This window comes from Ottowia sp., from assembly GCF_035444425.1.
In the GTDB taxonomy this organism is placed as follows: Bacteria; Pseudomonadota; Gammaproteobacteria; order Burkholderiales; family Burkholderiaceae_C; genus Ottowia.
Map to the genome: position 1 here is coordinate 55,296 of NZ_DAOMOQ010000003.1, position 89,480 is coordinate 144,775.

At 69.1% G+C, this 89,480-nt stretch carries 86 protein-coding genes and 2 tRNA genes (1 of these 88 only partly in view); 51 read left to right on the forward strand and 37 right to left on the reverse strand.

What is annotated here, in order from left to right; translation table 11 throughout:
• Positions 1-450 carry the 5' end (the start) of a DEAD/DEAH box helicase gene (locus PK606_RS02060; RefSeq protein WP_324560057.1) on the reverse strand. It extends 1,374 nt beyond the left edge of the window, so only the first 450 of its 1,824 coding nucleotides appear in the window; its start codon is at positions 448-450; its stop codon lies beyond the left edge, outside the window.
• Between the two features lie 474 nt (positions 451-924).
• Here PK606_RS02060 and ettA point away from each other — a divergent pair, with 474 nt between their 5' ends.
• On the forward strand, positions 925-2,586 hold the full coding sequence (gene ettA / locus PK606_RS02065) for an energy-dependent translational throttle protein EttA (protein WP_324560059.1): 1,662 nt from the start codon (positions 925-927) through the stop codon (positions 2,584-2,586).
• 312 nt (positions 2,587-2,898) lie between these two features.
• On the opposite strand, the gene PK606_RS02070 is transcribed toward ettA, so the two are convergent.
• The 6 genes from PK606_RS02070 to PK606_RS02095 all read right to left on the reverse strand — a co-directional run bounded on the left by PK606_RS02070 (position 2,899) and on the right by PK606_RS02095 (position 7,275).
• Complete coding sequence (locus PK606_RS02070; protein WP_324560060.1) at positions 2,899-3,444, reverse strand: DUF488 domain-containing protein; 546 nt, start codon at positions 3,442-3,444, stop codon at positions 2,899-2,901.
• 4 nt (positions 3,445-3,448) lie between these two features.
• Positions 3,449-3,664, reverse strand: a complete 216-nt coding sequence (locus tag PK606_RS02075; protein WP_324560062.1) for a hypervirulence associated TUDOR domain-containing protein — start codon at positions 3,662-3,664, stop codon at positions 3,449-3,451.
• An 82-nt stretch (positions 3,665-3,746) separates the two neighbouring features.
• Entirely contained in the window at positions 3,747-4,256 is a 510-nt protein-coding gene (locus PK606_RS02080; protein ID WP_324560064.1) for a dihydrofolate reductase, read from the reverse strand.
• A complete protein-coding gene (locus tag PK606_RS02085) occupies positions 4,253-5,218 on the reverse strand; it encodes an alpha-ketoacid dehydrogenase subunit beta (protein WP_324560066.1) in 966 nt (321 codons plus the stop codon). Before PK606_RS02085 ends, PK606_RS02080 begins: the two co-directional genes overlap by 4 nt.
• Positions 5,219-5,232: 14 nt before the next feature.
• Entirely contained in the window at positions 5,233-6,234 is a 1,002-nt protein-coding gene (locus PK606_RS02090; RefSeq protein ID WP_324560068.1) for a thiamine pyrophosphate-dependent dehydrogenase E1 component subunit alpha, read from the reverse strand.
• A gap of 207 nt (positions 6,235-6,441) precedes the next feature.
• Positions 6,442-7,275: a thymidylate synthase gene (locus PK606_RS02095; RefSeq protein ID WP_324560070.1), complete on the reverse strand. Its 834-nt coding sequence runs from the start codon at positions 7,273-7,275 to the stop codon at positions 6,442-6,444.
• 55 nt (positions 7,276-7,330) lie between these two features.
• On the opposite strand from PK606_RS02095, the gene PK606_RS02100 reads away from it, so the two are divergent.
• The 5 genes from PK606_RS02100 to PK606_RS02120 all read left to right on the forward strand — a co-directional run bounded on the left by PK606_RS02100 (position 7,331) and on the right by PK606_RS02120 (position 14,525).
• Positions 7,331-8,011: an ion channel gene (locus PK606_RS02100; RefSeq protein WP_324560072.1), complete on the forward strand. Its 681-nt coding sequence runs from the start codon at positions 7,331-7,333 to the stop codon at positions 8,009-8,011.
• A 96-nt stretch (positions 8,012-8,107) separates the two neighbouring features.
• Positions 8,108-9,172: a hypothetical protein gene (locus tag PK606_RS02105; RefSeq protein ID WP_324560074.1), complete on the forward strand. Its 1,065-nt coding sequence runs from the start codon at positions 8,108-8,110 to the stop codon at positions 9,170-9,172.
• The gene (locus PK606_RS02110; RefSeq protein ID WP_324560077.1) at positions 9,138-10,529 is read left to right on the forward strand and encodes a DNA polymerase Y subunit UmuC family protein; all 1,392 of its coding nucleotides are present in this window, start codon (positions 9,138-9,140) and stop codon (positions 10,527-10,529) included. The genes PK606_RS02105 and PK606_RS02110 overlap by 35 nt, the downstream gene beginning before the upstream one ends.
• Positions 10,522-13,917: an error-prone DNA polymerase gene (locus PK606_RS02115; RefSeq protein WP_324560079.1), complete on the forward strand. Its 3,396-nt coding sequence runs from the start codon at positions 10,522-10,524 to the stop codon at positions 13,915-13,917. The genes PK606_RS02110 and PK606_RS02115 overlap by 8 nt, the downstream gene beginning before the upstream one ends.
• 62 nt (positions 13,918-13,979) lie before the next feature.
• A complete protein-coding gene (locus PK606_RS02120; RefSeq protein WP_324560081.1) occupies positions 13,980-14,525 on the forward strand; it encodes a 2'-5' RNA ligase family protein in 546 nt (181 codons plus the stop codon).
• A 34-nt stretch (positions 14,526-14,559) separates the two neighbouring features.
• On the opposite strand, the gene PK606_RS02125 is transcribed toward PK606_RS02120, so the two are convergent.
• The 3 genes from PK606_RS02125 to earP form a co-directional block, all read right to left on the reverse strand.
• A complete protein-coding gene (locus PK606_RS02125) occupies positions 14,560-15,432 on the reverse strand; it encodes an LOG family protein (protein WP_324560083.1) in 873 nt (290 codons plus the stop codon).
• Between the two features lie 112 nt (positions 15,433-15,544).
• Positions 15,545-16,099, reverse strand: a complete 555-nt coding sequence (gene efp / locus PK606_RS02130; protein WP_324560085.1) for an elongation factor P — start codon at positions 16,097-16,099, stop codon at positions 15,545-15,547.
• 137 nt (positions 16,100-16,236) lie between these two features.
• The gene (gene earP, locus PK606_RS02135; RefSeq protein WP_324560087.1) at positions 16,237-17,445 is read right to left on the reverse strand and encodes an elongation factor P maturation arginine rhamnosyltransferase EarP; all 1,209 of its coding nucleotides are present in this window, start codon (positions 17,443-17,445) and stop codon (positions 16,237-16,239) included.
• A 65-nt stretch (positions 17,446-17,510) separates the two neighbouring features.
• On the opposite strand from earP, the gene uvrC reads away from it, so the two are divergent.
• From uvrC to PK606_RS02165, 6 genes are all read left to right on the forward strand, one after another.
• Complete coding sequence (gene uvrC, locus PK606_RS02140) at positions 17,511-19,511, forward strand: excinuclease ABC subunit UvrC (protein WP_324560089.1); 2,001 nt, start codon at positions 17,511-17,513, stop codon at positions 19,509-19,511.
• Between the two features lie 171 nt (positions 19,512-19,682).
• On the forward strand, positions 19,683-20,249 hold the full coding sequence (gene pgsA, locus PK606_RS02145) for a CDP-diacylglycerol--glycerol-3-phosphate 3-phosphatidyltransferase (RefSeq protein WP_324560091.1): 567 nt from the start codon (positions 19,683-19,685) through the stop codon (positions 20,247-20,249).
• A 175-nt stretch (positions 20,250-20,424) separates the two neighbouring features.
• A complete protein-coding gene (locus tag PK606_RS02150; protein ID WP_324560093.1) occupies positions 20,425-21,333 on the forward strand; it encodes a DMT family transporter in 909 nt (302 codons plus the stop codon).
• Between the two features lie 525 nt (positions 21,334-21,858).
• Entirely contained in the window at positions 21,859-22,131 is a 273-nt protein-coding gene (locus PK606_RS02155; protein WP_324560095.1) for an HU family DNA-binding protein, read from the forward strand.
• Positions 22,132-22,149: 18 nt separating this feature from the next.
• Positions 22,150-22,225, forward strand: a tRNA-Val gene (locus PK606_RS02160).
• Positions 22,226-22,293: 68 nt separating this feature from the next.
• The gene (locus tag PK606_RS02165; RefSeq protein WP_324560097.1) at positions 22,294-24,234 is read left to right on the forward strand and encodes a SurA N-terminal domain-containing protein; all 1,941 of its coding nucleotides are present in this window, start codon (positions 22,294-22,296) and stop codon (positions 24,232-24,234) included.
• A gap of 144 nt (positions 24,235-24,378) precedes the next feature.
• Here the strand turns inward: PK606_RS02165 and PK606_RS02170 are convergent.
• The 4 genes from PK606_RS02170 to trxB form a co-directional block, all read right to left on the reverse strand.
• Positions 24,379-24,466, reverse strand: a tRNA-Ser gene (locus tag PK606_RS02170).
• 106 nt (positions 24,467-24,572) lie between these two features.
• Positions 24,573-24,743, reverse strand: coding sequence for a 50S ribosomal protein L33 (rpmG, locus tag PK606_RS02175; RefSeq protein ID WP_324560099.1), 171 nt, complete (start codon positions 24,741-24,743; stop codon positions 24,573-24,575).
• 23 nt (positions 24,744-24,766) lie between these two features.
• Positions 24,767-25,000, reverse strand: a complete 234-nt coding sequence (gene rpmB / locus PK606_RS02180) for a 50S ribosomal protein L28 (RefSeq protein ID WP_324560100.1) — start codon at positions 24,998-25,000, stop codon at positions 24,767-24,769.
• A 298-nt stretch (positions 25,001-25,298) separates the two neighbouring features.
• Positions 25,299-26,249 carry a thioredoxin-disulfide reductase gene (trxB, locus tag PK606_RS02185; RefSeq protein WP_324560102.1) on the reverse strand — a complete coding sequence of 317 codons (951 nt, stop codon included), beginning with the start codon at positions 26,247-26,249 and terminating at the stop codon, positions 25,299-25,301.
• A gap of 127 nt (positions 26,250-26,376) precedes the next feature.
• Between trxB and PK606_RS02190 the strand changes: the two genes are divergently transcribed.
• The 8 genes from PK606_RS02190 to PK606_RS02225 all read left to right on the forward strand — a co-directional run bounded on the left by PK606_RS02190 (position 26,377) and on the right by PK606_RS02225 (position 35,524).
• Positions 26,377-27,054, forward strand: coding sequence for a Crp/Fnr family transcriptional regulator (locus PK606_RS02190; RefSeq protein ID WP_324560104.1), 678 nt, complete (start codon positions 26,377-26,379; stop codon positions 27,052-27,054).
• Positions 27,055-27,150: 96 nt separating this feature from the next.
• The gene (locus PK606_RS02195) at positions 27,151-29,487 is read left to right on the forward strand and encodes a DNA translocase FtsK (RefSeq protein WP_324560106.1); all 2,337 of its coding nucleotides are present in this window, start codon (positions 27,151-27,153) and stop codon (positions 29,485-29,487) included.
• 163 nt (positions 29,488-29,650) lie between these two features.
• Positions 29,651-30,268, forward strand: a complete 618-nt coding sequence (lolA, locus tag PK606_RS02200) for an outer membrane lipoprotein periplasmic chaperone LolA (protein ID WP_502920773.1) — start codon at positions 29,651-29,653, stop codon at positions 30,266-30,268.
• Positions 30,269-30,315: 47 nt separating this feature from the next.
• Positions 30,316-31,635, forward strand: coding sequence for a replication-associated recombination protein A (locus PK606_RS02205; RefSeq protein ID WP_324560110.1), 1,320 nt, complete (start codon positions 30,316-30,318; stop codon positions 31,633-31,635).
• Between the two features lie 238 nt (positions 31,636-31,873).
• Positions 31,874-32,803, forward strand: coding sequence for a branched-chain amino acid ABC transporter permease (locus tag PK606_RS02210; RefSeq protein ID WP_324560112.1), 930 nt, complete (start codon positions 31,874-31,876; stop codon positions 32,801-32,803).
• A gap of 19 nt (positions 32,804-32,822) precedes the next feature.
• A complete protein-coding gene (locus PK606_RS02215; protein ID WP_324560114.1) occupies positions 32,823-34,010 on the forward strand; it encodes a branched-chain amino acid ABC transporter permease in 1,188 nt (395 codons plus the stop codon).
• Between the two features lie 22 nt (positions 34,011-34,032).
• Positions 34,033-34,806 (forward strand): ABC transporter ATP-binding protein, encoded by a 774-nt coding sequence (locus PK606_RS02220; protein WP_324560116.1) that lies wholly within the window; start codon positions 34,033-34,035, stop codon positions 34,804-34,806.
• A gap of 1 nt (position 34,807) precedes the next feature.
• Positions 34,808-35,524: an ABC transporter ATP-binding protein gene (locus PK606_RS02225; protein ID WP_324560118.1), complete on the forward strand. Its 717-nt coding sequence runs from the start codon at positions 34,808-34,810 to the stop codon at positions 35,522-35,524.
• 83 nt (positions 35,525-35,607) lie between these two features.
• On the opposite strand, the gene PK606_RS02230 is transcribed toward PK606_RS02225, so the two are convergent.
• Both PK606_RS02230 and PK606_RS02235 read right to left on the reverse strand, forming a co-directional pair.
• The gene (locus tag PK606_RS02230) at positions 35,608-36,573 is read right to left on the reverse strand and encodes a Bug family tripartite tricarboxylate transporter substrate binding protein (protein WP_324560120.1); all 966 of its coding nucleotides are present in this window, start codon (positions 36,571-36,573) and stop codon (positions 35,608-35,610) included.
• 76 nt (positions 36,574-36,649) lie between these two features.
• Positions 36,650-37,693, reverse strand: a complete 1,044-nt coding sequence (locus PK606_RS02235) for a CDP-6-deoxy-delta-3,4-glucoseen reductase (RefSeq protein WP_324560122.1) — start codon at positions 37,691-37,693, stop codon at positions 36,650-36,652.
• Positions 37,694-37,749: 56 nt separating this feature from the next.
• On the opposite strand from PK606_RS02235, the gene PK606_RS02240 reads away from it, so the two are divergent.
• The 4 genes from PK606_RS02240 to PK606_RS02255 all read left to right on the forward strand — a co-directional run bounded on the left by PK606_RS02240 (position 37,750) and on the right by PK606_RS02255 (position 42,531).
• A complete protein-coding gene (locus PK606_RS02240; RefSeq protein WP_324560124.1) occupies positions 37,750-38,673 on the forward strand; it encodes an NAD-dependent epimerase/dehydratase family protein in 924 nt (307 codons plus the stop codon).
• A 43-nt stretch (positions 38,674-38,716) separates the two neighbouring features.
• Complete coding sequence (locus PK606_RS02245) at positions 38,717-39,994, forward strand: acyl-CoA dehydrogenase family protein (RefSeq protein WP_324560126.1); 1,278 nt, start codon at positions 38,717-38,719, stop codon at positions 39,992-39,994.
• Between the two features lie 189 nt (positions 39,995-40,183).
• On the forward strand, positions 40,184-41,134 hold the full coding sequence (locus PK606_RS02250) for a class I SAM-dependent methyltransferase (RefSeq protein WP_324560127.1): 951 nt from the start codon (positions 40,184-40,186) through the stop codon (positions 41,132-41,134).
• Positions 41,131-42,531 (forward strand): APC family permease, encoded by a 1,401-nt coding sequence (locus PK606_RS02255; RefSeq protein WP_324560129.1) that lies wholly within the window; start codon positions 41,131-41,133, stop codon positions 42,529-42,531. Before PK606_RS02250 ends, PK606_RS02255 begins: the two co-directional genes overlap by 4 nt.
• Positions 42,532-42,591: 60 nt before the next feature.
• On the opposite strand, the gene ppnP is transcribed toward PK606_RS02255, so the two are convergent.
• Positions 42,592-42,909: a pyrimidine/purine nucleoside phosphorylase gene (ppnP, locus tag PK606_RS02260; protein ID WP_324560217.1), complete on the reverse strand. Its 318-nt coding sequence runs from the start codon at positions 42,907-42,909 to the stop codon at positions 42,592-42,594.
• Positions 42,910-42,977: 68 nt separating this feature from the next.
• On the opposite strand from ppnP, the gene PK606_RS02265 reads away from it, so the two are divergent.
• Both PK606_RS02265 and cysE read left to right on the forward strand, forming a co-directional pair.
• Positions 42,978-43,790 (forward strand): RNA methyltransferase, encoded by an 813-nt coding sequence (locus PK606_RS02265; RefSeq protein ID WP_324560131.1) that lies wholly within the window; start codon positions 42,978-42,980, stop codon positions 43,788-43,790.
• Positions 43,791-43,805: 15 nt separating this feature from the next.
• Entirely contained in the window at positions 43,806-44,576 is a 771-nt protein-coding gene (gene cysE, locus PK606_RS02270) for a serine O-acetyltransferase (protein ID WP_324560133.1), read from the forward strand.
• A gap of 47 nt (positions 44,577-44,623) precedes the next feature.
• Here the strand turns inward: cysE and PK606_RS02275 are convergent, their stop codons facing one another.
• From PK606_RS02275 to yjgA, 3 genes are all read right to left on the reverse strand, one after another.
• On the reverse strand, positions 44,624-44,839 hold the full coding sequence (locus PK606_RS02275) for a YMGG-like glycine zipper-containing protein (protein ID WP_324560219.1): 216 nt from the start codon (positions 44,837-44,839) through the stop codon (positions 44,624-44,626).
• 197 nt (positions 44,840-45,036) lie between these two features.
• A complete protein-coding gene (mog, locus tag PK606_RS02280) occupies positions 45,037-45,633 on the reverse strand; it encodes a molybdopterin adenylyltransferase (protein ID WP_324560135.1) in 597 nt (198 codons plus the stop codon).
• A gap of 30 nt (positions 45,634-45,663) precedes the next feature.
• Positions 45,664-46,356 carry a ribosome biogenesis factor YjgA gene (yjgA, locus tag PK606_RS02285; RefSeq protein WP_324560137.1) on the reverse strand — a complete coding sequence of 231 codons (693 nt, stop codon included), beginning with the start codon at positions 46,354-46,356 and terminating at the stop codon, positions 45,664-45,666.
• Positions 46,357-46,398: 42 nt separating this feature from the next.
• Between yjgA and pmbA the strand changes: the two genes are divergently transcribed.
• Complete coding sequence (gene pmbA, locus PK606_RS02290; RefSeq protein WP_324560139.1) at positions 46,399-47,775, forward strand: metalloprotease PmbA; 1,377 nt, start codon at positions 46,399-46,401, stop codon at positions 47,773-47,775.
• Between the two features lie 43 nt (positions 47,776-47,818).
• Here the strand turns inward: pmbA and PK606_RS02295 are convergent, their stop codons facing one another.
• Complete coding sequence (locus PK606_RS02295) at positions 47,819-49,693, reverse strand: DUF6600 domain-containing protein (RefSeq protein WP_324560141.1); 1,875 nt, start codon at positions 49,691-49,693, stop codon at positions 47,819-47,821.
• A gap of 222 nt (positions 49,694-49,915) precedes the next feature.
• On the reverse strand, positions 49,916-50,596 hold the full coding sequence (locus PK606_RS02300) for an ArsR/SmtB family transcription factor (protein WP_324560142.1): 681 nt from the start codon (positions 50,594-50,596) through the stop codon (positions 49,916-49,918).
• A 141-nt stretch (positions 50,597-50,737) separates the two neighbouring features.
• Between PK606_RS02300 and alaS the strand changes: the two genes are divergently transcribed.
• A complete protein-coding gene (alaS, locus tag PK606_RS02305; protein ID WP_324560144.1) occupies positions 50,738-53,368 on the forward strand; it encodes an alanine--tRNA ligase in 2,631 nt (876 codons plus the stop codon).
• 72 nt (positions 53,369-53,440) lie between these two features.
• Here alaS and PK606_RS02310 read toward each other — a convergent pair whose 3' ends face one another.
• The 4 genes from PK606_RS02310 to PK606_RS02325 are packed head-to-tail and all read right to left on the reverse strand — an operon-like array spanning position 53,441 to position 57,001.
• Complete coding sequence (locus PK606_RS02310; RefSeq protein ID WP_324560146.1) at positions 53,441-54,373, reverse strand: MBL fold metallo-hydrolase; 933 nt, start codon at positions 54,371-54,373, stop codon at positions 53,441-53,443.
• Positions 54,374-54,386: 13 nt separating this feature from the next.
• Entirely contained in the window at positions 54,387-55,340 is a 954-nt protein-coding gene (locus PK606_RS02315) for a pseudouridine synthase (protein ID WP_324560149.1), read from the reverse strand.
• A complete protein-coding gene (gene trmB, locus PK606_RS02320; protein WP_324560151.1) occupies positions 55,341-56,069 on the reverse strand; it encodes a tRNA (guanosine(46)-N7)-methyltransferase TrmB in 729 nt (242 codons plus the stop codon).
• Positions 56,066-57,001, reverse strand: a complete 936-nt coding sequence (locus PK606_RS02325) for an inositol monophosphatase family protein (protein WP_324560153.1) — start codon at positions 56,999-57,001, stop codon at positions 56,066-56,068. Before PK606_RS02325 ends, trmB begins: the two co-directional genes overlap by 4 nt.
• A gap of 206 nt (positions 57,002-57,207) precedes the next feature.
• On the opposite strand from PK606_RS02325, the gene PK606_RS02330 reads away from it, so the two are divergent.
• Positions 57,208-57,636: an Hsp20/alpha crystallin family protein gene (locus PK606_RS02330; protein WP_324560155.1), complete on the forward strand. Its 429-nt coding sequence runs from the start codon at positions 57,208-57,210 to the stop codon at positions 57,634-57,636.
• Between the two features lie 33 nt (positions 57,637-57,669).
• On the opposite strand, the gene miaA is transcribed toward PK606_RS02330, so the two are convergent.
• Entirely contained in the window at positions 57,670-58,620 is a 951-nt protein-coding gene (gene miaA / locus PK606_RS02335) for a tRNA (adenosine(37)-N6)-dimethylallyltransferase MiaA (protein WP_324560157.1), read from the reverse strand.
• A 127-nt stretch (positions 58,621-58,747) separates the two neighbouring features.
• Entirely contained in the window at positions 58,748-59,944 is a 1,197-nt protein-coding gene (locus PK606_RS02340; RefSeq protein ID WP_324560159.1) for a multidrug effflux MFS transporter, read from the reverse strand.
• 170 nt (positions 59,945-60,114) lie between these two features.
• Between PK606_RS02340 and PK606_RS02345 the strand changes: the two genes are divergently transcribed.
• Positions 60,115-61,275 (forward strand): glycerophosphodiester phosphodiesterase, encoded by a 1,161-nt coding sequence (locus PK606_RS02345; protein ID WP_324560161.1) that lies wholly within the window; start codon positions 60,115-60,117, stop codon positions 61,273-61,275.
• Positions 61,276-61,385: 110 nt separating this feature from the next.
• Here the strand turns inward: PK606_RS02345 and PK606_RS02350 are convergent, their stop codons facing one another.
• A complete protein-coding gene (locus PK606_RS02350) occupies positions 61,386-61,886 on the reverse strand; it encodes a hypothetical protein (RefSeq protein WP_324560163.1) in 501 nt (166 codons plus the stop codon).
• Positions 61,887-62,038: 152 nt separating this feature from the next.
• Positions 62,039-63,883 (reverse strand): DNA mismatch repair endonuclease MutL, encoded by a 1,845-nt coding sequence (gene mutL / locus PK606_RS02355; protein ID WP_324560165.1) that lies wholly within the window; start codon positions 63,881-63,883, stop codon positions 62,039-62,041.
• A gap of 119 nt (positions 63,884-64,002) precedes the next feature.
• On the opposite strand from mutL, the gene PK606_RS02360 reads away from it, so the two are divergent.
• From PK606_RS02360 to PK606_RS02370, 3 genes are all read left to right on the forward strand, one after another.
• Positions 64,003-64,398, forward strand: coding sequence for a hypothetical protein (locus tag PK606_RS02360; RefSeq protein WP_324560167.1), 396 nt, complete (start codon positions 64,003-64,005; stop codon positions 64,396-64,398).
• 64 nt (positions 64,399-64,462) lie between these two features.
• Positions 64,463-65,107, forward strand: a complete 645-nt coding sequence (locus PK606_RS02365) for a lysoplasmalogenase (RefSeq protein ID WP_324560169.1) — start codon at positions 64,463-64,465, stop codon at positions 65,105-65,107.
• 51 nt (positions 65,108-65,158) lie between these two features.
• The gene (locus tag PK606_RS02370) at positions 65,159-65,818 is read left to right on the forward strand and encodes a DedA family protein (RefSeq protein WP_324560171.1); all 660 of its coding nucleotides are present in this window, start codon (positions 65,159-65,161) and stop codon (positions 65,816-65,818) included.
• A gap of 223 nt (positions 65,819-66,041) precedes the next feature.
• Here the strand turns inward: PK606_RS02370 and PK606_RS02375 are convergent, their stop codons facing one another.
• On the reverse strand, positions 66,042-67,496 hold the full coding sequence (locus PK606_RS02375; RefSeq protein WP_324560173.1) for an N-acetylmuramoyl-L-alanine amidase: 1,455 nt from the start codon (positions 67,494-67,496) through the stop codon (positions 66,042-66,044).
• Positions 67,493-68,002: a tRNA (adenosine(37)-N6)-threonylcarbamoyltransferase complex ATPase subunit type 1 TsaE gene (tsaE, locus tag PK606_RS02380; protein WP_324560174.1), complete on the reverse strand. Its 510-nt coding sequence runs from the start codon at positions 68,000-68,002 to the stop codon at positions 67,493-67,495. Before tsaE ends, PK606_RS02375 begins: the two co-directional genes overlap by 4 nt.
• Before the next feature lie 36 nt (positions 68,003-68,038).
• Here tsaE and queG point away from each other — a divergent pair, with 36 nt between their 5' ends.
• Positions 68,039-69,088 (forward strand): tRNA epoxyqueuosine(34) reductase QueG, encoded by a 1,050-nt coding sequence (queG, locus tag PK606_RS02385; RefSeq protein WP_324560221.1) that lies wholly within the window; start codon positions 68,039-68,041, stop codon positions 69,086-69,088.
• 261 nt (positions 69,089-69,349) lie between these two features.
• Here the strand turns inward: queG and PK606_RS02390 are convergent, their stop codons facing one another.
• Entirely contained in the window at positions 69,350-70,264 is a 915-nt protein-coding gene (locus tag PK606_RS02390) for an AEC family transporter (protein WP_324560176.1), read from the reverse strand.
• A 119-nt stretch (positions 70,265-70,383) separates the two neighbouring features.
• Between PK606_RS02390 and PK606_RS02395 the strand changes: the two genes are divergently transcribed.
• From PK606_RS02395 to PK606_RS02420, 6 genes are all read left to right on the forward strand, one after another.
• Complete coding sequence (locus PK606_RS02395; RefSeq protein WP_324560178.1) at positions 70,384-71,346, forward strand: tripartite tricarboxylate transporter substrate binding protein BugE; 963 nt, start codon at positions 70,384-70,386, stop codon at positions 71,344-71,346.
• 111 nt (positions 71,347-71,457) lie between these two features.
• Positions 71,458-72,402 (forward strand): site-specific tyrosine recombinase XerD, encoded by a 945-nt coding sequence (xerD, locus tag PK606_RS02400; protein WP_324560180.1) that lies wholly within the window; start codon positions 71,458-71,460, stop codon positions 72,400-72,402.
• A 161-nt stretch (positions 72,403-72,563) separates the two neighbouring features.
• Positions 72,564-73,784: a SorT family sulfite dehydrogenase catalytic subunit gene (gene sorT / locus PK606_RS02405; protein WP_324560182.1), complete on the forward strand. Its 1,221-nt coding sequence runs from the start codon at positions 72,564-72,566 to the stop codon at positions 73,782-73,784.
• A complete protein-coding gene (locus PK606_RS02410; protein WP_324560184.1) occupies positions 73,784-74,137 on the forward strand; it encodes a c-type cytochrome in 354 nt (117 codons plus the stop codon). The genes sorT and PK606_RS02410 overlap by 1 nt, the downstream gene beginning before the upstream one ends.
• A gap of 170 nt (positions 74,138-74,307) precedes the next feature.
• Positions 74,308-75,507: a BCS1 and AAA domain-containing protein gene (locus PK606_RS02415; protein WP_324560186.1), complete on the forward strand. Its 1,200-nt coding sequence runs from the start codon at positions 74,308-74,310 to the stop codon at positions 75,505-75,507.
• A 71-nt stretch (positions 75,508-75,578) separates the two neighbouring features.
• Positions 75,579-76,379, forward strand: coding sequence for an arsenite methyltransferase (locus PK606_RS02420; protein WP_324560188.1), 801 nt, complete (start codon positions 75,579-75,581; stop codon positions 76,377-76,379).
• Positions 76,380-76,398: 19 nt separating this feature from the next.
• Here PK606_RS02420 and PK606_RS02425 read toward each other — a convergent pair whose 3' ends face one another.
• On the reverse strand, positions 76,399-76,869 hold the full coding sequence (locus PK606_RS02425) for a cupin domain-containing protein (protein ID WP_324560190.1): 471 nt from the start codon (positions 76,867-76,869) through the stop codon (positions 76,399-76,401).
• 108 nt (positions 76,870-76,977) lie between these two features.
• The gene (locus PK606_RS02430; RefSeq protein ID WP_324560191.1) at positions 76,978-77,808 is read right to left on the reverse strand and encodes a ferritin-like domain-containing protein; all 831 of its coding nucleotides are present in this window, start codon (positions 77,806-77,808) and stop codon (positions 76,978-76,980) included.
• A 75-nt stretch (positions 77,809-77,883) separates the two neighbouring features.
• Here PK606_RS02430 and PK606_RS02435 point away from each other — a divergent pair, with 75 nt between their 5' ends.
• The 3 genes from PK606_RS02435 to trmD are packed head-to-tail and all read left to right on the forward strand — an operon-like array spanning position 77,884 to position 80,240.
• Complete coding sequence (locus tag PK606_RS02435) at positions 77,884-78,408, forward strand: gamma carbonic anhydrase family protein (protein ID WP_324560193.1); 525 nt, start codon at positions 77,884-77,886, stop codon at positions 78,406-78,408.
• A gap of 17 nt (positions 78,409-78,425) precedes the next feature.
• Entirely contained in the window at positions 78,426-79,412 is a 987-nt protein-coding gene (hslO, locus tag PK606_RS02440) for an Hsp33 family molecular chaperone HslO (protein WP_324560195.1), read from the forward strand.
• Between the two features lie 54 nt (positions 79,413-79,466).
• On the forward strand, positions 79,467-80,240 hold the full coding sequence (trmD, locus tag PK606_RS02445; RefSeq protein WP_324560223.1) for a tRNA (guanosine(37)-N1)-methyltransferase TrmD: 774 nt from the start codon (positions 79,467-79,469) through the stop codon (positions 80,238-80,240).
• Positions 80,241-80,331: 91 nt separating this feature from the next.
• Here the strand turns inward: trmD and PK606_RS02450 are convergent, their stop codons facing one another.
• Complete coding sequence (locus tag PK606_RS02450) at positions 80,332-81,183, reverse strand: response regulator (RefSeq protein WP_324560198.1); 852 nt, start codon at positions 81,181-81,183, stop codon at positions 80,332-80,334.
• A 102-nt stretch (positions 81,184-81,285) separates the two neighbouring features.
• Between PK606_RS02450 and PK606_RS02455 the strand changes: the two genes are divergently transcribed.
• The 5 genes from PK606_RS02455 to PK606_RS02475 all read left to right on the forward strand — a co-directional run bounded on the left by PK606_RS02455 (position 81,286) and on the right by PK606_RS02475 (position 85,411).
• Complete coding sequence (locus tag PK606_RS02455; RefSeq protein ID WP_324560200.1) at positions 81,286-81,954, forward strand: GNAT family N-acetyltransferase; 669 nt, start codon at positions 81,286-81,288, stop codon at positions 81,952-81,954.
• A gap of 2 nt (positions 81,955-81,956) precedes the next feature.
• Entirely contained in the window at positions 81,957-82,952 is a 996-nt protein-coding gene (locus tag PK606_RS02460) for a patatin-like phospholipase family protein (protein WP_324560202.1), read from the forward strand.
• A 169-nt stretch (positions 82,953-83,121) separates the two neighbouring features.
• Positions 83,122-83,517: a 50S ribosomal protein L19 gene (gene rplS, locus PK606_RS02465; protein WP_324560204.1), complete on the forward strand. Its 396-nt coding sequence runs from the start codon at positions 83,122-83,124 to the stop codon at positions 83,515-83,517.
• Positions 83,518-83,637: 120 nt separating this feature from the next.
• Positions 83,638-84,381: an NUDIX hydrolase gene (locus PK606_RS02470; protein WP_324560206.1), complete on the forward strand. Its 744-nt coding sequence runs from the start codon at positions 83,638-83,640 to the stop codon at positions 84,379-84,381.
• A gap of 46 nt (positions 84,382-84,427) precedes the next feature.
• Positions 84,428-85,411 (forward strand): CobD/CbiB family protein, encoded by a 984-nt coding sequence (locus PK606_RS02475; protein WP_324560208.1) that lies wholly within the window; start codon positions 84,428-84,430, stop codon positions 85,409-85,411.
• A gap of 42 nt (positions 85,412-85,453) precedes the next feature.
• Here PK606_RS02475 and PK606_RS02480 read toward each other — a convergent pair whose 3' ends face one another.
• Entirely contained in the window at positions 85,454-86,374 is a 921-nt protein-coding gene (locus PK606_RS02480) for a LysR family transcriptional regulator (RefSeq protein ID WP_324560210.1), read from the reverse strand.
• 100 nt (positions 86,375-86,474) lie between these two features.
• On the opposite strand from PK606_RS02480, the gene PK606_RS02485 reads away from it, so the two are divergent.
• From PK606_RS02485 to PK606_RS02495, 3 genes are all read left to right on the forward strand, one after another.
• Entirely contained in the window at positions 86,475-87,407 is a 933-nt protein-coding gene (locus PK606_RS02485) for a hydroxymethylglutaryl-CoA lyase (RefSeq protein WP_324560212.1), read from the forward strand.
• Between the two features lie 21 nt (positions 87,408-87,428).
• Positions 87,429-88,640, forward strand: a complete 1,212-nt coding sequence (locus tag PK606_RS02490) for a CaiB/BaiF CoA transferase family protein (RefSeq protein ID WP_324560213.1) — start codon at positions 87,429-87,431, stop codon at positions 88,638-88,640.
• 45 nt (positions 88,641-88,685) lie between these two features.
• Positions 88,686-89,480, forward strand: a 795-nt coding sequence (locus PK606_RS02495) for a Bug family tripartite tricarboxylate transporter substrate binding protein (protein ID WP_324560215.1), incomplete at its 3' end; no start/stop codon positions are given.

The window sequence follows — 89,480 nt, forward strand, 5'->3', positions numbered from 1 at the left end:
CATCTCGACGTGCGAGAGGTCCATGTGGCCTTGCTGTTCCAGGTCGAGCAGGCGGCCGGGCGTGGCCACCAGGATGTCGACGCCGGCCTGGATGCGCTCGATCTGCGGGTTCATGCCGACGCCACCGAAGATCACGGTGGAACTCAGATCCACGTACTTGCCATAGGTGCGCACCGATTCCTCGACCTGGGCGGCCAGTTCGCGCGTCGGCGTCAGCACCAGTGCGCGGATGGCGCCGGGCCTGGCGGCGGGGCGGGTGCTCAGCAACTGCAGCATCGGCAGCGTGAAGCCGGCGGTCTTGCCGGTGCCGGTCTGCGCGCCGGCCAGCAGATCGTGGCCTTCGAGCACGACGGGAATCGCTTGCGCCTGGACGGGGGTGGGGGCGGTGTAGCCCTGTTCTTGCACAGCCCGCAGAATGGCAGGGGCCAGGTTCAGATCATCAAAGTTCATCAAACGGGTGCGCCTGTCTCATCAGGGCGCAAGGAGCTTCGGGCCTGTTCCGGCGAGCGCCGGCCAGTCAGGGGGCTGAAGCGGGTTCTTCTTGAGATGGGCACCTGCGGGCGATGAGCCCCGGACACCCCAGCGAAACGCTGGCATCGGCGGATTAACTGGTGGTCCGCCAGCGCGTCGATTATCGCATGCTGCGCCACAGCCTGCCTTGTAGGACGAAAGCGCGGGTGCCTCACGAGGTCGCGCGGCTGGACCGGGTTCGCCGGATCGATGCCGGCCACTCCGTGCTGACGCTGCTTGACCGCCCGGCGGCGGTGGGGCGCGCCAGCGCCGATAATGGCGCCTTAACGGCGCGCGCGGCCGGTGCTGCTGCGACCGCTGCCGTCCCACCCCTTTCCTTTCACGCCTGCCCGGCTGCCGGCATCGGAGCGATCGACGCCGGTGGCCGCCTGCTTTTCTTCAAGAGAGTCAACCATGGCCCAGTACGTTTTTTCCATGAACCGCGTCGGCAAGATCGTGCCGCCCAAGCGGCACATCCTGAAGGACATCTCGCTGTCATTCTTCCCCGGCGCCAAGATCGGTGTGCTGGGCCTGAACGGCTCGGGCAAATCGACGCTGCTGAAGATCATGGCCGGCATCGACAAGGACATCGAGGGCGAGGCCATCCCCATGCCCGGCCTCGACATCGGCTACCTGCCGCAGGAGCCGCAACTCAACCCCGAGCACACCGTGCGCGAGGCGGTCGAGGAGGCGATGAAGGAGGTCAACGACGCGCGTGCCCGGCTGGAGGAAATCTACGCGGCCTACGCCGAGGAAGACGCCGACTTCGACGCCCTGAGCGAGGAGCAGGGCCGGTTGGAAGCCGTCATCGCCGCCGCCGGCACCGACAGCGAGCACCAGCTGGAAATCGCCGCCGACGCGCTGCGCCTGCCGCCCTGGGATGCGGTGATCGGCAAGCTCTCGGGCGGCGAGAAGCGCCGCGTGGCGCTGTGCAAGCTGCTGCTGTCCAAGCCCGACATGCTGCTGCTGGACGAACCGACCAACCACCTGGATGCCGAGTCGGTGCAGTGGCTGGAGATCTTCCTGCAGCGCTTTCCCGGCACCGTGGTGGCCATCACGCACGACCGCTACTTCCTCGACAACGCCGCCGAGTGGATTCTCGAACTCGACCGCGGTCACGGCATTCCGTACAAGGGCAACTACTCGAGCTGGCTGGAGCAGAAGGAGGCGCGGCTGAAGCAGGAGCAGCGTGGCGAGGATGCGCGCGCCAAGGCGATGAAGAAAGAACTGGAGTGGGCGCGCCAGAACCCCAAGGGCCGCCAGGCCAAGTCGAAGGCGCGCCTGGCCCGCTTCGAGGAACTGAGCGACTACGAATACCAGAAGCGCAACGAGACGCAGGAGATCTTCATCCCGGTCGCCGAGCGCCTGGGCACGGAAGTGATCGAGTTCAAGGGCGTCAGCAAATCATTTGGCGACCGCCTGCTGATCGATGACCTGAGCTTCAAGGTGCCGGCCGGCGCCATCGTCGGCATCATCGGTCCGAACGGCGCCGGCAAATCGACGCTGTTCAAGATGATCGCCGGCATCGAGCAGCCCGACAGCGGCGAGGTGGCGATCGGCAAGACCGTGCAGATGGCCTTCGTCGACCAGAGCCGCGACGCGCTGTCGGCCGACAAGACGGTGTGGGAGGACATCTCGGGCGGACTCGACATCATCACCGTCGGCAAGTTCCAGATGCCCAGCCGCGCTTACGCCGGCCGCTTCAACTTCAACGGCCAGGACCAGCAGAAGAAGGTCGGTATGCTCTCGGGCGGCGAGCGCGGCCGCCTGCATCTGGCCAAGACGCTGATGCAGGGCGGCAACGTGCTGCTGCTGGACGAGCCCAGCAACGACCTCGACGTCGAGACCCTGCGCGCGCTGGAGGATGCGCTGCTCGAGTTCGCCGGCAGCGTGATGGTCATCAGCCACGACCGCTGGTTCCTCGACCGCATCTGCACCCACATCCTGGCCGCCGAGGGCGACAGCCAGTGGACCTTCTTCGACGGCAACTACCAGGAATACGAGGCCGACAAGGTCAGGCGCCTGGGCGAGGAGGGCGCGCGGCCGCACCGGGTGCGGTACAAGGCCTTGAAATAGAGTGCAGCCTAGTGGCACTCCCTGATTCGATCCAGGATCGCTGGTTGATCCTCGGCTGTGTGGAATCACCCCCTACAGCGCGCCCACTGTTCGGAGGCGCCGCACTACTAGCTATCCTGGAGGAAACGGCACTCTCCACCGTAATACGATGCGCCGTCTATCTGCCCTCCCGTACACGAACCGCCTGCCGGGATCGTGCCGCCGACGGTGCAGTCGGTTTGAACCGGTGCGACCAGCCGCGCCGATCATCTCGTGATCGATGGACCACCGCGCATCGCGGCGCTGCTGCCCACGCCTTCACCGCGACTGCCGTCACCTTGCAGCGGTTGCCGGGTAGGTGACCGTGCCATCGGCATGCACCTGCGCGCCGGGCGTCAGCTTCGCGTCTTCGATGCGGTCTGCCATGATGTGCCGCACCGTTTCGCCGGTGGCCAGCAGGTGGTCGGCGATGATGCGGCGGTGGCAGCGCCACCAGACGGCTTCGGAGCACATCACGGCGCAGCGCTCGCGCTGGCCGAGCTGGCGCAACTCCTCCAGCCCTGCGCGGAACGCCGGCTGCAGCGCGTAGTCGGCGTAGTTGTGGAAGCTGCGGTTGTCCCAGAAGCCGTTCACCTCGGGCGCCACCTCGCGCTGCCGGCTGCGCAGCCCGCCCAGGCTGGCCAGGTGCTGGTAGCCGATGCCGTGCGGCGCCAGCGCCTGCGGCAGGGTGTCGCGGTTGAACTGCGGGTTGGTGCGCGAGCGCGGGACGGTGCGCACGTCGACCAGTTGGGTGACCTGCGCCGCCTGCAGGCGCTCGACCAGCTCGTCGATGGAGAGCGTCGAATGGCCGATGGTGTGGTAGGGCAGCCGCGCCGGCATGGTGCTACTTGGCGATGTGGCGCAGCGCCGAGCCCTTGTGCACCGCCACGTGGTCGGTCTTGTCGCTCTTGATTTCGTACTGCGGGTCGTCCTTGCTGGCGTGGTGCGTGTAGCCCTTCCAGTCGAAGTCGGCCTTGTGCACCTTGGTGATGTGGCCGCTGACGCGGCCGGCTTCGGAGTTCCAGCTCACGTGGTCGCCGATCTTGAATGGCTTCGCCATGACACGCCTCCTGCGCGAAAGATGTCCCGCAGGCATTGTGGGACGGATCGGCGTGCGTTGCCGTGCCGACAGGCCGGTGGGGTCAAGGCACGCGCGGCGCGGCCCGGTGCCAGGTGACGAAGGCCAGGTGCTGGCCGCTGGCGGCGACGACTTGCTCGCGTGCGGCCTGCTTCCATTCGGGGCCGATGGCGGGTGCGAAGGTGTCGCCGTCGACTGCGGCGTCGATCTCGGTCACCACCAGTTCGTCGGCCAGCGGCAGCGCCTGGGCATAGATCTGCGCGCCGCCGATGACCCAGGCCTGCTCGGCGCCCTGGCACATCCGCAGCGCCTCGGGCAGGCTGGCCGCGCGCTCGGCACCGGCTGCGCTCCAGTCCGGCTGCCGCGTGACGACGATGTTGCGCCGGCCGGGCAGGGGGCGGAACCGGGGCGGGATCGAGTCCCAGGTGCGGCGCCCCATGATGACCGGGTGGCTGAGCGTGGTGCGCTTGAAGTGCGCCAGGTCTTCCGGCAGGTGCCAGGGCATGACGCCGTCCTTGCCGATCACGCGATCGCGGGCCTGGGCCCAGATCAGGCCGACGCGCGGGCGATTCATCGCGCCCCCAGCCTGAGCGCCGCGTCGACGATCTGGGTGGCGGTGACACGCGCCTCGGCTTCCAGGCTGCTGGCATAGCCGACCGGAATGCGCGGTGCGCCCAGGCGCGCGACCCGGGCGCCGGTTTCTTCCGCCACGGTGGCGGCGATCTCGGCGCCGAAGCCGGCCACGCGCACGGCCTCGTGCACCACCAGCAGGCGGCCGGTCTTTGTCACGCTGTTCAGCACCGCAGCCTTGTCCCAGGGCCAGAGGGTGCGCAGGTCGATCACTTCGGCCTGCACGCCTTGCGCTGCGAGCTGGTCGGCGGCTTCCAGGCAGGCCAGCATCTGGCGCGACCAGCTCACGATGGTGACGTGCGTACCCGCGCGCGCCACGCGTGCCTGGCCCAGCGGCACGACTTCGCCCGGCGTCACCGGGCCGGGGGTGGCCCAGAGTTCCTTGTGCTCCATGTACACGACCGGGTCGCCCGAGGCCAGCGCGGCCAGCAGCAGGCCGTGGTTGTCGGCCGGCGTGGCGGGCGCGACCACGACCAGGCCGGGGATGTGCGCGAACCACGCCTCCAGCGACTGGCTGTGCTGCGCGGCCGAGGCCGACCAGATGCCGATCGGCATGCGCATCACCATCGGCACGCGGCCCTGGCCGCCGAACATGTAGCGGTTCTTGGCGGCCTGGTTGACGATCTCGTCGATGGCGCAGAGCGCGAAATCGACCACGCGCAGCTCGACCACCGGCGTGCAGCCGGCCAGCGCCATGCCGACTGCGGCGCCGACGATGGTGCTCTCGGAAATCGGCGTGTCGATGATGCGGTCCGCGCCGAAGCGCTGCACCAGCGGCGTGCCGCCTTCATCGCGGTACTGGCCGAACACGCCGCCGCGGCCCAGGTCCTCGCCGAGCGCGATGAGGTGCGGGTTCTGCTCCATCGCCTGCGACAGCGCGAGCGCGGCCGCCTGAGCGTACGTCATCTGCACCGCGGCGCTCATTGCCACACCCCCGCGCCGGTGTTCTGGATGTCGGTGTACGCGGCGCTCCGATCGGGCAACGGCGCGGCGGTAGCGGTGGCGACCACGGCGTCGATCTCGGCCTGGGCATCGCGCTCGATCTGCTCGACCTGCGCGGCGTGGCCTTGCGCGATGAGTTGCGCGCGCGTGCGGGCGATGCCGTCGCGCGCCAGGGCGGCGGCCACGGCCTCGGGGTCGCGGTAGCTGCCGGGGTCGACCGAGACGTGTCCCTTGTGCCGGTCGGTCAGGGCGTGCAGCAGGCGCGGGCCGCTGCCGTTTCGGACCTCGCGGATCAGCGTGGCGGCAGCATCGCTGACGGCCCGCACGTCGGTGCCGTCGACCTGCACCGCCGGCAGCCCCAGCGCGATCGCACGCGCGCTGGCGCCGGGCCCGGCCGTCATGGTGCTGCTGTCGGTGGTGGCCGAGATGTGGTTGTCCTCGCACACGAACAGCACCGGCAGGTGGTAGATCACGGCCCAGTTCAGCGCCTCCATGAACGGCCCGCGGTTGATGGCGCCGTCGCCGAAGAAGCACACGGCGATTGCGTGGAGGCCACGGATCTTCAGCCCCTGCGCCGCGCCCACGGCGATCGGTAGGCCGGCCGCCACCACGCCGTTGGCGCCCAGCATGCCGACCGAGAAGTCGGCGATGTGCATCGAGCCGCCCTTGCCGCCGTTGTAGCCGCTGGCGCGGCCGAACAGCTCGCACATCATCCGGGTCGGGTCGGCGCCCTTGGCCAGGGTGTGGCCGTGGCCGCGGTGGGTGCTGGTGAGCAGGTCGGTGGGTTTCAGGTGCGCGCAGACGCCGGCGGCCACCGCTTCCTGCCCGGTCGACAGGTGCAGCGGGCCGCGCACCAGCGCTGGCTGCTCCGATGCTGCATGGCCCCAGGCCGCCACGCCGCCCTGGCTGGCGACTTCGGCCGCGTCCTCGAAGGCGCGGATGCGCACCATGGTGCGGTAGAGCGAGAGCAGGTCGGTCATTGGGGGAAGTCAGGAAAACTAGTGCTTGTGCTGGCGGCAAAAGCCGGATTCATGCGAAATCGCGTTCGAAAATATAGAACCGTTCGGGCTGAGCTTGTCGAAGCCTTGCCAGAGGTCTGCACTTCGACAGGCTTGTCCTGAGTTCGCCGAAGGGCTCAGTGCGAACGGTTTTCTATAGTACCGAGCGCCAATCGGGGCATCAGGCCGTCACACCGCCACCGGTGCCCTGATGGCCGCGTGATGCTGGTAGTCCAGCACCTCGAAATCCTCGTACTCGTAGTCGAAGATCGACGGCGGGCGGCGCTTGATATGCAAGGTGGGGTAGGGGAAGGGCGTGCGGCTGAGCTGTTCTTGCACCTGCTCTTCGTGATTGCTGTAGATGTGGCAATCGCCGCCGGTCCAGATGAAGTCGCCCACCGCCAGGTCGCACTGCTGCGCCAGCATGTGCGTCAGCAGCGCGTAGCTGGCGATGTTGAATGGCACGCCGAGGAAGATGTCGGCGCTGCGCTGGTAGAGCTGGCAACTCAGCTTGCCTTGGGCGACGTAGAACTGGAACAGCGCATGGCAGGGCATCAGCGCCATCTGGTCGAGTTCGGCCACGTTCCAGGCGCTCACGATGATGCGGCGCGAGTCGGGATTCGTCTTCAGCGTCTCCACCACCTGCGCGATCTGGTCGATGTGCGTGCCGTTGGCCCTGGGCCAGGAGCGCCACTGCACGCCGTACACGGGGCCCAGGTCGCCCGTTTCGGGGTCGGCCCATTCGTCCCAGATCGTCACGCCGCGCTCGCGCAGCCAGTTGTTGTTGCTCGACCCGCTGAGGAACCACAGCAGCTCGTGGATGATGCTCTTCAGGTGCACCTTCTTGGTGGTGACCAGCGGAAAGCCTTCGCCGAGGTCGAAGCGCATCTGGTAGCCGAACACGCTCCGGGTGCCGGTGCCCGTGCGGTCGGGCTTGAACACGCCGTGCTCGTGCACGTGGCGCATGAAATCCTCGTACTGGTGGCGGATCGGTCGGGTCGGGCGGCGGTCGGGCACGGTCATGGTGGCCCCGATTGTGGCGGATTCGACCGGCCCGGCCGTGCGCACAATAGCGGCCATGGATCCGAAGCTGCTGCTGGCGCGCCTGCGTCGCTACCCTTCCGCCGCGCTGCTGGCGGTGCAGTTGCTGGGCGTGCTGCTGCACGCGGCCCTGGACGACGGCGGCACCGGGCGCCTGGGCCAGGTGGTGCTCAGCCTGTTCGGGTTGCTGGTGCTGGGCATGGCGCTGCGCGTGGTGCGCCAGAGCCCGGCGGCCAACAGCTGGGCCATCGCGCTGGCGCTGAGCGTGCTGGTGCTGTGGGGCTGGCACTGGCTGACGCCCGGCACGCAGTTGCTGCTGGCGATCTCGGTGCTGGAGGCGCTGTTCTACCTGTACGCGGCGGGCGCGCTGATCGCCTACATGCTGCAGGATGACGCCGCCACGCCGGACGAACTGATGGCCGCGGCGGCCACCTTCACGGTGCTGGCCTGGGCTTTCGCCCACCTGTATATGGCCTGCCAGTTGCTGGTGCCGGGCACGTTTCCGGCAGCGGTGCGGCCGGACGCGCCGCGCACCTGGTTCGAACTGCTGTTCCTGAGCTTCACCTCGCTGGCCGGCGTGGGCCTGAGCGACATCGCGCCGGTCAAGCCGATGGGCCGCGCGCTGGTCATGCTGGAGGAGCTGGCGGGCGTGATCTACATCGCCGGCGTGGTGTCACGCCTGGTGGGCCTGACGCTCAGGCGGCGCGACAGCCGTTAGGGCTGCTCCTGTTTTTTTCGCTGCCGGCAGCGGATCGAAAACAGGTGACGAAAACTCCAAATAACTGTATAAAACAACAGTTTTCTGGAGTTTGAAATGGCTGTCCCGTCCTGCCTGTCTTCGTCCCTGCTGACCAGCGTCTGGCGCGCCGATGAACTGGTGCGCGGCGCGGGCGAAGTCGTTTCCAGCGGCCACGCCGCGCTGGATGCCGAACTGCCCGGCGGCGGCTGGCCGCTGGGCGCGCTGATCGAACTGCTGCAGCCGTCCCCCACGGCCGCGGTCTGGCCCTTGCTGTGGCCGGCGCTGGCGCGGCGCTTGCAGGCGGGCGAGGCGGGGCAGGCGCGGGCATCGGTGCGCAATTCCCGGCAGGCGGCAACGGCATCGACCGCGCGGAACAGCCGCGTGGTGGTGCTCAATCCGCCGCACGAACCCTGCCTGCCGGCCTTCGCGGCGGCCGGCATTCCTGCCGCTCAGTTGCTGTGGCTGGCGCCATCCACGCCCGCCGAGCAGCTGTGGGCCGCCGAGCAGGCGCTGCGCTGCCAGGACGTGGCCGCGCTCGTCGCCTGGCTGCCGCGCGTGCGCGTGGCCGAGCTGCGCCGGCTGCAGCAGGCCGCGGCGCAGACCGGCACGCTGCTGTTCGTGCTGCAGCCGGATGGCAGCGTGCGGGACGCCGCCACCCCGGCGCGCCTGCGCCTGCGGGTGGGCGCTGCACTGCCGCCGCCGCCCGGACGGCCGAAGCTGCGGCTGGTGGGCGTGGGCGGCGTGCCCGATGCGGAGCCGACGACGGCGTGCGGCCTGCCGCAGCTGCGCATCGACCTGCTCAAGCGGCGCGGGCCGCCGCGCGATGCGCCGCTGTGGCTGCCGGCCTGCGGCCCGGCGCTGGCGGCGGTGCTGCAGGCGGCGCTCGGGCAGGCGCTGCGGCGCGATGAACCCCCGCACGACGCCGCCGCGGACGCAAGCGGGCAGGTGCCGCGCGCAAGCGGCTCGGTGACGCCGCTGCGCCAGCGGTCGAAAGCGCCGCGGCCCGGTGCGCCGGGGCCTTCATCGAGGCCGGCGCTGGCCGTCGCGCCGGCGAGCACGGACGCCCGACGGGCCGCGGCAGACGCCGTGCACGGGGAGGGCGGCCATGCATTGGCTGGCGCTTCAGTGGCCGCAGCCTGACGACGCGCTGGCCGCCGACCTCCCCACGCCCGAGGCCTTGGCCTGGTGGGCGCTCGGCTTCACGCCGCGCGTGGCCTGGGTCGAGGAGGCCCTGCTGCTCGAGGTGTCGGACTGCGAACGCCTGTGGGGCGGCCGGCGTGCCCTGCTGCAGCGGATCTGGCAGTCGAACCCGGCGCCGGACCTGCTGCAGCAGGCCCAGGCGGCGACCAGCCTGGCGGCGCTGGCGCGGCTGCGCCTGCAGGTCGCGGGCCACGCGCCGCCGGCGGCCGTGGACGGCCTGCCGCTGCACACCCTGAGCGCGGCGCGCCCGCACCTCGGCGTGCTGGCGCGCCTGGGCTGCCGTAGCTGGGGCCAGCTCGATGCGCTGCCCCGCACCGGGCTGGCGCGGCGCTTCGGGCCGGCGCTGGGCCACGCGCTCGATGTCGCCTGCGGCCGCGCGCCCGACGTGCATGCCTGGGTCGTGGCGCCGGAGCGCTTCGTGCAGGCGCTGGAGCTGCCCCAGCGCGCCGACAGCGCGCCCGCGCTGCTGTGGTCGACGCGCCGCCTGCTGACCAGCCTGCAGTACTGGCTGGCCGCGCGCCAGCAGGGCGTGCTGGCGCTGGAGCTGGCCTGGAGCTTCGACCAGCGCCGCCTGAACGGCCAGGCGCTGCCGCCGCGGCAGGCGATCGAGCTGCGCACCGCCGAGCCGGTGCAGCGCATGGAGCACATCCAGCGCCTGCTGGCCGAGCGCCTGGCGCGCACGCCCCTGCTGGCGCCCGCGCGCGCCATCCGCCTGCGCACGCTGGAAACCGCGCCCTGGCAGGCCGCCACGCGCAGCTTCCTGCCCGAGGACCAGCCGCGCGGCGATCCGCTGCACGTCTTCGTCGAGCGCGTCGGCGCCCGCCTGGGCGCCGGTGCGCTGCGCACGCCCGTGCCGCAGGCCGACCACCGGCCCGAATGCCGCCAGCGCTGGCAGGCTGCCGAGCAAGCCTTGCCGGGCCGGGGCGTCGGCCCGGGGCGCAACGCCGAGGCTGCTCCGTCCGTGCCTGCCTGCGTGCCCGGCCCCCTCGATCCGGCCTGGCTGCTGCGCCCGCCGCAGCCGCTGGCGCAGCAGCAAGGCCGGCCCGTGCACCAGGGCCGGCGCCTGCGCCTGATCGCCGGGCCGCGACGCATCGAATCGGGCTGGTGGTCCGGCGCCGTGGCGGACGATGGGCCCGAGCCGCCGGTGGCGCGCGACTACTTCATCGCCCAGGGTGCCGCGGCCGAGCTGCTGTGGGTGTATCGAGAGCGGCCGACCTCGGCGTCGGCCGCCGGGACGGGGGCGGGAGATCGGCAGGCGGATGCGCCGCGCTGGTTCCTGCACGGCTTGTATGCCTGAGCTGTCGCGCAAGGAAGAAGCCCGCCGCGCCGCGCAGGCCGGGCGCGCAGCAGGCAGGCTGCGCCGCCTGCCGGCTCGCGCGCTCGGGCCAGGCCACGGCACCGGCGCCGCCCGCGACGGCCGGCCGGCCTACGCCGAGCTGCACTGCCTGACGCACTTCAGCTTCCAGCGCGGCGCCAGCAGCCCCGAGGAGCTGGTGCGCCGCGCCTGGGCGCTGGGCTACACGGCGCTGGCCATCACCGACGAATGCTCGGTCGCCGGCGTGGTGCGCGCCTGGAAGGAACTGGGCGACTGCCAGCGCGCGCTGGAGGCCCGGGAAGCCGACGACGAGCTGCTGCACCTGCAGGCCGCGCGCGTGGCGCTGGGGATGCAGGAGCCGCTGAAGCTGCTGTACGGCAGCGAATTCCGTTTTCAGGGGCAGGGCACGCTGGTGGCGCTGGCGCGCGACTTGCCAGGCTGGGGCGACTTGTGCGAATTCATCAGCCATTGCCGCCGCGCTGCGCCCAAGGGGCAGTACGTGCTGCTGTCATTGACTGAGGCGTTGAGCAGGCTGGCTGCGTGCGAACTGCTGTGGGCGCCTGCCCGGCCAGCGCCGCAAGCCGGTGCCGCCGCCGCCGGCACCTTGTTCGAGCCATTCCAAGGCACGGAAGGCATGCGGCTCACCCTGCTGGCCGAGCTGCACGCCGACGCCGACGATGCGCGCTGGCTGGCGCAGTTGCGCCGGCTCTCCAGCGCCACCGGCTGGCCGCTCGCCGCCGCGGGCGAGGTGCACATGCACGCGCGCTCGCGCAAGCGCTTGCAGGACGTGCTGACCGCCATCCGCCTCGGCCGGCCGGTGCACCGCTGCGGCTTCGCCCTGCAGCCCAATGCCGAGCGCCACCTGCGGCCGCTGGACCGGCTGGCGCGCATCCATGCGCCTGACCTGCTCGCCGCCACGCTGGCGGTGGCCGAGCGCTGCCGCTTCACGCTGGAAGAGGTTCGCTACAACTACCCGCAGGAGGCCGTGCTGCCGGGTCTGACGCCGACCGAGACGCTGCGCAAGCTCACCTACGAAGGCGCGGCCGGGCGCTATCCGAGTGGCGTGCCGCCCACCATCGTGGCCTTCATCGAGAAGGAGCTGGCCCTGATTGCCGATTGCAGGTACGAAGCGTTCTTTCTCACCGTGCACCACATCGTGCGCTTTGCCAGGAGCCAGGGCATCCTGTGCCAAGGACGTGGCTCTGCCGCCAACTCGGTGGTGTGCTGGTGCCTCGGCATCACCGCCGCCGATCCCGAGAAGTCCAGTCCGCTGCTGGAGCGCTTCATCAGCAAGGCGCGCGAGAAGGAGCCGCCCGACATCGACGTCGACTTCGAGCACGAGCGGCGCGAGGAAGTCATCCAGTACATCTACCGCGAATACGGCCGTGACCGCGCGGCGCTGGCCGCCACCGTGATCTGCTGGCGCACCCGCAGCGCGCTGCGCGACGTCGGCAAGGCACTGGGCGTGGACGAGCGCCTGGTCGACGCCTTCGCCAGGGACCACCACTGGTTCGACGACGTGCTGGCGGCCGACCGGCTGGGCGAGTTGGCGCGCAAGCACGGCTGCACGATTCATGCGCAGCAGGCGCGCCTGTGGCTGGAGCTCAGCGCCCAGCTCAAGGGCACGCCGCGCCACCTGAGCCAGCACGTAGGCGGCTTCGTGCTGACCGAAACGCCCCTGCACCGTCTGGTGCCGCTGGAGCCGGCGGCGATGGAACAACGCCAGGTCATCCAGTGGGACAAGGACGACCTGGAAGCCCTGGGCCTGATCAAGGTGGACGTGCTGGCGCTCGGTATGCTGACCGCCATGCGGCGCTGCCTGGACATGGTCGGCCAGCGGCGCGGCCGGGCCATGGCCCGGGAGGACATTCCGCATGAGGACGAGCCCACCTACGAAATGATCCGGCAGGCCGACACCGTCGGCACCTTCCAGATCGAAAGCCGCGCGCAGATGAGCATGCTGCCGCGCCTGAAGCCCGCCACTTTCTACGACCTGGTGGTGCAGGTCGCCATCGTGCGGCCGGGGCCGATCAGTGGCGGCATGGTGCACCCGTACCTGAAGGCGCGCGAGCGCGAGCGGCGCGGCGAGGCCATCGTCTACGAGCGCTCGTCGAAGGAGCCGCCTGATCAGCCGCCGGCGCTGATGAAGGCGCTCAGGCGCACACTGGGCGTGCCAATCTTCCAGGAACAGGTGATGGAGATCTCCATGATCGCCGCCGGCTTCTCGGCCACCAAGGCCGACGAACTGCGCCGCGCCATGGCGGCCTGGAAGCGCAAGGGCGGCGTGCACAGGTTCGAGGACGAGCTGAAGGGCGGCATGATCGAACGCGGCTATTCGCCCGAGTTCGCCGAGCGCATCTTCAGGCAGATCCTGGGCTTCGGCGAATACGGCTTTCCCGAAAGCCACGCCTACAGCTTCGCCCTGATCGCCTACGAAAGCAGCTGGCTCAAGTGCCACGAGCCCGAGGCCTTCCTGGCCGCCATGCTGAATTCGCAGCCGATGGGCTTCTATGGTCCGTCGCAGCTGATCCAGGATGCGCGGCGCCACGGCGTCGTCGTGTTGCCGCCGGATGTGACGGTGAGCGACTGGGATTGCACGCTGGAGCCTCCTGCTGCCGCTCGCGCTGGGGAAAGGATGCGCCCCGCCGTCCGCCTCGGCCTGCGCCTGGTCAAGTCGTTCGATGAAAAGGCCGCCGAACGCATCGCGCAGGCGCGCCTGCAGGGCCGGTTCAGCAGCGTGGACGACCTGGCGCGGCGCGCCCGGCTCGACGTGCGCGCGCTCAACGCGCTGGCCGCCGCCGACGCGCTGCGCAGCCTGGCCGGGCACCGGCGCCAGCAGGCGTGGCAGGGCGCGGCCCTGCGGGCGGCGCCCGGGCTGCTGCGCGAGGCCTCCATCGACGAAGCGGCGCTGGCCTTGCCGGCGGCGCCCGAGGGCGAGGAGATCGTGCACGACTACGCCGCGCTCGGCCTGACGCTGCGGCGCCATCCGCTGGCCCTGCTGCGCGAGCGCCTGGCGCCGCGCGGCGTGCGCACGGCGGCCGAGCTGGATGCGCTTGCGCCGACGCGGCAGGTCATCGCCTGCGGCCTGGTCACCGGCCGCCAGCGTCCGGCCACGGCCAATGACACCATCTTCGTCACGCTGGAGGACGAGACCGGCCCGGTCAACGTCATCGTCTGGAAGAGCGTGCGCGCCGACCCGCGGCAGCGCCAGGCCCTGCTGCGATCGCACCTGCTGGCGGTGGAGGGCGAATGGCAGTGTGACGAGGACAGCGGCGGGCGTGTCGCGCACCTGATCGCCCGGCGCTTTCACGATCTGACGCACCTGCTGGGGCGCCTGGCCGAATCGACCTACAGCCGCGACTTTCGCTGAAACGCATGAACCACCACCTCGCCGCATCTCCAGGCCAGACGCTCCAGAATACGCTGTTCGACATGACCGATCTGCCCACGCCCAGTGCGCCGCGGCGCCTGTTCACCGCGCTGTTCCCGGACGCCGCCGCCTGCGCCGCCATCGACGCCGAACGCCGGCGCTGGACGGAGCTGCCGCGCCGCCTGCACCCGGTGCCCGAGCGCATGCACATCACGCTGCAGTTCTTCAACCAGGTCGATGCGCCGCACGCGCGCGACTGGCTGAACGCCCTGCAGAGCCTGCGCTTCACACCGTTCGAGATCGCGCTGACGCAAGCCGAACTATGGCGTGCGCCCAGCGGCGTCATCGCCGTGCTGCTGCCCGAACCCGGCGAAGCCCTGGTGGCACTGCACGAGGCCACGGCGCAACTGGCGCGCCAGGCCGGCCTGCCCGCGGCCAGCAGCGGCTTCCGGCCCCACCTGACCACGCTGCGCCATGTCGGGCACACCACGCTGGCGCCGCTTCGCCAGCCCATCCGCTGGACCGTGCGGCAGCTCGATCTGATCTGGTCCGATCTGAAGGCGCAGCCGCCGCGCTATCACCGGCTCGGCAGCTTCCCGGCCGGGTAGGCACTGGCTCGTGCCCTGATGGCCAGGGCTGCGCTCACAGGCGATAGAAGTCGCGGATGCAGGCCCAGGCCTGCTCGGGTGTGTCGGCGATGGTGTACAGATTCAGGTCTTCCGGCGCGATGGCGCCGGCCTCGACCAGCACTTCCAGGTTCATCAGGCGCCGCCAGTAGTCACCGTCGAACAGCACGATGGGTACCGGATTGGCCTTGCGCGTCTGCACCAGGGTCAGCACCTCGAACAGCTCGTCCAGCGTGCCGAAGCCACCGGGGAACGCCACCAGCGCCCGCGCGCGCATCAGGAAGTGCATCTTGCGCAGCGCGAAGTAGTGGAACTTGAAGGTCAGCTCCGGCGTGACGTAGGGATTCGCGGTCTGCTCGTGCGGCAGCGCGATGTTCAGGCCGACCGAGGGCATGCCGATGTCGTGCGCGCCGCGGTTGGCCGCCTCCATCACGCCGGGGCCGCCGCCGGTGCAGATGAACAGCTTTTCCTCCTGCGGCTGGCGCAGGCTGTAGCTGGCGACCAGGCGGCCGAATTCGCGTGCCTGCTCGTAGTAGCGCGCGGTGTGGACCGCGCGCTCGGCCAGTGCGATGGCACGGGCATCGCTGCCGGCGCGGGCGGCGACCAGCTGCTCCTGCGCGACTTCAGGCGCGACGAAGCGGGCGCCGCCATAGACGACGACGGTGGCGTGGACGCCGGCGGCAGTCAGGGCCAGCTCGGGCTTGAGCAGTTCCAGCTGGAAGCGGATGCCGCGCGTTTCCTGGCGCAGCAGGAACTCCGGATCGGCGAACGCCAGCCGGTACGAATCGGGCTCCAGCGGCTCGCCGCGGTCGGCATGGGCCTGCAGCTCGGCCCAGGCATCGGCCAGCGGCGAGCGGGCGATTTCCTTGATGTCTTGGGTGGTTTCCATGACTTGCTATTGTTATTGAAGCTGATCGCGCAATATACCTGGCCGCCAGAATGAAAAAAGCCCCGAAAGCGGGGCTTTGTCCGGCCGGCGCGCGGTGCGCCGATGACCCGGATCAGACGCGCCGGCGGTATTCACCGGTGCGGGTGTCGATCTCGATCCGGTCGCCCTGGTTGACGAACAGCGGCACGGCAACCTCGAAATCGGTGGCGATCTTGGCGGGTTTGAGTACCTTGCCCGAGGTGTCGCCCTTGACGCCGGGCTCGGTCCAGGTGATCTCACGCTCCACCGTGGTCGGCAGTTCGACCGAGATCGCCTTGCCGTCGTAGAACACGACCTCGCAGGCCATGCCGTCTTCCAGGTAGTTCAGCGCGTCGCCCATGTTTCCGGCTTCGACTTCGTACTGGTTGTACTCGCCGTCCATGAACACGTACATTGGGTCGGCGAAGTAGGAGTAGGTGCACTCCTTGTGATCGAGGATGACCTGGTCGAGCTTGTCGTCGGCCTTGAAGACGACCTCGGTGCCCATGGTGCTCAGCAGCGCTTTCAGCTTCATGCGCACGGTGGCGGCACCGCGGCCGCCGCGGGCGTATTCGGTCTTCAGGACGATCATCGGGTCCTTGCCGTGCATGATGACGTTGCCGGCGCGGATTTCCTGGGCGATTTTCATGGTGGGTGATTCCAGTGGGACAGGTGAGCGTACAAGGCCGCTCGTGCACCGGAAGTAGGGAACTTGTGCGCGCTGCGGCGGCGAAGGCGAGAAGGCTGATCCCCGGGGGCCGGCCATTTTTCGCAAAGCCTTGAATTCTATCGCTTTTCGGCGATGAATCGCAGCAGCTGGGTGCACAGGTCGTCCTGCGCCAGCAGGCGCGCGCGCGCCGCTTCGACGCAGGCGCGCCAGGCCGGCAGATCGGGCAGGGGCAGGGCGCCGCCCTCGATGCCGTTCCAGACCTGGTGGAAGCGCCGCAGCGAGGGCGGGGCGCCGAGCCAGTCGAGGAAGGCTTGCAGCTTGGCGTGGTGCGCAGCGCCGTGCTGCGGATAGATCTGCCAGACGAAGGGTGCGCCGGCCCAGAGCGCGCGTACCAGTGAGTCCTCGCCGCGCACGAAGTTCAGGTCGCAGGCCCACAGCAACTCGTCGTAGCCGGTCTGGGGCAGCGTCGGCAGCCAGGTCAGCGACGGCTTCGATGGCTGATCGGCATCGTCAGGTGACTCGTGTGCGGTGTGTCGGTCGGCCATGGCCTGCCGCAGCGCCGCGTTGGCACGGCCGGCGGTGACCAGCAGCCGCGTCGCTGGGTCGGTGTCGCGCAACTGGTCCAGCAGCGCCGGCAGGCCGGGCGGCTCGTAGCAGAACAGCGAAACCAGCCGCTCGCCGTGCCAGCCAATGCCTTGCGCGCGCAGCCAGGCGGTGCGCTCGAATGTCGCCTGGCGCGTGGCCAGATCCCGTTCACGCAGCAGGCCGCCGGTGCGGGGCGTGAAGCCGGGGTAGAAGAACCACTTGGTCCAGCCCGCTGCCGGCCCATGCAGCACCGGCGAGGGCAGCCGGTGCATGCGTTCGACGTAGCCCTCGGCGCTGAGGTATTCGAGGTTGATCCAGACCGGTGGCGATGTCGTGGTGCTCGGGCTTTCGCGGCTCACGCCGCTGCCACCAGAGGCCGGCGGCGCTGCCGGAGCGGTGGCAGCCGCGGATGACCCCGCTTCGGTCGAACCCGCCCTGGCGGCCACGAACGAAGCTTCGATCTCGCAGCCGAACGCCTCGACCCACACATCGGCGGGCGCCAGCGCAGCCAGCACGTCGTTGCACCGCGCGTCGTTCCAGGGCAGCACCTTCACGCCGGGCACTGCGCCCTCGGTCGCGCCGGGCGCCATCCAGTCCAGTGCGCCGGCGTCATCGACCCACAGACGCACCTCATGACCACGCGCCGCCAGCTCGCGCGCCAGGCGCCAGCACACGCCCAGGTCGCCGTGGTTATCCACGACCCGGCAGAACAGGTCCCAGAGCAAGGGCGGGGCAGGCACGCGGCGATTGTGCCTTTGCACGCGCAGCGGCGACGCCGGTGCCGCGCGTTCGTACACTCGGATGCATGAGCGAGCCCGACTTGCCCGAACCCACGGCGGAAGCGTTGCCGCCAGCCGGCCACAGCCCCGAACTGCTGGCCCAGGTGGCGGCCTTGCCGAGCCTGCCGGGCGTGTACCGCTACCACGACGCGGCCGGCAACGTGCTCTACGTCGGCAAGGCGCGCAACCTGAAGAAGCGCGTGGCCAGCTACTTCAGCAAGAACCACGGTGGCACGCGCATCGGCCACATGGTGGGCAAGATCGCGCGGCTCGACACCACCGTGGTGCGCTCCGAGGCCGAGGCCTTGATCCTGGAAAACAACCTGATCAAGCAGCTTCATCCGAAGTACAACATCCTGTTCCGGGACGACAAGAGCTACCCCTACCTCAAGCTCAGCGGCACCGGCAGGTTCATCGCCGATCCGGGGCCCGGCCCTGCCAATCCCGACGCGTACGCGCGCATGGCCTACTACCGGGGCAGCACCGACAAGCGCCACCGCTACTTCGGGCCGTACCCCGGCGCCTGGGCGGTGAAGGACACCATCCACCTGCTGCAGAGGGTATTCCGCATCCGTACCTGCGAGGACACGGTGTTCGCCAACCGCACGCGGCCCTGCCTGCTGTACCAGATCAAGCGCTGCTCGGCGCCCTGCGTGCGCCTCATCAGCGCCGAGGACTACGCCGCCGACGTGGCGCACGCCGAGCAGTTCCTGCGTGGCGAGACGCAGGACCTGCTGCACAAGCTCGAGCGCCGCATGATGGCGCATTCCGATGCGCTGGAATTCGAGCAGGCTGCCGACATCCGCAACCAGATCACGGCGCTGTCGCGTGTGCTGCACCAGCAGGCGGTCGAGGTCGGCAGCGATTCCGACGTCGACATCCTGGCCGTCAAGGTGCAGGGCGGGCGCGCCTGTGTCAACCTGGCGATGGTGCGCGGCGGCCGGCACCTGGGCGACCGCGCCTACTTTCCCAGCCAGGTCGAGGACGCCCACGCGATCGCCGGCGCCATGGTCGGCGAGCAGGGCGACGCCGAACTGCCGACGGTGGAGGCGCAGGTGCTGGACGCCTTCATCGCCCAGCACTACCTGAACGTGCCGGCGCCGCCGCAGCTCATCACCAGCGAGCCGGTGTCGAAATCGCTGCTGCAGGCACTGTCGGACAAGGAGGAGGTCAGGATCAGCGCCACCCATGCGCCGCGCGGCCAGCGTCGCGTGTGGCTGGACATGGCGCGCCAGAACGCCGGCCTGCAACTGGCGCGCCTGCTGGCCGAGGAAGGGTCGCAGCAGGCGCGCACGCGTGCGCTCGCCGAAGCGCTGGATCTGCCGGTGGAGAACCTCGACGAGCTGCGCATCGAGTGCTTCGACATCAGCCACACCGCCGGCGAGGCCACGCAGGCCAGTTGCGTGGTGTTCCAGGGCCACCGCATGCGCAGCAGCGACTACCGCAGGTACAAGATCGAGGGCATCACCGGCGGCGACGACTACGCCGCCATGCGCCAGGTGCTGGAGCGCCGCTACGGCAAGATCGCCGAGGCACTGCGTGAGCAGGGCGGCGGCGAGGCTGTCACGGCTGCCGCGCGCATGCCCGACCTGGTGCTGGTCGACGGCGGCAAGGGCCAGGTGGCGATGGCGCGCGAGGTGTTCGAGCAGCTCGGGCTGGATCTGTCGCTGATCGTCGGCGTCGAGAAGGGCGAGGGCCGCAAGGTCGGCCTGGAGGAACTGGTGTTCGCCGACGGGCGTGAGAAGGTCTACCTGGGCAAGGACTCGGCGGCGCTGATGCTGATCGCGCAGATCCGCGACGAGGCGCACCGCTTTGCCATCACCGGCATGCGGGCGCAGCGCGCCCGGGTGCGCGTGGGCGGCAGCCGCATCGAGGAGATTCCCGGCGTCGGCCCGAAGCGGCGCGCGCGCCTGCTGCAGCGCTTCGGCGGCGTGCGCGGGGTCGAGTCGGCCAGCGTCGACGACCTGATGACGGTAGACGGCATCTCGCGCGCGCTGGCCGAGGAAATCTACCGCGCGCTGCACTGAAGACGGCCTCGTGATCGACGACTTCGCCGCTGGGGCGCCATGCCACCGCGACCGATGCGATCGAGGTGCGGGCGGTCGCGTCGTCGCAATCGCGCAACGGCTCGGTCGTGGCGAGTAGCGCCGTCATCCAGCGCGGCGAAGTCGCTAAGACGCCGTGACACAATCCCCGCCATGTTCTTCACCGTGCCCACGCTGTTGACCTGGACGCGCATTGTCGCGATCCCGCTCATCGTGGGCGTGTTCTATCTGTCGCTCAAGCCCGAGACCGCCAACCTGACTGCAACGCTGATGTTCATCGCCTTCGCGTTCACCGACTGGCTGGACGGCTTTCTGGCGCGCAAGCTGAACCAGACCTCGTCCTTCGGCGCCTTCCTGGATCCGGTGGCCGACAAGTTCCTGGTCTGCGCCGCGCTGCTGGTGCTGGTGCACCTGCAGCGCACCGACGTGTTCGTGGCCCTGATCATCATCGGGCGCGAGATCGCGATCTCGGCGCTGCGCGAGTGGATGGCCAAGATCGGTGCCAGCAAGAGCGTCGCGGTGCACATGCTGGGCAAGCTCAAGACCACGGTGCAGATGCTGGCGATCCCGTTCCTGCTCTACGACGGCGTGCTGCTCGGCGTGATCGACACCCACCTGTGGGGCAACGTGCTGATCTGGATCGCGGCGGTGCTCACCGTCTGGTCGATGGTCTACTACCTGCAGAAGGCGCTGCCCGAAATCCGCGCCCGGGTGCAATGACCCCCCCTGAGTCGCCTGCGGCGCCTTCCCCCCAAGGGGGGACAACGCTGGTGGCCGGGGAGACCCCGGCCACGGCGTTCCCGAATGGCCTGCTCCGCGGCCTCTTGGTGTGGCCTGCTGCGCGGCCACTGGTGCGGCGCCCGATGGGTGCACAGCTTCTGGGCTCTGCCTCGTGATGGCGGATCGAGACACGTCCGTACTGATCCGCCTGATGCCGGCGGTGTTCGTGCTGATCTGGGCCACCGGCTTCATCGTCGCGCGCTATGGCATGCCGCACGCGCCGCCGTTCACCTTCCTGCTGGTCCGCTTCCTGCTGTCGATCGGCTGCTTTCTGATCTGGATCACCATCGCCCGCGTGCGCTGGCCGCAGACCGGGCTGCAATGGATCCACCTCGGCGTCACCGGCATGCTGATGCACGGCGGCTACCTGGGCGGCGTCTGGGCCGCGGTCAAGGGCGGCATGGGCTCGGGCCTATCGTCGCTGATCGTCAGCATCCAGCCGGTGCTGACGGCGATCTGGCTGTCGGCGGTGGCCAGCGCCGCCCACCGCGTCAGCGGCCGTCAGTGGGCTGGCCTGCTGCTCGGGTTTGCCGGCCTGGTGCTGGTGGTGTGGCGCAAACTTGTGGAGGGCAGCCCAGGCGACCACGTGACCTGGAGCAACTTCTCGTGGGCGGTGTTGGCCCTGTTGTGCATCACTGCGGGCACGCTCTACCAGAAGCAGTATGTCAAGCCCTGCGACGTGCGCAGCGCCAACACCGTGCAGCTCATGGCCGCCGCCATCGTCATCGTGCCGATGGCGCTGCTGGAGACCGAGCCGTTCCGCTGGAACCTCGAATCGGCCGGGGCCATGGCCTGGTCGGTGCTGGGGCTGACGCTGGGCGGCAGCTCGCTGCTGTACCTGCTGATCCAGCGCGGCGCCGCCGCCAGCGTGGCCAGCCTGATGTACCTGGTGCCGCCGACCACGGCGGTGATCGCCTGGCTGCTGTTTCGCGAGCCGATCACCGTCGTCACCGTGATCGGCATCGCGCTCACCGCCTTCGGCGTGGCATTGGTGGTGCGGCCGGGTCGGCCGCGTGCGCCGTGAGAAGGTGTGAACGAACCCGCCATGGTCGCGTGCGCCGCCAACACGGCGTCGCGCGTCTTTCCAAATGCTCGCCGCAGCGCGAGCGGCATCTGCGCTTTGCGCCTCGACTGGCGCCGTTTTGACGACTCGCTCGACCACGCTCGATCCATTCACACGTTCTGAGGCAGGGCCCAGGATCAGGCCAACCCTCTACACGGAAATGGCCCGGCGCTGGCCGGCGTCAAAGCGGTTTTGTCCACTGCGTCACGCTTGTCCGGTTTGCTTTGTCACCGGCTGTTGCGCTGGCGCTCAGACGGGGTAAACGCGGTAGCGAACGAGCGTTCTTTGAGTCTAGAATGCGGCGCTTGCCGACATGGGTTTCGTGGGCCGGCGGTATCGCGGTATCGGATTCCGAGGCCTGGATACGAGTGCCATCGATGCCCCTGCGGCGTTGTTCCGGCGAAGCATGAAGGGCTTGGCATCCGTGCCGAGCGGTCCCGACGTCGTCATCCGGATTCTCGATTCTTCCAATAGAGGGGCACATACGTGAACAAGACCGAGCTGATCGAACACATCGCCACGCACGCCGATATTTCCAAGGCCGCCGCCACGCGCGCACTTGAAGCCACCATCGGCGCGGTCAAGACCACGCTGCGCAAGGGCGGCACGGTTTCCTTGGTGGGTTTCGGTACTTTCGCGGTCGGCAAGCGTGCGGCGCGCTCGGGCCGCAACCCGCGCACCGGCGCAACGATTAAAATCAAGGCTGCCAAGGTACCCAAGTTCCGGCCCGGCAAGGCGTTGAAAGACGCGTTGAACTGACCGGCAACGCACCAGGTGGGGTGCTTAGCTCAGTTGGTAGAGCGGCGCCCTTACAAGGCGTAGGTCGGCGGTTCGAGACCGTCAGCACCCACCAGCCACAGCGAAGGCGAACCCAGGTTCGCCTTTTTCGTTTTCAGTCAGCATTCAAGCAGAGTTTCGCGCATGTTCGATTTCATCCGCCGGCATACCAAGTGGGGCATGGCGATCCTGTTCCTGCTGGTCATTCCCTCGTTCGTGCTGTGGGGCGTCGGCGACTACACGCAGTTCAACGAAGGCGCGCGCAAGGTCGCCGAGGTGGATGGCCAGGCCATCACGCTGACCGAGTGGGACAACGCGCACCGCTTCGAGGTCGATCGCCTGCGCGCCAGCAACCCGAGCATCGATCTCAACCTGCTCGACTCGCCCGCGGTCAAGTACGCCACGCTCGAGCGCCTGGTGCGCGAGCGCGTGATCGAGGTGGCGGCCGCCGACTCGCACCTGATCGCCACCGATGCCCGGTTGGCGGCCCAGCTTCAGGCCGACCCCAGCATCGCCGCGCTGCGCCGCCCCGACGGCTCGCTCGACATGGAAGCCTACCGCCGCCTGCTGGCGACCCAGGGCCTGACGCCCGAAGGCTTCGAGGCCCGTGTGCGCGCCGGCATGTCGTCCGACCAGGTGCTGGGCGGCGTGCTGGCATCCAGCCTGGTCAGCCAGGCCCAGGTCGACGTGGCGATGAACGCGTTCCAGGAGCGGCGCGTGGCCCGCGTGGTGCGCTTCGCCCCGGCCGACTACGCCGCCAAGCTGAATCCCAGCGATGCCGACCTGCAGGCCTTCTACCAGGCCAATACCGCGCGCTACCAGGCGCCGGAAACCGCGCGCGTCGAGTACCTAGTGCTCGACATCGACAGCGTCAAGAAGACCGTCAATGTCAGCGAGGACGACCTGCGCGCCTACTACAAGCAGAACGCCGCCACCCTGGGCACGCCCGAAGAGCGCCGCGCCAGTCACATCCTGATCACCGCGCCCAAGGACGCGCCGGCCGCCGAGCGCGAGAAGGCCAAAGCGCAGGCCACCGCGCTGCTGGCCGAGCTGCGCCAGGCGCCCGACAGCTTCGCCGAAGTTGCGCGCAAGTCCTCGCAGGACGACACCAGCGCGTCCGGCGGCGGCGATCTGGGCTGGTTCCAGAAGGACCGCGGCATCGATCCCGCCATCTCCAAGTCCACCTACGCGCTGGCCAAGGCCGGCGACATCAGCGAAGTGATCGAAAGCGATTTCGGCTACCACATCGTTCGGGTGACCGAGATCAAGCCGGCCGCTGTGCCGCCGTTCGAGGAACTGCGTCCCAAGCTCGAGGACCAGTTGCGCACCCAGCTGGCACAGAAGGAGTTCGGCGAGCTGGCCGAGATCTTCACCAACGGCGTCTACGAGCAGTCCGACAGCCTGCAGCCGACTGCCGAACGGCTCAAGCTCAGCGTACAGAGCGCCGATGGGGTCACGCGCACACCGGCACCTGGCGCCAGCGGTCCGCTGGCTAATGCGAAGTTCCTGAGTGCCTTGTTCAGCAGCGACGCCCTCGACAAGAAGCGCAACACCGAGGCGCTCGAGTTCGGCGCCAGCCAGCTGGTGTCCGGCCGGGTGGTGCAGCACAACCCGGCGCACGCTCGCCCGTTCGACGAAGTCAAGGGCGATGTTCGTACCGCCTTCACCAGTCAGCGTGGCGCCGAGATGGCACGCCAGGAAGGCGCCCAGCGCCTGAAGGCCTGGACCGATCAGCCCGCCAGCGCCAGCAAGCTGCCCGACGCGCTCGTCCTGTCGCGCGACGAACCCGCCGGCCAGCCGCCGCAACTGGTCGAAGCCGTGCTGCGTGTCGATCCGGCCAAGCTGCCCAGCTTCGTCGGCGTCGATCTGGGCGCCGACGGCTACGTCATCGCACGTGTCGACAAGGTGCTGCCGCAGGCCGAGCCCAAGCCCGAGCAGGTCGTCCAGAGCCGCGACCGCTATGAAGAGCTGTGGCTGATGGCCGAGGCGCGGCGCTATTACGACTTCCTGCGTGACCGCTACAAGGCCCGTATCCTGGAGCCGGCGCCGGCGGCGACAGCCCCGGAAGCGGCAGCCGCGAAATAAGTCGAGCGGGTTCGCCTTTGGCGCGGCTTGCGCGCCGTGTTGACGGCGTGATGCGGGTTGCTGTCGTCTAGCTACCCGTCTATCCGCTGAATGCACCCAGGAGCCCGGGAACCTGGTTCTAGGCAGCGGAGTGGCTGTCCGTATTGGCGGAGGCGGTGAGATTCGAACTCACGAACGGTTGCCCGTTGCCGGTTTTCAAGACCGGTGCAATCGACCACTCTGCCACACCTCCGTTGATGCTGCCCGCGATTCTAGCGATGGGCCGACCCGGCCTCGGCGCCATAAAACAAGCCCGCTGGGTGCAGCGGGCTTGTTGCGGGGGAAGGGTCAGGGCTGAATCACTTCAGCTTGACTTCCTTGTACTCGACATGCTTGCGAGCCTTGGGGTCGAACTTCATGATCGACATCTTCTCGGGCATGGTCTTCTTGTTCTTGCTGGTGGTGTAGAAGTGCCCGGTGCCGGCGGTGGACTCCAGCTTGATCTTTTCGCGGGTGCCTTTGGTGGCCATGGTGTGCTCCTTTGGCTAGTGAATCAGGCCTGACCACGTGCGCGCATGTCGGCGAGCACGGCGTCGATGCCATTCTTGTCGATCAGTCGCAGCGCGGCGCTCGATACGCGCAGGCGCACCCAGCGGTTCTCGCTCTCGACCCAGAAGCGGCGGTACTGCAGGTTCGGCAGGAACCGGCGCTTGGTCTTGTTGTTGGCGTGGGACACATGGTTCCCGACCATGGGCTTCTTGCCCGTTACATCGCATACGCGTGCCATGTGGATGACTCCAATCGTCAATCGAAACAGCTTCAGCTGGACGCCGGATGCATCCTCGGATGCAAGCGACTCGCTTCAGCCTCACCTCGCCAGATCAAAGGGTGGCGGTTGCCCTTGCTTCTCCTCGCGCTGGCGCGAAAAGCCTTGAATTATAGCTCGAAACGCCAGCCACCTGCGCAGAGCCAACACTTCAAGTGGCCGCGGAGCAGGCCAGGCCAGCGGCAGCCGTGGCCGGACCTGCGCCGGCCACTGGCTGTGTCCCCCTCGCGCAGCAAGAGGGGGAAGCCGCGTCAGCGGCTCAGGGGGTGCTCTCCAGAAACCGCTGCGCATCCAGCGCCGCCATGCAGCCGGTGCCGGCGCTGGTGATGGCTTGCCGATAGATATGGTCCTGTACGTCACCGGCCGCGAACACGCCGGGCACGCTGGTCTGGGTGGCGAAACCCTGCATGCCGCCGCGGGTCTTGATGTAGCCGCCGTCCATGTCGAGCTGGCCCTGGAAGATGTCGGTGTTGGGCGCGTGGCCGATGGCGATGAAGCAGCCCTTGAGCGCGATGTCCTCGGTGGCGCCGCTGTCGACGTGTCTGATGCGGATGCCGGTGACGCCGCTGTCGTCGCCCAGCACCTCGTCGAGCACGTGGAAGGTCTTCAGCTCGATCTTGCCGGCGGCGACTTTCTCCATCAGCTTGTCGACCAGGATCGGCTCGGCGCGGAACTTGTCGCGCCGATGCACCAGCGTGACCTTGCGCGCGATGTTGGCCAGATACAGGGCCTCCTCGACCGCGGTGTTGCCGCCGCCGATCACGCACACGTCCTGGTCGCGGTAGAAGAAGCCGTCGCAGGTGGCGCAGGCCGACACGCCGCGTCCCATGAAGGCGCTTTCCGACGGCAGGCCGAGGTACTTGGCCGAGGCGCCGGTGGCGATGATCAGGCTGTCGCAGCTGTAGCTGCCGCTGTCGCCGGTCAGTGTGAAGGGCCGCCTGGACAGGTCGACGCTGTGGATGTGGTCGAACACCATCTCGGTCTTGAAGCGCTCGGCGTGCTGCTGAAAGCGCTGCATCAGGTCGGGCCCCTGCACGCCTTCGGGGTCGGCCGGCCAGTTGTCGACGTCGGTGGTGGTCATGAGCTGGCCGCCCTGGGCCATGCCGGTGATCAGCATTGGCTCGAGGTTGGCGCGGGCGGCATACACGGCGGCGGTGTAGCCGGCGGGGCCGGAGCCGAGGATCAGGACTTTGGCGTGTTTGGTCTGCATGGATGGTCGTCTATGGCGCGTGACTGCGCTAGGATAAGGGCGGGAGTCGATCCGTGGTTTGGATCGCTGGCGGGTATGTGCGGGATTCTAAGAACAGCCTGGGTCCCGATCGGCAGGAGGCCTTTTCATGACGATGTTGTCGAGTCTCGAGTTGATCCGTCGTGTGCCCTTGTTCGCCATGCTGACCGAATCGCAGGCGGCGGCCGTGGCCGATGCGGTGGTCAAGCGGTCGTTCAAGCGCGGCGAGCCGATCGTCGAGCAGGGCAAGAAGTTCAACGCCTTGTTCATCCTGCTGACCGGTCGTGCGCGCGTGGTCAGCACCGACCGGCGCGGGCGCGAGGTCATCCTGGCCACCCTGCACCCGGGCGACCACATCGGCGAGATGAGCCTGATCGACAACGAGCCGCACTCGGCCACCGTGCGCGCCGAGGTGCGCACCGACGTGCTGATGCTGGGGCGGGCGGACTTCGCCCGCTGCCTGCCCGAGAACAGCTCGATGACCTACGCCATCATGCGTGGCCTGGTGCGTCGTCTGCGCCATGCGGACCGCAAGATCGAGTCGTTGGCCCTGATGGACGTGTACGGCCGCGTCGCGCGCGCCCTGCTGGAGGCGGCGCAGCCGCAGGCCGGCACTGATGAGCTGGTGATCCGGGACCGGATCTCGCGCCAGGACATCGCCAAGATGGTCGGCGCCTCGCGCGAGATGGTGAGCCGGGTGATGAAGGACCTGGAGGAGCGCGGCCACATCCAGACCACCGCCGAGGGCAGCATCGTCATCAAGGAACAGCTGGGCGCATCGAACTGAGCCTGCGCTGGGCGTTGGCGCCATGCCGGTTTCGCGTGGTGGCCCCGCGACGACGGCGCGTGCATGCGGTAAGCTTGCCAAGCTGTAGTTCCGTCCATGACTTACCCTCTGAATACCTTTAACGGCCGGGCCGCCAAGGCACCGCGCTCTGGCACCGCGCGCTTCGTGCAGGAAGTGATGCTGGTGCTGGGGCTGGCCTTCATCATCTTCCTGGCCATGGCGCTGGCGAGCTACTCGCCGCTGGACGCCGCCTGGTCGACCTCGGGCGCGGATGGCCCGGTGCGCAACTGGGCTGGCAAGCTGGGTGCCTGGCTGGCCGACCTGGCCTACGTGCTGCTGGGTTTCTCGGCCTGGTGGTGCGTGGCGGCGGCGGCGCGCGCCTGGCTGGTTGGCACCATCCGCTGGATGAATGCGGGCATGGGCGCGGCAGCGGAGCCGTCCTCGGGCTCGCTGTGGTCGCGCCTGGTGCGCACGCGCTGGGCGCTCTGGATCGGCCTGGTGCTGCTGCTGGCGGCCAGCACCGGGCTGGAATGGTCGCGCCTGTACCGCTTTGACGACGCGCTGCCGGGCACCGCCGGCGGCGTGCTCGGCTACTTGGGCGGGCCGATCGCCGTCAAGTGGCTGGGCTTCACCGGCTCGGCGCTGCTGGGTATCGCGGTGATGGTGCTGGGCGCGGCGCTGGTGTTCCGCTTTTCCTGGAGCCAGGTGGCCGAGCGCATCGGCGCCGGCCTGTACGGCCTGATCGATTCGCGTCGCGAGCGGCGTGAGCTGGCGCAGGACATGGCCGCCGGCCGGCAGGCCGCGCGCGAGCGCGAGGAGGTGGTGCACCACGAGCGCGAGGTGATCGAGGAGCAGCACCCGACGCCGGTGCTGATCGAGCCGCCGGTGACGCAGGTGGTCAAGAGCGAGCGCGTGGTGAAGGAGAAGCAGAAGCCCCTGTTCAGCGAGCTGCCCGACAGCAAGCTGCCGCAGGTCGATCTGCTCGATGGCGTGTCGGCGCGGCAGGAAACCGTGGCACCCGAGACGCTGGAGATGACCAGTCGGCTGATCGAGAAGAAGCTCAAGGACTTCGGCGTCGAGGTGCGCGTGGTCGCGGCCGCGCCGGGCCCGGTGATCACGCGCTACGAGATCGAGCCGGCCACCGGCGTGAAGGGCTCGCAGGTGGTCAACTTGGCCAAGGACCTGGCACGGTCCTTGAGCCTGGTGTCGATCCGCGTGATCGAGACCATTCCCGGCAAGAACTACATGGCACTGGAACTGCCCAACGCCAAGCGGCAGACGATCAAGCTGTCGGAGATCCTGGGCTCGCAGGTCTACAACGACGCACGCTCGCTGCTCACCGTGGGCCTGGGCAAGGACATCGTCGGCAACCCGGTGGTCGCCGACCTGGCCAAGATGCCGCACGTGATGGTGGCCGGCACCACCGGTTCGGGCAAGTCGGTCGGCATCAACGCGATGATCCTGAGCCTGCTCTACAAGGCCGAGCCGAAGGACGTGCGCCTGCTGATGATCGACCCCAAGATGCTGGAGATGTCGGTCTACGAAGGCATTCCGCACCTGTTGGCGCCGGTGGTTACCGACATGAAGCAGGCCGCCCACGGCCTGAACTGGTGCGTGGCCGAGATGGAGCGCCGCTACAAGCTGATGAGCAAGGCGGGGGTGCGCAACCTGGCCGGCTTCAACCAGAAGATCGACGAGGCCAAGGCCAGGGGAGAATTCATCTACAACCCCTTCAGCCTGACGCCCGAGGATCCCGAGCCGCTGGAGCGCCTGCCCTACATCGTGGTGGTGATCGACGAACTGGCCGACCTAATGATGGTGGTCGGCAAGAAGATCGAGGAACTGATCGCGCGCCTGGCACAGAAGGCGCGCGCCGCCGGCATCCACCTGATCCTGGCGACGCAGCGGCCCAGCGTCGACGTCATCACCGGCCTGATCAAGGCCAACATCCCGACCCGCATCTCGTTCCAGGTCTCGAGCAAGATCGACAGCCGCACCATCCTCGACCAGATGGGCGCCGAGGCGCTGCTCGGCATGGGCGACATGCTGTACCTGCCGGCCGGCCATGGCCTGCCGCAGCGTGTGCACGGCGCCTTCGTCAGCGACGACGAGGTGCACCGCGTGGTCGAATACCTCAAGAGTCAGGGTGAGCCCAACTACATCGAGGGCGTGCTCGAAGGCGGCACGGTGGATGGCGAGGAGGGTGGTTTCGGCGACGGCGGCGAGGGCGGCGAGAAGGATGCGCTGTACGACCAGGCGGTCGAGATCGTGCTGAAGAACCGTAAGGCCAGCATCTCGCTGGTGCAGCGCCACCTGAAGATTGGCTACAACCGCGCCGCGCGCCTGGTCGAGGACATGGAAAAGGCCGGCCTGGTGAGCAGCATGAGTTCCAGCGGCCAGCGCGAGATCCTGGTGCCGGCGCGTGCCGAGTAAGGCGCGATGCAGCCGGCGCGCCCGCGTGTAGGCCGGCGCCGCAACTTTGCCTTTCTTGACCTTCGGGCGCCGAACCCGAGGCGAGAATGCCGGTCCTATGCACATGAACAAGATTTCCGATCGTTTTCGCACGGGGCTGCGTGCATCCACCGTGGCGGCGCTGATGGCGTGGGCGATGCCGCTGGCCTGGGCCGGCGGCATGGACAGCCTGGAGACCTTCATCAAGAGCACGCGCTCGGGCAAGGCCGCTTTCACCCAGGTCGTGACCGCGCCGGCCAAGGATGGCCAGCAGCCGCGCGCCAGGACGCAAAACGGCAGCTTCGAATTCCAGCGGCCGGGCAAGTTCCGCTTCGTCTACAGCAAGCCGTTCGAGCAGACCATCGTCGCCGACGGCCAGACGCTGTGGCTGCACGACGTCGACCTGAACCAGGTCACGGCGCGCGCGCAGGAGCAGGTGCTGGGCTCGACGCCGGCGGCCATTGTTGCCGCGGCGCCCGACCTGAAGGCGCTGGAGCGCGATTTCACGCTGACCGAGGAGCCCGATGCCGACGGCCAGCAATGGGTCAAGGCGGTGCCGAAGTCGCGTGATGGCCAGTTGCAGAGCATTCGCGTCGGCTTCAAGGCCGGCGCCAGGGGGGCGGAACTGGCGACGCTGGACATCCTGGACAGCTTCGGCCAGCGCTCGGTGCTGAGCTTCAGCGATTTCGACGTCAACGCCGCGGTGCCGGCCAGCCACTTCCAGTTCAAGCCGCCCGCAGGCGCCGACGTGCTGCGCAACTGAGTTCCGCGTGCGTTCCGCGGCAGCGCGCCGTGTTCCTAGAATGCGCCATGCCGCGCGCCCAAGCCCCCGCATCACCGACCACGCTGCACGTGCCGCTGGCCGAGCGCCTGCGGCCGCGCAGCCTGGGCGAGGTGGTCGGCCAGCAGCAGTTGCTGGGCGAGGGCATGCCGCTGCGCATCGCCTTCGAATCGGGCCAGCCGCACAGCTGCATCCTGTGGGGACCGCCCGGCACCGGAAAGACCACCATCGCGCGCCTGATGGCGGACGCCTTCGACGCCCAGTTCATTCCCATCAGCGCGGTGCTGGGCGGTGTCAAGGACATTCGCGAGGCGGTCGAGCGCGCCGAGGCCGCGCGCAGCGGCCTGCAGCCGCAGCCGACCATCGTCTTCGTCGACGAGGTGCACCGCTTCAACAAGAGCCAGCAGGACGCCTTCCTGCCGCATGTCGAAAGCGGCCTGTTCACCTTCATCGGCGCCACCACCGAGAACCCCTCGTTCGAGGTCAACTCGGCCCTGCTCTCGCGCGCGGCGGTCTACGTGCTGCAGCCGCTCGGAGACGAGGACCTGCGCCGGATTCTGCAGCGGGCCAGTGCCGAGCCGGGCAGCATCGCGATTGATCCGGCCGCCGCCGAGCGGCTGATCGCCTACGCCGACGGCGATGCGCGGCGCCTGCTCAACACGCTGGAGACCCTGTTCGTCGCCGCCCGCGCCGAGCACATCGACGCCATCACGGACGACTGGCTGCTGAAGGTGCTGGGCGAACGCCTGCGCCGCTACGACAAGGGCGGCGAGCAGTTCTACGACACCATCAGCGCGCTGCACAAGTCGGTGCGCGGCTCGGACCCGGATGCGGCGCTGTACTGGTTCGCACGCATGCTCGATGGCGGCGCCGACCCGCGCTACCTGGCGCGGCGCATGATCCGCATGGCCAGCGAGGACATCGGGCTGGCCGATCCGCGCGCGTTGCGGCTGGCGCTCGACGCCGCCGAGGTCTACGAGCGCCTGGGTTCGCCTGAGGGCGAACTGGCGCTGGCCGAATGCGTGGTCTACCTGGCGGTGGCGGCCAAGAGCAACGCCGTCTACAAGGCCTTCGGCGCTGCGCGCGCCTTCGTCAAGAACGACACCACGCGGCCGGTGCCGCTGCACCTGCGCAACGCGCCGACCCGGCTGATGAAGCAGCTCGACTACGGCAAGGACTACCGCTACGCGCACGACGAGGAGGACGCCTTCGCTGCCGGCGAGCGCTACCTGCCGGACGGCATGCCGCCGCAGCAGTTCTACCGGCCGGTGCCGCGCGGGCTGGAGATCCGCATCGGCGAGAAGCTGGCCGAACTGCGCCGGCGCAACCGCGATGCCGAGCGCAGCTGAGCGCCGGATTCCGCTAACTGAAGCACATCAGGAAATCACGCTGCACGAGGGAAAACCCCGTGCTTGCGGGGCGCAGACAAGCCTGTTTGCTCGACTACAATTTTTTTCCTGAACCCGCCAAGGTGCAACACCGGCGGGTTTTTTGAATGGAGAACGGGCGTTCACAAGATGCCCGTTGCGACAGACCTGAAGAACATGCCGGCCGGACGATCACGGTCGTGGCGAGGAGAGCGATTCCATGGAAGTCCTGCTGCAGCAGATCATCAACGGCCTCGTGCTTGGCAGCATGTACGCGTTGATCGCCCTGGGTTACACCATGGTGTACGGCATCATCCAGCTGATCAATTTCGCCCACGGCGAGGTGCTGATGGTTGGCGCCCTGACGGCCTGGTCGATCATCGGCGTGATGCAGGAAGGCATGCCCGGCACACCGGGCTGGGTGCTGCTCATCATCGCCATGCTGATCGCCTGCGTAGTCGCCTCGGTGCTGAACTACGTGATCGAGAAGGCGGCCTACAAGCCACTGCGCAACAGCCCGCGGCTGGCGCCGCTGATCACCGCCATCGGCATGTCGATCCTGCTGCAGACGCTGGCGATGATCATCTGGAAGCCGAACTACAAGCCGTTCCCGACCCTGCTGCCGAGCGCGCCGTACAACGTCGCCGGCGCCTACATCACGCCGACGCAGATCATGATCCTGAGCGTCACCGCCGTGTCGCTGGCGATCCTGATGTACCTGGTGCACTACACCAAGATCGGCCGCGCCATGCGCGCCACGGCCGAGAACCCGGGCGTGGCGGGGCTGATGGGTGTCAAGCCCGACGTGGTGATCTCGGCCACCTTCGTCATCGGTGCCGTGCTGGCCGCCATCGCCGGCGTCATGTACGCCAGCAACTACGGCACGGCGCAGCACACCATGGGCTTCCTGCCGGGGCTCAAGGCCTTCACGGCGGCGGTGTTCGGCGGCATCGGCAACCTCGGCGGCGCGGTGCTGGGCGGCGTGCTGCTGGGCCTGATCGAGGCCATCGGCTCGGGCTACATCGGCACCCTCACCGGCGGGCTGCTGGGCAGCCACTACACCGACATCTTCGCCTTCATCGTGCTGATCATCGTGCTGACACTGCGCCCCTCGGGCCTGCTGGGCGAGCGCATCGCCGATCGCGCCTGATGCCGGGGAGGACGACGAGATGACGCAGAAGAACAAGCTGATCGCCTTCCTGCTGTGCGGCGTCGCGCTGCTGGTGCTGCCGCTGATCCTGCAGGGCTTCGGCAACGCCTGGGTGCGCATCGCCGACGTGGCGCTGCTGTACGTGATGCTGGCGCTGGGCCTGAACATCGTGGTCGGCGAGGCCGGCCTGCTGGACCTGGGCTACGTGGCCTTCTTCGCCGTCGGCGCCTACCTGTACGGTCTGCTGGCGTCGCCGCACCTGACCGACACCTTCCCGGCCATCCGGGCGGCGTTCCCGAACGGCTTCCACACCTCGCTGTGGCTGGTGATCCCGCTGGCGCTGCTGCTGGCCACCGTCACCGGGGTGCTGCTGGGCATCCCGGTGCTGAAGCTGCGCGGCGACTACCTGGCCATCGTGACGCTCGGCTTCGGCGAGATCATCCGCATTTTCCTGAACAACCTGGACCATCCCTACAACATCACCAACGGGCCTAAGGGCATCACCCAGATCGATTCGATCAAGCTGTTCGGGTTCGACCTCGGCCGGCCGATCACCGTCGGCGGTTACGAGCTCGCGTCGGTGACGCTGTACTACTACCTGTTCCTGGCGCTGGTGCTGGTCACGGTGGTGGTCTGCTATCGCCTGCAGGACTCGCGCATCGGCCGCGCCTGGATGGCGATCCGCGAGGACCAGACCGCCGCCCAGGCCATGGGCCTGAACACGCGCAACCTGAAGCTGCTGGCCTTCGGCATGGGCGCCTCGTTCGGCGGCGTGGCCGGCTCGATGTTCGCGGCCTTCCAGGGCTTCGTCTCGCCGGAGTCGTTCAGCCTGATGGAGTCGGTGATGATCGTCGCCATGGTGGTGCTGGGCGGCATCGGCCACCTGCCCGGGGTGGTCCTGGGCGCGGTGCTGCTGGCGGCGCTGCCCGAGGTGCTGCGCTACGTCGCCGGTCCGCTGCAGGCCATGACCGACGGCCGGCTCGACTCGGCCATCCTGCGCCAGCTGCTGATCGCGCTGGCCATGATCATCATCATGCTGCTGCGCCCGCGCGGCCTGTGGCCGTCGCCCGAACAAGGCAAGGCGCGGCCGCTGCGCGCCGGCAAGGTGATGCCGCCGACGGCGCAGCAGAACCCGCCCGGCATCGATTTCCCGGCCGATGCCATGCCCGGCACCACCCAGCCCCGGCAGGATCCGGTCAACCCGTGACGCGCGGCCGAGGACAAGCAGCATGAGCACAGATACCGTACTCAAGGTCGAGGGTGTGTCCAAGCGTTTCGGCGGCCTGCAGGCCCTGTCGGACGTTGGCATCACCATCCAGCGTGGCCAGGTCTACGGCCTGATCGGCCCCAACGGCGCCGGCAAGACCACCTTCTTCAACGTCATCACCGGCCTCTACACGCCCGACAGCGGCAGCTTCGAGCTGGCCGGCAAGGCCTACAAGCCTCAGGCGGTGCACCAGGTCGCCAAGGCCGGTATTGCGCGCACGTTCCAGAACATCCGCCTGTTCGCCGAGATGACGGCGCTGCAGAACGTGATGGTCGGACGTCACGTGCGCACCCATTCCGGCCTGTTCGGCGCCATCTTCCGCACCGCCGGCTTCAAGGCCGAGGAGCACGCCATCGCCGAGCGGGCGATGGAACTGCTGGACTACGTCGGCATTGCCAAGTACGCGCAGTTTCGCTCGCGCACGCTGTCGTATGGCGACCAGCGGCGGCTGGAGATCGCGCGTGCCCTGGCCACCGACCCGCAGCTGATCGCGCTCGACGAGCCGGCCGCCGGCATGAACGCCACCGAGAAGGTGGCGCTGCGCGAGCTGATCGACCGCATCCGCCAGGACAACCGCACCATCCTGCTGATCGAGCACGACGTCAAGCTGGTGATGGGCCTGTGCGACCGCGTCACGGTGCTCGACTACGGCCGCCAGATCGCCGAGGGCACGCCGTCCGAGGTGCAGAAGAACGAACAGGTGATCGAGGCCTACCTGGGCACGGGAGGACATTGAGATGGCCCAGACTCTGTTGAAGGTGACCGACCTGCGCGTGGCCTACGGCGGCATCCAGGCCGTCAAGGGCGTGGATTTCGAGGTGCACGAGGGCGAACTGGTGTCGCTGATCGGCTCCAACGGCGCCGGCAAGACCACCACCATGAAAGCCATCACCGGCACGCTGCCGCTGGCCGGCGGGGACATCGAATACCTGGGCAAGTCCATCAAGGGGCAGGGGCCCTGGGATCTGGTGCGCCAGGGCCTGGCCATGGTGCCGGAAGGGCGCGGCGTGTTCACCCGCATGAGCATCCACGAGAACCTGCTGATGGGCGCCTACGTGCGCGACGACAAGGCCGGCGTCACGCAGGACGTCGAGAAGGTGTTCACCATCTTCCCGCGCCTGCGCGAGCGCAAGGACCAGCTGGCCGGCACCATGTCGGGTGGCGAGCAGCAGATGCTGGCCATGGGCCGGGCGCTGATGAGCCGCCCCAAGCTGCTGCTGATGGACGAGCCCTCGATGGGCCTGGCGCCGATCATGGTCGACAAGGTGTTCGAGGTGGTGCGCGACGTCTACGCGCAGGGCGTGACCATCCTGCTGGTCGAGCAGAACGCCAGCCGTGCGCTGGCGCTGGCCGATCGCGGCTACGTGATGGAATCCGGCCTGATCACCATGGGCGGCGGCGGCAAGCAGCTGCTGGCCGATCCCAAGGTGCGCGCCGCCTACCTGGGCGAGTAGCTACCCGCTCGCCGTCGTGTGCGTGGCGCGCCGACCCGCACGGCGGGCGCCGTCTTCATGGCCGCGCCGCGGCCTGCCGAAGCTCAGTCCACCCGCGCGCCCGAGCGCTTGACCACCGGTTCGTAGCGGGCCCGCTCGCGTGCCATGAACTGGCCGAACTGCTCGGGCGTGGTGGGCACGGGCTCGGCCATCAGCTGGGCGAAGCGCTGCTGGATGGCCGGGCTCTTCAGCGCGGCGGTGAAGGCGACGTTGAGCTTGTCGATGACATCGGGCGGCGTGCCGACCGGCGCCACCAGGCCCCACCAGGTATCGACCTCGAAACCCTTGATGGTTTCGGCGATGGCGGGCACGTCCGGCAGCATGGCCGAGCGCCTGGCGGTGGTGACCGCCAGGGGTTTGAGCTTGCCGGCCTTGATGTTGGTCGAGGCGGTGGCCAGGTTGTCGATGTTGAAGTCGACCTGTCCCGACAGCAGGGCCAGCTGCGCCGGATTGCCGCCATTGTAGGGGATGTGCACGGCGAAGATGCCGGCACCCTGCTTGAACATCTCGCCCGCCAGGTGCCCCGCGGAGCCGTTGCCGCCGGAGCCGTAGTTGAGCTTGCCGGGATTCCTCCTGGCGTAGGCGATCAGCTGCCCCAGCGTGTCGATCTTCAGGCGCGCCGCGGTGTCGGCGTTCATCACCAGCACGTTGGGCACCCGCACCATCTGCGTGATGGGGGCGAAATCCCTGGCGGCGTCGAACGGCATCTTGCTGAACAGCCAGGGATTGATGGCGTGCGTGGCCACCGCCGCGATGCCGATGGTCAGGCCGTCGGGCGCGGCCTTGGCCACCTGGTCGCTGCCGATGTTGCCGCCGGCGCCGGGTTTGTTCTCGACGATCACGGTGCCGAGCGAATCCTTGACCTGTTCGGCCAGCGCGCGTGCCGTGATGTCGAGCGGACCGCCGGGTGCGTAGGGCACGACCAGCCGGATCGGCTTGGCGGTTTGCGCCAGGGTGGCGGTGCTGGCGGCGAGGGCGAGGCTGGTGAGGAGCAGGGAGCGTCGTTGCATGGGTTGATTCAATCGGGAAGCGTTTCGAGATCGGTGGCTTGTGGGGTCGGTGGCGTTGAATCGGCGGTGCGGGGTATCAGGCCGCGACCTTGTCGGCCTCGCTGGTGAACGAGTCGGCGTAGAACTCCTCCTCGGGCAGCCCGGCCCGCTCGACGTAGTCCTTGCGCGCCGATTCGACCACGATGGGCGAACCGCAGGCATAGACCTGGTGGCCGGACAGATCGGCGAAATCCTGCAGCACCGCCAGATGCACGAAGCCGGTGCGGCCGGTCCAGCCGTCCTCGGGCAGCGCGTCGGACACCACGGGAACGTACTTCAGGTGCGGCATCTCGGCCAGCCGGGCCTGCACCCAGTCGTCCAGGTACAGATCCTGCGGGCGCCGGCCGCCCCAGTACAGCACGGCATCGCGCGTGATGCCCATGAACTGCAAGTGCTCGATGATGGCCTTGATCGGCGCGAAGCCGGTGCCGGCGGCGAGCAGGATCATGGGCTTGGGGGAATCGTCACGCAAGTGGAAGCTGCCGTACGGCCCTTCGATGCGCAGGATCTCCTTTTCCTTCATGGTCGCGAACACGTGGTCGGTGAACCTGCCGCCCGGCATGTGGCGGATGTGCAGGTCGATCAGCGGCGCGCCGTTCTCGATCAGCGTGTGCGGCGCATTGGCCATGCTGTAGCTGCGCCGCACGCCGTCCTTCAGCAGGAACTCGACGTACTGCCCGGGGTGGTACTGGATCAGGTCGTTGGCAGGCAGTTGCAGCCGCACCCGCATGACGTCGTGCGAGAGCTTCTCCAGCAGCGCCACGCGCGCCGGCATCTTCTTGATCGGGAAGGCGCCGGCGTGCGTGACCTGGCGTGATTCGAGCACCACGTCGGTCTGCGCCACGCCGACGCAGGTCAGCACGTAGCCATTGGCCTCTTCCTGCGCCGAGAGCGCCTTCTCCTGGTGCGGGCCATGCTTGACGGTGCCGGAGATCTTCCTGCACTTGCAGGAGCCGCAGGCGCCTTCCTTGCAGCCGTAGGGCAGGCCGATACCCTGGCGGATGCCGGCGGCGAGCATGGTTTCCTGGGATTCGGCCTCGAAACTGCGGCCGCTGGGCTGGACGGTGATGGTGTGGGTCATGCGCTTGGGTATGCTCAGCGGGTCTGAGCTGCTCCTGATTTTTTCTCGGGCCAATTTTGCCTTCAAACCAAAACCCTCTCGGCGCGCTGCCTGTGCGCTTCCGGCGCCCGCGCGTGCTGATCGTCGGCTGCGGCGACGTCGGTCAGCGCGCGGCCGCGTCGCTGCTGCCGCGCGTGCGGGTGCTGGCCTTGTCGCGCGACGGCTCGCCCGCGGCGCTGCAGGCCTTGCGCGCACGCGGCATCGTGCCGCTGGCGGGTGACCTGGATGATGCCGCCAGCCTGCGGCGGCTGGCCGGCATCGCCACGCACCTGATCCAGCTGGCGCCACCGCCGGGCGCGGGCGAGGGCGATCCGCGCACGCGGACGCTGCTGCAGGCGCTGGCGCGGCGCAGCCTGCCGATGGCGCTGGTGTACGGCTCGACCAGCGGCGTGTACGGTGATTGCGGCGGTGCCTGGGTGAGCGAAACGCGGGCAACCAATCCGCAGACCGCACGGGCGCGCCGCCGTGTGGCGGCTGAAGGCTGGGTGCGCGCGTTCGGCCTGGCCACCGGGGTGCGCGCCAGCATCCTGCGCATTCCGGGCATCTACGCGGCCGACCGCCCCGGCGGCACGCCGCGCGAGCGGCTGGCGCGCGGCACGCCGGTGTTGGCCAGAGAAGATGACGTGTTCACCAACCATGTGCATGCCGACGACCTGGCACGCGCTGTGGTGCGCGCGCTGTGGCGTGGCGCGCCGCAGCGCGTCTACCACGCCAGTGACGACACCGCGCTGCGCATGGGCGACTACTTCGACCTGGCGGCCGACCTGTACGGCCTGCCGCGCCCGCCGCGCATCACGCGGGCGCAGGCGCGCGAGCAGCTGTCGCCGATGCTGGTGTCCTTCATGAGCGAATCGCGCCGCATGGACAACCGGCGGCTGAAGCGGGAACTGCGCTTGCGGCTGCGCTACCCCACGGTGGCCGAGGGCCTGGCGCTGTCCTGAACAGGACTGCGCGCGCGCACGCTCCGGCCTTAGAGTGGCGCGCATGGACTTCGCCTATCCGCCCCGCGTGCAGGCGCTGCAGCAGCGGTTGCAGCGCTTCATGGCCGACCTGATCTTGCCCTCGCATGGCGACTGGCACCGCTGGGCCGACGCCGGCGTCTATCCGCTGGAGGTGATCGAGCCGCTGAAGCAGCAGGCGCGCGCCACCGGGCTGTGGAACCTGTTCCTGCCGGGCCTGCAACCGGGTGAGCCGGGCACCCGCCTGGCCAATCTCGAATACGCGCCGCTGGCCGAGATCATGGGCCGCGTGCCCTGGGCCAGCGAGGTGTTCAACTGCAACGCGCCCGACACCGGCAACATGGAACTGCTGCACCTGTTCGCCGACCCGGCCCAGCGCAGCGCCTGGCTCGAGCCGCTGATGGAAGGCCACATCCGCTCCTGTTTCGCCATGAGCGAGCCGGACGTGGCCTCGTCCGACCCGACCAACCTGGGCACCCGCATCGCGCGCGACGGCGGGGATTACGTGCTCAACGGCCGCAAGTGGTTCATCACCGGCGCCGTGCACCCGAACTGCCGGCTGGCCATCGTCATGGGTGTGTCCGATGCCTCGCCCGACGCTGCGCCGCACGGGCGCCACAGCCTGCTGCTGGTGCCGATGGACACGCCGGGCCTGGAAATCGTGCGCAACATCCCGGTGATGCAGCACCAGGCCATCGAGGGCCATTGCGAGATCGTGTTCCGGAACGTGCGCGTGCCGGCCGCCAACCTGCTGGGCGCCGAGGGCGAGGGCTTCGCCATGGCGCAGGCGCGCCTGGGGCCGGGCCGGGTGCACCACTGCATGCGCACCATCGGCCAGTGCGAGCTCGCGCTCGAACTCATGGCCGAGCGCGCGCTTGAGCGCATGGCCTTCGGCCGGCACCTGTCGGACTTCGCCAACGTGCAGGACTGGATCGCCATGAGCCGCATCGAGATCGACCAGGCACGCCTGCTGGTGCTGCGCGCCGCCTGGCGCATGGACAGGGAAGGCAATGCGGCTGCGCGCACCGATGTCTCCGCGATCAAGCTGGTGGCGGCGCGCCTGCAGACCACCGTGATCGACCGCGCCATGCAGGTGTTCGGCGCCGTCGGCCTGACGCCCGACACGCCGCTGGCCAGCCTGTGGAGCTGGGGCCGGGCGCTGCGCTTCCTGGACGGACCCGACGAAGTGCACCTGCGCACCGTCGCGCGCCAGGAGCTGGCGCGAAGCCGCGCGCACCGCGGCGACAACGTGCTGCACCTGCAGCGCTGGATGCCACCCGAGAACGCAGCCGACACGCCCTGAGGTCGGGACGCTGATCGGCTGCGGCCCACGGGCAGTGCAATAGGCGGCTGGGGCGCTCGGGTAAAGCCGTGTTATTTTTCGTCCTGGGCCGCCAGCCGGTTAGGCTTGCGGGGCTTCGTCCGCCGGGTCGAACCGGCGGGCGAGGGAACGTCCAGACCTTCCTGATTCATTCATCAAGGACATGAACGCATGACCCCACTCGACCCCTTCGGCGCGCGGCGCCGCCAACTGGTGGCCGGCAGTGGCGCCATCGCCCTGGGCGGCCTGCTGGGCGCGCCGGCGCTGTGGGCGCAGGCCAACGCCGCCTACGAGCCGCAGCGCGGCCAGTCCGGCAAGGACGTGATCTGGATCCCGACGCCGGATGCGCTGGTCACGCGCATGCTGCGCATGGCGCAGCTGACGCCCAAGGACTACCTGATCGACCTCGGCTCGGGTGACGGCAAGATCGTCATCGCCGCCGCGCGCGAGGGCGCGCAGGGCCTGGGCATCGAATACAACCCGGACATGGTCGAGCTGTCCCGGCGCCGCGCCAGGGAGGCGCTGGTGGCCGAGCGCGCGCGCTTCGAGAAGGCCGACATCTTCGAGTCCGACTTCAGCCGGGCCACCGTCATCACCATGTACCTGCTGCCGCATCTGAACCTGCGGCTGCGCCACCGCATCCTGGCGCTGAAACCCGGTACGCGGGTGGTCTCGCACGAGTTCCGCATGGGCCGCTGGCAGCCCGACGAGACGGCGCGCGTCGGCACCGCCTCGGTGCACCTGTGGCTGGTGCCGGCCAATGCCGGCGGCGAGTGGACGCTGAGCTTTCCGCAGGGCGGCCAGCCTGTCAGCCTGCCGCTGAAGCTGCACCAGAGCTTCCAGCTGCTGCGCGGCCAGGTCGGCTACACCGATTTCGAGGCGCAGTTGCGCGAGGCGCGCGTGGCGGGCGAGCAGGTCAGCTTCGGCTTCACCGACGAGTTGGGCCATCTGCGCCGCTTCGTCGGCCGGCTGGAGGGCGACAGCATCAGCGGCTCGGTCTACGATTTCTCCGCCGGCGGTGCACGTGCGCCGTTCAGCGCCAGGCGGCGCGAGGCGCCGCCGCCGTTCGATGGCGCCGCACAGGCGCCGGAGAACGAAGCCGAATCGCTGGGGGCCGAATGAGCCGGCCGGATGCCGAAACCATCCAGCCGCAGCAGACGCTGCGCCTGCGCGAGGCGGTGGCCATCATCGTCGGCATCGTCATCGGTGCCGGCATCTTCAAGGCGCCGTCGCTGGTGGCGCAGTTCACCGGCTCCACCGGCTGGATGCTGGCGGCCTGGCTGGCCGGCGGACTGGTTTCGCTGATCGGCGCGCTGTGCTATGCCGAGCTGGCCGCCACCTGGCCGCATGCGGGCGGCGACTACCACTTCCTGCACCGCGCCTACGGCCGGCGGGTGGCGTTCCTGTTCGCCTGGGCGCGCTTCTCGGTCATCACCACCGGCTCGATCGCCATGCTGGCCTTCGTGTTCGGCGACTACCTCAACGCGGTGTTGCCGCTGGGCGTGCACGGGGCGGCGATCTGGGGCGCGCTGTCGGTGATCGGGCTGACCTGGGTCAACGTGCGTGGCATCCACACCAGCGCCAGTACGCAGAGCTGGCTGACGCTGGCCGAGGTGCTGGGCCTGGTGCTGGTGGTGGTGGCCGGCGCCTGGCTGCTGGCCGACGCCGGCCACAGCATGCCGGTGGCGCCTGCGGGCGAGGCGGGCGGGGGTGGGTCAGGCATGCCGGCGCTCGGCATGCTGGGCTTGGCGATGGTGTTCGTGCTGCTGACCTTCGGCGGCTGGAACGAGGCCGCCTACCTGAGCGCCGAACTCAAGGGATCGCGTCGGCGCATCCTGCATGCGCTGGTGATCAGCATCGCGCTGATCACGACTTTGTACCTGCTGGTCAACCTGGCCTACGTCTACGGGCTGGGGCTGCAGGGCATGGCCAGGAGCGAGGCGCTGGCGGCTGACCTGCTGCGCGTGGCCTTCGGGCGCACCGGCGAGACCCTGGTCGCGCTGATGGTGGCGGTGGCGGCGCTGACCTCGATCAATGCCACCATGATCGTCGGTGCCCGCACCAACTTCGCCGTTGGCCGCGACTGGGCGGCGTTGCACACGCTGGGCCGCTGGGAGGGCCAGCGCGGCGTGCCGATCGCCGGCCTGCTGGCGCAGTCGGTCTTCGCGCTGGTGCTGGTGGTGTTCGGCACCAGCCTGCGCGGCGGCTTCGCGGCCATGGTGGACTACACCGCGCCGGTGTTCTGGCTGTTCTTCTTTTTGTGCACCATCGCGCTGATCGTGCTGCGCGCCAAGGAGCCCGACACGCCGCGGCCGTTCAAGGTGCCGCTGTACCCGCTGCTGCCGCTGCTGTTCGCCGCCGTCTGCTTGTACATGCTGTGGTCCTCGCTGGTCTACGTGAAGACCGGCGCTCTGGCCGGCGTCGGCGTGCTGCTGGTCGGCGGCCTGCTGATGCTGTGGCTGGAGCGCGGCGACCGGCGCCGCCCCACGTCCGGCGGCACCTCGCGGCAGCAGGCCTGAGGCCGTTTCCCGGAAAGGAGAGCGCAGGCCTGCCGCCCGCGGCGCTGCGCCGTCCCGGCGTCAGCCGAAATGGCAGATGTAGTGGTAGGCCTCGCTGACGCGGATCTCGAACGACGAGTTGGCGGGAATGCTGAAGCGCTCGCCGGGCCCGGAAGGCAGCCACTGCTGGCTGCCGGCCAGCCGGTACTCGCAGGCGCCGGCCACGCATTCCATGATCTCGGCGGCGCCGGTGTTGAACGTGAGCGTGGCCGGCAGCACGACACCGACGCTCTTGTTGGTGCCGTCGGCCGTCTGGAAGCTGTGCGAGACGCACTTGCCATCGAAATACACGTTGGCCTGGGTGCGGAGGGTGACGTTGGCGATCTGCTCGGTGATCATGGGGTCCTGCTGCGGCTGCTCGGGGGTGGATCGGGCGCGCATGTTAGCGCGGCGGCGACAATCGGCCCATGCAGCCGCCCCGCACCCGCTTCATCCTGATCGAGACCAGCCACGCCGGCAACGTCGGCGCGGCGGCGCGCGCGCTCAAGGTGATGGGCTTCGACGAGCTGGTGCTGGTGGCGCCGCGCTGGCCCGATGTGCTGACCCGCGCGGAAGCCGTCGAGCGCGCCAGTGGCGCCGATGACGTGCTGGCGGCGGCGCGCGTGGTGCCGACGCTTAGCGAGGCGCTGGATGGCATGACGCATCTGTGCGCCACCGCGATGACGCCGCGCGACTTCGGGCCGCCGACGCGGGCGCCACGCGAGCACTTCGATGGCTTGCTGGGTGCCGCGACCGGGGGTGAGCAGGCGCACGAGCCGCCACAAGGGGTCGCCTTCCTGTTCGGTTCCGAGCGCTACGGCATGAAGAACGAGGACGTGTACCGCTGCCACGTCGCCCTGAGCATTCCCACCAACCCGGTCTACGGTTCGCTCAACCTGGCCGCCGCGGTGCAGCTGATCGCCTACGACTGGCGCATGGCGCTGCGGGCGCGCTTCGGTGGCTTCGAGATCAACCCGGCGGCGCCGGCGCCGCTGCAGGCCGATGCCCGGCAGCTCGACGGCATGCTGGCGCACTGGGAGCAGGCGCTGGTGGCGATCGGCTTTCTCGATCCGGCGGCGCCCAAGAAGCTGATGCCGCGCCTGCAGCAGCTGTTCAACCGCGCGCAGCCGACGCAGGACGAAATCCACATCCTGCGCGGAATCGCCAAGGCCGTGCTGCAGCGCGCACCGGCCGCCCCTGCCGCGCAGGCGGAATCCGCCGCCGTGACGGACAATCGCTAGACTCGCAACCCACCCATGTTTGCCCGCATTCGTTCCTACGCCCAGGCCATTCTCGAGCGCGACCCGGCTGCGCGCTCGGTGTGGGACGTGGTGTTTTCCTATCCCGGCTTCCACGCACTGGTGCTGCACCGCATCGCGCATCCACTGTGGCTGCGCGGCTGGCACTGGCTGGCGCGCTGGATCTCGCACTGGGCGCGCTTTTTCACCGGTATCGAGATTCATCCGGGTGCCAGGATCGGCCAGCGCGTGTTCATCGACCACGGCATGGGCGTGGTGATCGGCGAGACCGCCGAGATCGGCGACGACTGCACGATCTACCAGGGTGTCACCCTGGGCGGCACCTCGCTCGCCAAGGGCAGCAAGCGCCACCCGACGCTGGGCAAGGGCGTCATCGTCGGCGCCAGCAGCCAGGTGCTGGGCGGCTTCACGGTGGGCGATGGAGCCAAGATCGGCTCCTCGGCGGTGGTCACCAAGCCGGTGCCGGCCGGCGCCACCGCGGTCGGCAACCCGGCGCGCATCATCCATGCCGAGACCGATGCGCGGCGCGAGGAGGCCGCGGCCAAGCTGGGCTTCTCGGCCTATGGGGTGACGCAGAACGACGACCCGATCAGCCAGGCGCTGCGTGGCCTGATCGACGGCACGGCCAGCCAGGAGCACCAGATCGCCCTGCTGTGGCAGGCGCTGGAGAAGCTGGCGCGCCGGATCGACCCGGATTGCGTGCCGGACGAAGCCGCGCGCCAAGAAAGCTTCGAAGCCGACAAGCTGAACGAGCTGGTCGGCAAGTAGCGGCGCCGCGCGCGACGGCGCTGCGTCAGCTGCTTGGCTTCAGCGGCTTACTTGGCGCGCCGCCCCACCTCGTGACCGACCACGGCACCGACGGCCGCACCCCCGATCGTGGCGGCGGTGCCACCCACGGCACTGCCGATAACGCCGCCGGCCACGGCACCGACGCCGGTGCCGATCTGCGCATTGGTGGGTGAAGTGGAGCAACCTGCGGCAGCCAGGGTGGCGGCCAGCAGGGCGGCGAGGCTGTAGTGACGGATTTTCATCATGGCATGGCTCCTTGTGTCCGGATCAGCGGCCGAGCGACTCAGCGCCTGCATGATCGACCGCGACACGTGCCCTCAATATGCTTGGGTGATGCGGGCGCCCGGGTCGGCCTGATTGCAGGCCGCTTGTCGGACCAGGCCTTGTCCTGCGCTGACGACCTTGGCGGGCATCCGCGGTCGCATGCCGGCGCGAGCATTCAGTCGCGCGCCGGCCGCACCGCGCTCTTGGGCCGGAACGCCCGGCACACCGCGTCGTCGGTTTCCAGGTACGGCCCGCCGATCAGGTCGATGCAGTAGGGCACGGCGGCGAAGATGCCGTGCACCACGGCGTTGCCGGCGTTGTCCTTCAGGCCTTCCAGGGTTTCGGCGATGGCCTTGGGCTGGCCGGGCAGGTTGATGATCAGGCTCTGGCCGCGCACCACCGCCACCTGCCGCGACAGGATCGCCGTCGGCACGAAGCGCAGGCTGATCTGGCGCATCTGCTCGCCGAAGCCGGGCATCTCCTTGTCGGCTACCGCCAGCGTGGCCTCGGGCGTGACGTCGCGCCGCGCCGGGCCGGTGCCGCCGGTGGTCAGCACCAGCGCGCAGCCGGCGTCGACCAGTTCGATCAGGGTCTGGCTGATGGTGGCCTGCTCGTCGGGGATCAGGCGCGGCTCGAAGCGGATCGGGTTCTTCAGCGCGCGCGTCAGCCAGTCCTGCAGCGCGGGCAGTCCCTGGTCCTCGTAGGCGCCGCTGGAGGCACGGTCGCTGACCGAGACGATGCCGATGGTGACGGGGTCGAAAGGCTGGCTCATGGGTGTTCAGGGTGATTGGATGGAAGGGTTTCAGCCGGCGCGGCCGTCGTCGCGGTAGCCGACGTCCTCGGCGTCGATCGGCTGCACCTCGGGCGCCTGCGCCTCGGCGCGTTCCAGCGCCGCGTTGATCAGCTGGAACAACTCGCGGTAGGCACGGCCCTGGCGCGGCGCCTGGCCCTTGGCTTCGGCCTCCTGCGCGGCGGCGGGTGCGGGCGCGTCCTTGCGTGCCTGGCGCACCAGGGCGCGCAGCTGCTGCACGTCGGTGTCGGGGAACTGCGTCACCCAGGCGCTGACCGCGGCGTCATCGTCGATCAGCCGCCCACGCCAGTTCTCGGCCGCGTGCAGGCGCAACGTGTCCCTGGCCGAACCCTTGCGCTGCTCGTCCAGCGCGGCGCGGATGGCGTCGATCTGCGCGTCGTCGAGCTGGCGCATCAGCTTGCCGACGAACTGGCCCTGGCGCCGCCTGCCCTCGAAGTCGCCGATGCGCCGCAGCTCGTCCAGCGCATCGAGCAGGCGCGAGGGCAGCTCGAGCGGCTCGAACAGGTCGGCGCGCAGGCCCAGCAAGGCTTCGCCCAGCGCCTGCAGCTCGGCGCTCTGGGCCTTCAGCTCGGTCTTGCTCGGGCCGTCGCCGCGCAGCTCGCGCTTGAACTCCTCGTCGAGTTCGCTGCCTTCGGCGACGAACTGGCCGCGGACGAAATAGCCTTTCCTGGGTTTGCGGGACATGCGTGTGAGTGAGAAAAGTCCACAAGTATGATAGCCGTCACCATGCAAGACCCATCGCAGCCCCTGGCGGGCTTTTCCTATTCGCGCGCCTTCTTCGAAGAGCTGGTGGACACTGCGCTGGCCCATGCCCGGAAGCTGGGCGCCACCGATGCCGGCGCCGAGGCGTCCGAGGGCGCCGGGCTGTCCGTCAGCGTGCGCAAGGGCGAACTGGAGACGGTGGAGCGCAACCGCGACAAGTCGCTCGGCGTCACGGTCTACCTGGGTCAGCGGCGCGGCAACGCCAGCACCTCGGACTTCTCGCGCGCCGCCATCGAGCGCACCGTGCAGGCGGCCTACGACATCGCCCGCTTCACCGCCGAGGACCCGGTGGCCGGCCTGCCCGACGAGGCCGACATCGCCACCGAGCAGCGCGAACTGGATCTGTTTCACCCCTGGCTGATCGACAGCCGGCAGGCGGCCGAACTGGCGCTGGCCTGCGAGCGTGCGGCGTTTGCGGTCGACAAGCGCATCGCCAACAGCGAGGGCGCCGGCGTGTCGGCGCAGCAAAGCCACTTCTTTTCCGCCCACACACACGGCTTTCGCGGTGGCTATGCCTCGTCGCGCCACAGCATCTCGGTGGCGCCGATCGCCAAGTCGCCCGGCAAGGGCGACGACATGCAGCGCGACTACTGGTTCAGCTCGCAGCGCGACGCCAAGGATCTGGCGGCGCCCGACGCCGTCGGCCGCTACGCCGCCGAGCGCGCGCTGAGCCGCCTGAAGAGCCGCAAGATCGCCACGCGCGAATGCCCGGTGCTGTTCGAGTCGCCGCTCGCCGCCGGCCTGCTGGGCAGCTTCACGCACGCGGTGAGTGGCGGTGCGCTGTACCGCAAGACCAGCTTCCTGGTCGATTCGCTTGGCAAGCAGGTGTTTCCCGCGCACATCGACATCGCCGAAGACCCGTTCGTGCGCGGTGGCAAGGGCTCGTCGCCGTTCGACGAGGAGGGCGTGCGCGTGCAGCCGCGCCAGGTGGTCGACGGCGGCCGCGTCGAGGGCTATTTCCTCAGCACCTATTCGGCGCGCAAGCTCGGCATGAAGACCACCGGCAATGCCGGCGGCTCGCACAACCTGACCCTGTCGTCGCGCCTGACCCAGCCGGGCGACGACCTTCAGGAAATGCTGAAGAAGCTCGGCACCGGCCTGTTCGTGATCGAGCTGATGGGGCAGGGCGTGAACTACGTCACCGGCGACTACTCGCGCGGCGCCAGCGGCTTCTGGGTCGAGAACGGGCGCATCGCCTACCCGGTGCAGGAGATCACCATCGCCGGCAACCTGCGCGACATGTTCCTGGGACTCGATGCCGTCGGCGCCGACACCTACACCTACGGTGCCCGGACCGTGGGCTCGGTGCTGGTGAACCGCATGAAGCTGGCCGGCAACTGAAAGCCGGGCCAGGCACCCAGCTTGGCCCGGGGTGCTTCGGGCATCAGGGCCGGAACAGCTCGCTGCGTTCGCGCGTCGACATGCCGGGACGCACCGAGGGTTGGCGCGGTTGCGGCATCGCGTTGTCGCGCTCGAAGAACGGCCCGGGCCGAGCGCGTGGCGCCGGCGCTGGCATCGGTGGCGATTCGACGCGCGGCGGGCTGATCTGCAGCCGTTCGATCGCCGCCGGGCGCGGCGGCGCCTGCATGCGCGGCGGCGGCATCGGTGTCGTGGGTTGCGCCTCAGGCATCGGCATCTGGCGCAGCTGGCGCACCCGCTCTTCCTGCTGACGCTGCAATTGCAGCTGGCGTTGCTGGGGCTCCTGCATCTGCGGCAGCTCGGACAGCGGCTGCCGCGACGGCGGGCGTACGCGCTCCATCTGGTCGGGTCGATTGCGCTCGGGCGTCCAGCCGTGCTCGCCCGGCTGGCGCCAGCCGTCCGGGCGCGGCCCGGGTTGACGCCAGTCGGCACCAGGACGGTGGCCGCGGTCCGGGCGGGGCTCGGTCACGCCCTGTCCATCACGGCGCGGCGTTGGCAGCGGCGCCTGGGTCGACAGCCCGGGCACGAAGGCGCGCGGTGGTGGCGCGATCACGCGGCCGCCGTCGATCACGCCCGCCGGCAGGCGGCTGCCGTCGCCATAGCGGGGCCGGCGTGATCGGCGGTCGCCGCCATCGAACTGGTCGTGCGGCGCCACCGTGATCGCATGCGGCCGGCGCTGGAAGTAGAAGCTGTCGGCTGGCGGGCGAGCCCGGTCGCGCGCGTCGCCCCAGTGGTTCAGGCGGCGCCGGTAGCGCGGGCTGGCGTGGTAGTACGGCTCCCAGTATTCACCCGGTGCGAGCGGAAACCAGGCTGCGCCCGCCAGACCGCTGCCGAGCGAGATGCCCCAACTGGTGCTGCCGCTCCCGCCGCCGACGAAAGCCACCAGCGCCGGCGCGTACACCGGGCGCGGCGCCAGCGGGCCGGGCACCCAGGCCCAGCGCGGGCCGATCTGCGCCCAGCGGCCGTAGTGCGAGGGCGCGAAGCCCCAGGGCGCGTCGTCGACCCAGGTCCAGCCCCAGGGCTCGATCCAGGCCCAGTGGCCGTAGCGGTAGGGCGCCCAGTCGCTGATCGTGATGCTGGGGTACCAGACGCTGCCGTAGCTCGGGTCCTGCGCCCATTCGCCGTAGGCGTCGAGCTGCTGGTAGCCCGGCATGTCGCGCGAGACGTAGCGCGCCGAGCGTGACTGGTCCTCGAGCGCGTCGCGCGCGGCCACCCACTGATCGAAGCCGTCGCGCCAGGCCAGCTGCCCGCTCTGCGCCACGCCGAGCGCGCGGCCGAAAAAGACGATCTGCTGGCGCGTGCCCACGGTGCTGGACTGGCCCGCCTCGCCGTACACGGTGGCGCTGCCGGAATGCACCGTGACCCGCGTGGTGTCGGCGCGCGGGTCGACGTCAATGCGGTACTCGCCCGGCTGATCGGCCACCACGGCCAGTTGCGGCGTATCGATCTCGACGCGCTCGCCGGGTTGCAGCTCGCGCACGCGCGCCGACAGCGTGCCCTCGGTCAGCGCCACCTGCAGGGTGTCGTCGTCCAGGCGCGTGACGTCCAGGCTCGACCGGCCTTGCAGACGCAGGGCGGTCCAGCCGCCATGCAGTTCGGTGCGTGAGCCGGCCTCGGTCGCCAGGCGGGTGCCGGTGGTGACCGGCCAGTTCAGCGTCGCCGGCGCCCAGGCCGCGTTGCCGGCGCCGGCGATGCGTGCCGAGCCCTCCAGTGCGCTGAAGTAGGCGATGCGGCCGGGCGGATCGATGGTCTGCTGCGCCGAGGCGAGCAGCGGCACGGCCAGCAGCAGCGTGGCGCCGAGCAGGCGGCGCCAGGAGATGGCGAGGGTGGATCGGTACATAGCGTGAACACAGGCAGACGGACGGCGATGACCGCCCCACCATCTCTTAACGCGGCAGGGGCTGGTTCGGTTTGCCGCACCGGTTGCGCGCAGGCAAAGTGCGGTGACAACTTGCAACGGATCGCGTGTCGCGATCCGAGTGCTCTGGCGGTCGCCGCATCGGATTTGCCGGCACGAACCGTGCGCAGCGTCAGCCGGATACCTTTCCGCACCCACAGCGGCTCAGACCTCGAACATGGGCAAGAGCAAGGCTTCGCCTGCCCGCGTGGTGTGCAGCGCGCGGCTGTCGGGGTCGGCACGCAGCCAGCCTTGCTCCAGGTAATGGTCTAGCAGCGCGCTTGCCAGCGTGCCGGCGAGGTGATCCTGACGCTCCGACCAGTCGAGGCAGCGGTAGGCCAGCCGACCGCGCGCGGGCGGATGCGCAAGACGCAGCGTGGCCAGCCATTGCTGTCCGGTGGGCGTCAGCGTGAAACCGGCCTGGCTTTCCGCCAGATGGCCGCGTGCCAGCAGCATATGCAGTTGCGCCACGCCCAGTTCGCCCGCCAGGTGGCCGTAGCAGCGGCGGGCGTGCTTGAGCGGCGTGACGGTCGGACGCTGCCAGCGCGCCGCCACCGGGTCGCTCGCGGCCGCCAGGCCTGCGTGCCTGAGCGCGCGTGCGAGTTCGGCGTCGGCCAGCACGAAGTACGCGTGCCGACCTTGCGGGCGGCGCCAGACCAGGCCGGCTTGCTGCAGTTCAGCCAGCAGCGATCCGACCGCCCGCGCCGTGATGCCGGCCGCATGCGCCAGTTCGCCTGCGGTGCGGGCTTCGCCGCCGAGCAGGCATGCCAACACGCGCGAGCGCGTCGGGTCTGCGATCAGCGCGGCGATGCGGGTGGCACGGGGTTCGGGATCGGAGGCTGCCATGCAGCCCATTGTGGCGGTCTGGGCGGGTTGCTGCATGCGCCAAGCGCGTCCGCAATGGCGCGTCGTGCGTGTTCAAGGGCGTTGACCCAGCGGGGACGCAGGAACACCCGCCGGAGAAAAGGATAATTGAGGGCTCAAGCCATGAATACCGCCAACACCCCCATTTCCGTCGCGGACATCCGCAAGAGCTTTCTCGACTTCTTCGAGAGCAAGGGCCATACCGTGGTCGCCTCCAGCCCGCTGGTGCCGGGCAACGACCCGACACTGATGTTCACCAACAGCGGCATGGTGCAGTTCAAGGACGTGTTCCTCGGCACCGACAAGCGCCCCTACGTGCGCGCGGCCAGCGTGCAAGCCTGCCTGCGTGCCGGCGGCAAGCACAACGATCTGGAGAACGTCGGCTACACCGCGCGCCACCACACCTTCTTCGAGATGCTGGGCAACTGGTCGTTCGGCGACTACTTCAAGAAGGAAAGCATCGAGTGGGGCTGGGAGTTGCTGACCAAGGTCTACGGCCTGCCGCCCGAACGCCTGATGGCGACCGTGTACGAGGAGGATGACGAGGCCTACGGTATCTGGACCCAGATCATCGGCCTGCCGCCCGAGCGCGTGATCCGCATCGGCGACAACAAGGGCGGGCGCTACAAGAGCGACAACTTCTGGATGATGGCCGACACCGGCCCCTGCGGCCCGTGCTCGGAGATCTTCTACGACCACGGCCCGCACATCCCGGGCGGCCCGCCCGGATCGCCCGAGGAGGACGGCGACCGCTTCATCGAGATCTGGAACCACGTGTTCATGCAGTTCGAGATGCATGAGGACGGCAGCGTCACGCCGCTGCCCGCGCCCTGCGTCGACACCGGCATGGGTCTGGAGCGCCTGGCCGCCATCCTGCAGCACCGCCACAGCAACTACGAGATCGATCTGTTCGAGCGGCTGATCCAGGAGGCTGCCAAGGTCACGGCTTGCACCGATCTGTCCAGCCCGTCGCTGAAGGTGATCGCCGACCACATCCGCGCCACCGCCTTCCTGGTCAGCGACGGCGTGATCCCGTCGAACGAAGGCCGCGGCTACGTGCAGCGCCGCATCATCCGCCGCGCCATCCGGCACGGCTACAAGCTGGGGCAAAAGGCACCGTTCTTCCACAAGCTGGTGCCGCTGCTGGTGGAGCTGATGGGCGCGGCCTATCCGCGCCTGCAGGCCGAAGGCCGCCGGGTGGAGGAGGTGCTGAAGGCCGAGGAGGAGCGCTTCTACGAAACGCTGGCGCACGGCATGGAGATCCTCGACGACGCGCTGATCACCGGTCGCAAGGAACTGCCGGGCCACGTCGCCTTCAAGCTGCACGACACCTTCGGCTTCCCGCTCGATCTGACGCAGGACGTGTGCCGCGAGCGCGGCGTCACGGTGGACGTCGCCGGCTTCGACGAGGCCATGGCGGCGCAGAAGGCCGCCGGCCGCGCGGCCGGCAAGTTCCGCATGGACAAGGTGCTGGAGTACGACGGCGCCGCCAACCTGTTCACCGGCTACGACGAGCTGGCGCACCAGAGCCGGGTGCTGGCGCTCTACCACGAGGGCACGGCGGTCGACGAGTTGAAGGCCGGCCAGCACGGCATCGTGGTGCTCGACACCACGCCGTTCTACGCCGAGAGTGGCGGTCAGGTGGGCGATGCGGGCCAGCTGCTGGCCGAAGACGTGGTGTTCGGGGTCGAGGACACGCAGAAGATCAGGGCCGACGTGTACGGCCACCACGGCGTGCTGACGCAGGGCAGCCTGCGCGTGGGCGACACGGTCAGCGCGCGGGTCGATGAGCAGTCGCGCGCCGCCACCATGCGCAACCACAGCGTCACGCACCTGATGCACAAGGCGCTGCGCGAGGTGCTGGGCGCGCACGTGCAGCAGAAGGGCTCGCTTGTCGATGCCGAGAAGACGCGCTTCGACTTCGCCCACAACCTGCCGGTGACGCCCGAGCAGATCACCGAGATCGAGCGCCGCGTGAACGCCGAGATCCTGGCCAACGCTGCCACCGACGCGTCGGTGATGGCGCTGGAAGACGCGCAGAAGAGCGGCGCCATGATGCTGTTCGGCGAGAAGTACGGCGAGACCGTGCGCGTGCTCAGCATCGGCTCCAGCAAGGAGCTGTGCGGCGGCACCCACGTGGCGCGCACTGGCGACATCGGCCTGTTCAAGATCACGAGCGAAGGCGGCATCGCCGCCGGCGTGCGGCGTGTCGAGGCCATCACCGGCACCAATGCGCTTGAGTACGCGCAGGGCCTGGAATCGAGTCTGCACAGCGTCGCCGCCACGCTGCGCACGCCGCCGGCCGAGGTGCAGGCGCGCCTGGGGCAGGTGCTCGATCAGGTCAAGGCGCTGGAAAAGGAACTCGCCGCGCTCAAGGGCAAGCTGGCCTCATCGCAGGGTGATGAGCTGGTCGGCCAGGCGGTTGACGTGAAGGGCTTGAAGGTGCTGGCCGCGCGGCTGGACGGCGCCGATGCGAAGACACTGCGTGAGACCATGGACAAGCTCAAGGACAAGCTGAAAACCGCTGCCATCGTTCTCGCGACTGTCGACGGCGACAAGGTGCAACTGGCCGCCGGCGTGACCCGGGACGCCACGACCAAGCTCAAGGCCGGTGAACTGGTCAACTTCGTCGCCCAGCAGGTCGGCGGCAAGGGCGGCGGCAAGCCCGACATGGCCATGGCGGGTGGCACCGACGCATCGGGTCTGCCGAGCGCATTGCAGTCGGTGCAGGGCTGGGTCGCGGAACGCCTGTAAATCCGATGCGGGGCGCGGCATCTTGCCGTGCCGGCCCGCCGTTCTGTTGCCCGCAAGTGGAGCAGCGCGGCTTCAGGCGCCGTCGTACACGTGGGTATCGTCGCGTCGCAGCACGCCCTTGCCGTACAGCGGCGCCAGCACCAGGGCCAGCCAGGCTTGCCAGTCCAGATCGGGTCGGTGCTGGGTGTGCAGCATGTGCAGGGCGGGCGCCTGGTCCAGCCAGCGCTGGAAGTCGGCGTGTGCCATGCTTTCCACGTCCAGCAGCTGGTACTTGATCAGCACCTTGGCAGCGTAGAGCGCGTGCTGCGCCGGATGCTGGTTGAAGTAGGCGATGCGCTCGCGCGCCCGCGCCATGGCCGCCGCGATAGCGCCGCCGTCGCGGAAGAACGGCGCGCCGTGGCCCGGGATGATTGTTTGCGGATCGAGGTCTTCGATCAGCACCAGCGTATCGGTGAAGGTGTCGAAGCCGTCCGAGCCTTCGATGTGCGGGAAGATCACACCGACGCCGTGCTCCCACATCGCGTCGCCGGCGATCAGGATGCCGTGCCGGGGCTCGAACAGCAGCACCGCCAGTGCGTCGTGACCCGGCGCTGCGTGGATCTGCCATTCGTATCCGCCCAGTCGCACGCTTTGTCCGGGCACCAGTGCCTGGTGGGCGCTGAAGCGGGCACAGCGCTGCGCCGTGCTGCCGAAGGTGAGGGCGTCCTCGTCCCAGGCCTGCACGTGCGGCAGCGAGGGCTCGGGCACCCAGGTGCATGCTTTGGGGTGCGCCGCCTGCAGCGCAGCGGTGCCGCCGCAGTGGTCGCTGTGCAGGTGCGTGTGCGCGATGTCGGCCAGCGGGCGACCCTGCAGGGCCGCATCGACCAGGTGCACGGTTTCGGCGGCGTGCTTCACATGGCCGGTGTCGACGACGGCCGACTGATCCCCCAGGCACAGCACGTTGTTGGATGACAGCCAGCCGCGCTCGAAGACGCGGATATGGGGCGGCAGGCGCGGTGTTGTCATGTCCAGAGTCTATTCAAGCCTGGCCTCGGGGGGCGGGCAATGGCCAGGCGCCGTCCAGCGCGGCCAGGCGCAGTCCGGATTCGAACACCCGCGGCGTGCCCGTGACCGGATCGTCGAAGGCCAGCCGCCGGGCCAGCAACTGCAGCGGGCGCCGTTCATCGTCGGCCTGCCCAGCGTCGCGCAGCACTTCGGGGTAGAAGGCGTCGCCCAGGATCGGCGCGCCCAGCGCGTTCATGTGCAGGCGCAACTGGTGGCGCTGGCCGGTGACCGGGCGCAGGCGGTACAGCGCATGGACGCCATGCGCGGTGGCCTGTTCGATGTGCGTTTCGCTGTTCGGCGCGCCCGCCACTTCGCGCGAGACGAAGAAGCGCACCGGGTCGGGCTCCAGCCGGCTGCGGTGCGTGCGCGGCCGGCTGAGCGCCGGCTGCCGTGGCGCCACCGCCTCGTAGTGCTTGTCGATGCGCTGATCGCGGAACAGCGCCTGGTAGGCGTCGCGCGTGTGCGGTTGGATCGCGAACACCACCAGTCCGGCGGTCTCGCGGTCGATGCGGTGGATCGGGCTCAGCGTGTCGATGCCGAGCCTTCGCTTCAGCCGCACCAGCAGGCTGCGCTGCACGAAGCGGCCGCTGGGCGTCACCGGCATGAAGTGGGGCTTGTCGGCCACCACCAGCCACTCGTCCTGGAACACGATGCGCTCGCTGCCGGATGCGTCGGGCTCATCGGACCAGCCGCGGTAGTAGAACAGGCGCTGGCCGGCGCGGCAGGGCCGTGTTGCCGCCACGGGCAAGCCTTGTTCGTCCAGCACGGCGCCGGTGTGCAGGCGTGCCTGCCATTCATCGCGCGTCAGCGCCGGCAGGCGTTCGGCCAGGAAATCCAGCACCGTCGGCCAGCGGGCTGCCGGCACCGCCACACAGCTCGGGCTGATGCCGTCACGCGTGGGCAGGCGAGGGCGCGACGCGTGCGCCATTCAGGTGCCGTCGATGCGCCGGAACACCAGGTCCCAGACGCCATGGCCCAGGCGCAGGCCGCGGCGCTCGAACTTGGTTTCCGGCCGGTAGTCGGGGCGCGGTGCGTAGTCGGGCGCGGTATTGGCGAGCAGCGGCTCGGCGCCGAGCACCGCCAGCATCTGCTCGGCATAGGGCTGCCAGTCGGTTGCACAGTGGATATATCCACCCGGCGCCAGCCGCTCGACCAGCAGGCGCACGAAGGGCGGTTGGATCAGGCGCCGCTTGTGGTGGCGCGTCTTGTGCCAGGGATCGGGAAAGAAGATGTGCACGCCGTGCAGCGTGGCGGGGGCGATCATGTGCTGCAGTACCTCGACGGCGTCGTGCTGGACGATGCGGATGTTCTCCAGCCGCTGCTCGCCGATCGCCTTCAGCAGCGCGCCGACGCCGGGCTCGTGCACTTCGCAGCCGATGAACAGTGTGTCGGGCATCAGGGCCGCGATGTGGGCGGTGGCGTCGCCCATGCCGAAGCCGATCTCGAGCACGGTGCGGGTGCAGGGCTGCCCGGCGCGGCAGGCGGTGACCAGGTCGGTCACTGCCGGGTCGTAGGGCAGCAGGTAGTGCGGCCCGAGTTCGGCCAGCGCGCGCGCCTGTGCCAGCGTGGTGCGGCCGGCGCGGGTGACAAAGCTGCGGATGGCACGCGGATGTGCCACGCCGGGCGGTGCGGCCGGCGATTCGTCGACGGGTGTCACGGCTGCGGCGTGCGGGCTTCCGTGGCGTCGGCGCTGGCCGGGCTGCCATCCTCGGAGGCCTCGGCCTCGGCCTTGGGCAGCGACAGCGCCTCGCGGCGCTCGCTCGGCTCGCGCGCCTGGCCGCCATAGCGGGAGTACTTGTTCAGCACCTGCACCAGCTGGGCGTAGACACGCGGGTTGCCGGCCAGGCATTCGCCCTGGGTCAGCAGTTCGCCCGTCTCGCCGGTGAAGTTGCCGATCAGGCCGCCGGCCTCGGTCACCAGCAGCGAACTGGCGGCGATGTCCCAGGGCTTCAGGCCGGTCTCGAAGAAGCCGTCGGCGAAGCCGGCGGCCACGTAGGCCAGGTCGAGCGCCGCCGCACCGGGGCGTCGCAGCCCGGCGGTGAGCCGCATCAGGTCGCCCATCATGCGCAGGTAGTTGTCGAAATCGTCGCCCTTGCGAAACGGGAAACCGGTCGAGATCAGGCTTTCCTGCAGCCGTGTGCGCTTGCTGACGCGGATGCGGCGGTCATTCAGGAAGGCGCCGCGCCCGCGCGTGGCGGTGAACAGGTCGTTGCGCGTGGGGTCGTAGATGACCGCCTGCTCGACGCGGCCGCGCACGCTGAGCGCGATCGAGACGCAGTAGACCGGAAAGCCGTGGATGAAGTTGGTGGTGCCGTCCAGCGGATCGATGATCCAGACGTGGTCGGAGTTCTGGTTGCCGCGCGTGCGGCCCGACTCCTCGGCGTGGATGCCGTGGTTGGGATAGGCCGTCAGCAGGGTGTCGATGATGGCGTCCTCGCTGGCGTGGTCGACCTCGGTGACGAAGTCGTTGACGCGCTTCTGCGAGATGCGCACGGCCTCGACGTCGAGTGCGGCGCGGTTGATGATCGCGCCGGCGGCGCGAGCGGCCCGGATGGCCACGTTGAGCATGGGGTGCAGGGAGGACGACATGAATTGTGTGAAGAACAGTGACGCCGCGCGGCGCGATGGCGGCGGGCAAACCAGTATTTTCCCATCTTTCGCGCCGATGCGTGGTTGGCGCGGCAATCCGGCGAGCCGTGCACTCGGAGATGACTTGAAACCGTCGACAGCGATCGCATCATGGAGGTGATGGCCTGTGCGCCAGTGCTTCGTTTTACCTTTGTTAGGAGACTTTCATGGCTAATCAACTGACCCGCGGCACCCTGTTCGACGATCTGTTCCGCGACATCGCCCCTGGTTTCTTCGTCAGGCCGCTGCACGGCGATCCGCTGCCGACCGCGGCGCAGATCAAGATCGACGTGTCCGAATCCGACAGTGCGTACACCGTGCTGGCCGAAGTGCCGGGCGTCGGCAAGGAGGACATCAACGTGTCGATCGACGGCAGCGTCGTCACTCTGCGTGCCGAGATCAAGCAGCAGGACCGCCAGAGCGAGGGCGAGAAGGTGTTGCGCACCGAGCGCTATTACGGCGCGGTTTCGCGCAGCTTCCAGCTGCCGCAGGACATCGACCAGGCCGCCGCCAAGGCCAAGTACGACAACGGCGTGCTGACGCTGACCCTGCCCAAGAAACAGGCCAGCGGTTCGCAGCGGCTGACGATCGAGTAAGTCGTCCCGCGTGTCCGCCGCACGCCGGGCGGATCAGCTGGGGCCGGCGTCCACGGCCTGCAGCAGCCGCCCGGCCAGTTCGGCCGGATCGCTGGTCTCGTCGACCACCAGCACCTGGCGCGACGGCATGCCGCGCAGCCAGGTGAGTTGACGCTTGGCGAGTTGGCGTGTGGCGGCGATGCCGCGCGCGCGCAACTCGGCCAGCGGGAATTCAGCGTCCAGCGCCGCCCAGGCCTGGCGGTAGCCGACGCAGCGCATCGATGGCAGCGCTGGCGACAGATCGCCACGCGCCTTGAGTGCCCGCACTTCATCCAGGAAGCCGGCCGCCAGCATGGCATCGAAACGCTGCTCGATGCGCGCATGCAACCAGCTGCGCTCGGCCGGTTCGAGTGAGAACAGCGGCAGCGTATCGGCTTGGCTTGTCTCTGAAGTCATGCGCGCCGAATGAAAGGCCGACAGCGGCTTGCCGCTGGTCTGCCACACCTCCAGCGCGCGCTGGATGCGCTGGCTGTCGGCCGGCGCCAGCCGCGCCGCCGTGACCGGATCGACGCGCGCCAGTTCGGCGTGCAGCGCCGGCCAGCCACGCTCGCGCGCCTGCTGTTCGATGCGGGCGCGGATCGCCGCGTCGGCGGCCGGCATCTCATCCAGACCGTGCAGCAAGACCTTGAAGTACAGCATGGTGCCGCCGACCAGCACCGGCATGCGGCCGCGCGCACGGATCTCGTCGATCAGTTGCCGCGCGTCACGCACGAATTCGGCCGCACTGTAGCTTTCACGCGGGTCGCGGATGTCGATCAGGTGGTGCGGCACGGCGGCACGCTCTGCCGACGTCGGCTTGGCGGTGCCGATGTCCATGCCGCGGTACACCAGCGCCGAATCGACGCTGACGATCTCGATCGGCCGCAGCACGGCCAGTGCCAGCGCCAGCGCGCTCTTGCCGCTGGCCGTGGGGCCGGCGATGCAGATGGCTTCGATGTCGGGCATGTCAATGAGTCAAGAGATCGAACGGCTGCGGAGCAAGCCAACCCAGCGAACGCCATGCCCGGACCTGTGCCGGGCATTGGCGTTGTCCCCCCTTGCGCAGCAGAAGGGGGGAAGCCGCGTCAGCGGCTCAGGGGGGATCACCGTACTTTTGCACCAGCGTCCAGGCGGTGACCGCGATCACCACGCTCCACAGCGCGAAGCTCAGCGCCATCGGGCGGGCGGTGCCGTCCATGGCACTGCCCAGCCACAGGCCCATCGGGAACACGGTGGCCATCATGATGAAGCCGTTCAGCGCCGAGGCCGCGCCGGCCATCTGCGGGAACGGCGCCACCGCGCCGCTCTGGCCGATCGGCTGGTGCACGCCGTGCGCCAGGATGAACAGGTACTCCGGCAGAAACACCGCCCAGGCGCCGTACCAGGGCTGGCCCCAGCCGAACCAGGCGAGGCCCGCCATCAGCAGGCCGGCGACGAAGGTGACGCAGCCAGCCGCAAACACCGTGCGGCGGATGCCCCAGCGCGCCAGCAGGCGCCGGCACAGCACGGTGCCGGCGATGTACAGCGCCGCGCCGCCGGCCATCAGCAGGCCGTAGGTCAGCCGACCCAGGCCCAGTCCCTCGATCAGCACGAAGGACGAGCTGGACAGGAAGATGAACAGCCCGACGTAGGAAGCGGTGGACAGCACCGAGTAGGTGATGAAGGTCGGATGGCGCGCGATCTGCACCCACGAGCGCCACAGCGTGCCTGGTGCCAGCGCGCGCGGATTGCGCTGCGGCACGGTTTCCTGGAAGCGCAGCGCCACCAGGATCAGCGTGACGATGCCGAACAGTACCAGCGCGGCCATGGCGCCGCGCCAGTGCAGCAGGTCGGTCAACAGGCTGCCGGTGGGCGTGCAGGTGACGGCGATCACGCCGAGGCCGGACAGGCCGCGCGACATCATCTTGGCACCTTCCAGCGGCGAATACAGGTCGCGCACGATGGCGCGCGCGCACATCACGGCCGCGCCCATGGCCGCACCCTGCGCGACGCGGGCCAGGATCAGCGACTCCATGCTGGGGGCCGCCACGCACACGATCGAGGCCAGTACGTAGGCGCCCATGCCCCACAGCAGGATCGGGCGGCGGCCGAAGCGGTCCGACAGCGGGCCCCAGACCAGTTGCGAGATGCCGAAGGCCAGCAGCAGGCCGGCGAAGGTCATCTGCACCTGCGACATCGAACCCCGCAGGTCGGCCTGCAGCGCCGGCAGCGCCGGCAGGTAGACGTCGGTGGTGACCGGCTGGATGCCCAGCAGCAGCGCCAGCAGGGCGACGACGATCAACGGGGACATGCCCGGCGCTGAGGACTGCGCCGGGCCGGATGCGGGTGAGGGGGGCGACACGGCGGCGAGCGTAGCAGATCGCCGGCCGCCAACTGGCCGCCTGTCACACCGCTGTGATGCAGGCGCATTAGATTGCGGCCACCAAGAATTTCGCCACGTCGGTGATGAGAAAGGTCCCCATGCGTTTGCCCGTCCTGTTTGGCATTCCGGCCCTTGCCGCTGCTGCGCTGCTGAGCGCTTGCGGTGGCAGCGACAGCGATTTCCCCACGCTCAGCGGCGACAAGCCACTGGTCATCGGCCACCGGGGCGCCGCCGGCTACCTGCCGGACCACACGCTGGAGAGCTACCGGCGCGCCATCGAGCTGGGCGCCGACTTCATCGAACCCGATCTGGTCGCCACCAGGGACGGCGTGCTGGTGGCGCGCCACGAGCCCAACATCGCCGGCACCACCGACGTCAAGGACCGGCCGGAATTCGCAGGCCGCAAGCGCCGGGCGGTGGTCGACGGCTTCGAGGAGGAAGGCTGGTTCGTCAGCGATTTCACGCTGGCGGAGCTGAAGACGCTGCGCGCCATCCAGCCGATGTCGGATCGCGACCAGAGCCACAACGGCAAGTACCTGATCCCGACCTTCGAGGAGGTGCTGGCGCTGGCCAAGTCCGAGAGCGCTCGTGTCGGCCGCAGCATCGGCGTCTATCCCGAGACCAAGCACCCGACCTACCACGCGCGGCTGAACCTGGCGCTGGAGGACCGCCTGCTGGAGATCCTGGGCAGGCACGGCTACACCAGGAAGGACTCGCCGGTCATCATCCAGTCGTTCGAGACCGCCAACCTGAAGTACCTGCGCGGCAAGACGCAAGTGCGCCTGGTGCAGCTGGTCGACGGCTACGACCAGAACGCGGACGGCAGCATCGATCAGTCGCTGCCCTGGGGCCAGCCCTACGACCTGACGGTGGCCGGAGACAAGCGCACCTACGTCAGCCTGCTGTCGCCCGCCGGCCTGGCCGAGATCAAGCAATACGCCGACGGCATCGGTCCCTGGAAGCCCTACCTGATCCCCTCGCGTCTGACCCTGGGCGCCGACGGCAAGCCGGTCGACCTGAACGGCGATGGCCAGATCGACGAGCGCGACCGTAAGCTGATGGCGCCGACGCCGGTGCTAGCCGATGCCCACAAGGTCGGCCTGTTCGTGCATCCCTACACCTTCCGCAGCGAGCCCAAGCGGCTCGTCAGCGACTACAAGGGTGATCCCAAGGCCGAATACCGGCGCTTCTACGGGCTGGGCGTGGACGGCGTGTTCGCCGACCAGCCCGACCACGCCAAGGCGGCGCGCGACGACTGATTCGAACCGCGGGCGGGGCTGTTCCTGCGCACGCCGCGCACGTGCCTCCCCTGTGCGGGGTCACCTCCATGCCGTGCGATGCCGCTGGCGCGGGCGGGCGCCCGGTCGCTTCACACCGCCATGCGGCCGCGCTGTGCGCGCTCCCAGGCCGCGCGGGCGGCGGAGCTGGCTTCGGGCCAGTCCAGGCGTGACTTGCCGCGGTAGATGTCCCATTCGTGCGCCAGGCTGTCCTCGACGTCGTCGAATGCCTTGTCGCCATGCTTGTGCGCGTCGCGCCAGCCCAGTTCATAGGCGGGGGCGTAGTCCTCGTAGCCGTAGCCGTCGCGGTAGTACGCCTCGCGCGTGTGGTGCTCGCGCCAGTGCGCGTGCTCGGCCGCCGGGTCGATGGCATCGGCGATCGCCTTGCCGGCGAGCCCGCCAGCCACCGCGCCCACGGCGGCGCCGACCGCGCTGCCGATCGGGCCGGCCAGGCTGCCCATCGCGGCACCGGCGATCGCGGCACCTGCCGCGGCCGTGCCGGTCACCGGGCCGCCGCCCGTGGTGGCGGCGCGTGCGCGTGCCTCGTCGAGTTCCGGGTCGGGATGGGGGTGTTTGTGCGGATCGTTGCTCATGGTGTGCTCCTTCAATGGCGCGCAGGCGAATGCGGCGTCCGCGCGACCCTGGCAACAGGGATCAGATTTCAGGCTAGGCCGGCTTGGCCCGGGTGGCTGTAGGACAAGCGTGGCCGCCCGGGTAGGACCGGAGGCCAAGGGCCAGCGCGGCGTCAGCGCCCGCGCAGGAACAGCGCGTCCAGCTCCCGCAGCGTGAGCTGGCGCCAGGTCGGGCGGCCGTGGTTGCACTGGTCGCTGCGCTCGGTGGCTTCCATCTGGCGCAGCAGGGCGTTCATTTCCTCGTGCGTCAGGCGGCGGTTGGCGCGCACGGCGCCGTGGCAGGCCATGGTGGCCAGCAGTTCGTGCTGCGCGCGCTCGATCACGGTGCTGGCTTCGTGCTGCGCCAGCTCGGCCAGCACGCTGCGCGCCAGCTCCACCGCGTCACCGGCGGCCAGGGCGGTCGGGACGGCGCGCACGGCCAGCGTCCTGGGCGAGAACGGCGTAATTTCCAGGCCCAGCCTGTCCAGGACGTCGGCAGCCGCCTCGGCCGTGGCCACCTCGGTCGGCGTGGCGGCAAAGGTGGCGGGAATCAGCAGCGGCTGGCTGGCCACCCGGGCGGCGTCCGGGCCGCCGTCGAGCTGGGCTTTCAGCCGCTCGTAGACGATGCGCTCGTGTGCTGCGTGCATGTCGACCAGCACCAGGCCGGCCTGGTTCTCGGCCAGGATGTAGATGCCGTGCAGCTGGGCCACGGCGCGGCCGAGCGGCCACTCGGGCGGCGCCTCGACGAGGGTGGTTGCCACGTCGCCGGTGGCGCCGCTCGGCTGCCACAGGGTCCGCAGTTCCTCGACCGCATGGCGTGCCGAGGCGCCGGAATGCAGAGTTGCTGGCGCCAGCGGCAATTGCGCCGACGGTCGGAATGGCGCGGGGGCCGGTGCACGGCGGTCGTCGGGCGCGAACGGTTCAGTATGCAGTGCGGTGAGCAAGGCGCTTTCGGCCTGCCCCGCCCGGGCGGCGCGCGGCGTGGCCAGCGCGTTCTCGATGGCGTGCCGCACGGCCTGGTGCACCTCGCGGCTGTCGCGAAAGCGCACCTCGATCTTGGTCGGGTGCACGTTGACGTCGACGCGCGCCGGATCGATCGCCAGGTGCAGCACGTAGACCGGCTGGCGCTGGCCGTGCAGCACGTCCTCGTAGGCCGCGCGTGCAGCGTGGGCGATCACCTTGTCGCGCACGAAGCGGCCGTTGACGTAGGCGAACTGCTGGTCGGCGCGCGAACGCGCCATGTCGGGCAGGCCCGCACGACCGCTGATGTGCAGCGGGCCGACACGGTGGTCGATGGCCACCGAATCGGCCAGGAACGGCTCGCCCAGCACGTCGGCCAGGCGCTGCGCGCGGCCGGCCTCGCCGGGGTGGGCGCGCCACTGCTCGATCAGCCGGCCCTCGTGCCAGATGGCGAATGCCACGTCGGGGCGCGCCAGCGCGTGGCGACGCACTGCCTCGATGCAGTGGGCCAATTCGGTGGCGTCGGTCTTGAGGAACTTGCGCCGCGCCGGCACGCTGAAGAACAGCTCCTTGACCTCCACCGTGGTGCCTTGCGCGCGCGCGGCGGGTTTCAGTTCGCCGGTGCGGCCATCGAGCAGGTGCGCGCTGGCCTGGCCGCCGGCGCGCGACAGCAGGCTGAGTTCGGCAATCGAGTTGATGGCGGCCAGTGCCTCGCCGCGAAAACCCATGGTGCCGACGGCTTCCAGCTCGGCCAGGCTGGCGATCTTGCTGGTGGCATGGCGCCGCAGCGCGGTGACCATCTCCGCCGGCGGAATCCCGGCGCCGTCGTCCTCGACGCCGATCAGCCGCACGCCGCCGGCCGCCAGGCGCACGGTGACCTGCGTGGCACCGGCATCCAGTGCGTTGTCGAGCAGTTCGCGCACCACCGAGGCGGGCCGCTCGACCACCTCGCCGGCGGCGATCTGGCTGATCAGTTCGTCGGGCAGTTCGCGGATGGGGCGGCGCGGGGAGGCAGGCATGGGGTGATTCTAGGAAGCGCTGGCTCCGGACTCGATCCACGCGTCGGCTGCTGGGGCAAAATCGGCTCCGACCCGACGGTCTTGCATGCCAGACCGTCACACCCGCATGAGGAGGCGCCATGAGCATTCCCGTTGAACTGCCCGATCTGGCGGACGCCATCGCCCGCTACCGTTTCGCCTACCTCATGAGCAGCAGCGGCGAGGGCCAGGCGCCGCACGTGGCGGCGGTGGCCGCGCGCTTGCAAGGCGCCGAACTGCTGATCGACGGTATCGGCCAGCGCACGCGTGCCAATCTGCAGCAGCGGCCGGCGGTCGGCCTGGTCTGGCCGCCGCAGTCCGAGACCGAGTACTCCCTGATCGTCGATGGACAGGCCAGGGTGGTGGATGACGCCGTGTGGGTGACGCCGACGCGCGCGGTGCTGCACAGGCCGGCGCCGCGACCCGAACCGCAGGCGGCCGGTGCCTGCGGGTCCGATTGCGTGGAACTGGATCCGAACGGAGCGACGGCATCCTGACCAAAGCGTCGCCGCCCGCTGGCCTGCCGGCACGGCACGCCATGGCACATGCCGGCCGCGCCGCGTGACGAGCCTGGCCACAGCGCTCAGTCTGGCCTGCCTGGCCAGTGTCGCCGTGCTGCTGTTCGCCGAATCGCGAGGACAACGCCCGCTCATGGCGCTGGCCAAGACCGGTGCCAGCGGCCTGTTCATTGCCGTCGCCGTGGCGCTGGGCGCGGCTCATGGCCCGCGCTTCGGCGCCCTGATGCTGCTGGCCCTGGTGCTCAGCGCCGTGGGCGACGTCTGCCTGCTGTCCGAGCGGCCGCGCGCCTTCATGGCGGGACTCGGCTTCTTCCTGCTGGCGCACCTGGTGTTCTCGGCGGCGTTCGCGCTGGCGCCCTTGCCGGTCGGCCCGCTGGCGCTGGCCATGGCGGCGATGGCACTGGTCGGCGGCTTCAGCCTGCGCTGGCTGTGGCCACACCTGACGCCGGCCTTCCGGTGGCCGGTGCTGGCCTACATCGCGGCGATCATGCTGATGTGCGCGCTGGCGCTGGCGTTCGCCGCGGCGACCGGACGCTGGCTGCCGGCGGCGGGCGCGCTGCTGTTCGCCGCCTCGGACCTGGCGGTGGCGCGCCAGAGCTTCGTGCAGCGCGCGTTCGTGAACAAGCTCTGGGGCCTGCCGGCGTACTACATCGCCCAGCTGCTGATGGCCTGGTCGGTCGCCGGTTGACGGCTTGGTGGCCCGGTGCTGCGCCGCAGCACGAGTGGATAATCCCAGCCCATGGATATCGTGATGCAACTGGTCGACTTCATCCTGCATGTCGACAAGTACCTGGGCGCCTTCGTGACGCAGTACGGCGCCTGGGTGTATGCGCTGCTGTTCCTGATCGTCTTCGTCGAGACCGGCGTGGTGGTGATGCCCTTCCTGCCGGGCGATTCGCTGCTGTTCGTGGTGGGCGCGCTGGCGGGCGCCGGCCTGGTCAGCTATCCCATCGCCTGTGCCATCCTGCTGCTGGCGGCGATCCTCGGCGACCAGTGCAACTACAGCATCGGACGCTATTTCGGGCCCAAGGTGTTCCAGTGGGAGGGTTCGCGCCTGTTCAATCGCAAGGCCTTCGACCGCGCGCATGATTTCTACGAGCGCTACGGGGGCGTGACCGTGGTCCTGGCGCGCTTCATGCCCTTCATCCGCACCTTCGTGCCCTTCGTGGCCGGCGTGGCGGCGATGAACCGCGGCAAGTTCACGTTCTTCAACGTCACCGGCGCGCTGATCTGGGTGCTGGGCATCGTCACCGCCGGTTACCTGTTCGGCAACCTGCCCTGGGTGCAGGCCAACCTGAGCAAGATCATCTGGGCGCTCATCATCATCCCCGGCCTAATCGCCATCTACGGCGGCTGGAAGGCCGGCCGCGCCGAGAAGCAGGGCGCTGCGGCGCACTGAGCAGCGCTTCCTGTTTCCCCAAGAAAAAAAGCCGGTGCTCTTGCGAGCGCCGGCCCAATGTTGGAGGAGAACTTGCAGAAAAACTGGCTTCAGGAAGGTGGTCTTCCATCCACCAGCCCCGATTCAACGCGCCAGTACTCGATCTGGTTGTCGGACAAGGTCGATTTCCACCGCAATCCAATCCGGCAGGCCGGATTTCTGTGTCATTTCACACAGTTTGCGCTCAGATCTGCCGGCTGCGCGCCAGCGGCGGGTTGGCGGAGAAGTATTTCTGGATGCCGTTGATGAGCGCGTTGGCCAGGTCGTTCTGGTAGCTGTCGCTGCGCAGCTTGCGCTCCTCCTCGGGGTTGCTGATGAAGGCGGTCTCCACCAGCACGCTCGGCACGTCGGGCGAGCGCAGCACGGCGAAGTTGGCGCGCTCGACGCGGCGCTTGTGCAGGCGGCCGACGTCGCCGATCTGCCGCAGCATGGCGTCGCCCAGGCGCAGGCTGTCGCGGATCTGCACTGTGGTGCTCATGTCCAGCAGCGCGCGGTGCACCAGCGCGTCGGCGGCGTTGACGTTGGCGCCGCCCACCAGGTCGGCGGCGTTCTCCTTCTGCGCCAGCCAGCGCGCTGCGGTGCTGGAAGCGCCGCGTTCGGACAGCGCGTAGACGCTGGCGCCGCTGGCCTCGGGCCGCATGAAGGCGTCGGCGTGGATGCTGATGAACAGGTCGGCGCCGACGCGGCGCGCCTTCTCGACGCGCGTGCCCAGCGGCACGAAGAAATCCGCATCGCGCGTCAGGAAGGCGCGCATCGGGTTGCTGCCGACGGTGGTGTTGTTGATGCGGTCGCGCAGCTTCAGCGCGATCTGCAGCACCACGTCCTTCTCGTAGGTGCCGCCGGGGCCGATGGCGCCCGGGTCCTCGCCGCCATGGCCGGGGTCGAGCGCGACGATGATCAGCCGGTCGGTCGGACCGGGGTCGGCGCGGCGCACGTTGCCGGGCGTGGGGGCGCTGTCGATGGCGCGTGGGCGACTGGGTGCGGGCGCCGGTGCCGGCGCGCGCGCCATCGGCGTGCCGGGGCGCCGCGTCATGGCGTTGGCGCGCTCGATCTGTTGCGCGATCAGGTCGCCCAGCGAATCGGCGACGTCGCTGGTCGTGCTGCCGCCGCCCGCAGCAGCCGTGCCGGCGCCACCGGCGCCGCCCAGCTCGCGCATGCGCTCGGCGATAAGCGCTTCCAGCGGATCGACCGGATGGGCCGGGTAGAGGTCGAACACCAGCCGGTGCTGGTAGGCTGCTACCGGATCCAGCGTGAACACCTGCGGCTTGATTTCGTGCTTGAGGTCGACCACCAGCCGCACCACGCCGGGCGCGTTCTGGCCGACGCGGATGCCGGCGATGTTGGGATCGGTCGAGCGCACCTTGGCCACCAGTTCGCGTAGCGTCGGGTTGAGATCCAGCCCCTCGATGTCGACCGCCATGCGCGGCGGCGAGCCGATCATGCGGTGCGTGGCCTGGAGCGCGGTGTCGGATTCGATGGTGATGCGGGTGTAGTCCTCGGCCGGCCACAGGCGCACGGCGACGATGCTGGCGCCGTGCGCGATGTGCTGGCGCCCCAGCAGCAGCACCAGCGTGCCGCCTTGCAGCAGGCGCCGGCGGCGCAGGCCGGGCTCGGTCGCCGCGGATGGGTGCTGCGTCATGCGCAGGCCTCGTGCAGCAGGGCGGCGCCGAGCGCCGTGCGGGCCTGCACCTGCACCGCCCGCGTGTCGCCGGCCTCGATCTCGATCCGCAGCACCAGGTCGGGCACCGGCAGCAGGCCGGCGGCCTTCTCGGGCCACTCGGCCAGCTTCAGGCCGGGTGCCGCGAACAGATCGCGCAGGCCGGCGTCTTCCCATTCCTGCGGGTCGTTGAAGCGGTAGAAATCGAAATGCGACACGGCCAGTCCGTCCGGCGTTTCATGCGGCTCCACCACCGCATAGGTCGGACTCTTGATGCGGCCGGGCACGCCCATGGCGCGCAGCAGGTGGCGCACGAAGGTGGTCTTGCCGGCGCCGAGCTGGCCGTGCAGTTGGATGAAGGCCTGGCGCAGCGCGGGCAGGGCGGCCAGCCGGGCGGCAAATGCCGCAGTGTCGTCCTCGCTGCGCCAGAACAGGGTCCGGGTGGCGATCTGGCCGCCGCTTCCTACAATTCGGGCGTGACTGTGCATGACGCACCCTTCGACGTTCAGCAGCTCTGGGCCCGTGTGTCCGACTGGGCGCAGGAGCTGGGTTTCTCGCAAGTTGGCGTGGCCGGCGTCGATCTGTCCGGCGCCGAGCCGGGTCTGATGCAATGGCTGGCCGCCGAGTTCCACGGCAGCATGGACTACATGGCGGCACACGGCCTGAAGCGCGCGCGGCCGGCCGAACTGGTGCCCGGCACGGTGAGCGTGATCACCGCGCGCATGGACTACCTGCCGCGCGACACGCCCGATGATTGGCAGGACGCGGAACTGGCCCGGCTCGGGCGGCCGCAGGAAGGCATCGTCTCGCTCTATGCCCGCGGACGCGACTACCACAAGGTGCTGCGCAGCCGCCTGCAGAAGCTGCAGGACCGCATCGCGGCCGAGGTCGGCCCGTTCGGCCACCGCGTGTTCAGCGATTCGGCACCGGTGCTGGAGGTCGAGCTGGCCTCGCGCAGCGGCCAGGGCTGGCGCGGCAAGCACACGCTGGTGCTGAACCGCGAGGGCGGTTCGATGTTCTTCCTGGGCGAGATCTACCTCGACCTGGCCCTGCCGCCGACCGAGCCGGTGAGCGACCACTGCGGCAGCTGCCGTGCCTGCATCGATGCCTGCCCGACCGGCGCCATCGTGGCGCCGTACCGGCTCGACGCCCGGCGCTGCATCTCGTACCTGACCATCGAGCACCACGGCGCGATCGACGAGGAGCTCCGTCCGCTGATCGGCAACCGCATCTACGGCTGCGACGATTGCCAGCTGGTCTGTCCTTGGAACAAGTACGCGCAGCGCAGCAGCCTGCCCGATTTCGATGCCCGTGACGGCCTGAGCGGCGCCACGCTGGTCGAACTGTTCGGCTGGAGCGAAGAGGAGTTCCTGCGCCGCACCGAAGGCAGCCCGATCCGCCGCATCGGCCACGAGCGCTGGCTGCGCAACATCGCCGTTGCGCTGGGCAACGCACTGGCGGCGCTGCCGGCTGGCGACGCACAACGCGAGGCCTTGCTGTCCGCCTTGCGCACGCGCGCCGAGCACCCGAGCGCCGTCGTGCGCGAGCATGTGCGCTGGGCGCTGGAACGCTGAGGGGCGGGCGAGCGGATCGGACACGGATGAAATGCGATCGTGCGGGTGACGCTGCTATTTTTGTAGCAAATGGTTTGGATGTCAACCCGAGCGAGGGAAATTGTTCAAAGATGACAATGGCTTGACAACCATTGTTCATGCGGTCCGCGGAATACTTTGGCTTGGTGCGTGCGAGGCGTCCGAAAGTTCCGGGTATGCTTCGCAAACCGTTGATTCAAAAGCGTTTTTGATCCGTCTGACGCCGCCGCGAGCACTGACAGATCACTTGACGCCACCCAGCACGCCCAGTGCAAAAGGCAGGCTGAGCACGCCCAGCACGGTCGACAGGGTGACCAGGCCCGCGACGTAGGGGCCGTTGTAGCCCATGCGCGCTGCCAGCACGTAGCTGCTGCTCGATGCGGGCAGGGCAGAGAAGATCAGCAGCACCACGGTTTCAGGCGCCCCGAGGCGAAACGCCTGGGCCAGCAGCCAGGCGGCGATCGGCAGCAGCAGGTGCCGGATCGTGAGCACGCTCAGGCCCAGCGGCAGGCCCTGGGTCAGGGTGCGCGCCTGCAGGCCGGCGCCGGCGACCATCAGTCCCAGCGCGATCGACGCCATGCCGATACGCGATACCGTGGGAGCCAGCCAGGCCGGGATCGAGAAGCCGACCAGGTTGGCGATCAGGCCGGACGCGGTGGCGATGATGAGCGGGTTGCGCACCACTTCGCCGACGAAGCCGCGCTCGCCATGACGCGCCATCGGCCACACCGCGGCCACGTTGAACAAGGGCACGCAGACGCCGATCAGCACCGCGATCAGCTGCAGGCCCTGCGCGCCGACCAGGCGCTCGGCCAGCGCCAGACCGATGAAGGAATTGAAGCGGAACCCGATCTGCGCGCTGGCTGCGTGATCGCGCTGGCCGATGCGCCGGCGCAGGCCCGGCAGGTAGGGGATCAGGTAGGCCAGTGCGATGCCAGTCAGGCCCAGCGCCAGGCCGGCGATCATCAGGCTGGAGGTGGCGCGCAAGTCCAGCGGCGTGCGCACGATGGACTGGAACAGCAGCACCGGGAACAGGAAGAAGTACACCAGCGCCTCGACCGACTGCCAGACCGGCCGGTTCAGGGCCGTGTGGCGGCACAGCAGGTAGCCGATCAGGATCAGCGAGAAGTCCGGAAACAGCAGCTGGGCGTAGTGCACGGCGCGAGCATAGCGCCTCGGCTATGGCGCTCATCGGCTGCAGCGTCTGACCGGCCAGGAACCGGCGCTAACATGCACGTGCTTGTCCTGCTTCTTTGCCCTGAAAGGAAAAATCACCTATGCAGCGTCGCCACCTCATGGTTCTCGCAGCGGTCACGCTGGCCGGCAGCAGCGCGTTGGCGCAGTCGTACCCGGCCAAGCCGATCCGGCTGATCGTGCCGTTCGCCCCGGGTGGCACCACCGACATCATCGCGCGTGTCGTGGCGGATCCCTTGGCCAAGGCGCTGGGACAGGCCGTGGTGGTGGACAACAAGGCCGGCGCCGGCGGCATCATCGGTGCCGCCGAGGCCGCGCGCGCGGCGCCGGATGGCTACACGCTGAGCATGGCGACGGTATCGACCACCGCGGCCAACCCGGCCATCAACCCCAAGATCACCTACGATCCGGTGGCCGATTTCGTGCCGGTGATCAACATCGCCGCGACGCCCAACCTGTTCGCGGTGCATCCGGGCTTTCCGGCCAAGGACTACAAGGGCATGGTCGAGTTGCTGAAGAAGCAGCCCGGCCAGTATTCCTTTGCCTCGCCCGGCACCGGCAGCATCGGCCACCTGCAGGTCGAACTGTGGAAGAGCCTGACCGGGCTGTTCGTCACCCACATCCCCTACCGCGGCGCCGGCCCGGCGCTGAACGACGTGGTGGCCGGGCAGGTGCCGATCATCTTCGACAACGTGCCCTCGTCGCTGCCCTTCATCAAGAGCGGCAAGCTGGTGCCGATCATCGTGGCAGCGCCGCAGCGGCTGGCCGATCTGCCCGACGTACCGACCTTCAAGGAAGTCGGCCTGGAGCCGGTCAACCGCATGGCCTACTACGGCATCCTGGCGCCCAAGGGCACGCCCAAGGACATCGTCGACAAGGTCAACGCCGCCGCCAGGAAGGTGCTGGAGAACCCGGCGGTCAAGAAGCGCATCGAGGACACGGGTTCATTCGTCATCGCCAACACGCCCGAGGAGTTCGCCCAGCAGATCAAGGACGAGCTGGCGGTGTACAAGCAGGTGGTGGCCAAGCAGAAGCTGTCGCTGTAAGCCGCGCGCCGGCCCGGTTCCACAAGCCCGGTCCGGCATGCTGGCCAGACTAGGCTTTTCCATCTGCGAGAGGCGCGCGGCACCGGGCTGATCGGGTATCGTGGGCGCGTGATGTCGAACGCCACCCTGCGCCACCGGGCCAGCGCGCCGCCCCAGCCATCGCCCGATGCGTCGATCGACGGCTTCGTCGATGCGCTGTGGCTGGAGGACGGTCTGTCGCCGAATACGCTGGCGGCGTACCGGCGCGATCTGTCGCTGTACGCACGCTGGCTTGATGAGCAGCGCGGCGTGGGCCTGGCGCAGACGCAGGAACACCATCTTTACGCCTACTTCGCCGCCCGCGCGGCCGGCAAGGCCACATCGGCGAATCGGCGCCTGACGGTATTCAAGCGCTACTTCCGCTGGGCGCTGCGCGAGCGGCTGATCGAGGCCGATCCGACGCTCAAGCTGCTGACCGCCAAGCAGCCGCTGCGCGTGCCGAAGACCTTGAGCGAGGCACAGGTCGAGGCGCTGCTGCACGCACCGGATACCGACACGCCACTCGGCCTGCGCGATCGCACCATGCTGGAGTTGATGTACGCCAGCGGCCTGCGCGTGAGCGAGCTGGTCACGCTCAAGACCTTCCACGTCGGCCTCAACGAAGGCGTGCTGCGCGTCATGGGCAAGGGCAGCAAGGAACGCCTGGTGCCGTTCGGCGAGCTGGCGCGCGACTGGCTGCAGCGCTACCTGCAGGGCGGCCGCCCGCAGATCCTGGGGCCGCGCCAGACCGACGACCTGTTCGTCACCAGCGCCGGCCGCAAGCCCGGCACCGCCATGTCGCGCGTGATGTTCTGGACCCTGGTCAAGCGCTACGCGCGCGCCGCCGGCATCAGCGCGCCGCTGTCGCCGCACACGCTGCGCCACGCCTTCGCGACCCATTTGCTGAACCACGGCGCCGACCTGCGCGCAGTGCAGATGCTGCTCGGCCATGCCGACATCTCGACCACCACCATCTACACGCACATCGCGCGTCAGCGGCTGAAGGATCTGCACGCGCGGCACCACCCCCGGGGATGAGCGCGGGGCGCGCGCCGCACCCGCGCCGGGCCTGAACACACCGCCCGCCGGCGTCGGTGTGCCCGATGCGCGAAGTCTTGGACACGGCAAGAGGGTTACTGCACAGCGCCTAGCATGAATGGCAGCAGGGAGGTCTTGCGTTTACTGAAAAGGGCTGCGTCATGAACCATGCCGAATCTCTCCTCAACCCGGTGCGTCGCAACTTGCTCGTTGGATCCGTTTCCGCTGGCGCGTTCACCTTGTTCAAGCCCCTCACGGCCTGGTCGCAGGTCGCGGCGCCCGCTGTCGCGCGTCCGCTGCCGGCCTACGCGGCCTTCAAGGACCTCGGCGCGCTGATCGTGCACAGCGCCAACACCATCGAGACACGGCGCTCTGCCATGGGTGGCGCGGCAGTGACGCCGGTCAGCCAACTCTATGTACGCAACAACCTGGGACCGCCAGATGCCAGCATCGTGGCGCGGCCGGACGAATGGCAGTTGCAGGTGGAAGGCGTGCGGCGGCCCCGCACACTCAGCGTGCGGGAGCTCAAGGTCATGGGCGCCGACGAAACCCTGGCCATGGTGCTGCAATGCAGCGGCAATGGTCGCGGCTTCTTCCCCCACAAGCCGAGCGGCACAAAGTGGCAGGTCGGCGCCTCGGGTTGCGTGATCTGGAAAGGCGTGCCGGTGCGTGCCGTCGTGCGCGCGCTCGGCGGCATGAGCCAGGGCGCCCGCTTCATGACCGGACTCGGCGGTGAAGTGCTGCCCGCGGGGGTGGACATCGGCACCCGCGTCGAACGCAGCGTTCCGCTCGAGGCGATGCAGGATGCGCTGCTGGCGTGGGAACTCAACGGGCAGCCGATTCCGCTGGCGCACGGCGGTCCGCTGCGATTGATCGTGCCGGGCTACACCGGCGTCAACAGCGTCAAGTACATCAAGCGCCTGGCTTTCACGGCGCAGGAAAATGACGCCATCATCCAGAAGACGCGCTACCGCATGTCGCCGCTGGGCGAGAAATCATCGCGGCCGGGCGATCCGTCGGTGTGGGGCATGGGGCCGAAATCGTTCGTGACGGCGCCGTTGCCGGAGGATGGTCCGCTGCGCGCCGGTCGCGTGCGCGTCGAGGGTGTCGCCTTCGGCGGGCTGCATGCGGTGGCGAAGGTCGAGGTATCGACCGACGGCGGCGCCAGCTGGAAGCCTGCACGCTGGGTCGGCCCCGACCTCGGGCGCTACGCCTGGCGCCGCTTCGAACTGGACGCCGACCTGGCCGCTGGTGCCCACAGCATCACGAGCCGCGTCACCGACGTCAAGGGTAATGCGCAACCGGAGCACCGGCTGGAAAACCGCAGCGGCTATCTGAACGCCAGCTGGCGCGATCACGCCGTCGCCGTCAAGGTCGCGTGATGCGCAGCTGGTCATTGCGGCAGCACGGCGGTCGCACGCTGGTCGGATTCATCATCGGTGCCAACCTGGCGTGTCCCCTCTGGGCACAGGAGCCTGACTTCGCCGCGCCTGGGCGCAAGCTGTTCATCGAGGGTGTCACCGGCCAGGTGAACTGCGCGCTGTGCCATACGCTGCAGCACGCGGGCACGACCGGCAGCGTCGGGCCCAGCCTGGATGAGTTGATGCCCGACGCCGAGCGCGTGAGGAGCGCCGTGCGCGAGGGCATCGGCGCCATGCCGGCGTTCACCTGGCTGTCGGATGAGCAGGTCGACCTGCTGGCGCGCTACGTCGCCTGGGCCGGCAAGCCGCGCTGAGATCCCGGCCAGGTGTGCATCGCGCAAGGGCGCAGCCGCATGCCATGCCTGGGCGGCGCAGTGCTGTTAAGCTTCACTATTGATAGCTTGCCACGCCGCCGAGGTGCGAGGCGGCTGTCGGCAGTTCCATCCACCAGAGAACCAGCGAGCCGCCGTTGGAAGCATCGACCTTGTTTTCCGCACCCGCCCTGCAGGCCGCGCTGCTGGCCGCCGCCGGTGCGCTGGCCTATTGGCTGAAGGACGTGCCGGGCCTGGTGGTCAGCTGGGCTAGGCGCTTCTTCATCAGCACGCTCACCGTCGATTCGCGCGACGAGTTCCTGTTCTCGGCGCTGATCGAGTACATGGACACGCACCCCAAGCTGCGCGGCGTGAACCAGTTCACCGCGCGCAGCGTGCGCCAGGGCACGGCCTACCAGAGCCTGGACGACGATCTGCGCAGCGGCCAGCCGCCGCGTGCCTTCCTGTCACCCGGCGAAGGCCTGCACATCGTGCGGCTGGATGGGCGCTGGCTGTGGATCCGGCGCGACGTGCAGGTGGCGCAGGCGGTGTTCGAGAAGGTGAGCCTGTCGCAATTCGGCCGCTCGCCGGCGCGCCTGCAGGCGTTTCTGCAGGCCGCCATTGACGCCCGCGCCGCGCGCGAGACCGACACGCTGTCGGTCTACATTCCCAATCCGTTCCACGGAGGCGACTGGATGCGCGCGCGCCTCGGCTCGCGCCGACCGCTGTCCTCCGTCGTGCTGAAAACCGGGCAGGGCGAAGACCTGCTGGCCGACCTGGAGCTTTTCTTCGCCAGCCGCGAGCGCTACGCGCAGCTCGGCATTCCGTGGCGGCGCGGCTACCTGCTGTACGGTCCGCCCGGCACCGGCAAGACCTCGCTGGTCACCGCGCTGGCGAGCGAGCTGCGCCTGAACGTGTGCACGCTCAGCCTGGCCAGCCCGATCGTCACCGACGAGAAGATCCACACCCTGCTGGCGGCGGTGCCGCAGCGTTCGCTGCTGCTGATCGAGGACGTGGACGCGTTCTTCCGCGAGCGCGATGCCGCGCACGCCCAGGTCAAGCTGTCGTTCAGCGGCTTCCTCAACGCCCTCGACGGCGTGGCGACGCAGGAGGGCACGGTGCTGTTCATGACCACCAACCACGTCGAGCGGCTCGATCCGGCACTGATCCGCGCCGGGCGCATCGACGAGCAGGTGGAACTGGGCTGGGCCGACGCGGAGCAGCTCAGGCGGCTGTACCTCAAGTTCCACGACGATCCGGCGGCGGCCGAAGCCTTCGTGCACGAGAAGGCCGGGCAGAAGCTGGCGCCGGCGGCGGTGCAGGGTGAGTTGATGAAGCGGTTCGGGGCGGGCCGTGATCGGTCTGCAGCGTGATGGTGTCGCGCCGGTCTTGTGCACGCGTGACTTCACGGCAGCGAGTCGACCATGTGCGATGAGGTGAATCCATGAACGAAGTGGCACGAGACGAAATCCGCCAGGCCGTGCGCGAGCAGTACGCCCGGGTCGCGGAAGGCGGGGACGGATGCTGCAGCCCCAGCCCCGGGTGCTGCGGTGAGTCCGCGCCCAAGGCCGATGCGCTGGCGCAGGCGATGGGCTATTCCGCCGAGGAAACGGGCCTGGTGCCCGAGGGCGCCAACATGGGCCTGGGTTGCGGGAATCCGCAGGCCATCGCGAATCTGAAACCTGGCCAGACCGTGCTCGACCTGGGCAGTGGCGGCGGCTTCGACTGCTTTCTGGCCGCAGCGCAGGTGGGTGATGCCGGCTGTGTCATCGGCATCGACATGACGCCGGCGATGCTGTCCAAGGCACGGGCCAATGCGCAAGCGGGCGGCTACCGGAATGTCGAGTTCCGGCTCGGTGAAATCGAGCACCTGCCGGTGGCCGATGCGAGCGTGGACGTGGTCATCTCCAACTGCGTCATCAACCTGTCGCCTGACAAGGCGCGGGTATTCGCCGAGTGCCACCGGGTCTTGAAGCCGGATGGCCGAATCGCGATCTCGGACGTCGTGGCCTTTGCCGAGTTGTCGGAGGCCATCCGGCGCGACATGACCTTGTTCACGGGCTGCATGGCGGGCGCGTCGCTGATCTCCGAGATCGAGGCCATGCTGAAGGCAGCAGGTTTCGAGCAAGTCCGTGTTGCGCCGAGGGACGAGAGCAAGGTGTTCATTCGCGACTGGGCGCCGGGTGTCCCGGTGACGGACTACATGGTTTCCGCCACCATCGAGGCCGTCAAGCCGGCAGTCTGAACGGCCAGCGAGGGCTGGCTCAATGCCCGCCCGGCTGCACAGACCAGCTTGGCGGCTCGTCGTTGCCGCTGTCCTCGTCGCGCTCGGAATCGTCGAAGCTTCCGTGCACCTTGCCGGCGGCATGGTGCACCGGTGCGTAGATGGCGTACAGGCGCAACGGCTCGTCGCCGGTGTTGATGACGTCGTGCCAGGTGCCGGCGGGCACGGTGATGCACCAGCCGTCTTCCACGTTCTGCTCGAAATTCAGTTGGTCCTTGGCCGGACCCATCCTGCACGTGCCCTTGCCGGCGTCCAGGCGCAGGAACTGGTCGGTGTCGGGGTGCACTTCCAGGCCGATGGATTGGCCGGGCTCGATCGACATCAGGGTGACCTGCAGGTACTTGCCGCTCCAGGCGACGGTGCGGTAATTGGCGTTGTCCTTGGTGGCATTCTCGATGTCGAAGGCGTTGGGCCTGGGGCCGATGTCCTGGACGACGGGTTTCTGGCTCATGCGTGACTCCGTTGCTTCTGGGTTGGTTCGGGGATGCTGCGCGGGCAGCGGCGATGGGGTCCGATCCTAGCCGCTCGCGCCGGCCGTACTTGCAGGCGCCGCGCGGGTTCAGCGTGCCGGCGTGGCCAGCGCGGCGAGTTCGGCATCGCTGAAACCGGCCTGCCGGCGCGCGCTGGTATTGAACGGCCCCTTGAGCCTGGGTGCCTTGTAGTGCCTGACCAGCGCGCGGTAATGCGCCACCGGCTCCAGCGCCTGGCGCGCGCACAGCCAGCCATACCAGTGGTTGCCGATGGCGATGTGCCCGATCTCGTCGCGCAGGATGATGTCGAGGATGCCGCAGGCGGCCAGGGCGTCGGGCGCGCCGGTGGCGCGCAGCTTGTTCTGGATCAGGGGTGTCGCGTCCAGGCCGCGCGCTTCCAGCGTGCGCGGCACCAGGGCCATGCGGGCGGTGATGTCGTCCCGGGTCTTTTCGCACATGGCCCACAGGCCGTCGTGGGCGGGAAAGCTGCCGTAGCGCCAGCGCGGCACGCCGGTCTGCGTGTCGTGCGCGAGCGATTGCAGGTGGTCGTGCAGCAGCCTGAAGTGCCGGGCTTCCTCGATCGCCACGCGCAGCCAGTCGCGGTAGCAATCCTCCGGCATGCCGGCGAAGCGCCAGATGGCGTCGAGCGCCAGGTTGATGGCGTTGAACTCGATGTGGCAGATGGCGTGGATCAGCGCCGCGCGGCCTTCGAGCGTCTGCACGCTGCGCTGCGGTACCTTGGCGGGATCGATCAGCACGGGAAGTGCAGGGCGGCCCGGCAGATTCGCCGGTGTCGGCAATATCGGGTCCGGCGCGATCGCGAGCGTGCTTTCTTGGGCTTCCAGGGCCGCGACCTTGGCGAGCTTGCGATCGAGATCGGCTTCGCAAAGGGCATCCAGGGCCAGGGGGCGCAACGGCATCCCTAGAATTGTAGGCAGCAGGCCGAGACGCTCGGCGCATCGACACGCAACGCAGCCAGAACAGGAGAGCAGCCCATGGCCTTGTATGAAGTGGATGGCAAGACGCCGCAGATCGATCCCACCGCCTGGGTCGCGGATTCGGCGCAGGTGATGGGCAACGTGATGCTGGGCCGCGACGCCAGCGTGTGGTTCGGCTGCGTGCTCCGCGGCGACACGGAGACGATGACCGTCGGCGAGGGCAGCAACATCCAGGACCTGACGGTGATGCATGCCGACCGCGGCATGCCGCTCACGGTCGGCGACTACGTGACCGTGGGGCACAAGGTGATGCTGCACGGCTGCACCATCGGCGATGGATCGCTGATCGGCATCGGCGCCGTGGTCCTGAACGGCGCCCGGATCGGCAGGCACTGCCTGGTGGGGGCCGGCTCGCTGGTCACCGAGGGCAAGGAGTTTCCCGACGGCAGCATGATCATGGGCACGCCGGCCCGCGTGGTGCGCCAGCTCACGCCGGAGCAAATCCAGGGGCTGCGGCAGAGTGCGCTGAACTACATCGACAATGCGCGCATGTTCCGCGCGACCTTGAACAAGCTGGGCTGAGACACCAACTGCGCTGGATGTCCGAACTGCACAAATTCATCTTCGACGGCCTGCCGGTGCGCGGTCAGCTGGTCCGGCTGACCGACGCTTGGCAGGAGGTGCTGCGGCGCCGCGCCGCCAATTCCCAGACCGGCGCCTACCCGCCGCCGGTGGCCGAGTTGCTGGGCGAGATGACGGCCGCGGCCATGCTGATGCAGGGCAACATCAAGTTCGATGGCGCGCTGGTGATGCAGATCTTCGGTGATGGCCCGGTGAAGGTGGCGGTGGCCGAGGTGCAGACCGATCTGCGCCTGCGCGCCACCGCATCGGTGACCGGCACGGTGGCGCCGGGCGCGCTGCTGACCGACATGGTCAACGCACAGGGCAAGGGCCGCTGCGCGATCACGCTCGACCCCAGGCACCGGCAGCCGGGCCAGCAGCCCTATCAGGGGGTGGTGCCGCTGGTCGATGAGGCCGGGCTGCCGCTGGCCGACCTGGCGGGCGTGATCGAGCACTACATGCGGCAGTCGGAGCAGCTCGACACCACGCTGGTGCTGGCCGCGGACGAGCAGGTCGCGGCCGGCCTGCTGCTGCAGCGGCTGCCGGTGCAGGGCGAGACCAATTTGTCGCAGAGCAACGTCGCGCGCGACGACGCCGGTGCGGCGGACGAGGACGATTTCCGGCGCCTGGCCATCCTGGCGCGCAGCCTGAAGCGCGAGGAACTGCTGGGGCTGGATGCCGACACCATCCTGCGCCGCCTGTTCTGGGAAGAGCGGCTGCTGCGCTTCGAGCCGCAGAGCGGCGCCACCGGTCCGCGCTTTGCCTGCTCCTGCAGCCGTGAGCGCATGGCGACCATGCTCGAGAGCCTGGGCCAGGACGAGGCGCAGGCGATCCTGCGCGAGCAGGGCCAGATCGAGGTCGGCTGCGACTTCTGCGGTCAGCAGGAGCGCTTCGATGCGGTCGACGTCGGCCGCCTGTTCACGCCGGCGGCGCAGCAATCGCCGGAACCCGGCTCGGTGCAGTGATACCCGCCGCTGCGCCTGCCCTCGGGGCACGCTGACGACAAGAGAGCCGTGGCCCTGCGTTTCGACGTCATCACGCTGTTTCCGGAGCTGTTCGGTCCCTTCACCGAAGCCGGCGTGGCGCGGCGCGCATTCGAATCCGGCCAGATCGTTCTCAGGTTGTGGAACCCGCGCGACTGGGCCGAGGGCAACTACCGTCGCGTCGATGACCGCCCCTTCGGCGGCGGCCCCGGCATGGTGATGATGGCCGAACCGCTGGCGCGCTGCCTGCAGGCGATCCGCATGGATCGTGCCGACGGGCCCGGTGAGACCGCGCCCGTCGTGCTGTTCTCGCCCATCGGCGAACGGCTGAACCACGCCGCCGTCGAACGCTGGGCGGCGGGGGAGGGCGCGATTCTGGTCTGCGGCCGCTATGAAGGCATCGATCAGCGTTTCATCGACGCGCATGTCGATGCGCAGGTCAGCCTGGGCGACTTCGTGCTCTCGGGCGGCGAGATTGCCGCGCTGGCGCTGCTGGATGCGGTGGCGCGCCTGCAGCCAGGGGTGCTGCACGACGAGGGCAGCCACCAGGCCGACAGCTTCAATCCGGCCGTCGATGGCCTGCTCGACTGCCCGCACTACACGCGGCCGGAAGAGTGGGCGGGTCGGCGGGTGCCGGCCGCGCTGCTGTCGGGCCACCACGCGCAGATCGAGCGCTGGCGGCGCGAGCAGCGCCTGCTGCTGACGGCGCGCCAGCGCCCCGAACTGATCGCTGCCGCGCGTGCCGCCGGCTTGATCAGCCAGCTGGATGATGCCGTGCTGGCACGCGCAGCAGCCGACGGGCCGCCTTGACCCTTGCACGGCGGAGGCTCGAAGCGCCAGGCCTGGGTCAGGCCAGTTCCGCGGTCGGCGCGATACCTGTGCTGTCGATCTCGGCGTCGTGTCAAAGAATGCCGCGCTGCCGGGCTTCGAACACGGCCTGGCTGCGCGAATTAACCTCGAGCTTGCGGTAGACGCGACGCAAGTAGCCGGTCACCGTATGCCAGCTCACGTCGAGCACTTGCGCTGCTTCCACGTAGGTCAGTCCTTTCTCGATCAGGCGCAGCACCTCGGTTTCCCGCGTGCTGAGCGGATTGTCGGCGGCGGCCGGATGGTGCCCGTTCAATGAACCGGTGAAGCGGCGCAGCATGGAGCGCGCCACGCCGGGACTGATGGGTGAGCCGCCCTTGAAGACCTGTATGACGTGTTCACCCAGCAAGTCGTGCGGCGTGTCCTTGAGCAGGTAGCCGACGGCACCGGCCTCGAAGCTGCTGACGATATGCTCGGCGTCCCCGAAGACCGTCACCACCACGCACTGCACTTCGGGCTGCTGGGCGCCGAACCAGCGGATCACGTCGCGGCCATCGCGATCGGGCAGGCCGAGGTCGATCAGCAGCACGTCAATCGTGCGTGCCTGCGCCAGCTCGATGCCCTGCATGCCATTGGCGGCCGAAAACAGCAGGGACAGCCGTGAATCCATGCGCACGGCGGTTTCGAACCCGGCACGCACGATCGGGTCATCCTCGATGACACCCATCCGAATGGGCAATGCCGCCCGATTCGACGCTGCACCGCGGCGGGCGATGCTGTCATGCTGTTCCATGGTTCCCATACCGCAATTCACCTGATCATTGTGATTCATTTGTGACAGTCGGTGACGGCGCGCCAGAGTATGGCCGGTTTCTGTGACTTTCTTGGCACTGGCGTGGCCCCAATTCTTGTATCGCACGCCCGACTTGACGCATTTGTTTGTCATGAAACCGTCATTCCCCAGTCAATATTGGGCTATCGCACGCCCCATGCCATTTCTAGACTTAGATCAAGGTTGAACCGTCGACCGATCCAAGGGAGGTGGCATATGTTGGGTTTCGAAGCACCATGGCAGCGCTGGCACGGTTTGGATCGGGCATTCGGTGCCTGGTCGAACGATGCACTGCAGAGCTTTGTCACGCATGAGGGCAGGTGCGTCGAACTGCGACGCTTGCGTGCGGATGGCACCCCGGCGCTGCGCCGCTTTACGCAAGACCTGTCGACGCAGAGCAAGGGCCTGCGTTTTCACGTGACCTCGCTGTCGAACGAAGCCATTGAGCGTTTCGTTTGCGACCTGCCGGCCGGTGGCGGAAAGGCCGTCGGCTCCTGGGTCTGGACGCCCTTGGGTGACCCCGACACCGTGGTGGGCGAAGTGCGCCTGGCCGTCGCCGGGGCTTCCCGGGGTGACGCGGCAACGCACGTGGAGCTCGGCATCGTCATCGCGGATGACTACCAGCGCCAGGGGATCGGGCTGCGCTCGGTCCAGTTCGTCCAGGCGCTGGCGCGCGAGTCCGGCGTGGCTGGCATCACGGCGTCCTTGCTGGCCCACAACCGCGCCATCATCGGTCTGTTGCGCTATTGCGACTTCGAACTGGCGCCCGACCTGGACGATCCGGGCATGGTGCATGCCAACTGGCCGCGCAGTGACGGCTTCGGCAGCGCGGCGGTGATGGAATCCGGTTGGCAGCGGCTGGTTTCGCGTCTTGTGGGGATGTGATCATGAGCACGCTACGAACCCATTTGCCCCTGTTTGATCAGATGTTGCGCCAATCGGGCGGAGAGACTGCAGATCCCGCGACCCACCAGCGCGCGCGGATGGGCCAGCCCGTTCGGTCCGCGCCAGCGGCGTCCCCCCGGTTCCGGCTGGCGCTGGTGGCTGGCAGCGGCGGCGTGCGCAGTGTCGCGGTGCTGGGATTCGTGCTCGGCCTGCGCGAGGCGGGCCTGGCGCCCGACCTGCTGGTTGGCTGCAGCGCTGGGGCCATGGCCACCGCGCTCGTGGCGCAGGGCACCAGCATGGAGGAGGGTGCCGAACTGGCGAAAAACCTGTGGACTGCCGAGATCACGCGTCAGGGCCGGCGTGGCGCGGTGGCGAAGATGCTGTGGCCGCGCTGGTGCGGATTCGACAGCGACTTCAGTCTGCGGCGCGACGACATGGTGCGCGAGCGCTTGAACCAGGTCTTCGGTGATGCGTGCATCGAGCAGTTGCCGACGTCGCTGCGGGTGACGGCGACCTGCCTCAACACCGGCGCCAGCGTGTGCATCGAGCACGGCTTGGTGGTGGATGCGCTGCGCGCGAGCATCGGGATTCCGTTCCTGTTTTCCCCGCAGAGCATCGACGGGCAGCGGCTGGTGGACGGTTTCCTGTGCGATCCCTTGCCGGTGGGCGCGGCCGTGGACGCCGAGCTGACGATCGCCATCGGATTCTGGGCCCCGCTGCCGGTGCGCATCGACAAGCCGCAGCGCCTGCTGGGTAGCGTCACCTCGACCATGACCAACAACCTGATGCGCGCCCGGCTGGCGGCCGCGCGCGGCCAGGGCCAGCAGATCGTGGAGGTGTTTCCCGAGTTCGACCGCCGCGTCGGCCTGTTCGACGTCGACGCGATTCCGCACGTGGTCGCCAAGGGGCGCGAAGCCGCCCATCGGGTCTTGCCCCGGATCGAGCAGTTGCTGTCCGTCAGCCGTCGTGAACCTATCCAGGAGAATTCGGCCGCATGACATGCTGATTCGCCCGCTCACGTCATGGCCGGTGACTTGCCGCGCCGCCCCGGCTATAATCAAAGGCTTTTCGATCCTCTGCCGGCCGCGGCACAGAACAAGGTTTGGGGCTTTCGCCGCAGACTGCCGCCTTTAGCGTAGCGTGTGCATGATCGAGACAGGAAACCCAATGAACCTGATCCAGACCCTCGAGAAAGAGGAAATGGAGCGCCTCGGCAAGGATATCCCCGAGTTTGCTCCCGGCGACACCGTGATCGTCAGCGTCAACGTCGTCGAAGGCAGCCGCAAGCGTGTGCAGGCCTACGAAGGCGTGGTCATCGCCAAGCGCAACCGCGGCCTCAACAGCGGTTTCACCGTGCGCAAGATCTCCAGCGGCGAGGGTGTCGAGCGCACCTTCCAGACCTACAGCCCGCTGATCGCCAAGATCGAGGTCAAGCGCCGCGGCGACGTTCGCCGCGCCAAGCTGTACTACCTGCGTGGCCTGTCGGGCAAGAAGGCGCGCATCAAGGAAAAGCTGCCCGGCCGCGTGGCCAAGCAGATCGGCGAAGCCGCTGCCGCCGAGTAAGCCGACAGCCGGCCCGTCCGGGCTGGCAAGCTGATCCGAAACAACCGCCCGCGGCCACGGCCCCGGGCGGTTTTTTCATGGCCGACGGGGTTTCCCGAGTCTGCGCACAATTGCCTGTCCATGAGTTCGTCCATACCGCTTTCCAAGCTGCCCAACTTCAACCCGCGCCACGCGCCGGTGACCGGGGTGGATACCCACCTGCCGGCCGTGCCGCTCGAGCGCATGACGCCTGACGCCCTGCGCCGGCGCTTCGTCGCGCCGCCGGCCTGGCAGCCCGAGTTGCGGCGCGAACCACAGTTCGCCGACCGGCCCCCGGCGGCGGCGGCGGTGCTGGTGCCGCTGGTGGATCGGCCGGGCGGGCTGTCGGTGCTGTTGACGGAGCGTTCGGACAACCTGTCGACGCATTCGGGGCAGGTCGCGTTTCCCGGCGGCAAGGTCGATCCGGAAGACGTGGACGTGGTCGATGCTGCGCTGCGCGAAGCGCAGGAAGAGGTCGATCTGCCGCGCGGCCACATCGACGTGCTGGGCCAGTTGCCGGTGTACGTGACGGGCTCGCAATTCATCGTCACCCCGGTGGTGGCGGTGGTGCGCCCCGGTTTCGTGCTGCACCCGAATCCGGATGAGGTGGCCCACGCCTTCGAGGTGCCGCTGGCGTTCCTGATGAACCCGGCCCACCACCGGCGCCACCGAATGGAATGGGGCGGCCAGATGCGCGAGTGGTTCTCCATGCCCTACCTGGAGCGGGTGCGGATCGAGCGCGGCACCGGCGAGTCGGCGCCGACCCCCGAGAGCGAGGTCGAGCGCTTCATCTGGGGTGCCACCGCCGGCATGTTGCGTAACTTCTACAGATTCCTGTCGGCCTGAGCGCGGGCGACGCGCCGCCCGGGGCGCGGCTCACTATCATGCGCGCATGGCCTTTTTTGCGATCGCCCTGGCGCTGCTGCTGGAACAGGTGCGCCCGTTGGGAGTGGACCATCCGGTGGTGACAGGACAGCGTCGCTGGCTGCAGCTGGTGGGCAGCAACGTCGATGCCGGCGGCCTGCAGCACGGCTGGCTGGCCTGGGTGCTGGCGGTCGGGATACCGACGCTTGCGGTGGTCGGCGTGCACTGGTTTCTCGCCTGGCTCGGCGGCTGGCTGCTGGTGCTGGCATGGAGCGTGCTGGTGCTGTATTTGACGCTGGGCTTTCGGCAGTTCAGCCACCATTTCACCGGCATCCGCGACGCGCTCGAAACCGGTGACGAGGAGCGCGCCCGCGCGCTGCTGGCGGCCTGGCAGCAGGTCGACGTCGGCGCCATGCCGCGCAGCGAGATCGTGCGCCATGTGATCGAGCACTCGGTGCTGGCGGCGCACCGCCATGTGTTCGGCGTGCTGACCTGGTTCAGCTTCCTGGCCCTGATCGGGCTGGGGCCGGCCGGAGCGGTGTTCTACCGCAGCGCGGAACACGCGGCCCGCGCCTGGCATCGCGAGGCGGAGGTGCCGGACCAGCCGATCAGCCCGGCGTTGTCGCGGGTCGCCAGCGCTGCCTGGCACGCGATCGACTGGCTGCCGGCACGGATGACGGCGCTGGGCTTTGCCATCGTCGGCAGTTTCGAGGATGCCATCGACGTCTGGCGCAACCATGCCAGCCGCTTTCCCGACAGCAATGACGGCGTCATCCTCGCGGCCACGGCCGGTGCGCTCGGCGTTCGCCTCGGTGGCGCTTCCTTGCGCCCGGTGTCGGCCGACGCTGCGGGGCGGCCATTGCCCAATCCGCCCGCACCGGCCGGCGAGGAGTTCCCGGGCGATGCCGCGCGCACCTCGCACTTCACCCAGGTGGTCGGACTGGTCTGGCGCACCGTGGCGCTGTGGCTGCTGCTGCTGGTGCTGCTGACCCTGGCGCACGTGCTGGGCTGATGCGCGTCGAGCCTGTGTCAGGCCGGTCCGGCCATCCTTGCCTCAGGCTGGCGGCGCACCGGTGTCGCCAGCGACCGCCACCAGGTGCTCGACCAGCAGTCGCGCGGCCGGCGTCAGCAGCTCCGGGTCACGCGCGCAGATGGCGAAGCGCCGGCGCGCCCAGGCGTCGGTGAGTGGCGCCACCTTAAGCCCGAAGGCATCGGCGTAGGGTGCCGACAACTCGGCTGGCAGCACGGCGATCGCCAGTTGCGAGCGCACCACGCGCAGCGCGGCGTCGAAGGTGGCGGCCACCATGCGTGAGCGGAACGGCAGCCCCGCCAGCGCGGCGGCGCGCTGCAGCATCACCTGCACCGCGCTCTCCGGTGGCAGGCTGACATGCTCGAACGGCAGCGTGGCGGCGAAGTCCAACTGCTGCCGGCGCGCCAACGGGTGGCCGGGCGGCATCACCACGGCGAGCTGGTCGCCGCGCCAGGTCCAGGTGTGCAGGCCGCGCAGGTCGGACGCGTCCCAGCAGATGCCGAGCGACGCGCTGCCTTCGCGCACGCCGCGCAGCACCAGGGTGCTGACGGCTTCCTCCATGTCGATGCGGATGTCCTGGTGGCCGGGCGCCTTCAGGAACGCCGCCACGTCGTCGGCCAGCGATTCGGCGATCGCCGACTGCGTTGCCAGCACGCGCACGTGGCCGCGTACGCCGGCGGCGTAGCCGGCCATGTCGCGCTCGATCAGCGCTGCGCGGGCGAGCAGGGCGCGTGCGTGCTCCAGCAGGGTTTCGCCCGCCGGTGTCGGCTCGACGCCGCGGCGGCGGCGCACCAGCAGTTGGGTGCCCACCTTGTGCTCCAGCGCAGCCAGTCGCTTGCTGATCGCCGAACCGACGATGGTCTGCTGCTCGGCCGCGCGGCTGATGCTGCGCGCCTCGCACACGGCGACGAACAGGCGTAGGCTGGTGAAGTCGAGATCGTGCATGATGTTCCGTATTGGAACTTTAATGCTTCCAAACAAGATTTTGTGATGCATCAAGGAATATCTAAACTCCGCGCCAGACCGAAATCAGATGGAGACATGCATGAGTGCATCCGCGTTGCCGACGCGCGCCGTGATCCGCGAAGTGGGCCTGCGCGACGGCCTGCAGGCGATTGCCCGCACCCTGCCTACCGATCAAAAAAAGCAATGGCTGCGTGGCGCCCACGCCGCCGGCCTGCGCGAGATCGAGGTCGGCTCCTTCGTGCCGGCGAAGTACCTGCCGCAACTGGCCGACACCGCCGAACTGGTGGCTTTCGGCAAGACGCTGCCGGGCTTGTTCGTCTCGGTGCTGGTGCCCAATCTGCGCGGCGCCGAGGCCGCCATGGCTGCCGAGGCCGACCTGATGCTGCTGCCGCTGTCGGCCAGCCACGCGCACAGCCTGGCCAACCTGCGCAAGACGCCGGACGAGGCGGTGGCCGAGGTGGCCCGCATCCGCGCCGCGCGCGATGCCGCGGGCTCGAAGACGCTGCTGGAAGGCGGCATGAGCACCGCCTTCGGCTGCACCATCCAGGGCGAGGTGCAGCAAAGCGAAGTGCTGCGCCTGCTGCAGGCCTTGCTCGACGCTGGCTGCGACCGCGTGAGCCTGGCCGACACGGTGGGCTATGCCGACCCGGCCGCGGTGCAGCGCCTGTTCGAGGCCGCGCGCCAGGTGGCGGGCGACAAGCTGTGGGCGGCCCACTTCCATGACACGCGCGGCCTCGGTCTGGCCAACGTCTACGCCGCCATGCAGACCGGCGTGAACCGCTTCGACACCTGCCTGGCCGGCATCGGCGGTTGCCCGCACGCACCGGGCGCCAGCGGCAACGTCAGCACCGAGGACCTGGCGTACATGCTGCGCAGCATGGGCATCGAGACCGGGCTCGACGTCGGGGCGCTGCTAGCCCTGCGCCAGCAGGTCGCGGGCTGGCTGCAGGGTGAGCAACTGCATGGCACGCTGTGGCGCGCGGGTCTGCCGAAGACGCTGCAGGCGGCCTGAGCATTGGGGGGTATTCCGGACATGGATCAGCAAGCTGCTTCCGATCAGCACCGAAGGCCGCTCGAGGGCCTGCGCGTGGTCGAGTTCACTCACATGGTCATGGGCCCGACCTGCGGACTGGTGCTGGCCGACCTCGGCGCCGAGGTGATCAAGGTCGAGCCGATCGACGGTGATCGCACGCGCCACCTGCTGGGCGCCGGCACCGGCTTCTTCCCGCTGTTCAACCGCGGCAAGAAGAGCATTGCCATCGACCTGCACTCGGCCGACGGCGTCGCCGTGGCGCGCAAGCTGGCGCTCAGCGCCGACGTCGTGGCCGAGAACTTCAAGCCCGGCACCATGGTCAAGTACGGCCTGGACTACGCCAGCCTGTCGCGCGACAACCCGCGCCTGATCTATGTCAGCTGCAAGGGTTTCCTGCCGGGTCCCTACGAGCACCGCACGGCGCTGGACGAGGTGGTGCAGATGATGGGCGGCCTGGCCTACATGACCGGCCGCCCGGGCGACCCGCTGCGCGCCGGCAGCAGCGTCAACGACATCATGGGCGGCATGTTCGGCGCCATCGGCGCGCTGGGCGCCATCATCCAGCGCGGCATCACCGGCCGCGGGCAGGAAGTGCAGAGCGCGCTATTCGAGAACAACGTGTTCCTGGTCGGGCAGCACATGCTGCAGTACGCCATCAGCGGCCGGCCGGCTGCGCCGATGCCGGAGCGCATCTCGGCCTGGGGCGTGTACGACGTGTTCACGGTCAAGGACGGCGAGCAGATCTTCCTGGCCGCGGTGAGCGACCCGCAATGGCGCACCTTCTGCGACGTGCTGGGCCTCGGCGATCTGCGCGACCGGCCCGAGTACGCCAGCAACAACGACCGCGTGCGGGCGCGGCCGATCCTGATGCCGATCCTGCGCGAGCGCCTGGCGACGCGCAGCGCCAGCGAGCTGGCGACGCTGTTCGAGCAGGCCGGCCTGCCGTTTGCGCCGATCCGCAAACCGGAAGAGCTTTACGACGACCCGCACCTGCAGGCCACCGGCGGCCTGGCCGAGATCACGCTGACCGATGGCGAGCGCGCCGGCCAGGTGGCGCAGACAACCTTGCTGCCGTTCACCATGGCGGGCCAGCGCCTGGGTGCCCGCGCACAGCCGCCGACCATGGGCCGCGACACCGAGGCGGTGCTGGCCGGCCTCGGCTACGGCGCCGAGGACATCGCCACGCTGCGCAGCGGCCATGCCGTGGCCTGAATCACAAGACCCCAGACCTCACCGACAACCCAGGAGACGAGACCCATGCAAGCAAGCACCGCAACCACCTCACGCCGCTCGCTGCTCGGCACGCTGACGGCCCTGGCTGTCGCCGCCGGCCTGCCGGCGACCGCACAGGCGCAGGGTGCCAACGTCGTCAAGCTGATCCTGCCGAACGCGGCCGGCTCGGGCGTGGACACCATCGCCCGCGCGGCGCAGTCGGCGCTGTCCAGGGCGCTGGGCCAGACGGTGGTAATCGACAACCAGCCCGGTGCCGGCGGCGTGATCGGCCTGCAGGCGCTGAACCGCTCGGCGCCCGATGGCCAAACCTACTCGATTGTCAGCAACAACGTGGTGATCCTGCCGCACGTGCTCAGCAGCGTGCCGTTCAGGATGCCGCAGGACTTCACGCCGGTCAGCGTGATCGGCGCCACGCCGCTGGTGCTGGTGGTCAACCCGAACAAGGTGTCGGCCCGCAACAGCCAGGAACTCATCGCGCAGCTCAAGGCCAAGCCCGACGGCTTCAACTTCGCCAGCGGCGGCACCGGCACCATCCTGCACCTGGCGGCCGAGATGTTCCTCGACGAGGCCAAGGTCACAGCCAAGCACATCCCGTACAAGGGCGTCGGCCAGATGGTCAACGACCTGCTCGGCGGTCAGGTGGATTTCGGCGTGCTGGGCATCAACGTCGCCTTGCCGCACATGCAGGCCGGCACCTTGCGCGCCATCGGCGTGTCGGCGGCGCAGCGCAGTCCGGCGGCGCCCGAGCTGCCGACCTTTGCCGAGCAGGGCCTGCCCGGCTACGTGGTCGACGGCTGGATCGCCGTGCTCGGGCCGAAG

What these genes read in the sequence shown, in the direction of transcription:
- PK606_RS02425 (WP_324560190.1), bottom strand. Translation starts at nt 76,869, where the DNA reads ATGAGCCAGAAACCCGTCGTCCAGGACATCGGCCCCAGGCCCAACGCC.
- PK606_RS02210 (WP_324560112.1), top strand. Translation starts at nt 31,874, where the DNA reads ATGGAAGTCCTGCTGCAGCAGATCATCAACGGCCTCGTGCTTGGCAGC.
- xerD (WP_324560180.1), top strand. Translation starts at nt 71,458, where the DNA reads ATGTCGAACGCCACCCTGCGCCACCGGGCCAGCGCGCCGCCCCAGCCA.
- PK606_RS02100 (WP_324560072.1), top strand. Translation starts at nt 7,331, where the DNA reads ATGGATCCGAAGCTGCTGCTGGCGCGCCTGCGTCGCTACCCTTCCGCC.
- PK606_RS02410 (WP_324560184.1), top strand. Translation starts at nt 73,784, where the DNA reads ATGCGCAGCTGGTCATTGCGGCAGCACGGCGGTCGCACGCTGGTCGGA.
- PK606_RS02450 (WP_324560198.1), bottom strand. Translation starts at nt 81,183, where the DNA reads ATGACAAACAAATGCGTCAAGTCGGGCGTGCGATACAAGAATTGGGGC.
- mog (WP_324560135.1), bottom strand. Translation starts at nt 45,633, where the DNA reads ATGAGCCAGCCTTTCGACCCCGTCACCATCGGCATCGTCTCGGTCAGC.
- PK606_RS02120 (WP_324560081.1), top strand. Translation starts at nt 13,980, where the DNA reads ATGACCGATCTGCCCACGCCCAGTGCGCCGCGGCGCCTGTTCACCGCG.
- PK606_RS02275 (WP_324560219.1), bottom strand. Translation starts at nt 44,839, where the DNA reads ATGAAAATCCGTCACTACAGCCTCGCCGCCCTGCTGGCCGCCACCCTG.
- PK606_RS02080 (WP_324560064.1), bottom strand. Translation starts at nt 4,256, where the DNA reads ATGAATCGCCCGCGCGTCGGCCTGATCTGGGCCCAGGCCCGCGATCGC.
- PK606_RS02460 (WP_324560202.1), top strand. Translation starts at nt 81,957, where the DNA reads ATGAGCACGCTACGAACCCATTTGCCCCTGTTTGATCAGATGTTGCGC.
- PK606_RS02245 (WP_324560126.1), top strand. Translation starts at nt 38,717, where the DNA reads ATGGACTTCGCCTATCCGCCCCGCGTGCAGGCGCTGCAGCAGCGGTTG.
- ppnP (WP_324560217.1), bottom strand. Translation starts at nt 42,909, where the DNA reads ATGATCACCGAGCAGATCGCCAACGTCACCCTCCGCACCCAGGCCAAC.
- efp (WP_324560085.1), bottom strand. Translation starts at nt 16,099, where the DNA reads ATGAAAATCGCCCAGGAAATCCGCGCCGGCAACGTCATCATGCACGGC.
- ettA (WP_324560059.1), top strand. Translation starts at nt 925, where the DNA reads ATGGCCCAGTACGTTTTTTCCATGAACCGCGTCGGCAAGATCGTGCCG.
- PK606_RS02105 (WP_324560074.1), top strand. Translation starts at nt 8,108, where the DNA reads ATGGCTGTCCCGTCCTGCCTGTCTTCGTCCCTGCTGACCAGCGTCTGG.
- cysE (WP_324560133.1), top strand. Translation starts at nt 43,806, where the DNA reads ATGTTTGCCCGCATTCGTTCCTACGCCCAGGCCATTCTCGAGCGCGAC.
- PK606_RS02195 (WP_324560106.1), top strand. Translation starts at nt 27,151, where the DNA reads ATGACTTACCCTCTGAATACCTTTAACGGCCGGGCCGCCAAGGCACCG.
- PK606_RS02475 (WP_324560208.1), top strand. Translation starts at nt 84,428, where the DNA reads ATGGCCTTTTTTGCGATCGCCCTGGCGCTGCTGCTGGAACAGGTGCGC.
- PK606_RS02485 (WP_324560212.1), top strand. Translation starts at nt 86,475, where the DNA reads ATGAGTGCATCCGCGTTGCCGACGCGCGCCGTGATCCGCGAAGTGGGC.
- PK606_RS02190 (WP_324560104.1), top strand. Translation starts at nt 26,377, where the DNA reads ATGACGATGTTGTCGAGTCTCGAGTTGATCCGTCGTGTGCCCTTGTTC.
- PK606_RS02330 (WP_324560155.1), top strand. Translation starts at nt 57,208, where the DNA reads ATGGCTAATCAACTGACCCGCGGCACCCTGTTCGACGATCTGTTCCGC.
- PK606_RS02350 (WP_324560163.1), bottom strand. Translation starts at nt 61,886, where the DNA reads ATGAGCAACGATCCGCACAAACACCCCCATCCCGACCCGGAACTCGAC.
- PK606_RS02250 (WP_324560127.1), top strand. Translation starts at nt 40,184, where the DNA reads ATGACCCCACTCGACCCCTTCGGCGCGCGGCGCCGCCAACTGGTGGCC.
- PK606_RS02220 (WP_324560116.1), top strand. Translation starts at nt 34,033, where the DNA reads ATGAGCACAGATACCGTACTCAAGGTCGAGGGTGTGTCCAAGCGTTTC.
- PK606_RS02090 (WP_324560068.1), bottom strand. Translation starts at nt 6,234, where the DNA reads ATGACCGACCTGCTCTCGCTCTACCGCACCATGGTGCGCATCCGCGCC.
- PK606_RS02455 (WP_324560200.1), top strand. Translation starts at nt 81,286, where the DNA reads ATGTTGGGTTTCGAAGCACCATGGCAGCGCTGGCACGGTTTGGATCGG.
- PK606_RS02230 (WP_324560120.1), bottom strand. Translation starts at nt 36,573, where the DNA reads ATGCAACGACGCTCCCTGCTCCTCACCAGCCTCGCCCTCGCCGCCAGC.
- PK606_RS02375 (WP_324560173.1), bottom strand. Translation starts at nt 67,496, where the DNA reads ATGACGCAGCACCCATCCGCGGCGACCGAGCCCGGCCTGCGCCGCCGG.
- miaA (WP_324560157.1), bottom strand. Translation starts at nt 58,620, where the DNA reads ATGCCCGACATCGAAGCCATCTGCATCGCCGGCCCCACGGCCAGCGGC.
- PK606_RS02300 (WP_324560142.1), bottom strand. Translation starts at nt 50,596, where the DNA reads ATGGCAGCCTCCGATCCCGAACCCCGTGCCACCCGCATCGCCGCGCTG.
- PK606_RS02370 (WP_324560171.1), top strand. Translation starts at nt 65,159, where the DNA reads ATGGATATCGTGATGCAACTGGTCGACTTCATCCTGCATGTCGACAAG.
- PK606_RS02325 (WP_324560153.1), bottom strand. Translation starts at nt 57,001, where the DNA reads ATGTCGTCCTCCCTGCACCCCATGCTCAACGTGGCCATCCGGGCCGCT.
- PK606_RS02435 (WP_324560193.1), top strand. Translation starts at nt 77,884, where the DNA reads ATGGCCTTGTATGAAGTGGATGGCAAGACGCCGCAGATCGATCCCACC.
- PK606_RS02470 (WP_324560206.1), top strand. Translation starts at nt 83,638, where the DNA reads ATGAGTTCGTCCATACCGCTTTCCAAGCTGCCCAACTTCAACCCGCGC.
- PK606_RS02150 (WP_324560093.1), top strand. Translation starts at nt 20,425, where the DNA reads ATGGCGGATCGAGACACGTCCGTACTGATCCGCCTGATGCCGGCGGTG.
- trxB (WP_324560102.1), bottom strand. Translation starts at nt 26,249, where the DNA reads ATGCAGACCAAACACGCCAAAGTCCTGATCCTCGGCTCCGGCCCCGCC.
- PK606_RS02255 (WP_324560129.1), top strand. Translation starts at nt 41,131, where the DNA reads ATGAGCCGGCCGGATGCCGAAACCATCCAGCCGCAGCAGACGCTGCGC.
- hslO (WP_324560195.1), top strand. Translation starts at nt 78,426, where the DNA reads ATGTCCGAACTGCACAAATTCATCTTCGACGGCCTGCCGGTGCGCGGT.
- PK606_RS02075 (WP_324560062.1), bottom strand. Translation starts at nt 3,664, where the DNA reads ATGGCGAAGCCATTCAAGATCGGCGACCACGTGAGCTGGAACTCCGAA.
- pmbA (WP_324560139.1), top strand. Translation starts at nt 46,399, where the DNA reads ATGCAAGACCCATCGCAGCCCCTGGCGGGCTTTTCCTATTCGCGCGCC.
- alaS (WP_324560144.1), top strand. Translation starts at nt 50,738, where the DNA reads ATGAATACCGCCAACACCCCCATTTCCGTCGCGGACATCCGCAAGAGC.
- PK606_RS02110 (WP_324560077.1), top strand. Translation starts at nt 9,138, where the DNA reads ATGCATTGGCTGGCGCTTCAGTGGCCGCAGCCTGACGACGCGCTGGCC.
- PK606_RS02125 (WP_324560083.1), bottom strand. Translation starts at nt 15,432, where the DNA reads ATGGAAACCACCCAAGACATCAAGGAAATCGCCCGCTCGCCGCTGGCC.
- PK606_RS02315 (WP_324560149.1), bottom strand. Translation starts at nt 55,340, where the DNA reads ATGGCGCACGCGTCGCGCCCTCGCCTGCCCACGCGTGACGGCATCAGC.
- pgsA (WP_324560091.1), top strand. Translation starts at nt 19,683, where the DNA reads ATGTTCTTCACCGTGCCCACGCTGTTGACCTGGACGCGCATTGTCGCG.
- PK606_RS02420 (WP_324560188.1), top strand. Translation starts at nt 75,579, where the DNA reads ATGAACGAAGTGGCACGAGACGAAATCCGCCAGGCCGTGCGCGAGCAG.
- sorT (WP_324560182.1), top strand. Translation starts at nt 72,564, where the DNA reads ATGAACCATGCCGAATCTCTCCTCAACCCGGTGCGTCGCAACTTGCTC.
- PK606_RS02095 (WP_324560070.1), bottom strand. Translation starts at nt 7,275, where the DNA reads ATGACCGTGCCCGACCGCCGCCCGACCCGACCGATCCGCCACCAGTAC.
- rplS (WP_324560204.1), top strand. Translation starts at nt 83,122, where the DNA reads ATGAACCTGATCCAGACCCTCGAGAAAGAGGAAATGGAGCGCCTCGGC.
- PK606_RS02070 (WP_324560060.1), bottom strand. Translation starts at nt 3,444, where the DNA reads ATGCCGGCGCGGCTGCCCTACCACACCATCGGCCATTCGACGCTCTCC.
- PK606_RS02340 (WP_324560159.1), bottom strand. Translation starts at nt 59,944, where the DNA reads ATGTCCCCGTTGATCGTCGTCGCCCTGCTGGCGCTGCTGCTGGGCATC.
- yjgA (WP_324560137.1), bottom strand. Translation starts at nt 46,356, where the DNA reads ATGTCCCGCAAACCCAGGAAAGGCTATTTCGTCCGCGGCCAGTTCGTC.
- PK606_RS02295 (WP_324560141.1), bottom strand. Translation starts at nt 49,693, where the DNA reads ATGTACCGATCCACCCTCGCCATCTCCTGGCGCCGCCTGCTCGGCGCC.
- tsaE (WP_324560174.1), bottom strand. Translation starts at nt 68,002, where the DNA reads ATGCACAGTCACGCCCGAATTGTAGGAAGCGGCGGCCAGATCGCCACC.
- PK606_RS02490 (WP_324560213.1), top strand. Translation starts at nt 87,429, where the DNA reads ATGGATCAGCAAGCTGCTTCCGATCAGCACCGAAGGCCGCTCGAGGGC.
- PK606_RS02215 (WP_324560114.1), top strand. Translation starts at nt 32,823, where the DNA reads ATGACGCAGAAGAACAAGCTGATCGCCTTCCTGCTGTGCGGCGTCGCG.
- PK606_RS02165 (WP_324560097.1), top strand. Translation starts at nt 22,294, where the DNA reads ATGTTCGATTTCATCCGCCGGCATACCAAGTGGGGCATGGCGATCCTG.
- mutL (WP_324560165.1), bottom strand. Translation starts at nt 63,883, where the DNA reads ATGCCTGCCTCCCCGCGCCGCCCCATCCGCGAACTGCCCGACGAACTG.
- rpmG (WP_324560099.1), bottom strand. Translation starts at nt 24,743, where the DNA reads ATGGCCACCAAAGGCACCCGCGAAAAGATCAAGCTGGAGTCCACCGCC.
- PK606_RS02360 (WP_324560167.1), top strand. Translation starts at nt 64,003, where the DNA reads ATGAGCATTCCCGTTGAACTGCCCGATCTGGCGGACGCCATCGCCCGC.
- PK606_RS02205 (WP_324560110.1), top strand. Translation starts at nt 30,316, where the DNA reads ATGCCGCGCGCCCAAGCCCCCGCATCACCGACCACGCTGCACGTGCCG.
- PK606_RS02480 (WP_324560210.1), bottom strand. Translation starts at nt 86,374, where the DNA reads ATGCACGATCTCGACTTCACCAGCCTACGCCTGTTCGTCGCCGTGTGC.
- uvrC (WP_324560089.1), top strand. Translation starts at nt 17,511, where the DNA reads ATGAGCGAGCCCGACTTGCCCGAACCCACGGCGGAAGCGTTGCCGCCA.
- lolA (WP_502920773.1), top strand. Translation starts at nt 29,651, where the DNA reads ATGGCGTGGGCGATGCCGCTGGCCTGGGCCGGCGGCATGGACAGCCTG.
- rpmB (WP_324560100.1), bottom strand. Translation starts at nt 25,000, where the DNA reads ATGGCACGCGTATGCGATGTAACGGGCAAGAAGCCCATGGTCGGGAAC.
- PK606_RS02085 (WP_324560066.1), bottom strand. Translation starts at nt 5,218, where the DNA reads ATGACGTACGCTCAGGCGGCCGCGCTCGCGCTGTCGCAGGCGATGGAG.
- PK606_RS02345 (WP_324560161.1), top strand. Translation starts at nt 60,115, where the DNA reads ATGCGTTTGCCCGTCCTGTTTGGCATTCCGGCCCTTGCCGCTGCTGCG.
- PK606_RS02310 (WP_324560146.1), bottom strand. Translation starts at nt 54,373, where the DNA reads ATGACAACACCGCGCCTGCCGCCCCATATCCGCGTCTTCGAGCGCGGC.
- PK606_RS02115 (WP_324560079.1), top strand. Translation starts at nt 10,522, where the DNA reads ATGCCTGAGCTGTCGCGCAAGGAAGAAGCCCGCCGCGCCGCGCAGGCC.
- PK606_RS02225 (WP_324560118.1), top strand. Translation starts at nt 34,808, where the DNA reads ATGGCCCAGACTCTGTTGAAGGTGACCGACCTGCGCGTGGCCTACGGC.
- PK606_RS02235 (WP_324560122.1), bottom strand. Translation starts at nt 37,693, where the DNA reads ATGACCCACACCATCACCGTCCAGCCCAGCGGCCGCAGTTTCGAGGCC.
- PK606_RS02430 (WP_324560191.1), bottom strand. Translation starts at nt 77,808, where the DNA reads ATGCCGTTGCGCCCCCTGGCCCTGGATGCCCTTTGCGAAGCCGATCTC.
- PK606_RS02395 (WP_324560178.1), top strand. Translation starts at nt 70,384, where the DNA reads ATGCAGCGTCGCCACCTCATGGTTCTCGCAGCGGTCACGCTGGCCGGC.
- PK606_RS02265 (WP_324560131.1), top strand. Translation starts at nt 42,978, where the DNA reads ATGCAGCCGCCCCGCACCCGCTTCATCCTGATCGAGACCAGCCACGCC.